The sequence below is a fragment of the Streptomyces sp. SID13726 genome (genome assembly GCF_010548375.1).
GTDB lineage: Bacteria > Actinomycetota > Actinomycetes > Streptomycetales > Streptomycetaceae > Streptomyces.
Genome location: NZ_JAAGLY010000002.1, coordinates 169,577 through 282,171, shown reverse-complemented (window position 1 = coordinate 282,171; position 112,595 = coordinate 169,577). Strand labels below are relative to the sequence as shown.

Genomic DNA, 112,595 nt, shown 5'->3' with positions numbered 1-112,595 from the left:
TGGTGACCGTGGACGAAGTGCTCGCGGCCGTGCCGTGAGGGCCACCGGCGGGGCGTGGCGGTGCAGTTGGCGATATCGGGTCGGTACCGGGGAGCGCGGCGCGTGTTGAATCGCTCGTGACGCGTCACGCACGGACGGCCCCACACGTCAGGAGGCATCGTGACAGCCGTACCCGAACCCGGCCTGACCGAACGGGAGATGATCGCCCGGGCCGTGGCCCTCAGGCCCGCACTCCTCGACCGCCAGGCGGAGACCGAACGCCTCACGCACTACCCGAAGGACACCCACGACGACTTCGTGAACGCCGGCTTCTACCGGATCCTCCAGCCGCGCCGCTACGGCGGCTACGAGTTCGCGCTGCCCGTCTTCTACCGCGTGGTCGTGGAGATCGCGCGCGGCTGCCCCTCCACCGGCTGGGCGCTGTCACTGACCGCCGCCCATGTGCTCCAGGTCGCCTCGGTCTTCGAGGAGAGGGCGCAGGACGAGGTCTTCGGTGCCGACGGGGACTTCCGCGCCGCGTCCACCGTCGCCCCCGTCGGGGTCGCGCGGCCGGACGGCCCCGACCATGTCGTCCTCGACGGCACCTGGCCGTACTCCTCGGGCGCCCCCTACTCCACCCACTACGTCGGCCAGACCCTGCGCGCGGGCGACCCGCCGGGACCGCCCGTGCTGTTCGTCGCCCCGCGCGCGGTGTGGACCGTCCTCGACGACTGGCACGGCGTCCTCGGCCTGCGCGGCACCGGCTCCAACAGCATCCACATGGAACAGGCCCGCATCCCCGCGTACTTGACCCGCGAGACGAGCCTGCTCGACCTGCCGGTGGAGGGCGGCAGCGTCGGCTCCGAACTGCACGGCAACCCGATGTACGCGGGGCGCGCGCCCAGCTTCTTCCACGGCGAGCTGGCCGCGATCATGGTCGGCACCGCGTACGCCGCTGCCGATGAGTACGCCCGGGCTGTCACCGCCCGCCCTCTGCTCCTGGAGCCCGACCGGACCCGCGCCGAACTGCACGACTACCAGCGGCACCTCGGCGAGGCCCTGGGCGCGATCCACACCGCCGAGGCTGCCGTGCGGCAGACCGCCGAGGACTGGATGGAGGCCTGCCGGCGCAACGTGAGCGGCGAGGCGCCCTTCACGACGGTCGAGGACAACCGGCTGGCCCTGATGTTCCTGACCGCGGGACGCATGGCCTGGGACGTGCTCCAGGGCATCCTGTTCCGGACGGCCGGCTCCCGGCACGCGCGCGACGGCGAGCGGATGCAGCGCTACTTCCGGGACGCGGCCACCTGCTGGAGCCATGTCGGGCCCGGCATGTACGAGCCCTTGCTGCGCCGGGTCGGCTGCGACCGGCTCGGACTGCCCTCGGAGCACATCCCGCTGATTCCCTGAGGAGTCGCACGCATGCTCCCCGGGCGTTCGGGTACGCGACCAGGACCGCGCCCGGGGCGATCATCACCCCGGGCAGGCCGCACGACCGCCGCTACCAGGGGATCTGCCATGGACACACCCGCCAACGACCACACCGCCACACCGGCCCAGCGGGCGCTGGACGCGCTGACGCAGAACACCGACGACACGACGGCCCTGAACACGCTCGCGAGCAGCGAGGTCCTCATCCCGGTGCCCGACGACGCGGGTGACGAGGACACGACGGTGGCGCTGCCCGTGCTGGAGCAGCAGAACGGTGCGCCCGTCGTGCCGGTCTTCACCTCGGAGACGGAGATGTCCGAGCTGCTGCCGTTCGTCTCCCGCTACCGCCTGGTGCCGCTGGGCGCGCTCGCCGCGCAGTGGCCGGACGGTGATCTCTCGCTCACCATCGACGGCAGCTCCGCGCATCCGCTGACGCTCACGTCCGAGGGTGTGCGCACCCTGCTGGCGCGACCGCAGGGCTGAGCTTCGGCTGGGCCCGGCCACCATGCACGGAGGGGGAGCGGCCGGGCCCGAGGAGGAGTGCGGACGTGCTCCCGCTGCCGCACTCCGGTTCACGCACGCGAAAGGGATGAGCGGCGCCGACACTGCTCATGCCCGGCGCCTGCGATCGCCGTGATGTGACCATATGACCACCGGGCGGTCCCGTCGCTCCGGCTTGCGCGGAGAGTGTCCGCAAAACGCGGTGGATCAGCGGCCGTTCGGCTCACGGGGCCCGCAGTGTCTGCGACGGCGATTCCCCGAAACGCTCCCGGTAGCGCCGGGCGAACCGGCCGAGGTGGAGGAAGCCCCACTGGTGCGCCACACCGGCCACCGTCGTGGCGCCCGGCGCCGCCGCCCGCAGCTGCTCGTGGGCCCGCTGGAGACGCACCTCGTAGACGTACGCCATCGGCGACAGCCCGACGTGTCTGCGGAACGCCTCCTGGAGGGTGCGCAGACTGACCTGGGCGATGGCCGCGAGGCGGTTCGCGTCGTACGGCTCGGCGGGAAGCTCCTGCACCGCGTCCATCACCCGTTTCACGGAGGCCGGGCGCATCGGCGGCGGAGGTGCGTCCAGCGCGTCCCGGAAGGTGTGCTCCGTCGCCAGCAACATCCCCTCCAGCAGGGCCTGTTCGAGACGGCCGCGGATCATCGGATGGCTCAGCAGACCGTTCGGGTCGTCCCGCTCCAGCAGCGCCCACATCGCCAGCCGGACCCAACTGCGCCCGGGACCCCGCGAGACGTCCATGTAGGGCCCGAACACCGGTGGCCGGCGCACCGTCCTGCCCAGCAGCAGCTCCAACTGCCGCAGCAGCGCGGCCTTGTCGACCTTCACGGTGAGCGAATGGCAGTCGGCCGACCAGGAGTCGACCCGGATGCCCCGGCCCGGATCCAGGACCACCGCCCGCTGTCCGGTGGCGAACGAGACCTCCCCGCGCCCCTCCTGGAGACTGAAGCGACCGCCGAACGGGACACCGACGTGATGGACGCCCGGCTCGCCGAAGCTCATCCGCATCTCGGTACCGAAGCGGATGTCGCCCACGGTGAGCGCGCCGAGCTCCACGACCCTGAGCCGGGTGGCGAACTCCGCGGTGGGCCCGGCGACATCGAGCCGAAGGTCGTAGTAGTGGGCCGCGATCGCCTCGTGGGCCTCCTCCAGGGAACTCGTCGCGTAGCTGCTGAACTCGGCTGCCCCGTCCTGTTCCACGGCCAAGGCGATGTCAGCTCCCCTCCGGTCCGGCGTCTCGGTCCGGCATGCCCTCCATGCCGTTGATCATGCCGTACCGGATTCCACAGGCTTTTCACAAGACCTGGCCGGGGTTGAGAACGCGTCGAGGGTCCGACACCTCGGCGATCACGGGCTTCGTGCCCTCAGGCGTCGTCCAGCATCCGCGCCAGCACGTCCCGCTGAAGGGGCAGCACCTCGGTGTGCAGGTCGCGGCCCTTGCGCGTGAGCGACACGTACACCCCGCGCCGGTCCTCCACGCACACGGACCGCTCCACCAGCCCGTCCTTCTCCAACCGCCCGATCAGCCGGGACAACGCGCTCTGGCTGAGATGCACCCGCCCCACCAGGTTCTGCACCCGGCACTGGTCGCCCTCGCGGGGCGACTCGGTGGCGAGGATGTCGAGGACCTCGAAGTCGCTCGCCCCCAGTCCGTGCGGATGCAGCGCGCGGTCGATCTCGCACATCGTGCGGGCGTGCACCGCCAGGATGTCCCGCCAGCGTTCTTCGAGGCCGGTCTCGACCGTGTTCACCGCCATACCTGCACGGTAACACCGAACCGGCCATTCATTGACTGTGCAACTAGTGCGCGTGCAAGGAGTGCGTCACGCCTGCGGGTCCTGAGTGATGCCCACCAGGTTGCCGTCGGCGTCCTTGACGAAGGCGATCAGCTTGCCGCCGCCCACGTCCTGGACGTCCTGAAGGGTCTCGGCCCCGGCGTCCACCAGCGCCGCGAGCGTCGTCCGGATGTCGTCGACGTGCCAGTAGGGGACCGGGCCGGTCATGCCGCGGGCGTGGCCGTTCGGGTCGAGGCCGACGTCCTGCCCGGCATCCTTGAAACCGACGTAGTACGGCTCGTCGGCGTACGGCTCCACCCCGAGCAACGCGCTGAACAGGGCCTTCGCGGCGGCGAGGTCCTTGACGGGGTAGATGATCGTCTTGAGGCCGGCGGTCATGGTGTGCTCCTCCGTGAGATGTCCGCGACGGTTTTCGTCGGTGGTTCCACGCTAGGCCGGGGGAGGGGAGGGGCGCTTCTCCGATCCTGACCGGTCGCGGTCGCCGGTCGCGAGGGTGCCGGGACGGCTTGTCGTGGTGGCGTTCCGGCGCTGAGGGGTCCGTACGGCCGTGCTCACCGGCCCGGCTGCCGAGGAGACCGCCTCAGGCCGACTCCCGCCGCACCAGCTCCGTCGGCAGGATCACCGCCGCCGCGTCCTCGCCGCCGAGCTGGGCCAGCAGCACCCGCACCATCTCGGCGCTGATGCGGTCGTAGGGCTGGCGGATGGTGGTGAGCGCAGGAGTGGCCTCCGTCGCCGCGATGGAGTCGTCGAAGCCGCCCACGGACACGTCCTCGGGGACCCGGCGGCCCGCCCGGCGCAGTGCCGTGAGGGCGCCCAGGGCCATGAGGTCGGAGGTGACGAACACCGCGTCCATGTCCGGGGCCCGGGCCAGCAGCCGCTCGGTGGCGGCCTCGCCGCTGCCCCGGCTGTAGTCACCGGAGGCCACGAGCCGCTCGTCGACCTCGACGCCCGCCTCCGCGAGGACCTCCTTGTAGCCGGCGAGACGGTCGACACCGCCGGGCGAGTCCAGCGGGCCGGTCACGATGCCGATACGGCGGCGGCCCACCGACAGCAGATGACGGACCATGTCACGGGCGCCGTCCCGGTCGTCCGCGGCCACGTAACTCACCTTCGAGCCGGACCTCATGGGCTTGCCGCACTGGACGACGGGCACGCCCGCCTTGTGCAGTTCCTCGGCGACCGGGTCGGCGGAGTGGCTGGTCACCAGGAGCACGCCGTCGAGGTGGCCCGCCGTGATGAACCGCTTGATCCGGCGCCGCTCGTCCTCGGTCCCGGCCAGCATCAGCAGCAGCGGGATGTCGTGGGCGGCCAGCGCCTGGGTGCAGCCGCGCAGCAGGACGTTGAAGTTGGGGTCCTCGAAGAACCGCTCCTGCGGCTCGGTGAGCAGGAAGCCGACCGAGTCGGAGCGTCCGGTGATGAGCGAGCGGGCGTGCCGGTTGACGACGTAACCCGTCTTGCGGATGGCGGCGTTGACCGCCTCCAGGGCGGGAGGGCTGACGTAGTGTCCGCCGTTGAGCACGCGCGAGACGGTGCCCCGTGAGACCCCGGCCTCGCGGGCCACGTCGTGGATCGTCGGCGGTTTGCGCCGGCCCCCCGCATTGTTCATGGTCAAGACTCTAAGGCCCCCGAGGGCGGGAAGCGGGTGCCCGGGACGGCACGACGGCCGCGCGCGATGCCTCGACTCTGGGATCGTGCACAGAGACGAGTGCCGTCAAGCCCTTGGCAAGCGCCACTGATGTGCGGTTATCTTGGGCCGTACGCGTCTGGAGTCGTGTGTGCACGTTCCCAATCAATCGGGCACGTTTCCAACCATTCGAAACGGGAGAGACCCATGCCGGAGACCACCCCCAGGGGCCTCACCAGGCTCGCCTTCGGCGGGGACTACAACCCGGAGCAGTGGCCCGAGAGCGTCTGGGACGAGGATGTCCGGCTGATGCGCGAGGCCGGGGTCACCATGGTCAGCGTAGGGATCTTCTCCTGGGCGCTGCTCGAACCGGAACCGGGCGTGTACGACTTCGGCTGGCTGGACCGGATCATCGACCTGCTGCACGAGAACGGCGTCCGCGTCGACCTCGGCACGCCCACGGTCGTCCCGCCCGCCTGGTTCTACCGCGCGCACCCCGACGCGCTGCCCGTCACGGCCGACGGCAACCGGCTCGCGTTCGGCTCGCGCGGCGCCATCTGCCACAGCAACAGCGCCTACCGGGCGGCCGCCGCGAACATCACCACCCGGCTCGCCGAGCGCTACGCCGGCCACCCGGCCCTCGCGATGTGGCACGTGCACAACGAGTACGGCGTCCCCGTCTCCGCCTGCTACTGCGACTCCTGCGCCGCGCACTTCCGCCGCTGGCTGGAGACGGCGTACGGCGGTGTCGAGGGCGTCAACAAGGCCTGGGGCACCGCCTTCTGGGGCCAGCACTACACGAGCCTCGACCAGATCGACCCGGCGCGCACCCCGGCCACCGTCGGCAATCCCGGCCAGGCGCTGGACTACAAGCGCTTCGCCGACGCCACCATGCGCGAGAACTTCGTGTCGGAGCGGGACATCCTGCACCGGCTCTCCCCGGGCATCCCGGTGACGACCAACTTCATGACCGCGCTCAGCCAGTGCGACTCCGTCGACTACTGGGCCTGGGGCCGCGAGGTCGACATCGTCACCAACGACCACTACCTGATCACCGACGGCCGCCGCACCCACGTCAACCTCGCGATGGCCGCCGACCTCACCCGCTCGGTCGCGGGCGGCGCTCCCTGGATCCTGCTGGAGCACTCCACCTCGGGCGTCAACTGGCAGGACCGCAACCCCGCGAAGGCACCCGGCCAGATGGCCCGCAACTCCCTCGCGCACGTGGCCCGCGGCTCCGAGGGCGCCATGTTCTTCCAGTGGCGGCAGTCCCGGCGCGGCGCCGAGAAGTTCCACTCGGCGATGGTCCCGCACGGCGGCACCGACACACGCGTGTGGCGCGAGGTCGTCGAACTGGGCGCCGCCCTCGACTCGTTGAGCACGATCCGCGGTACCCGTACGCAGGCCGACGTGGCCGTCCTGTGGGACTGGCACTCCTGGTGGGCGCAGACCCTCGACTGGCGGCCCAGCGTCGACCACGACGCCCGCGAGCGCGCCGACTCCTTCTACGAGGCCCTCTACGACCGCCACCTCACGGTCGACTTCGCCCACCCGGAAGCCGACTTGTCGGCCTATCCCCTTGTCGTCGTACCGGCCCTCTACCTGATGACCGAGGCGGCCGGGAACAACCTCAGGGAGTACGTCGAGAACGGCGGCACCCTGGTGGTGTCGTACTTCTCCGGCATCGTCGACGAGCACGACGCCGTCCACGAGGGCGCTTACCCGGGCGCGCTGCGGGACGTACTCGGCCTGACCGTCGAGGAGTTCTCGCCGCTGCTGCCGGACCAGCTGGTGCGCATCACCGGGCCGGACGGCTCCGAACTCACCGGTGACGTGTGGACCGAGTTCGTGGTACCGCGCGGTGCCGAGACCGTGTGGACGTACGCCGACGGCCTCACCGCCGGGCACCCCGCCGTCACCCGGCACCGCCTCGGCCAGGGCACCGCCTGGTACGTCTCCACCCGACTCGCCGCCCACGGTCTCGACGCGCTGCTCGGCTGGGCCGCCGAGGACGCCCGGCTGCCCGCGCGCGCCGACCTGCCCCACGACGTCGAGGTCGTCCGACGCAACGGAGAGGCCGGTTCCTACGTCTTCGTGGTCAACCACACCGCGGCCGAGGCCAAGGTGGCCCTGGAGGCGGACGGCACCGAACTGCTCACCGGTGAGCGTGCGGCGGGCGGTCTCGCCGTCCCCGCGGGCGCCGTGCGGGTCGTACGACTCGACGGCTGAACCGACTCCCCTCCGCCCGCGAGACCACGAGCCGCGGGCGGAGGGGCCATGACTCGCAACCTCCCCTCGCCGTCCCGGAGTTCGATCTCGGACAAGCTCGGTGACTGCGGGACAGGACGCCTCCGGCTGCGGGACAGTGGGCACACGCGGTACGCGGATGCTCACAAGGAGGGGCGGAGGCGACGAGATGCTGAGGATTCCGACCGGCCAGAGGCGCCTGGACATCCTGGAGTGGCTGAAGGACCCGGCCGCGCACTTCCCGCCCCAACGGCACGCCGATCCCGTCGAGGACGGCGTCACCGCCGGCGCCGTCGCCGACAAGCTCGGAGTGCCCCGCTCGGTCGCGGAGACCCACCTCGGTCTGCTCGTCGACATCGGCCTGGTGCGCACCAAGAGAATCCGCTGGCGCACGTACTACCGTCGGGACGAGATGCGCATCGCCGAGGTGGCGCGCATGTTCGAGAAGGGCTGGTAGCGACCCGCACCGGAAGGGCATCCCATGGACCGTCCCACCGCACTGACCGCACGTCACCACATCGCGATCGGCGGCCACGGCCCCGAGGACGTCGTCGCCGACGCCCGCGGCCGGGTCCTGACCGGAGTGGAGGACGGCCGCATCCTGCGGATCGACGGTCTCACCGAACCCCTCGCGGCCCGTGTCGAGACGCTCGCCGACACCGGCGGCAGGCCACTGGGCCTCGAACTCCTCCCGGACGGCGGCCTGTTGGTGTGCGACGCCGAACGCGGACTGCTCGGCGTCGACCTCGCAGACGGCACCGTACGCGTCATCGCCGACCAAGTGGCGGGGGAGCGGCTGCGGTTCACCAGCAACGTCGTCGCACTGTCCGACGGCAGCGTGTACTTCACCGTCTCCAGCCGCCGTTACCCGCTCGACCAGTGGCTCGGGGACATCGTCGAGCACACCGGGACCGGCCGCCTCCTGCGCCTGGCACCCGGCGACGAGGACCCCGAAGTCCTTCTGGAGGGGCTCCAGTTCGCCAACGGCCTCGCCGCGAGCGCCGACGAATCCTTCCTGGTCGTCGCCGAGACCGGGGCGTACCGGCTCACCCGGTACTGGCTCGACGGCCCGCGGGCCGGCCGCACCGAGCCCCTCGCCGAGAACCTGCCCGGCATGCCCGACAACATCTGGCGCGCCGGACCCGACGGACCCGTCTGGGTCTCCCTCGCGGGTCCCCGGGTGCCCCCGCTCGACCTGCTGCACCGCGCCGCCCCACCGGTCCGCAGGGCCGCCGCCCGGGCCGCCGTACGCGCCCCCTACCGCCCCACCGGCTTCATCGGCGCCCTTGCCGTCGACGACGACGGCCGGACCGTCCACCACATGACCCGGCACCGCTCCCGCTTCCGCATGGTCACCAGCGTCTGCGAGGCCGCGGGCCACCTGGTCCTCGGCAGCATCTGGGAGCGCGGCATCGCGCTGTGCGAGCCGCCCGCCGCGAAGTGACCCCGGTACGGCACCGGCGTTACCCTGGTCATCGATCGCGATCACCCTCGCGGCGCGGCGGTGGGGCCCGCCGTACCCGAACCGCGGCGAAGGCGCCGCCAACGGTCCCTACTTGCGATGGAGCGCGCCCGCATGCCTGGGCCCCGGCGAGTAGGAGAGACACGACCATGACAGCCCCGGAGAGCCTCCACGCCCCGGCGAGAGCCCCGCGCCGGTCCGTCCGGCAGGGCCAGGCGCCGGTGCTCGCGGTGGTGGCACTCGGCGGCGCCCTCGGCGCCACGGCCCGCTACGCCCTCGCCCTCCACTGGCCCGCACCACCGGGCCAGTTCCCCTGGGCGACCTTCTGGACCAACGTCGTCGGCTGCGCGGTCATCGGCGTGTTCATGGTCGTCATCACCGAGGTACGGCCCGCCCACCGCCTGGTCCGCCCCTTCTTCGGCACCGGCGTGCTCGGCGGCTTCACCACCTTCTCCACCTACGCCGTCGACATCCAGCGACTCGTCGACCACGGCCACCCGGCCACGGGCCTGGCCTATCTCGCCGCGACCCTGCTCGCGGCCCTCACCGCGGTGTGGCTCGCCTCGACGGCCGCCCGCCGCGTCCTGAAGCGGAGGCAGCCATGACGAGGCTGACCGGCAGCGCCCTGCGCGTCACCGTCCACATCGGCGAGAACGACTCCTGGCACCACAAGCCCCTCTACACCGAGATCGTGCACCGCGCGCACGCCGCCGGACTCGCCGGCGCCAGCGTCTTCCGGGGCATCGAGGGCTTCGGCGCCTCCTCCCTCATCCACACCTCCCGGCTGCTCTCCCTGAGCGAGGACCTGCCGGTGGCCGTCGTCATCGTCGACACCGAGGCACGCGTACGGGAGTTCCTGCCGCAGCTCGACGAACTCGTCACCGAGGGGCTGGTGACCCTCGACGAGTGCGAGGTCATCCGGTACGTCGGCCGCGATGCCGCCCCGGACCGAACACCGGACAAACCGGGCATGGAAGGGTAAGAAGTCGTTGTGAACTGGCTGCTGGTCGTAGCGGGTGCCGTGGTCGGTGCCCCGCTGCGCTATCTCACCGACCGCGCGGTGCAGTCGCGGCACGACTCCGTCTTCCCCTGGGGCACCTTCCTGGTCAACATCAGCGGCTGTCTGATCCTCGGCACGCTGACCGGCGCGGCGGCCGCGGGAGCCGCCGGATCCCACCTCCAGCTGCTTCTGGGAACCGGGCTGTGCGGGGCCCTGACGACGTACTCGACCTTCTCCTACGAGACCCTCCGGCTGACCGAGACCGGGGCGCGCTTCTACGCCGCCGTCAACGTGGCCGCGAGCGTGGTGGCCGGTCTCGGGGCGGCGTTCGTGGGGGTGGCGCTCGCGCAGGCGCTGTGGGCGTAGGTCCGGGCGCTAGTCCGCGTGTAGTAAGACTGTGCCCTCCGCACCTGCCTTCCCCTGAGAAGAACTGGATCCCATGAGCGTCATCAGCGTCGGTCAGGCCGTCGTCCTCGGAGCCGTCGAGGGGGTGACCGAGTTCCTGCCCGTCTCCTCCACCGGCCATCTGAAGATCGTCGAGGGGCTGATGCACATCCCCGTCGACGACGACGCCGTCGTCGGGTTCTCGGCCGTCATCCAGGTCGGCGCGATCGCCGCCGTGCTCGTGTACTTCTTCAAGGACATCGTGCGGATCGTCTCCGCGTGGGGGAGGGGGCTGGTCAACAAGGAGGAGCGCTACCACCACGACTACAAGTTCGCGTGGTGGGTGATCGCGGCGACCGTCCCGATCGTCATCGTCGGCCTCGCCGCCAAGCCGCTCATCGAGGGGCCGCTCGCCTCCCTGTGGGTGGTCGCGGGCTCGCTGATCGTCGGCAGCGGTGTGATGTGGGCGGCGGACCAGATGGGCCGGCACAAGCGCGGTGAGGACGACACCTCGTTCAAGGACGCCATGCTGGTCGGCAGCTCGCAGATCCTCGCCCTGCTCTTCCCCGGCTTCTCCCGCTCCGGCGCCACCATGTCCACGGCCCTGATCCTCGACCTGGACCGGGTCGCCGCCACCCGCCTCTCCTTCTTCCTCGGCATCCCCGCCCTCACCGGCGCCGGCATCTACGAGCTCAAGGACGCCCTCGGCGCGGGCGTGGGCGCGGCTCCGCTGGCCGTCGGCACGGCCGTCTCCTTCGTGGTGGCCTACGCCTCCATCGCCTGGCTGCTGAAGTTCGTCGCCAAGCACTCCTTCAACGCCTTCGTGGTCTACCGGATCGTCGTGGGCCTGCTGCTCTTCGGCCTGCTGGCCACGGGCACGCTCGCCGGCTGAACCGCCGGGGAGGGTGCGAGGCGGCTCACGTCTCGCACCCCCGCGGAAACCGCCCCCTTGACAGCACCCTCCCGCCGCCCGGAGTATCACCCCCGTGAACCTGTCAGACAGCCGGACAGCCAGTCAGCCACCGCGGCGCGTCAGCGCCATGGAGGCGGTGCTGGCGCATCTGCGTGGCGCCATCGAGCGCGGGGAGTACGCCATCGGCGACAAGCTCCCCTCCGAGGCGGAGCTCTGCCGCACCCTCGAGGTCAGCCGGCCCGTCCTGCGGGAGGCCCTCAGGGCCCTGCAGACCATGGGCCTGACCGTCTCCAAGACCGGCAAGGGCACCTTCGTCGTGGCCAGTACCGTCGAGGACCCCACCTTCGGCGACTACGCGGCCAGCGACCTCCTGGAGGTCCGCCGCCACGTCGAGATCCCGGTCGCCGGGTACGCGGCCCGGCGCCGCAGCCCGGAGAACCTCGACCACCTGGCCCACATCCTGGACCGGATGGAGAAGGAGACCGACACCACCGCGTGGGTCGCGATGGACACCCTCTTCCACCTCGCCGTGGCCGAGGCCGCCCAGAACCCGGTCTTCCGCCGGGTCATCGAGGAGATCCGGGACGCGCTGGCGCGTCAGTCGGCCTTCCTCAACGAACTGGGCGGCCGCCGGGAGCAGTCCAACCGCGAGCACCGCGCGATCGTCGAGGCGCTGATCGACGGTTCCGAGCACGACGCGGTGGAGGCCATGTCCCACCACCTCGACCGCGTCGAGACCACCCTCACCGACATCGTGCGCTCCCCGCGCGCGGAGTCGGACACCTCCACGGAAAGCGAACCCCAGGCGTGAGCGAGCAGAGCCTGCACGACGAGGTGCAGAAACGTTCCGGCCATGTCGACGCCGGAGACGAGGGGTACAGCAAGTCCCTCAAGTCACGACACGTCAACATGATCGCCATCGGCGGCGCGATCGGCACCGGCCTCTTCCTCGGTGCCGGCGGCCGCCTCGCCGACGCCGGCCCCTCCCTGTTCATCGCCTACGCGGTCTGCGGTGTCTTCGCCTTCCTCGTGGTCCGCGCGCTCGGCGAACTCGTCCTGTACCGGCCCTCCTCCGGCGCCTTCGTCTCGTACGCCCGGGAGTTCATGGGGGAGAAGGGCGCCTACACCGCGGGCTGGATGTACTTCCTCAACTGGGCGACCACCGGCATCGCCGACATCACCGCGGTGGCCACCTACACGCACTACTGGGGCATGTTCTCCGACATCCCTCAATGGTTGATCGCATTGATCGCCCTCGCGGTCGTATTGACCGTCAACTTGATCTCCGTGAAGATCTTCGGCGAGCTCGAGTTCTGGTTCGCGATCGTCAAGGTCAGCGCGCTGGTCATCTTCATGTGCATCGGCATCTTCCTGCTGGTCACCCAGCACGACGTCGCTGGCACCACCCCCGGCCCGTCCCTGATCACCGATAACGGCGGCGTCTTCCCCAACGGCCTGCTGCCCATGCTGCTGATCATCCAGGGCGTCGTCTTCGCCTACGCCTCCGTCGAACTGGTCGGCGTCGCCGCCGGCGAGACCGAGAACCCCGAGAAGATCATGCCGAAGGCGATCAACTCGATCATGTGGCGCGTCGGCCTGTTCTACGTCGGCTCCGTGCTGCTGCTCTCGATGCTGCTGCCCTGGAACAAGTACACGTCGGGCGAGAGCCCCTTCGTGACCGTCCTGTCCAACATCGGCATCCCGGCGGCGGGCGGCGTGATGAACCTCGTCGTCCTCACCGCGGCCATGTCCTCGCTCAACTCCGGCCTGTACTCCACCGGCCGCATCCTGCGCTCCATGGCCATGTCCGGCTCGGCCCCGAAGTTCACCTCGGTGATGAGCCGCAGCCAGGTCCCGTACGGCGGCATCCTGCTCACCAGCGCCATCTGTGTCCTGGGCGTCGGCCTCAACTTCGTCGTCCCCGCCGACGCGTTCGAGATCGTGCTGAACTTCGCCGCCATCGGCATCCTCGCCACCTGGGGCATGATCATGGTCTGTCACCTGCTCTTCTGGCAGAAGACCGAGAAGGGCGACCTCACCCGCCCCGGCTACCGGCTGCCGGGATCCCCCTGGACCGAACTCGTGACGCTGGCCTTCCTCGCCTCCGTCCTGGTCCTCATGTACGCCGACGGCGGCGCCGGCCGCACCACCGTGCTGTGCCTCCCGCTGATCGTCGGAGCCCTGGTCGCCGGCTGGTTCGCCGTCCGCGGCCGGGTCGCCCGGGCCTCCGCCGGAACCGAGTCCACCGACGTCGGCGCGTGAGCCCGCGCGTGGACGCCGGGGCCGATCCCGCCTGCGTCCACGCGTGAGTGCCCCCGCGACGACCCAGAACCCCCCCCATCCACCGGCGCCGACGCGCGACCCGCGCGGCGCCTCCCGAGAAGCAGGCAGTGATGCTCAGCAGTTCCGTCGCGGACGCACCCCTTGTTCGTGAACCCCTCCACGCCCCCGTCGCCCACGTCGTCCGCGGCGGGCTGATCGAGGGCATCCACTACGGCTCCGTCGTCGTCCTCGACCACGACGGGGACGTCCGGTTCCAGCTCGGCGACATCGAGGCGGCGTTCTACCCGCGCTCCGCGCTCAAGCCGGTCCAGGCCGTCGCCATGGTCCGGGCCGGGCTGCCGCTCGACGGCGAGCTGCTCTCCCTCACCGCGGCCAGCCACTCCGGAGAGGAACGCCACCTCGCCGGAGCGCGCCGCATCCTGGAGCTGGCGGGCGTCCCCGAGGACGCCCTGCGCAACGTGCCCGACATGCCGTACGACCCGGCCGTCCGGGACACGTGGATCCGGGAGGGGCGCGGACCCTCGCGGCTCGCGCAGAACTGCTCCGGGAAGCACGCGGCGATGCTGTACACGTGCGCGCTCAACGACTGGCCCCTCGACGGCTACCTCGACCCCGCGCACCCGCTCCAGCAGGCCATCGCCGAGATCGTCGAGGACCTGACCGGGCAGCGGATCGCCCGGGTGACCGTCGACGGATGCGGGGCACCGCTGTTCTCCGTCTCGCTGCACGGGCTCGCCCGGGCCGCCGCGCGGATCACGTCCGCGGCCCCCGGTACGCCCGAGGCCCGGGTCGCCGACGCCATGCGTGCGCACCCGGAGATGGCGTCCGGGGCGGGGCGGGACGTGGCCGCGCTGATGAAGGCGGTGCCGGGGCTGCTGGCCAAGGACGGGTTCGAGGGGGTCCAGGTCGCGGCCCTTCCCGACGGGCGGGCCGTCGCCGTGAAGATCTCCGACGGGGCGAACCGGGCGCGGATCCCGGTGACCGCGGCGGCGCTCGCCCGTGCCGGGGTCTCGGCGGATCTGCTCACGGAGTTCCAGGGGGAGGCGCTGCTCGGGGGCGGCATGGAGGTCGGGTCCGTGCGGCCCGTTCGTTCGCTGGACCCCGTCTCGGTGTCTGCCTGCGCCTGAGAGCTCGGCCTCCACGTCGTTCTGCGGGGGCGCGTCCGTAGTGGCTCGTCGCGCCCCGCGTCGCAGCCGCTGATGTGCCGGCCCCGTGCCCCCGAAAGCACTCACCCGAGCCCCTCCCGAAAGAAGGAACCGCTCCCTCATGACCGCCGTAGCTCACCGCAGCGAGCACGACCTGCTGGGCGATCGGGACGTACCCGCCGACGCCTACTGGGGTGTGCACACCCTGCGCGCCACCGAGAACTTCCCCATCACCGGCACCCCGATCTCCGCCTACCCCCACCTGATCGACGCCCTCGCCGCCGTCAAGGAGGCCGCCGCGCTCGCCAACGAGGAGCTGGGGCTGCTGGAGCCCCGCAAGGCCGCCGCGATCGTCGAGGCATGCCGGGAGATCCGGGACGGGAAGCTGCACGACCAGTTCGTGGTGGACGTGATCCAGGGCGGGGCCGGCACCTCCACCAACATGAACGCCAACGAGGTCATCGCCAACCGGGCGCTGGAGCTGCCGGGGCACGGGAAGGGGCAGTACTCCTTCCTGCACCCCAACGAGGACGTCAACCTCGGCCAGTCGACCAACGACGTCTACCCGACCGCCGTCAAGATCGCGACGGTCTTCGCGGTGCGTGGACTGCTCAAGGCGATGGCCGTACTCCAGGACTCGTTCGCCCGTAAGGCCGTCGAGTTCCGTGACGTGCTCAAGATGGGCCGTACACAGTTGCAGGACGCGGTGCCCATGACGCTCGGTCAAGAGTTCTCGGCCTATGCCGTCATGATTGACGAGGATCGCAGCCGTCTTGACGAGGCTGTCGAGTTGATCCATGAGATCAACCTGGGCGCCACGGCCATCGGTACCGGACTCAATGCTCCGGCCGGGTACGCCGAGTCGGCCCGCCGCCACCTCGCCGAGATCACCGGGCTGCCGCTGGTCACCGCCGCCAACCTGGTCGAGGCGACCCAGGACTGCGGCGCGTTCGTCCAGATGTCCGGCGTGCTCAAGCGGATCGCGGTCAAGCTGAGCAAGAGCTGCAACGACTTGCGTCTGCTGTCCTCGGGACCGCGTGCCGGTCTCGGCGAGATCAACCTGCCGCCCGTGCAGGCCGGTTCGTCGATCATGCCGGGCAAGGTCAACCCGGTGATCCCCGAGGTCGTCAACCAGGTCGCCTTCGAGGTGATCGGCAACGACGTCGCCATCACGATGGCCGCGGAGGCCGGACAGCTCCAGCTCAACGCCTTCGAGCCGATCATCCTGCACTCCCTGTCGGAGTCGATCACCCACCTGGACGCCGCCTGCGTCACCCTCGCCGAACGCTGCGTGGACGGCATCACCGCCAACACCGAGGCGCTGCGCCGGACGGTCGAGAACTCCATCGGCCTGGTCACCGCCCTCAACCCGCACATCGGCTACACGGCCGCGACGGACATAGCCAAGGAGGCTCTCGTCACGGGCCGTGGCGTGGCGGAACTCGTCCTGGAGAAGGGCCTGTTGCCGGCGGAGACCCTCGCCGACCTGCTGCGGCCCGAAGTCCTTGCGGGCAGCGGGTCACCCTTGGCCTGACGGACGGTTACGGCCCGGGCGGCTGATACCCGGGCCACCTGTCCCCGGGCTACCAACACCCCGGCGATCCGGGCCACGGACACCGGCGCGCCCGCACGGGGCTGTCACGCACCGGCCCGGCCCGGCCCAACACCGACCCAGCCCGGCCCGGCCCAACACCGGCCCGGCCCGCAACAGACCCGACCACACCCGCCCCGCCCGCCCCCCGCCCACGGCGACCCGCACCAGAACCGGCCCGGAGGCACAATAGTGATCATGACAACGACGTCGTCGCTAGCCTTCCAGCCGGTCCTGGAGCGCATCGCCGAGGAGATCGAACGCACCCCGAGCCGGGGCCGGGCCGCCGACTACATCCCGGCCCTCGCCGCCTGCGACCCGCGCAGCTTCGGCATGGCCGTCGCGGAGCTGGACGGCACGGTGTACGGCGTGGGGGACTGGCGCGAGCCCTTCTCGACGCAGTCCCTCACCAAGGTCTTCACCCTCGCCCTCGACCTGGCCCGCGAGGGCGACGAACTCTGGGAGCACGTGGGCCGCGAACCCTCCGGCAACCCCTTCAACTCCCTGGTGCAGCTGGAGTACGAGAACGGCATCCCGCGCAACCCGTTCATCAACGCGGGCGCCCTCGTCGTCACCGACCGCCTCCAGACCCGTACCGGGGACGCGGCGGGCGAACTCCTCACGTTCCTCCGCGAGGAGAGCGGAAACCCGGCCCTCGACTTTGACGCCGAGGTGGCCGCCTCCGAGTCCGCCCACGGCGACCGCAACGCCGCCCTCGCCCACTTCATGGCCGCCTACGGCAACATCGACAACGCCATCCCGGCCCTGCTCGACCAGTACTTCCGGCAGTGCTCCATCAGGGCGTCCTGCGCCGACCTGGCCCTCGCCACCACCTTCCTGGCCCGCCACGGCATCCGCGCCGACGGCACCCGGCTCCTCAGCCGCAGCCAGGCCAAGCAGATCAACGCGATCATGCTGACCTGCGGCACGTACGACGCGGCGGGCGACTTCGCGTACCGGGTGGGTCTCCCCGGCAAGAGCGGGGTGGGCGGCGGCATCGTCGCGGTGGTCCCGGGCCGCTGCACGCTGTGCGTGTGGAGTCCGGGGCTGGACGAGCGCGGGAACTCGGTGGCGGGGGTGGCGGCCCTGGACCGCTTCACCACGCTGACGGGCGTCTCGGTGTTCTGAAGGTCCTGACGGACACCGGCCGCGACCCGACCCGACCCGACGACCACCACCACGGGCACGGGGAACCGTACGCCACGCCGTACCCGCCCGCGCCCGACCACGCACCGGTCACACCCCGGTCGCCACCGCGTCGCTTTCCAGCCACCCAAAACTGACACGCTGCTGACGTGTTGGCCAACATTCCCGTCGATCTCCGCCGCTGCCAGATCCTCGGTCTGGTCGGCACCGCGTTCCTCGCCGCAGGGGGTGAGACCGCAGGAGCCCTCCCCGTACGCCAACTCCTCACCCCGGCCTCGCCCCAGGCGGCCCTGGGCCTGGTCGGTGCCTACTTCGGCGTCGTCCTCCTGATCGCGGCCTGGCTCCTCCTCGGCCGCCTGGTGCGCGACCCCGAGAGACGGCCCGGCACGCGCGAACTCATGGCCGTCCTCGTCATCTGGTCGATCCCCCTGCTGCTCGCCCCGCCCCTGTTCAGCCGGGACGTCTACAGCTACCTCGCCCAGGGCGCCATGGCCGACGCCCACATGGACGTCTACACCCACGGTCCCGCCCTCCTCGGCGGCCCCCTCGCGGACGAGGTCGCCCCCATGTGGCGCAACACGGCCGCCCCGTACGGCCCCGTGTTCCTGGGCGTGGCCTCCGCGCTGGCCAAGGCGTCGCGCGGCGAACTCCCCGTCGGCCTGCTCGGCATGCGGCTCGTCGCCCTGCTCGGGGTGGGTCTCATGGCGGCGGTCCTGCCCCGTCTCGCCCGGCAGAGCGGAGCCGACCCGGCCGCCGCGCTCTGGCTCGGCGCCCTCAACCCGCTTGTGCTGCTCCACCTGGTCGCGGGCGCCCACAACGACGCCGTGATGCTGGGCCTCCTCGGCCTCGGACTGGTCGCCGCGCTGGGCAGGTGGCCGATCCTGGGCGCCGTACTCGTGACGCTGGCCGCCCTGGTCAAGGCGCCCGCCGCGCTCGGGCTCGCCGCCATAGTCGTACTGAGGATCAGAGCCGGTGACCATCCGGCGCGGGCCGTCCTGACGGCCGTGGCGTCGGCGGCGGCCACCACCGTCGCGGCGACGGCCGTCGCGGGCACCGGCTACGGCTGGATAGGTGCCCTCAACACCCCGGTTTCCTCGGGCAACTGGGCCCTGACCAGCCTCCTCGGCCGGGCCACCGGAGCCCTGCTGGAACGGCTCGGCAGCGACCTGGCACCGCTGGCCGTCCCGGCCTGGCACGCCTTCGGTGTGGTGACCGCCGTCACCGTGATCGGCTACATATGGCTGCGCCTTCGCCCGCGCCCGGTGTACGCCCTCGGGCTGAGCCTCGCCACCGTCGCCGCCCTCGGTCCGGCGATCCGCCCCTGGTACGCCCTGTGGGGACTGTTCCTGATAGCGGCCGCCGCGCCCAGCGCCTCGGTACGGCACCGGGTGGCCGCCGTGACCGGCGTGCTCGCGCTCGCCACCCTGCCGAGCGGCGGACCGGCCGACACCGGACAGCTCGTCCTCGCTGTCTCCGGCGGCGTACTCGCCCTGGTCGTGCTCGTGCAGGCCCTCCAGACGGCCCAGGCCCCGGCGACAGGACACACGGCATGAGGACGCCGACCACGGATCGCGGCCGGCTGCTGCTGGTCCTCGCGGTCGCCGCCGCCGTCACGGTGTTCACGGCGACCGTGCCGCTGCTGCGCGACTGGTTCGACCTGCGCGTCTACCACGGGGCCGTCGACACCTGGATCCACCACGGCGGACGGCTCTACGACTACCAGGTGCCGGGGACGACGTACGGCTTCACCTACCCGCCGTTCGCCGCCGTCGCCATGCTGCCGATGGCCCTGCTCGACCTGCGCACCGCGATCGTCGTGTGCCTGCTGCTCAACCTGGCGGCCCTGGCCGTGGTGGTGCGCCTGCTCACCGGCCGGTCCTGGCGGCGCCACGGCTGGTACGGCTGCGCCCTGGGCGCCTGCGCGCTCGCGCTGTTCGAGCCGCTGCGCGACACCTTCAGCTTCGGCCAGGTGAACCTCCTGCTGCTGGCCCTCGTCCTGGTCGACGGGTGGCTGCTCGCCACCGGCCGGGAGCGCTGGGCGGGGATCGGTATCGGTCTGGCCGCTGCGGTGAAGCTCACCCCGGCCCTGTTCATCGGCCTGCTGCTGGTCGCCCGGCGCTGGCGTGCTGCGGCGGTCGCCACGGTGGTGGCCGTCGCGGCGACGGGGTTCGCGGCGCTCGTGGCCCCGGACGCGTCACGCTTCTACTGGACCGACGCCCTGTGGGACACGACCAGGGTGGGCCGCCTGGACTACGTCTCCAACCAGTCGCTCCAGGGCATCCTGGCGCGGCTCGGCGAGACCGACCGCGCCGTCTGGGCGGTGGCCGTGCTGCTGACCCTGGGCGTGTGGGCGGTCCGTGCCCGGCGGGCCGTGACGGCCGGGAACTGGGCGGCCGCGTTCGCGCTCACCGGACTGACCGCCTGTCTGGTCAGCCCCATCACCTGGGTGCACCACCTGGTGTGGCTGCTGCCGTCCTTCGTGGTCCTGGTGCGCGCGGGGCGCCCGCGGATCGCGGGCGCCCTGTACGCCGTGCTCTGCACCAGTGTGGTGTGGCTGTGGTTCGACGACGCCTCCGGCATCGACGGCTTCCTCGGCAGCAACGTCTACACCTGGATCACGCTCGGCCTGCTGCTGTGGCTGCCGGTGGGTCAGCCGCGTGCCGAGGCCCCGAACCGGGAGCGCAGCGCCAGCGCCATCGAGCCCGCGCCGATCCCGGCGGCGCCCAGGATGGCCCACGTCTCCAGCCAGCCGGGCCCCGCGTCGTCCGGCGAGACGGCCGCCGCGACCGGAACGGGCTCGGGACCCGGCCTGGGCTTCGCCCGCAGCGCGTCCAGCGAGCCCACCGGATCCACCCGGCCGGCCGCCCCGAAGCCCCAGTCGAGCAGTTCGCGCGCCTCCTCGTAGACGGCGAAGCCGCCGCCCGCCTGAGGGTTCATCACCGTGACGACGAGCGTCCGGTGACCCCGGTGGGCGGCGGCGACGAGGGTGTTGCCGGCATGGCTGGTGTAGCCGTTCTTGATCCCGATCAGCCCGTCGTAGCGCGCCACGCCGTCGGCACCGGTCAGCAGCCGGTTGGTGTTCTGGATTCCGTACGACCATCCGCCCCGGCCGGGGAACTTCGCCTCGGCCGTGCCGCAGTACCGCGCGAAGTCCGGGTTGCGCAGCCCCGCCCGGCCGAAGACCGCGAGGTCGTACGCCGACGAGACCTGGCCCGGGGTGTCGTACCCGTCGGGGGAGCGGACGTGGGTGTCGCGGGCGCCCAGGGCCCGGGCCTTGGCCTGCATCCGGCCGGCCGTCGAGCGCCAGCCGCCGCTGAGCCGGGCCAGGACGTGCACGGCGTCGTTCCCGGAGTTGAGGAAGACCCCGCGCCACAGGTCGGAGACCCGGTAGGTCCGCCCCTCGGCGACCCCGACCAGGCTGCTGCCGGGGCCGACGTCCGCCAGCTCGTTCGCCCCGACCCGGTGCCGGAGGCCGCCGGGCAGTACCGGCAGCACGGTCAGGGCGAACAGGGTCTTGAGCGTGCTGGCCGGGGGCAGCTTGCGGTGGGCGTCGTGCGCGGCCAGGACCTCCCCGCTGCGGGCGTCGGCCACCACCCACGACAGCGCGGACACGTCCGGGACCCGGGGTGCGCCCCGGTGCGGGTGGACCTGGGTGCCTGGGCGGTACAGCAGGGCGGGAGACGCGGTCGCGGCCCGTGTTCCGCCAGGTGAGCCGGGGTCGGAGCCCGTGTGCGCGGCCGCCGCGGCGGGGGCGAGGACCAGCAGTCCCGACACGCACAGCGCACAAGTCGAGACGGCAACCCGGGAGGGAAATCCGATAGTCATACCGCAAAGCTAGGAATGGACCGGCCGTACACCGCGCTGCCCGGGCCGTGCGGAGCCCGTGAGCACCCGGACGGGGGAGCCTGGCTCAGCCGGTGGGCAGCGTGGGCTGGATGCGACGCAGGAAGGTCGCGTTGTCCGGGGTCTCGCGCATCCGCTCCAGGAGGGTCTCCAGGCTGGCCTGGCCGTCCCGGGTCTGGAGCGCCCGGCGCAGACCGTGCACGGTCGCCAACTCGGCCGCGGGGAGCAGGAGTTCCTCGCGACGGGTGCCGGAGGGGTTGATGGCGACGGCCGGGAAGACCCGCCGGGAGGCGAGTTCGCGGTCCAGGCGGAGCTCCATGTTGCCGGTGCTCTTGAGCTCCTCGAAGTAGAAGTCGTCGGCGCGCGAGCCGGTCTCCACCAGGGCGGTGGCCAGGATGGTCAGCGAGCCGCCCTCCTCGGCGAGCCGGGCGGCACCGAAGAACCTCTTCGGCCCGATCAGCGCGGTCGCGTCGACGCCACCGCTGAGGGTGCGGCCGTTGCCGGTGGCCGCGTTGTTGTGGGCCCGGCACAGCCGGGTCAGCGAGTCGAGCAGGATCACGACGTCCTCGCCGGCCTCGACGAGCCGCTTGGCCCGCTCGATCACCAGCTCGGCGAGCGCGATGTGCTGCCTGGGCGTGCGGTCGAACGTGGAGGCGTACACCTCGCCGCGCACGGAGCGCCGCATGTCGGTGACCTCCTCCGGACGTTCGTCGAGCAGCACCACCATCAGGTGGCACTCGGGGTGGTTGCCTGCGACGGCGGCCGCGATCTGCTGGAGCAGCACGGTCTTGCCGGTCTTGGGCGGAGCCACGATCAGCCCGCGCTGGCCCTTGCCGACGGGGGCGATCAGGTCGGCGACCCGTCCGGTCAGCCCGGCGGCCGGGTGTTCGAGACGGACGCGCTCCCTGGGGTGCAGCGGGGTGAGGTCGTGGAAGTGGCGGCGGCCCTTGTCGGGCGTACGGCCGTTGACCAGGGCGACCTCGGTGAGCGCGCGCTGGGTGCCGCGCACCCCGTCGACGACGTCGCCCTTGCGCAGGCCGAACCGGCGGATCAGCGCGGGGGAGACCTGGAGGTCGGAGGGGGAGGGCAGCAGGCTCGCGGCGCGAAGGTGGCCCTTCCCGCTCGCGTCGATGTCGAGGACGCCGGTGACGGCCCGGACCGGAGGCTGCTGCTGGGCTGTGGGGGTTTCGAGAGTGGTGGTCATGGTGGTCTGTCCTTTCGAGGACGGAAGGCATGGGACATGCGGAAGGAAGGGGGGAAGCCGCGAGAGGGAAGGCGGACGACGCCTTCGTGCGGCGGAGAACAGCACCCACAGGACCTGTGCGGTGCTGAGGAGAAGCCGGTGCATCGACCGGCGAGGTGAGAGAGAACTGGCACCGGCGCCCCGAAACGGGCGTACACAAGTGCTAACTGGACGGTACCACGGCGACTCAGTGCATGGCGAGGAGTCCGTACAGCAGGGGGATCCGCGGCTCGGGAAGCCGCCACCAGCCGGACGCCGTACGCACCATCTGCGGCCAGCGCGGCCACGGCAGCTCGTCGCTCTCCCGCAGGCTCCGGATGTGGAGTCCTGCCCCCGTCAACGCGCCGATGACCTCTCCTATTCCGTGCATCCACTCGTAGCTGGTGGTCGCGCCCTCGACGGCCGGGCCGTCGGTGTAGGTGCGGGTCGCGTCCCGGTGCACGGGACCGTCCCCGCCCAGGTAGTCGTGGCGCAGCACCAGTTCAGGACCCTCTCCCGGTGCGGGCTTGGGACCGAGGGAGTTGAGCAGGGGATGGAACTCCACGATGTACAACAGGCCGCCGGGGCGGAGGAGTTCGGCCACCACGCCCGCCCACCGCGGCAGATCCGGCAGGTAGCACAGCGCGCCCTTGCCGGTGTACACGACGTCGAACCGCCGCCCGCCCAGGGCCTCCACGGCGTCGTACACGTTCGCCCGCACGTACTCCACGTCCGCGTCGGCCTTCGCCGCGATCTCCCGAGCGGCCGCGACGGAGGCCTCCGAGAAATCGAGTCCCACCGCACGGGCCCCGCGGCGGGCCAGGGCGACCGTCTCGGTGCCGAGGTGGCACTGGAGATGGAGCACGTCACGGCCGGCGAGGTCGCCGAGGTCCGCCCACTCGGACGCGGCGAACCAGCGCTCGGGGTCGAGGTCCTGGTCGAGGCCGTAGAAGCGGCTGGCGAGGTGAACGGGGGTACGGGCGTCCCAGTTGGCCTGGTTGACCCGCATCAGCCGCGCGTGCTCGTCGGACGTCATAGGGCCATCCAACCGCGAACCGGGCCGCGACGCGCCGCATACCAGCCATACGAACCCCCGATGGCGTTTCGGTGACGCATTTCTTGTTCCGGCGAAAGGCCCTCCCTACGCTGCCAACACCGCACCAGGGCGGCATGGGACAAGGGACTTCGCCAACATGGGCCGACTCGCCGGGAAAATCGCCTTCATCAGTGGAACAGGAGCCGGAATAGGCCGGGCCGCGGCCCAGGTATTCGCTGCCGAGGGCGCACTCGTATTCGGCTGCGACATCGACGAGGACAGTGCGGCGGAAACCGTGGAACTCGTCGAGAAGGCCGGGGGAGTCATGCGGTCCCTGGCCCCCGTCGACCTGTCCACCGAGGCCGGGGCGCGCGAATGGATCGAGGCCGGCATCGCGTCCTTCGACGGGATCGACATCCTCTACAACAACGCCTCCGCGCTGCGGAACGGCCCGTTCGAGACCATGCCCGCCGAGGACTGGTACTTCACCATCAGGAACGAACTGGACATCCCCTACTTCTGCACCCAGGCCGCCTGGCCGCACCTGATCGCCCGCGGCGGCGGGGCGGTCCTGAACGTCGCCTCCGTGGCCGCCGTACGCGGCGCCCCCTTCATGCCGATGGTCCCCCACGGGGCCGCCAAGGGAGGGGTGTTGGCGATGAGCAAGCACCTGTGCGCGGCCGGTGCCCCGCACCGCATCCGCGTCAACACCATCGCCCCCGGCATGACCCGCACCTCGGCCACCGCCCCCTTCCTCGACGATCCCGCAGGCCCCAAGGCCCAGTTGGAGGCCCGCATCCCGGTCGGCCGGGTCGGCCAACCCGAGGACATCGCACGGGCCGCCGCCTTTCTCTGCTCCGACGAGGCGGCCTTCGTCAACGGCGCCGACCTCATGGTCGACGGCGGCGACAGCGCGATGGCGGGCTGACGTGAACGTCCGACTCGACCACGTGGGCGTCAACGTACGCGACCTCGACGCCCAAACCGCCTGGTACCAGAGGGCGTTCGGGCTGAAGGCCGTATTCGAGTTCCAGGTCGAGGGCCCCGGACTGCGGGGCGTCGTCCTGGAGCATCCGGACGGCTGGCGCCTCGAACTGCTCGCCCGCCCCGACTCCGCACCGGGCCTCAGGGCCCCCGACCCGATCACCGCCGCCCTCACCGAGGGATACGGCCACTTCGCGGTCACCACACCTGAACTCGACCCCGTCCACACGGCCCTCGTGGCCCACGGAGCGGGCGAGGCCGTAGCACCGGGACCGTCCCCCGAGCCCGGAGTGCGCATGGCCTGGGTCACCGACCCCGAGGGAAATCTCATCGAACTCATAGAGCGACGGAGTACGGAATGACAAGCGTGCTGAAAAGACTCGACAGGGGAACACTCATAGCCTGCTGTCTGGCCGTTGCCGCCGCGCAGCTGTGCATTACCGTGCCCTCGCCCATCAACGGCGAAATACAGGCCGCATTCGGTGCCTCAGGGTCCCAGGTCGCCTGGGTGACTTCCGCGTTCATTCTGCCCACCGCGATTCTCGAGCTGAATTTCGGCGTGGTCGGCGACCTCTTCGGGCGCAAACGCCTCCTGGTGCTCGGCGGATTCGTCCTCGCCCTCGGTGAACTGGTCAACGCGCTCTCCCAGAACATCGAGATGCTGTGGATCGGCCAGGCCCTCGCGGGCATCGGTGCCGCCGCGCTCTTCCCCAGCTCCCTCGCCGTGATCGCCGCCGCCACCCCGGACGAGAAGGACCGCGCCAAGGCCGTCTCCACCTGGGCGCTGAGCATCTCCCTCGCCTCCGCCCTGGGCCCGCTGTCCTCCGGCGTCCTCGCCACGGTCGCCGACTTCCGCTGGGCGTTCGTACCGCCGGTGATCCTCGGTCTCGTCGTCGGCTTCGCCAGCATGGCCCTGGTCACCGACTCCAAGGCACCCGAGGGCCGCACCCTGGACTGGCCCGGCCAGATCACCATCGCCGTCGGTCTCACCGCCCTGCTCTGGGGCATCATCGAGGGCGGCGAGCGCGGCTGGAGCAGCCTGGCGATCGTCGGCGCCCTGTCCCTCGCCGCGGTCGCCCTGGTCTCCTTCGTCGTCGCCGAGAAGCGCGCCGCCTCGCCGATGTTCAACCTCGACCTGCTGAGGATCCCGTCCTTCGCGGCGGCGGCCGTGGTCGCCCTGGCCGGCATGTTCGGCTTCATCGGCACCGCGTACTGCGTCTCGATCCGCCTCGGCGCCGTCATGCACCTCAGCGCGCTCAGGGCCGGAATGCCGTTCGTGATCCTCCAGCTGATCCCGCTCCTGCTCGCCCCGGTGCTGAGCAGGATGCTGACCCGGGTGGAGCCGCGCTGGCTGCTGGTCGGCGGGCTGCTGCCGATGGCCGCCGGTCAGTTCTGGATCGCCGCCCTGCCCATCACCACCACGTCCCTCGCCGCGTTCATCGGCCCGGTGCTGCTGCTCGGCGTCGGCTTCATCTGCGTGGTGTCCTCGCTGACCTCCGCCGCCGTCAACGCCGTACCGCTCCACATGACCGGCATGGCCTCCGGCGCGACCAGCCTGGTCCGCGAGTTCGGCCAGGGCCTCGGACCGGCCGTCATCAGCACGGTCGCGATGAGCCTCGCCTCCTCCGCCCTCGTCGGCAAGCTCTCCGGCGCCGACGCGGGCATGGAGGCCGCGGCGGGACCCCTCGCCGTCGTCAACGCCGGCAGCGACAGCGCCCGGGCCGCCGCCCAGGACGCCCTCGCCCACGGCATGGCGGTCGGCGTGGTGATCTGCGGCTGCGCCTCGCTGCTCGGGGCGGTGGTGACGCTGCTGCTGGTGCGGAAGAACGCGGCACGCTCGGCCACGGAGGCGGCGGTGCAGCCTGCGGCCGCCTGACGGACGCAGAACCGAGACGAGGGGCCGGACATCCGGCCCCTCACTTTTTGTGCGCGCCGGGTGTCGATTCGCGTCGGTCCCGTTCGTCGGGTGGGTGTAGGAAGCTCATGAGGACCGGGAGGAACCATGAAGTACATGCTGCTCGTCTGCGGTGACGACACCGCCGACGCCTCGGGCATGGCACCCGTCGAACCCTGGGTCGACGAACTCGGCGACCGCGGCGTACGACTCCACGGGCACCGGCTCGCCCAGCCCGCCGACGCGGTCACCGTACGGGTGCGCGGGGGTGAGGTGCTGCGCACCGACGGGCCGTTCGCGGAGACCAAGGAGTACGTCGCCGGGTTCGACATCCTGGAGTGCGCCGGCCTGGAGGAGGCCGTCGAGGCCGCCGCCAAGCACCCCGTCGCCACCATCGGCGCCATGGAGGTGCGCCCGTTCTGGGAGGACGAGGACGCCGAGGGCGAGATCCGCCGCCTCGACGCCGAACTGACGGCCGCGGCGGGCACCGGGGACGTCGAGCGCGCGCTCGCCTGCTACGCGCAGGACGCGGAGGTCGTGGCGCACGGCCGGGCGGACCGGGGCGTCGAGGCGCTCCGCAAGATCTGGGCCGAGACCGGTCCGGTCACCCGCGAGGTCCTGGAGTTCCGCGTCCACGTCGACGAGAGCATCGCCTTCGGCCACGCCCTCGTCCGCACCGACGGCCGGCTGCTGCGTGTCACCACCGGCTACCGCAACGTCGGCCCGCGCTGGGTGATCGTCCACGAGCACGTCACGGAGGCCACGTCATGAAGTACGCCCTGCTGATCTGCACCCCCGTCGACGGCGAGGAGCTCAGCCCCGCCGAGATCGCCGACGACCCCCGCTTCACCTCCTACATCGACGAGGTCCGCAGCCGGGACGTCGTCAAGGGCGGCGCCCGGCTGCGCCCCGCCTCCGACGCCACCACCGTCCGCGTCCAGGGCGACGAGGTGCTGCTCACCGACGGGCCGTTCATCGAGTCCAAGGAGTACATCGCGGGCATCGACATCATCGAGGTCGCCGACCTCGACGAGGCGATCTCCCTCGCGTCCCGGCACCCGGCGGCGCTCGCCGGCGGCTCGGTGGAAGTGCGGCCCGTGTGGGAGTGACCCCCGAGGAGGCCGTCGCCGCCGCCTTCCGGGAGGAGTGGGGCCAGGTCGTCGCCACCCTGATCCGGGTGACCGGAGACTGGGACCTCGCCGAGGAGTGCGCGCAGGATGCCTTCGCCCAGGCCCTCGACCGATGGCGGCGTGACGGCGTCCCGCGCCGCCCCGGCGCCTGGCTCACCACGACCGCCCGCCACCGGGCCATGGACGTACTGCGCCGGGAGGCCGTCGGAGCACGGAAACTACAGGAGGCGGCGATGCTCACGGCGCCCGAGGAGCCGTACGACGACAGCGGGGTCCAGGACGACCGACTGCGCCTGATCTTCACCTGCTGCCACCCCGCGCTGCACATCGAGGCCCGCGTCGCCCTGACCCTGCGCACCCTCGCCGGACTGACCACACCGGAGATCGCCCGCGCCTTCCTCGTCCCCGAGGCGACCATGGCCCAGCGCCTGGTGCGCGCAAAGAAGAAGATCCGCAACGCCGGCATCCCCTACCGCGTCCCTCCCGCGCATCTGCTCCCCGAGCGCACGACCGGCGTCCTCGGCGTGATCTACCTCCTCTTCAACGAGGGGTACGCGGCCACCTCGGGCGCCGATCTCGTACGACGGAACCTGTGCGCGGAGGCCGTCCGGCTGGCCCGGGTCCTCGCCCGCCTGATGCCGGACGAGCCCGAGGCCCTCGGCCTGCTGGCGCTGCTCCTCCTGCACGACGCCCGCCGCGAGACCCGCGTGGACGCGCACGGCGAACTGGTGACCCTGGAGGACCAGGACCGCACGGCCTGGGACCACGACGAGGTCGACGAGGGCGCCACGCTGCTGGAGACCGCGCTGCGCCGGGGCCGGCCCGGGCCGTACCAGATCCAGGCCGCCATCGCCGCCTGCCACACCACGGCGGCCACGGCCCAGGACACCGACTGGGCCGACATCGCCGCCCTGTACGGCGAGTTGGTCCGCCTCGTGCCCTCGGCCGTGGTCCGGCTCAACCGCGCGGTCGCCGTCGCCATGGCCCAAGGCGCCGACGCCGGGCTCGAGTTGGTCGCGGAGCTGGAGCGGGAGGGCGAACTGAACGGCTACCACCTGCTTCCGGCCACACGCGCCGATCTGCTGCGCCGCAGCGGCCGTACGACCGAGGCGGCCCGGGCGTACGAACGGGCCCTCGAACTGGTGGAGAACGACGCCGAGCGGGACTTCCTGGAGAAACGGCTCGCGGAGTGTCGATCCGGCTAGGGGCCGTTCGTCGGTGGGGTGAAAGGCACCGAAGCAACCCCGAGACTCCGGAGGTCCCCATGACCGCCACCGACTCCCGCCGCTGGTACGCCCTCTGTCTGCTCTGTGTCGCCGGGTTCATGGTGATCCTCGACCGGGCCGCCGCCGCGTCTTCATGACCGGCACCCTGATGTCCGGCCTCTCGTCGCTCCTGTGCGGATTCGCCGGTACGGCCGCGGTGTTGATCGCCGCCCGTGCCGTGCAGGGAGTCTCGGCCGCCGTCATGGCGCCCACCGCGCTGTCGATCCTCCTGTACACCTTCGAGGAGGGCCCCGACCGCAACAAAGCGCTCGGCTTCTGGTCCGGCAGCGGCGGATTCGGCGCCACCGCCTTCGGCACGTCGTACACGCTGTCCCAGTACGGCCAGGGCGTCCGGTGTGGGGGAGCAGGACTCGGGGGTCGCCTCCGGCATTCAGACGGCGGCCTTCCGGATCGGCGGGCCTTCGGAGTCGCCGTAGCCACGTCAACGACCGTCACGCACATCGCGGGACCGGACCTGACCGCACTGACATCGGGCTACCAGACGGCGTTCACGGCCTGTGCCGTCCTCGCGGTGACCGGACTGAGCTGCGCGATCGTTCTGCTGGGTGCGAGGTCGCGCCCCTCCAGGAGTGCGGGGAACCGCGCGGCCGGGCCTCACCGCCCCGCGGACGCACACGATCTCACCCGTCGAGTGCGTTCGTGATCGCCTTCACCCCACCATGTGAGGCATAGCCCCCGTCCACGGTGATCTCCGCCCCGTTCACATACGACGCCTCGTCGGACAGCAGATACACGACCAACGGCGCCACCTCGTCGACGGTCCCCGCTCGCCCCTGGGGCGTCATCGCGAGATGCGCCCCCACGAACACCGGATTCGCGGACGCCATCAGCGGAGTCTCGATGTAGCCGGGGTGGATGACGTTCGTACGGATGCCCCGGGGCGCCAGCTCCAGCGCCGCCACCTTCGACAGGCCGCGCAGGGCCCACTTGCTGGCTGTGTAGGCCACCGCGTGATGAGCGGTCAGTCCGGCGACGGAGCCGACGTTCACGATCGAGGCACCGACCGGCATCAACGGTGTCAGGGCCTGGATGCCCAGCAGGGCCCCCGTCGTGTTCACTGCGAACGCCCGGTTCCAGTCGGTGAGTTCGACCTCCCCGAGCCGGGCCCGCATCGGGATCCCCGCGTTGTTGACGAGACCGTGCACGACCTCCAGCTCACCGGCCAGCGCTGCCCAGTCCTGCGGCGACGACACGTCCAGATGCCGGTAGCGGACGTCCAGGCCGTCCGCCCGCAGGGACGCGGCCAGCTTCTCGCCGGGCTCGTCGAGGACGTCGGTCGCGATCACCGCCGCGCCCTCCCGGGCCGCCGCCGTCACCTCGGCGGCTCCCTGACCCTGCGCGGCCCCGGTGACGACGACGGTACGGCCCGCCAGACGCGTACGGCTCACGGTTCCTCCAGTGCGGTTCGGGATGTCTCCCGTCCACGCTAGGAAGCGACGGTCAGCTCCGGAAACGCGTGTTCCTCATGGCTGTCATCCACGGCGTCGATCTCCTGGTTCAGCGAGTTGCCGACCTTCCGCACGGTCTCCCGCAGCCATCGGTGGGCGGGGTCGGCGTGCCGGTTGTGGTGCCAGTACATGGCCTCCACCAGCGGCACGTCCGGGAACGGCGTCGGTACGACGGCACAGCGCGCGAACCCCTCGTAGCGACGGGCGAGCCGTTCGGGCACCATCGCCACCAGGTCGGTGCCGCTGACCAGGAACGGCAGGACGCTGAAGCCGGGTGTGCTGACCTGCACCCTCGGCGTGATGCCGAGGGTTTCGAGCTGCCGTTCGGCGGGCGTGTGGCTCTTGCCGATGGCGCAGGCCGCGTGCGGCATCTCCGCCAGGTCGCGCAGGCCGAGCCGCCCGTCCACCACCCGCGGGTTGTCCGGGTCGACGAGGCACACGAACCGGTCGTGCATCACCGCCTCGCTCACCCCCGGCAGCTGGTAGCCCAGCGGCACGATCATCAGGTCGTGGCAGCGCAGATGCGTCTCGTTCTCCAGCTGACCGTCCACGATGGGGTGGAAGTCGATCCGCACCCCGGGCGCCTCCTCGGCGATGACCCGCAGCAACGGCTCCACGAGCACCGTCATCACGTAGTCGGACATCACCACCGAGAACCGCTGCCGGCTGCGGCCCGGATCGAAGTGCCGGGTCAGCGACAGCGCCTCCTCCGCATTGTGCAGCGAGGCCTGCACCACCGGCAGCAGCCGTTCCGCGAGCGGGGTCAGCTCGTACTCCCGGCCGACCCGCACCAGCAGCTCGTCGTTGAAGTGCCGGCGCAGCCGAGCCAGCGAGCCGCTCATCGCGGACTGGCTGGTGGACAGCCGTACGCCCGCGTGGGTGACGTTCTTCTCCTCCAGGAGGGCTTCCAGCGCCACCAGAAGATTCAGGTCGATCGCTCCGAGACCCATGGGTGTTCCTTCCGGCCGCGTCGTTGAAGCTCGGTGAAACCGGAGCGTAACGACGGGTCTCCCGCCGAGGAAGAGCCCCGGGGACAACTCACAGCGATCCGATAGGAGCCATCGGGTCCCCGGATGTACGCAGGTCAGAAGGGGCGGCGGCGCTACGGCCGTGGCGTGCGGCCCCGCTTGCGCGCCCGGGGGAGATACACGTCCGTACGGCCCGGTACCACCTGGTTGGAGAGGGTCCCGAGCCGCTCCACCGCGAGCGTCACCCGGTCACCCGGTGTGAGCGGCGGGGGCGTGCGCGCGCCGAGCCGCCCCCAGAACTCCGCCAGCGCGCCCCAGCCGCAGGTGCCGGAGCCCAGGACGTCCCCGGGGCGCACCCAGGCGTCCCGGCTCGCGTAGGCGGTCATCTCCTCGAAGGTCCACGACATGTTGGCGAGGGTGTCCCGGCCGATCAGCTCACCGTTGAGGGTGACCGTCATCTCCAGGTCGAGGAAGCCGTCCGCGTCCCGCCGGTCCTCCACCTCGTCCGCGGTGACCAGGTACGGGCCTAGCGTGTTGGCGAAGTCCTTGCCTTTGGAGAAACCGAGGCCCAGGTTCTTCTCCGGCTTCTGGAGATCGCGTGCCGACCAGTCGTTGAAGACCAGGTACCCGACGATGTGCTCGCGCGCCCGCTCAGGGGTGAGGTCCCGGCCGGCGAGGCCGATCACCGCACCGACCTCCAGCTCGAAGTCCAGCACCGAGCAGCCCGCCGGCACCGGGACGTCGTCATGGGCGCCGTAGGCCGCGTGCGGGTTGGTGAAGTAGAAGTTGGGTGCCCGGTACCACTCCTCGGGCACGTGCTCCAGCCCGTCCAGGGACTTCGAGACCCCCTCGATGTGTGCCTCGAAGCCGACGAAGTCACGGATGGAGGGCGGCTTGAGCGGGGGCAGCAGCCTGACCTGATCCACCGTCAACTCGCTGGGCTCGCCCAGGGCTTCGGCGCCCGCGGAGTGGAGGGCCTCCTGCTCGACCAGGGCCAGGACCGGCTGGGGGAGCGGGTGGATCACTCCGTCCAGGACGACCCCGGCGCGCTCCACGCCCTCGTGCTCGTACGTCGCGACACGCATGGCTCACTGCTCCCAGTGGTTGGTGTTGGTCACGGTCCCGGCGCTCAGATAGCCCGCGAACAGGCCCTTCGGGTCGCGGGTGGCACGGATCTCCTGGAGCCGCCGCCACTGCTCGTCGCCCATGAACCGCAACTGCCGTACGGTGAAGTCGGAGTCGCCCAGGTACTGGCCCGCGGTGACCGGCCGCATCGCGGCCATCGCCCGGTCGAGCCAGGCGCGCAGCTCGCCGTCCCGAGAGGGATCGTCGTGGACGACGTAGGTGGCGCAGTAGATCTCGGACTGCAACGAGAAGGCCATGTCCGGGAGTCGGCGCAGCGGGGCCATGGAGAACCAGATCGTGAAGGTCTGCCGGGTGGGGTGCTCGGTGAACGCCTCACGGATCGCCGGGACGACCTCCTCGGCAGGTCCGGTCAGCCAGGCGTTGTCGACCAGATAGCGATGGCCTTCCGGGTTGGCGATGCGCTGACCGGCCAACTGCTCCGCGAACGTGGTGGGTTGGGCCTCGACACGGAACAGGGCCCGGTCCGCGTACGGATTGGCGTGCAGCGGCGCCAGGGCCTCGGCCGCCTCCTCCGGGGTGTCCGTCATCGACACGCCCGTGACCAGCAGCACCGGTTCGTCGCGATCGGGCGGGGTCTGTGTGAGCGCGACGATCTCCACCAGGTCGGACACCGTGTGGTGCATGCCGTGCAGCCAGGTCATGACCTCGTCGAACAGGTCCAGCGGATAGGCGTGCACAGTGTGCCCGAGATGCCTCGGGAGCGGCCGGGTGCGCAGATGGAAGCGGGTCACCACACCGAAGAAGCCCGGGCCAGCGCCCCGCGCCGCCCAGAACAGGTCGCTGTTGCGCGTCTCGTCCGCGCGCACCGACTCGCCCTCGGCGGTGACGAGATCGAGCGCCACGATGTTCTCCGCCGCCCACCCCCAGCCGCGCGCGTTCCAGCCCTGCCCGCCCTGGAGCAGGAAGCCGCCGATCCCGACCGAGGGACAGTGCCCGCCGTTGAAGAACCGGCCGAACTCGGCGAGATACGGATTGAGTTCGTCGCCGCCCCGCACGCTGGGCGTCGCCGTCACGATCCCGGTCTGCGGGTCGTACGCCATCTCGCGGAAGTCCCCGAGGTCGATCAGCAGCGCGTCCTCGCGCACCGACCAGGCGGCCCAGCTGTGCCCGCCGGAGCGGACGGCGACCTGCCAGCCGCGCTCCAGGGCGAGCCGTACGCCCTCGACGACGTCCTGTTCGGTGCGGGCCAGAAGGACGGCGGCCGGGAGCCGGTCCGTGGGGCGCCGGGCGTTGAAGACCCGGCCGAGGCACGCCTCCTCGAAGCCCTCGTCGCCGGGGAGAAGCAGAGTGCTCACATGGTCCCCCACTACTTCACCGCGATCGGGTTGACGGGCGCGCCGACCGCTCCGGTCACCGGCAGCGGCGCGGCCACCAGCAGGAACTCGTAGACACCGTCCGCCGCGCAGTCCTCGGCGAGCGCCTCCAGGTCCCACATCTCACCCAGCGGCAGGCCCATGTTGGGGATCGCGATCTGGTGCAGCGGGGACATCGCCGGATCGGCGAACTCGTAGGGGCGCACCTCCAGCCCCCAGGTGTCGGAGGCGATCGCCGCGATCTCCGTGCGGTGCAGCCAGCCGAGCGTGGTGAACGACAGGCCGGGCGCGTCCCCGGCCGCGTAGCCGCCCCACTCGCCCAACCGCCGTACCCGGCCCAGCTGTCCGGTGCGCAGCAGGACGAGGTCGCCGCGGCGGACGGTCGAGGTGGCGCCCTGTGCCTCGACGGTGGCCCGCAGATGTTCCTCCAGGACGGGGAAGCCGTCCGGGAGTTCACCGTGTTCGTCGCCGACCGCCCGGCCGACGTCGAGGAGGACACCTCGGCCCGTGAACGCGTCCCGCATGTGCTCGATGCCGGTCACGGAGTCGCCGTCGCCGTTGACGATCGTGCACGGACGGCCGTTCCAGGCCCGCTTGTTGTCGTAGATGTGGCCCAGCCCGTCCCACTGCGTCGAGGCCTGCAACGGCATCACGACATGGTCGTCCGCGCCGCCGAAGCCGTGCGGGAAGCCCTGGGTGCCGGCGGCCGCGTCCGAACCGGTGTCCTTCATGTAGTGCACCGGGTTGATCCGGCCGCGGAATCCGCGCTGCGGGCCCGACTCGTTGAACTCCTGGGAGAGGGAGAAGGACCGCCCCCGCCGGACCAGTCCGGCCGCGTGCGCGCGGATCGCGTCGTCGATGAAGTTGAGGGTGCCCAGCACGTCGTCCTCGCCCCAGCGACCCCAATTGCGGTACGCGGAGCGGGCCTTGGCGAGCTCTTCCTCGATCGGACCCAGGGTCATGAGGTACGTCCTTTCAGGAGCAGGTCGAGGGCGTTGCCCCCGGCGACGGCGGCACGGTCGGCCGGGGCCAGCCCGGCGGCGTCCAGCCGGGCCACCGGGTCGTCGACACCCATGTCGAAGGGGTGGTCGGTGCCCAGTACGACCCGGTCCGCGCCCACCTCCTCGACCAGATGGCGCAGGGCCCGCGGTGTGTACACCAGCGAGTCGAACCACATCCGCCGCAGATAGGCGCTGGGCGGCTCGGCACAGCCCCGCGCGTCCTCCCGCACCCGCCAGGCGTGGTCGGAGCGTCCGACGTACGTCGGCAGGTAGCCACCGCCGTGCGCGACGACCAGCTTCAGGCGCGGGAAGCGGTCGAGGACCCCGGTGAAGATGAGGTGGGACAGGGCGACGGTCGTCTCGACCGGCTGGCCCACGGTGTTGCCCAGGTAGCGGGCGGCGAGCCGTCCGCCGAGCGAGCAGCCCCAGGGGTGGACGAAGACGACCGCGCCCAACTCCTCGGCCCTGCCCCAGACTTCGTCGTGCGCGGGGTCGGCCAGCTCGCGCCCGTCGACGGTCGTCGAGACGCTGATCCCGTACAGGCCGAGTTCGGTGACCGCCCGGTCCAGCAGGGCGACCGCGAGGTCCGGGTGCTGGAGCGGGACGGTGCCCAGCCCGTACAGCCGCTCGGGAGCGCGGGCGCAGTGCGCGGCCACCGCCTGGTTGACCGTGCGGGTGAGGCGTACGGCGAGGTCCGCGTCCGCCCAGTAGTGGTGCATCGGCATCGGGCCGACCACCTGGAGGTCGACCCCCATCGCGTCCAGGTCGGCCAGGCGCTCGGTGACACTCGTCAACTTGTCGGCGAGCCTGTGCAGTTGGGCCCTGTTGGCGGCCAGTGACTCCGGTGAGTGGGCGCGCTGCTCGGCCGCCAGTTCGGCGGCGAGACCCGGTGTGCCCGCGACCAGCGCGTCGGCGGCCGGTACGGCGAGATGGCCGTGGAAGTCGACGACCGGGGTGCTCACGCGGCCGCCGTCAGCGAGGCGAGCGTCTCCGACATGATCCGGGCGGGGTCGGCGCCGGGCGTGCCGGGGTGGATCTCCCACTCGGCGAGGCGCAGGGAGTTCTCCAGCACCATCCGGACGCGGGGCTGCCGACGGGACATGAAGTGGTCGAGGGACCGGTCCAACGGACCGTCGCCGCAGACCAGTTCGGCGAGGAGCACGGCGTCCTCCAGGCACATGGCCGCACCCTGCGCGATCAGCGGCGGGCAGGCGTGCGCCGCGTCGCCGATGACCACGGCCCGGCCCCGGTGCCACACCTCGTCGAGCTGGACGGACTCGATCCAGCGGTAGTCGACCGCCGTGTCGTCGGGCAGCGAGGCGACGATGTTCCCCCAGGTGCCCCCGTACCCGGCGCCCCGCTCACGCAGCAGCGGCAGCGAGCAGCGCGGGCCGATCAGGGAGGTGTCGAGGTTCTCGTCCAGGAGGTAGGCGTAGCACTGGTCGGGGGAGATCGGGCTGTAGCCGGCCTTGAAGCGCGGGCCGCCGTAGTACACCTCCGCGCAGTCCATCTCCGCGGGGCGGTCGGCCACCACCCGGAAGATCGACATGCCGACCGGGCGGGGCCGCGCCGTGATCCCGATGAGCGCGCGCATCGCCGAGTTGATGCCGTCGGCGCCGACCATCAGGTCGTAGCGGCCCGTGGAGCCGTCGGTGAAGACCACGTCGACATGGCCGGGGGACTGGGTGAGGCGCTCGACGCTCAGCCCGAGGCGGACCGTGACACCGTGTGCGCGCACCGCGTCGCAGAGCGCGTTCAGGAGGTCCGAGCGCAGTGCGCCCGCCGTGGACGGCAGGTCGGCGCCACCGGTGTGCGGGGTCTCCAGCTCGGCGATCAGACCGCCGTCGGCATGGCGCAGCCGCATGATGTCGAACGGCACCGCCCGGGCCAGCACCCGGTCCAGCACCCCCACCGAGCGCAGCGCCTTGAGCGCGTTGCCCTGGAGGGTGATGCCGTGGCCCACACCGAACCACTGGGGCGAGATCTCGACGAGTTCCACCTCGACACCGCGCTGGGCGAGCGCCAGGCACAACACGCTTCCGGTGATGCCGCCACCGACGACGAGCACCTTTTCAACGGGCATGGGCGATCCTTGCGAACGTAGAAAGACAGCGGGGTTCAGCCGGAGAAGCGTGCGCCGAGCTCGTGGTAGTGCTCGACGGCCGGCGGCTCGGCGAAGAACGGTCCGACCAGGGCCCGCCAGCGTGCGAACCGCTCGGACTCCCGGAAGCCGACCGTGTGCGCCTCGACCGACTCCCAGCCGACCAGCAGCAGGAACACCGAGGGCCGCTCCGCGCAGCGCAGCAGCTCGGCCCAGCGGAACCCGTCGGCCTCCGCGAGCACCTTGCGCGCCTTGCCGAAGACCTCCTCGAATGCCGCTTCCCGGCCCTCCTCGACCGTCAGCTGGGCATGCTCGACCACCACGGCGTTCTCCTCGTTCTCTCCGGGGGCGGGGGTGGCTCCGAGCCTGGGCGGCGGCCCGTGCGGGGTCAACGGATCGAGGCATCGGCAAGGGGGACGCCATGCATCCCGTACGGCGATGCAGGCGCAGTTCAGGGGCTGTGCGGCACGGTGATGGCAGGCATCGCGAACGGCCATTTCCGCCGCCCCGCCGGGATGCCTAGCGTCGAGGGCGAGCCCCGCATCCCCTTGAGGAGAGCCGCCCGTGCCCGATCCACTCCCTGCCCACGCCGGGCCCTTCGCGCTCGGCACCTTCGACGCCGGCTCAGGCGCCTTCCCAGGCCTGGTCACCGGCGCCCGTGTGCTCGACCTGTCCGACCGGGTGACGTCCGTGCGTGCCCTCGTCGAGGACTGGGACACCTGGCTGCCCCGGCTCCACGAGCTCGCCGAGTCCGTCCCGGCCGTCGAGGGCACCTGGCACGACCTGGCCGGCCTGCGCGTGCTGATCCCGGTCGAGCCGGGCCAGATCCTCCAGAGCGGCGCCAACTACCGCAAGCACGTGGTCGATCTGGTCGCAGCCGAGAAGGAGAGCGTGCACGGCGCCACCCCCGAGGAGGCCCGCGCCGACGCCGAGCGGATGATGGACGAGCGGATCCGCAGCGGTGTGCCGTACGTCTTCCTCGGCTCGCCGCGCGCGATGTGCGGCCCCTACGACGACATCGTGCTCCCGGAGCTCGGCGAACAGCACGACTGGGAGCTCGAACTCGCCCTCGTCATCGGGAAGCCGGGCAGGAACATCGCCGTCGAGGAGGCCCTCGACCACGTGGCGGCCTACACGATCTGCAACGACCTCACGACCCGTGACCGCCTCTACCGGCCGGACCTGAAGGCCATCGGCACCGACTGGTTCACCGCCAAGAACGCCGACACCTTCCTGCCGACCGGCCCCTTCCTCGTCCCGGCCGCCTTCGTCGGGGACCCGGACGACCTGCGGATCACCCTGCGCCACAACGGAGTCGTCCGCCAGGACGAGTCCACCAAGGACATGATCTTCGGCATCCCGCGGCTCATCGCGTACGTCTCCACGACCACCACCCTGCGCCCCGGCGACCTCCTGCTCACCGGCTCCCCGGCCGGCAACGGAGCGCACTGGGGTGTCTTCCTGAAGCCCGGCGACGTCGTCGAGGCCGGGATCACCGGCCTCGGTCACCAGCGCAACACCGTCAGGAGCCACTCATGAGCTTCCAGCCCATCACCCATCTGCGCCATGTCGACCTCGCCGTACCGGACTTCGAGCGCCAGCGCGCCTTCTTCGGCACCACCTGGGGCCTGACCGAGATCGCGAACGACAGCGGGCTGGCCTTCTTCGCCGCCGAGGGCAGCCCGGAGCAGTACATCGTGCGGATCAGGAAGGACGAGCGCAAGCGGATGGACCTGGTGGCCTTCGGTGCCGTCTCCCCGGCAGCCGTCGACGAGCTGGCCGTACGACTCGGTCGCGCCGGTATTCAACTCGTGCACGAACCAAGGCTGTTGGACACGCCCGGCGGCGGCTACGGGCTGCGCTTCTTCGACCCCGACGGCAGGGTCGTCGAGGTCTCCGCCGATGTCGCCACCCGCGCCCACCGCAGGATCGAGGAGCGCGAGGCCGTCCCCGTGCGACTCTCGCACTGCGTGATCAACTCCCAGGACCCGGAGAGCCTGCGGGACTTCTACGTCGAGCACCTGGGCTTCCGGCTCACCGACACCCTGTACTCGACACACATGGGCGACCTCATGTACTTCCTGCGGTGCAGCCCCCTGCACCACTCCTTCGCCATCGCGCGCGGGCCCCATGTCTCCCTGCACCACGCCTCGTTCGAGATGCGCGGGGTCGAGGAGTACATGCGCGGCACCGGGCGGGCGCTGCGGGCCGGGACCCGGCTCACCTGGGGGCCGGGACGGCATCTCGCGGGCGACAACACCTTCTCGTACTTCCACGACCCGCACGGCAACACCGTCGAGTACACCACCGAACTCGCCGTCCTCGAAGAGGACCTGTGGCACCCGGGCCGCCACGACGTGGACGAGCCGATCACCCAGGACCAGTGGGGCACCGCCGACCCGATGAGCGAGTCGGTCGCCAAGGAGCAGTTCAACGACCCCGACGTGCTCTTCGAAGCGCCGCCCGTCTGAGCAACCCTGAGTAGAAAGGCCGTAGTTGTGGCAGAGATCCTGAAGCACGCCGTACCCAGGTCCGAGGTCACCGCCTCCCTCGGCCAGGTGCGCGAGACCGTCGCCGGCGTCATCGCCGACATCCGCGAACGCGGCGACGCGGCCGTGCGCGCGTACTCCGAGAAGTTCGACGACTGGAGCCCCGAATCCTTCCGGCTCGGCGAGGAGGAGGTCGAGAGGATCGTCGCCTCGGTGCCCGAACAGGTCATCGCCGACATCCGCTTCGTCCAGGAGCAGGTCCGCGCCTTCGCCCGTCACCAGCTGGACTCCCTGGGGGAGTTTGAGGTGGAGACCCTGCCGGGCGTACGGCTCGGTCAGAAGCACCTCCCCGTGCAGGCGGCCGGCGCGTACATCCCCGGCGGCCGCTATCCGCTCACCGCCTCCGCCCACATGACCATCGTCACCGCCAAGGTCGCGGGCGTGCCGAGGGTCGTCGCCTGTACGCCGCCCATCCGCGGCGAGATCCCGGCCGCCACCGTCGCCGCCATGCACCTCGCGGGCGCCGACGAGATCTGGCTGCTCGGCGGGGTCCAGGCGGTCGCCGCGATGGCGGTCGGCACGGACGGCATGGAGCCGGTGAACCTGATCGCCGGACCGGGCAACGCGTATGTCGCCGAAGCCAAGCGGCAGTTGTTCGGGGAGATCGGCATCGACCTCTTCGCCGGACCGACCGAGATCCTCGTCCTCGCCGACGAGCACGCAGACCCGTTCGTCTGCGCGGTCGACCTGCTCTCCCAGGCCGAGCACGGCCCCGACTCCCCGGCCGTCCTCATCACCACCTCCCGCGAGGTCGCCGAGAGGACGATCGCCGAGGTCGAACGCATCCTGCCCGGCATGCCGACCCGCGACTACGCCGAGCCCGCGTGGCGCGACCACGGTCAGGTGCACGTCGTCGACACCCTCGACGAGCTGTACGCGCTGGCCGACGAGTTCGCCTTCGAACACGTGGAGGTGCTGACCGCCGAACCGCGACTCGCCCTCGACAGGATGACCCAGTACGGAGCCCTCTTCCTCGGCGAGGGCACCTGTGTGTCCTTCGGCGACAAGGTCATCGGCACCAACCATGTGCTGCCCACACGTGGTGCCGCCCGCTACACCGGCGGCCTCTGGGTGGGGAAGTACCTCAGGACGGTCACCTACCAGGAGGTCACCGACACCGACTCGCAGGCCCTGCTCGGCCGGCTCTGCGGACGCGCGTCCCGCGTCGAACTGTTCGAGGGACACGCGCGCTCCGGTGACGTACGGGCAGCGAAGGCCGCCGGCGACGAGCTGCCGTGGAACACCGCGTGAGCCTGTCCGGCCGTACCGCACTGGTCACCGGCGGGGGAGGGCCGCTGGGCCGCGCGTTCGCCCTGGCCCTCGCCGCCGAGGGCGCCCGGGTGATCCTCACCGGGCGCGGGGAACAGGCCCTGAAGGAGTCGGCGGAACAGGTGGGCTGCGACGCCCGGACGGCCGTGTGCGATGTCTCCGACCCCGACTCCGTACGGCGGCTCGCTCTCGAACTCGCCGACGAGGACGTGTCGTTGCTCGTCAACAACGCGGGTGTCGCCGGTCCGGTGCGCCCTCTCGTCGACATCGAACCCGACGAGTGGGACGACGTGTTCGCGGTCAACGTCCGAGGCGTCTACCTGATGTCCCGTGCCTTCCTCCCGCGGATGATCGCCGCCGGCCGGGGAGACGTCGTCAACGTGGCCTCGGTGAGCGGCAAGCGCCCGCTGCTGCACCGCACCCCCTACACCGCCTCCAAGATGGCGCTGCTCGGTCTCACCCGGACGCTCGCCGGCGAGGTCGGCCCGCGGGGAGTCGCGGTCAACTCCCTTTCCCCGGGCCCGGTCAGGGGCCCCCGCATGGACCGCAACTTCCGGCTCACCGCCGAACTGACCGGCTGCACGGTCGAGGAGGCCGAACGCGACTTCGCGTCCCGCGCCGCGCTCGGCCGGCTCGTCGAGGAGGACGAGGTGGCGCGGGCCCTGGTGGCGATGCTCGCGATGCCGGGCCTGTGCGGGGCGGACATCGATCTGTCGGCGGGGATGGTCGCACCGGCGTAGACAGCGGTGGAGGAACGGCGAGGTGGACGGCGTGACAGCCGCCCGCCTCGCCGTCGTGCGTGCGCCCGCCCACCCCCTGTGACCACTCTGTGTGACCGCCATGGAACAGGCCGCCCGATCTCTGGCATCGGGTTCCGGCATGCGTGTGTGAACCGCCTGTTCCCTGCTCTCCAGGGCTGCTTCACTCCGTCGTGCGCACCTCAGGTGCTTGCTCCGAGCCGTCGCCGCCGTGCACGAGACGGCCGGTTCGTCACGCTGCGCAACGGCGCACTCGATCCCTGGGAAGGCTTGCAAATGACGCTGATCACCCGACGTTCCGTCCTGATCGCCGGTACCGCCACCGCCGGAGCCCTGCTGGTCCCGGCCGGTACCGCCACCGCCGGGACCAGGACCTCCGGCAAGCGGATCGCGGTCGCGGCCGGGGAGACGTACGAACTCTCCACGACCACCCGCGTGAGCGAGCTGTCCATCGCCGAGGGCGGCACGATCGTGGCCCCCGACGGCCACAGCCTCACCCTGACCGTCGACGGAGTGGAGACCGGCCAGCTCCTGACGGCAACAGGCGGCACCGCCACCCTCGTCCAGGCCGGCACCTACCGGGGCGACGTCGTCCTCACGGTCGCCGAGGCCAACGCCGTGACCTACGAGACGCTCACCTTCCCCTTCCGGCAGGCGGTCTACGTCGACGCCGACGGGGTCGTGCGCGAGAAGTCCGTCCTCGCGGCCGCGCTCGGCGGCAAGCTCACCGACACCCTCGCCCGCAAGGTGTCGATCACCTCGACCGGCGAGTGCTTCGACGGCTTCTTCGTGCAGGACGGCACCTACACCCTGGACAGCCCCACCATCTTCCTGACGGGCAACGGCCGTTGCGACTTCGCCGGCTACGGTGCCGCGGTGGTCGGCGACGGCTCGTCCACCAAGCTCGTCGTGGACGGCGCCCGCATCAGCACCAAGGGCGTGGTCCGCACCGGGATCATCTCCAACGACGGTGCCAACGTGGTCGTGAAGAACTCCACCGTCCACTGCCGCAACGGCGTCCTGCCCGCCGACTACCAGGCCACCGTCGAGACCCCGTACATGGAGTCGGTGCCCTGGATGCTCGGCCTCGACGGCAACGTCCGCGCCACCAACCTGATCGGCAGGAACAGCGCGGCCACCTACCTCAACTCGACCGTGTTCTCCGAGACGTGGGGCGCCCTGTCGGTGGAGGGCGGCAGCGGGCTCAAGCTGACCGCGGTCAACAGCCATGTCGGCAACACGGGGGAGTACGGCTACGGCACCTACGCCATCGGCGACGCCACCGTCCGCGTCCTCGGCTCCCGCTTCGACGTCGGCAGCTACGCCACCATCATCGCGGGCCCGGCCGCCGTCGTGCACTACGGCGACAGCACCCGGGACGCCGTCGCCGCGCTGAACACCGAACTGTCACTGGGGCTGAGCGCCGCCGAACTCAAGGCCCTCCCGGTCCGCAACACCGTCGTGAACTCCGGCCACTTCGGGTACATGTTCTTCGGCGCGGGCCAACTGACCCTGGACGGCGGCACGGTCGTCAACTCCGAACGGGCCACCTTCCTCAACAAGGGCCAGCAGACCGCCATTTCGGTCGACGGCTCGAAGGGCGCCCGCCTCGACCCTCGGGACGGCGTCATCCTCCAGATGATCGAGCTGGACGACCCGGGCCCGGTCAACGTCGACGGCAGGATGATGAACGTCGGCGTCTACACCGAGCCGACCGACGACCCCACGAAGGACTCCACCTTCGACGTCACCGCCGCCCACACCGCCGACGGAGCCGCCACCTTCACGGCCATCGCCCTCAAGGGCGACTTCTACAACGGCATGCGTACGGGCAAGAACATGGTCCTCACCTTCGAGGACTCCACCGTGACGGGCGTGATCTCGGCGACCAGGACCAAGCACCGGGTGCCCTCCATCGACGCGTCCACCTTCTACGAACTCGGCATCGTCACCAACACCGCGCAGGCCGCCGTCAACAACGGCGTGGTCGTACGGCTGAACAGCGGCTCCACCTGGACCGTCACCGGCACCTCGTATCTGACCTCCCTCACCCTCGCCGCCGACGCGGCCGTGCGGGCACCGCGCGGGAAGAAGGTGACCCTGACGGTCGACGGGACCGCGACGGCCCTCACCGCCGGCACCGCCTACACGGGCGCGCTCGTCCTGACGGTGGCGTGAACTCAGCAGGCCTCCTGACGGTGGCGTGAACTCAGGAGGCGGAGGCGGCCCTCGCCTCCGCCTCCTTCGCGATCTGCTCGAACCGCGCCCCCATCGCCTCGGCCAGAGCCTGCGCGCCCGACAGCGGACGGACCATCACCGTCAGCCGGTCGATCAGGCCGTTCTCGTCGAGATGGATGAAGTCGCAGCCGTCCAGGGCCCGTTCGCCGACCCGGGTCGCGAACATCAGCGCGCTGTCACGGCCGTCCTCGCTGCTCAGCTCGGTCACATAGCGGAAGTCCTCGAAGACCTTCACCACGGTCCCCAGGATCGCCGCCGTGATGGCCTTGCCCTCGTACGGCTTGAAGACGACCGGACTCGTGAAGACCACGTCCTCGGCCAGCAACGCCTCCACCGCGCCGAGGTCGCCCGCCTCCACCGCTTCCCGGAACGCTCGCATCGGACCCCCATAGGCAATTTGTTGAGTAGGTGTGGAGTAGATTAATCACCCGCTGCTAGCCTGTCCACATGTCGCTCAAGTACGCCGTCCTGGCCGCCCTGCTGGAGGGCGAGGCCTCGGGCTACGAACTCTCCAAGGTCTTCGACGTCTCCCTGGCGAACTTCTGGCCCGCGACCCCGCAGCAGCTCTACCGCGAGCTGGAGCGCCTCGCGCAGGACGGGCTCATCGAGGCGCGGGTGGTGCAGCAGGAACGCAGGCCCAACAAGCGGCTGTTCACCCTCACCGAGTCGGGCCGCCGTGAGCTGGGCGCCTTCGCCGTCGAACCACCGCGCAGGCCGGCCGCGCTCCGCGACGAGTTCCTGATCAAGATCCAGGCCATGGACGGCACCGACCCCGAGGCGACCCGCGCGCTGGTCGAGGAGCGGATGTCCTGGGCGCGCGGCAAGCTCGCCCGCTACGAGCGGGTGCGCGACCGCCTCCTCGACGGCCGTACCGAGGAGGAGTACCTCGCGCGGGCCGAGAGGATCGGCCCCTACCTCACCCTGATGGGCGGCATCGCCTTCGAGGCGGACAACGTGCGCTGGTGTGAACGTGTCCTCGTGATCCTCAAGCGGCGCGCCCCCCTCGGCTGACTCGCCTAAGCTGTCGCGGATGTTCAGCCCAGAAGGCCCCAGCCTCCGCGAACTCGCCGTCCAGGCGCTGTCGTCCGTCGAGCGCGGCTACGACCTGCTCGCCCCCAAGTTCGACCACACCCCCTTCCGTACGCCGGACTCCGTACTGGACGCCGTCGCCGCCGCGCTTCGGCGTATGGGCCCCTTCGACGCCGGGCTCGACCTGTGCTGCGGCACCGGCGCCGGGGCCCGGGTGCTGACCCGGGTCTGCCGGGAGAGTGTCACCGGAGTCGACTTCAGCGCCGGGATGCTCGACGTGGCCCGGGAGCGGACCGGCGCCGGCGGGCCTCGGGCGTCCTGGGTGCGGGGTGACGCGCGCGCCCTGCCGTTCGCCCCCGGCTCCTTCGACCTGGTCGTCAGCTTCGGGGCCTTCGGGCACTTCCTGCCCTGTGAACTGCCGGGCCTCTTCGCCCAGGCCCGCGAAGTGCTGCGCCCCGGCGGCTGCTTCGCCTTCCCGATCGTGGCCCCGCCCCACCCCCGCTCCCGCGCCTACTGGATGCTCCTCGGCTTCGACACCGTGATGCGGGTGCGCAACGCCGTCTGGCGCCCGCCCTTCGTCATGTACTACCGGGACTTCCGGCTCGGGGACGTCCGACGGGAACTGGAATGGGCCGGCCTCCGGGTGGAGCTGCACGCCCTGCCCGAATTCGGTGTGCGCCGGGACGGCAGTCCGCGGGTCCGCATGGTCGTGGCGAGGCGGCCGGAGTAGTCGGTCCGGATTTCCAACTCATCCGTTTGATTTTCCAACTCACCAGGTTATGGTGGAACGTGTGACCACGACGACCGAGAACGAGATCCGGATCGACTCCCTGTGGCGGTCCTGGGAGGGGGCGCACGGCGGCCATGTCGCCGCCGTCGCCCTGGCCGCCGTGCGCGAGCGGTTCGCCGGCGGGGCTCAACCGGTCCGCACCCTGACCACGCACTTCCTCGCCCCGGCCGCCGCCGGTCCGCTCCATGTCTCCGGCACCGCCCCGGCCTCCGGGCGGCGCACGGCCGCGTGTGTCTTCTCCGGCCACCAGGACGGCCTCCCGGTCGTCGTCGGCTCGGCCCTGTTCGGACCCGCGCGCTCCGGGCAGCCGTACGACGGACAGCCCGCCCCGGACGTGCCGGGCCCCGACGACTGCCGGACCGTCCGGCTGCCCGGCCATCTCGCGCCCTTCGCCCGGCAGCTGGAGATCCGGCCCGCCACCGTCGACCTCCCGCTGGCCGGCGGGGAGCGGGCCGAACTCCTCGCCTGGGTGCGCTTCCTGGACGGGCGGCCGCTCGACGCGGGAGCGGTGACCACCCTCACCGATGTGCTGCCGCCCGCGCTCTACGCGGTCTGGGACACCCCGCGCCCCGTGCCCAGCGCGGAACTGACCGTCCACTTCACCGACGCCCTCGACGGGAGCGTCCCCGAGGACTGGACCCTGGTGCGGATCAGGACCGACCACGCGGGCGCCGGGTGGGCCGTGGACGACAGTGCCGTCTGGGCGTCGGACGGACGTCTGCTGGCCCTCGGCCGTCAGTCCCGCGTGGTGCGCGCCGAGCGCCCGCAGGGCTCGTAGGGCTCGCGGCAGGGGATCGCGGTCACAGCGCGCTGTACAACGCGTCCACCAGCGCCATCTTGCGCGGGTCGTCGGCGATCCGCGGGCCCATCCGGTTCATCACGTACCCCAGCGAGACCTCTGCCTCCGGGTCGACGAGACCGCACGAGCCGCCGAAGCCGTCATGTCCGAAGGCCCGCGGATTGGGCCCGTACGACCCGTTCGGCCCGCTGAGCCACAGGCCGAGCCCCAGTTCCGTGTCGTTTCCGAGTCCGATGCCCAGCACCAGGTCACGGCAGCTGCCCTGACCCTCGCGGACCCGCTCGGCCGCCTCCGGGGACAGGACGCGGTGGCCGCCGAAGGTGCCCCGGCCCGCGAAGACGCCGTAGAGCGCGGCGACGGCCCGGGCGGTGCCGTGGCCGTTCGCGGCCGGGATCTCGGCGGCCCGCCACCCGGGGGAGTTCGCCTCGGTGGCGCCCATCACGGGATTGGCCAGTGCCGCGATCGCGGCGGGCGCCAGCTGGGCGAAGAGCGCGGCCTGTTCGCTGGCCGAGGCGGCCGGCGGATGCACCAGCTCGGCGGCCCGGCCGGCCTCCTTCTCCGGCAGCCCGACGGTGAAGTCGATGCCGAGCGGCCCCGTCACCTCCCGCTCCAGGAACGCGCCCGGCAGCAGCCCCGAGACCCGCCGGACGACCTCCCCGACGAGGAAGCCGTAGGTGAAGGCGTGGTACCCGGACACCGTGCCGGGCTCCCACCAGGGGGCCGTCTCGGCGAGCCGCCGGGTCGTCAGCTCCCAGTCGTAGATCTGGTCGAGGGAGTGCGGCTCACGCAGCCCGGACAGGCCGGCCCGGTGCGACAGCAGGTGTCGTACGAGCACCTTCTCCTTGCCCGCGGCGGCGAACTCCGGCCAGTAGGCGGCCACCGGCGCGTCGAAGTCCAGGAGGCCCCGGTCCGCGAGGATGTGGGCGCACAGGGCGGTCGGGCCCTTCGTCGTCGACCAGACGTTGACCAGCGTGTCGCGCTCCCAGCGCCGGGTGCGGGCCGGGTCGGCCCAGCCGCCCCACAGGTCCACCACGGTCTCGCCGCCGAGCGTGACGCTCACCGCGGCGCCCAGTTCGTCCCGGTCCCGGAAGTTCTCCTCGAACGCGGTCCGCACCGCCGCGAAACGCTCGTCGCAGTGGCCGTGGACAGCTGACTCGTGCTCGGACATGCGCCCTCCGTCGTCGCCGGATGCCCGGACCGCGACGCTGCGACCCGGGCAACCCGAACATACCGACTGGTCGGACCGAAGGAAAGGTTCCGGCCGTTCCCGTCAGGCGTACGCGCGCAGCCAGCGCAGCTTCGCCGCCTGCTGGTAGGGGCCGCCGCCCTCGTGGTCGTTGAAGTCGTAGACCTCGATCGCCTTGTCGTCGTGCGCCCAGGCGTTGTAGGCCGCGAAGACGGTGGAGGGCGGGCAGGTCTGGTCCTCCAGGGCGGCCGAGAACAGCGCCGGGGTGCGGGCGCGGCTCGCGAAGTGGACGCCGTCGAAGTACGCGAGGGTGCCGAGGACGTCCTCGAAACGGCCGCGGTGCGTCTTGAGGTAGAGGCCGATCTCCCGGTACGGGTGGCGGTCCGTCACGGTCGTGGCGCGCGGGAAGTCGCACAGGAACGGCACGTCAGGAGCGACCGCCGCCAGATCCGGGACCAGCCCGCCGACCGCGATGGAGATGCCGCCGCCCTGGCTGCCGCCGACCGCGACCGTGCGCGCGGGGTCGGTCAGCGGGTGCGAACGGGCCGCCTCGATCGCCCGCACCGCGTCGGTGTACACCCGGCGGTAGTAGTAGTTCTCGGGGGCGTCGATGCCCCGGGTCATGAAACCGGGGTACGCGGGCGCGCCGGCCTGCGGATCCGCGGTGCCGCCCCCGCCGCCCCAGGCGCTGCCCTGGCCGCGGGTGTCCATCACGAAGTGCGCCCGGCCCGACGACGCCCACAGCAGATGTTCGTGCGGCAGTCCGCGCCCGCCGCCGTAGCCGATGAACTCCACGACCACCGGCACCGGCGCGGAGACCTCGGCGGGGATCGTGAACCAGCCCTTGACCGGGTGGCCGCCGAACCCGGCGAACGTCACGTCGTACACCTTCACCGTGGACAGCCCGGTGTCCACGAGGTCGAAGCGGGCGTCCAGGTCGAACTCGCGGGCCTCCTGGAGGGTCTTGGACCAGAACGCGTCGAAGTCCTCGGGCGCGGTGGACTCGCTGCGGTAGTCGCGCAGTTCGTCGAGGGGGAGGTCGAACAGGGCCATGCAGGACCGCCTTCACGAAGGGACAGTGCCGGATGATCACACCGTACGTGTGTGGTCGGACGAATCGCCAGGCCTTCGAGTGACCGGCTGGCTACGCTGACGGCATGTCGACAGCCGTGGATCTGCTGGTCAAGGACGCCGGACTGCTGGTGGTGGACGGAGAGCGTGAGATCGCCGGTGGCTGGATCGCCGTCACGAGTGGTCGGGTCACCGCCGTGGGCACCGCGGGCACCGAACCCGAGGCCACGACGACCGTCCCGGCGGCCGGACGCCTCGTCACCCCGGGCCTGGTCAACACCCACCACCACATCTACCAGAACCTCACCCGCTCCTACGCCCCCGCGGTGAACGGCTCCCTCTTCGCCTGGCTGACCACCCTCTACCCCCTGTGGGCCGCCCTCGACGAGGAGGCCGCCTACGTCTCGGCGTACGTCGGCATGGCCGAGCTGCTGATGGGCGGCTGCACCACGTCCTCGGACCACCTCTACGTCCATCCGCGGCCCCGTCTCGTCGACGCGGAGATCAAGGCCGCCCGGGACATCGGCTTCCGCTTCCACGCGACCCGGGGTTCGATGACCCGCTCCGTCGAGGACGGGGGACTGCCGCCCAGGATCGTCACCCAGACCGAGGAGGAGGTCCTCGCCGACAGCGTGCGCCTGGTCGAGGCGTACCACGACCCCGCGCCGGGGGCGCTGATCAGGGTCGCGCTCGCCCCCTGCTCGCCGTTCTCCGTGACGAAGGAGCTGATGACGGCGACCGCGGAACTCGCCGAGCGGTACGACGTGCGGCTCCACACCCACCTCGCCGAGGACCGTGACGAGGACACCTACTGCCTGGAGACCTACGGTTGCCGGCCCGTCGAGTACTTCGAGGAGACCGGGTGGATGAGCGACCGCACCTGGGTCGCGCACTGCATCTACCCGAACGACGCCGAACTGCGCCGCCTGGCCGCCGCGGGCGTCGGCGTGGCGCACTGTCCCAGCTCCAACATGCTCATCGGCGGCGGGAGCGCGCGGGTGCGGGAGATGCGCGACCTGGGCATGCCGGTCGGCATCGGCTGCGACGGCTCGGCGTCCACGGACCACGCCTCGCTCTGGATGGAGACCAGGGGCGCCCTGCTCCTCGGCCGCTACCGGGGCGGGCCCGGCGCGATGACCGCCCGCGACGCCCTCGACCTCGCCACCCGGGGCTCGGCCCGCTGCCTCGGCCGCGCCGACGAACTCGGCCACCTGCGCCCCGGCGCGTGCGCCGACCTGGTCGTCTGGGACCTCCACGAGGTCTCCCTCGCGGGCGCCCTCACCGACCCGGTGGAGGCATGGCTGCGCTGCGGTCCGGCTCGCGCCTGGACGACGGTGGTCGGCGGCCGGGTCCTCGTCGACGAGGGTGAGCCCGTGCTTGCGGGGCTGGAGGAGGCGTTGCGGACGCATGGCGTGATCGCGAGGCGGATGCAGCGGGGTAGGTAGGGCGGGCCTGTGAGCCGGAACGGGCACGCTGTCCCGGGAGAGGGGACGACTTCCGTCCCGCCCGCGGAAGCGCACCCCCCGTCAGGCCCGCCGTCGAGTCCACTGCGGCTCGGTCAGGGCCCAGTCCCGTTCCCACTCGGCGAGGCGGCGGCGGTGGGTGGCGCCGCGGAGGATCGAGCGGCCGAGCAGGATCAGGGCGACCGCGCCGCCCGCACCGCACGCGCCCATCGTCACCGTGTGCTGCCAGACCGCGGTCTCGTCGGGCGGCGCGGGCACGCTCCGGCCCCGGGAGTCGAACCACACGTCGACCGTGTCGCCCTGGTGGGTGCCCGCCGGAACACGTGCCGTGGCCGTCTTCGCGGCACCACCGGCCTGCGTCCAGCGCACGGTCACCCGGGAGGTGTGCTCACGCCCGCCCTGGACCGTGGGCAACGAGTCGGGGACCCGGCCGACGACCTCGGCGCGGACCCGGTGCCGCTCGGCCCGCTGCACGGCCGCGACCGAACGCGCGTCGTCGTGCGCCCACCAGCCCACGGCCGCGCCGGCCAAGGGGGCACCCAGGAAGAGCAGGAGCGCGACGGCCAGTACCGTCCACGCCTCCACTACGTCCGACCGGCGCCTGAGCGGATTGCGCCGCCAGCGCCAGCCGCGCACCCGGGTTCGCATGTCGACCTCCGCACCACGCACGCCTGCGAGTGGTCACACAGATGTAGTACCCGCCTCCCATTGTCGTTCACTTGTGGGAGAGCACACATACGTGCGGTGCGGTCCCGCAAGTCAGCCGAAGCGCTCGATCCGGATCCGGTCCACCGGCTGCCCGGCCGCCACCAGCAGCCGTGAGGCATGCTCGGCGAACGCGTTGGAACCGCACACATAGGCCTCCCACCCACCCTCGGGCTGCTCGGCCAGGAGCGGTGCCACATGTGCGGCCGCCATACGTCCCACCCGCACACCCTCCGGTGCGTTCCGGGTGAACACCGGTGTGGTCTCGGCACCGAACTCCCGCGCGTAGATCAGCTCCTCGGGGCCGCGCGCCGACACCAGCAGCCGCAGCGGCACCGAGAGCCCGCGCGCCCGGTGGTGGCGCACCATCGACATCAGCGGTACGACCCCGGACCCGGCGCCGATCAGCAGCGCGGGCCGGTCACCGGGCCAGGCGAAGAAGCCGCTCAACGGACCGCGCACCTGCACCTCGTCACCCGGCTCGGCCACGCTGTGGAACCAGCCCGAGACCTCACCGCCCTCGACGTGGTCCAGGGTCAGCTCGATGTGCCCGGAGTCCTCGGGCGCCGACGCGATCGAGTAGTGCCGCTGGGCGGTGTAGCCGTCCTCGGCGGTCAGCCGCAGCATCAGATGCTGGCCGGGCAGATGCCCCTGCCAGTCGGGCACCGCGAAGCGGAACGTGGAGGCGTGCGGGGTTTCGCGGCGGATCTCGGTGAGCGTGGCCGTCTGCCACACCGCGGCGGCCCGGTTGCTGACCGCGATGCGGCCGGGGACGGCGAACCGCGTCTCGGGGGCGAAGGTCTCAGTCACCGGAGTACCGCTGCTCCTCCCACGGGTTGCCCCGCGCGTGATAGCCGTTCTGCTCCCAGAAACCCGGCTCGTCGTGATCGAGCAGGGTCAGCCCCGCGACCCACTTGGCGCTCTTCCAGAAGTACAGGTGCGGCACCAGCAGCCGCGCCGGGCCACCGTGCTCGGCGGGCAGCGGCTTGCCGTCGTACTCCCAGGCGATCCAGGCCCGACCGCCGGTCAGGTCCGCGAGCGGGAGATTAGTGGTGTACCCGGTGTGCGAGTAGGCGACGGCATGGGTGGCGGACCCATGTGGCCGCACCACATCCAGGAACGCGTCCAGGGAGACACCCGCGAACCGCACCCCGAACTTCGACCAGCTCGTCACACAGTGGATGTCCCCCTCGTAGGCCGACGGGGGCAGCGTGTGCGCCTCGTCCCAGTCCCAGGTGCGGGGTTCCTCGACCAGCCCGTCCACCCGGAACGTCCAGTCGGCCGGCGACAGGTCCGGGGTGACCTCGGCGGAGAGCACGGGCCAGTCGTCGCCCGCGTCGTACTGGCCGGGCGGGAGCCCGGCGTTGTGGACGCGGGGGCGTCCGGTGAAGCCTCGGGTGACGTTCATGCTTCAACCGTACGCTCTCGCCACGCGTGCTCCGTCCCAGGTCAGTGCCCCGATCATTGCGGCCGTATGAACACTCCACGGCCCCGGGAATAGCCGTCGCGCGCCGCTCCTTGGCGCTGGAGTGCCGGGTCGCTGCCCCGGTGACAGTGCGAGGAGAGTGAGGAAGCAGATGCCCAAGGCGTACGTCTTCACGCGGTACGGCGGACCGGAGACCGAGGCGTTCGTGGACGTGGACCGGCCGAGCCCCGGACCCGGTCAGCTCCTGGTCGCCGTCCGTGCGGCGGGGGTGAACCCCGTGGACTGGAAGATCCGCTCGGGGTTCCGGCGCCCCGGCGAGACCGGCGACCGCGCATTCCCCGCCGTGCTCGGCAGCGAGGTCTCCGGAGTCGTCGAGGAGATCGGCCCGGGCGTCGAGGGGTTCGCCGTCGGTGACGAGGTCTTCGGCACCACCCTGACCGGGGGCTATGCCGAGTACACCCTCGTACCGGTCGCCATCGCCGCCCACAAGCCCGCCGAACTGTCCCACGCGGTCGCCGCCACCCTGCCCGTCGCCGCCGCGACCGCGTACGACGGCGTCCGCCAGCTCGGCTTGCCCCGGGGCGCGACCCTGCTGGTCACCGGCGCGGGCGGCGGAGTCGGCGCGGCGGCCGTGCAGATCGCCCGTGCCGACGGTCTGCGGGTCGTGGGCGTCGCGAGCGCGGGCAAGAAGGACTTCGTCGAGTCGCTCGGCGCCGTCCATGTCCCCTCGGGCCCGGACTGGGCCGAGCGCGCGCGGGCCGCCGTACCGGACGGCATCGACGCCGTCTACGACCTCGTCGGCGGCGAAGTCCTCACCGAGGCCGCCGAGTTGCTCGTCGACCGCGCACGCCTGATCACCGCGGGTGCGCCGGAGGAGGTCGTGCACGGGCTGGGCGGCGCCCGCGTGACCCGGGCGCGCAACGCGGCCGTACTGGAGGCGGTCGCGCGGCTCGTGCTCGACGGCGACCTGGACCCGCACATCACCGGAACGTTCCCCCTCGACCGCGCCGGTGAGGCCCTGCGCACGGTCGAGGAAGGCCATGTCCGCGGCAAGACCGTGATCGAGGTCGCCCGATGACCGCCGGCACACCGCACGTCCTCGACAACCCCGCCCTCGCCTCCCTGACCGGCCCGCACGCCCGCTTCGCCGAGAAGCGCGGCCGGGTCCTGCGCTACCCCGTCGACATGTCGCCCTGGCTCGCCCTGCCCGACGAACCCGACGCCGTCGACTGGGCGGACCTCGCGGCACTCGCGGGCCCGGGCGCGGAGGTGCCGCTGCCGGGCTTCCGGGGCGAGGTGCCCGCGGACTGGGAGATCACCTTCCAGGTCGAGGGCGTCCAGTTCGTGGACGACGGGCTCGCCGCCGCACCAGACCCGGAGGCGGTCCGCCTCGGCCCCGCCGACGTGCCCGAGATCCTCGACCTGATCGCCCGCACCCGGCCCGGCCCCTTCCTGGCCCGCACCATCGAGATGGGCACCTACCTGGGCATCCGCAGGGACGGCGCCCTCGTCGCGATGGCGGGGGAGCGGCTGCACCCGCCGGGCTGGACCGAGATCAGCGCGGTCTGCACCGACCCCGCCGCACGCGGCCAGGGCCTCGCGACCCGCCTGATACTCGCCGTCGCCCACGGCATCCGTGAGCGCGGCGAGACCCCGTTCCTGCACACCGGCGCCGGGAACACCGACGCCGTCCGGCTCTACGAGTCCCTCGGCTTCCGGCTCCGCCGCAGGACCGCCTTCCTCGCGGCACGGACACCGGAGCGGCTGCCGGAGGCGGTCGGCTGAGGACCGGGCTCAGCTGGGCGCGGCGGCCTCCGGCCAGGCGTTGTAGCGCACGAGGTAGTCGGCGAACCGCTCCAGGTCCTCCTCGGACCAGTCCGCGAGCCGTTCGCCGACGGCCGCCCGGCGGCTCACGGTGACCTGGCCGAGGATGCTGCGCCCCGCCCCGGTCAGATGCAGCACCTGGACCCGGTGGTCCTGCGGGTCCGGGCGCCGCTCGATCAGACCGGCCCGCTCCAGCGCGGCGACCTGGCGGCTCACCGTGGACTTGTCCAGGGCGTAATGGGCGGCCAGGTCGGTGGCGCGGCAGCCGTCGCGCTCCTCCAGATGCCCGAGCAGGGTGTACGACACCAGCGACAGCTCGGGGTGCAACCGCCCCGCCGAGGCCCGGGCCCGTCGCGCGAAGACCGTCATCTCGCGCTGGATCGTCTCCACCGCCGTGGCTGCTTCCACCGGACCTCCCTCGCAGTGCTGGTTGCAGAGTACAACTCAGGCCCCGGAAACCCCGCTGTGGGGACGGGCCTTCGGTGTAGGGTGGCCGTCCGGCCGCGGGAGGTCCCGGCCGTGAGAACCGAGGAGGTGAGACCCATCGACGCTGTGTCAGATCGGGCGCTCGCTCCTCGAACCGGCGCGGATCACCGTCTGTAGGTGACCGCCGGAGCGCCCTTCGGCTTCCGAAAGGCTTCCGGCTCCCATGCCCTCACTCCCGCCCCGCTTCACCTCCGCCGACTCCGTCGTGACCGCGCTCCGCACCGCGGGCTGCGTCTTCGCCGAGGACGAGGCCCGGCTGATCCTCGCCGCCGCCCGCACCCCCGACGAACTGACCGACATGGTGGACCGCCGGGTCACCGGCCACCCCCTCGAACTCGTCGTCGGCTGGGCCGAGTTCCACGGACTGCGGATCACCGTGGCCCCCGGCGTCTTCGTCCCCCGCCGCCGCACCGAGTTCCTCGTCGACCAGGCCCTCGCGCACTCGCCGGACGCCTCCGTGGTCGTCGACCTGTGCTGCGGTTCCGGCGCGGTCGGCGCCGCCCTTGCGGCCGCTCTCGGCCCGGTCGAGCTGCACGCCGCCGACATCGACCCGGCCGCCGTGGAATGCGCCCGCCGCAACACCGCCGACGCCGACGGCCGGGTCCACGCCGGCGACCTCTTCGCGGCCCTGCCCGACGGACTGCGCGGCCGGGTCGACATCCTCGCGGCCAACGTCCCCTACGTGCCCACCGACGAGGTCGGCCTGTTGCCCGCCGAGGCCCGCGACCACGAACCCCTGGTCGCCCTCGACGGCGGCACCGACGGCCTCGACATCCTGCGCCGCGTCGCCGCCGAGGCACCCCGCTGGCTCGCGCCGGGCGGCTGCCTCCTCGTCGAGACCAGCGAACGCCAGGCCTCCGCCGCCGTCGACGCCTTCACCCGCAGCGGGCTCACGACCCGGCTGGCGGTCTCCGAGGAGTTCTACGCCCATGTCGTGGTGGGGACGAGGACGTAGGGCCGGGGCTCAGGCCCGGCATGGGGACGGGCACGACGACACAGCGCTCTTGCTCAGGCCCAGCCCGGCGCCCACGTCTCCGCCCCCGGCGGTTCCGGCCGCGTGGTGTGGAGGTGGGCCCGGAGCGCGGCGATCGCCGGATGCGGATTGTCGGCGCGCCAGATCAGGGAGTGCGGATAGACCGGTGTGGGCCCGTGCACCGGGATGCGGCGCAGGTCCTGGTCGGCGGGCCAGACGAGCCGGGTCAGCTCGCTGACCAGGGTCGCGAGACCCGGTGAGTCCGCGATGGTGTCGAGCAGCGGATCGGTCCCGAAGTCGGGGCCGGTCACCTCGATGGTGAGACCGAAGGCGGCGGCGAGATCGTCGTAGTAGGTGCCCCACTCGGTGCCCGCGACCAGGCCCGGCATCCAGATGCGGTGCCCGACCAGACCGGCCGGCGTGACCGTGCGGGCGCCGGCGAGCGCGTGGTCCGGCCCGGTGAGCAGCTGTACGGGCTCGTCGTAGACCCGCTCGGACGCGAGGCCGTCGGCCGACTGCCGTGCGTGCGGTACGGCACGGAAGGAGGCGTCGATGGTGCCGGACCGGATGGCGGCGAGGGCCGCGTCGGCGTCGAAGAGGGTGACGACGTCCAGCTCGATGCCGGGATGCGCGCGGTGGAAACCGCGCAGCAGCTCCGCGGGCGCGAGCCGGCGCCCGATGACGTCCACCCGCAGGGCCCGGCTGCCCGGCCGTACCGAGTCGGCCGCCCGCTCCGCGACCCGCAGGAGTTCGCGGGCGTGCGGCAGGAACGCCTGTCCGTCGATGGTGAGCCGGGCCCCGCGCGGGGTGCGGGTGAACAGCCGCGCCCCGAGGTCCCTCTCCAGCGCGGCGACCCGCTTGGACACGGCCTGCTGGGTGATCCCCAGCCGGTCGGCGGCCTCCTGGAACCGCCCCGCGTCCGCCACGGCGACGAAGGTGCCCACGGCGTCGAGATCCATGCGCGCAGCCTAGGCCCTCACCCCACAACCCGTGGTTGTGGGTACCTGGTACGCCGGTTGTTTGAAAGGGGGCCCCACCTCCCGGTTTGATGACGTCGGCCGACGCGCGGTCGGCGAACGAGGGGGGCGTGGGTTGAGCGGGACGAGGTCGCTGGGGCGGCGGTTCGGGTGGCTGTGGGCGGCCTACGGGGTCAGCGCGTTCGGTACGTCGCTGTCCTTCGGGGCCTTCCCGCTGATCGCCGTCGTGGTCCTGCACGCCGGTCCGGCGGCGGTGTCCGCGCTGGCCGCCGCGGGACTGGCGGTCGGGGCCGTGGTGGCGGCGCCGCTCGGGCCCTGGGTGGAGTTCCGCCGCAAGAGGCCGGTGATGGTCGCGATGGACCTGGTGCGCTTCGCCGCCCTGCTGAGCGTGCCCACCGCCTACGCGCTCGGCGCCCTCACCTTCGTCCAGCTGCTGACCGTGTCCGTGGTCGTTTCCGCGGCCGACATCACCTTCGGCGCGGCCTCCGGGGCCTTCCTGAAGCACCTCCTGCCCGCGGAGGACCTGCTGGTCGCGAACGGGCGGTTCGAGGCCACGAACTGGACGTCCATCGTCGTCGGACCTCCGCTCGGCGGGGCCGCCATCGGGGTGTTCGGACCCGTGACGACCCTGGTGGCCGACGCCGTGAGCTATCTGCTCTCGGCACTGGGGCTCCGCGCGATGGGCGGCGGCGAGCCCCTGCCCGGCAAGCCCGCCGCGGCCGCGAAGGGCTCGCTCCTGGAGGGCTGGCGGTACATCCTGACCAGCCCCGCGCTGCGCCCCCTGTTCTTCAACACGGTCCTGGTCAACACCCTGATCATGGTGCCCGTGCCGCTGCTCACCGTGCTCATGCTGGGCCCGCTCGGCTTCGCCCCCTGGCAGTACGGCCTCGCCTTCGCGGCCCCCTGCCTGGGCGGACTGCTCGGCTCACGGATCGCCCGGCCCCTGGTCGACCGGTACGGCCGGCACCGCGTCCTGATCGTCAGCGGCGTGCTGCGCGTGTGCTGGCCGCTCGGCCTGGCCTTCGTCGGCCCCGGTACGGCGGGGCTGGTGCTCGTCATGGTCATCGAACTCGGGGTCATCACCAGCTGCGGGGTCTTCAACCCGGTGTTCGCCACCTACCGGCTCGACATGACACCGACGGACCGGGTGACCCGTACGCTCTCCGCCTGGTCGATCACCGGGAAGCTCACCACCGCGGCCCTGACCGCCCTGTGGGGCCTGCTGGCCGGACCGATCGGCACCCGTACGGCGATCGCGCTCGCCGGTCTCCTGCTGCTGGCGACCCCGGTCCTGCTGCCGTGGCGACCGGCTGCCGCGAAGGACGAGCCTCAGGACGCCCTGCCCTCCTCCGCCGGGTCCGCCGGGGCCGTGGGTTCCCCGTGACGCCAGTCCCGGGGACCGTGGCCGGGGAACCCGCCGCGCCATCCGTCCTTGCCGGTTCCCGTGCCGGTGCCGGTACCGGTGACGGCGAGGTCGGCGGACCTGGTGGCGTCGTCGGAGAGCCTGCCGGTCAGGTAGACCGTGTCGCCCTTCTCGAAGGTGTCGGCCCCCGAGCCGGACTCGCCGTCCCGGAGGACCTTGGCGTCCTTGCCCACCGTCCACGTCCACGCGGTGCCGTCCTCGCTCCTGACGGTGACCTGGTCGCCGTCCGCCTTCTCGACGGTGCCGCGCTGCCAGACGCGGACGACCCAGTCGCCGGAGTCCGGGTCCTTGACGGTCTCCTCGCCGTGCACGCCACCGCCGCCGAGACGGAACCGGGGCCCGTGGCCCTCGGAAGGGCCCTTCGACGTAGGGGCCGGGGTCGGGGAGGCCGCAGCCGTGGTCCCGTCGCCGGTGCCGTCCGAGGTCGCCGCGTAGGCGACCGTGCCGCCGACGGCCAGCACGCCGACGGTAGCCGCGGCGATCACCGCCCTTGCCCGCACGGGCCGCCGCTCCCAGCTCCCGCGCAGCCGCGAGGGCCCGGCCCCGCCCGTGAGGACCTCGGCGGTCTCTTCGCCCGGTGTGCGCTCCCGGTCCCGTTCGTGTGTCACGGCTCGCTCCCCTCGGCCCCGGCGGCCGGCATCCTCACGCCGTGCCCTGCTGAGATTGTGGGAAAAACCCGGTAAGAAACCGGTAATCGGGTCCTGTGAGTTCGGGGGCCTTCGCCCCTCCCGCCCCGGGCGGCTACTCCTGTGCCACCCGGGCGATCAGCAGGGCCACGTCGTCGGAGTTGTCCGGCTGGTGCAGGGTGCGCAGCAGCAGGTCGCAGACCTCCTCCAGCGCGCGGTCGGGGCCGTCGAGGAGTTCGAGCAGCGCGTCCAGGCGCTCGTCGAGCGGATGCTGGCGCGTCTCGACTAGGCCGTCCGTGTACAGCACCAGCCGGTCGCCGGGGGCCAGGTCGACGGTGGTCGTGGCGAAGGCGACCCCGCCCACGCCGAGCGGCGCCCCCGTGGGCAGGTCCAGCAGCTCCGGCGGACGGCCCGCGCGCAGCCGTACCGGAGGCAGGTGCCCGGCGTTGGCGATCCGGCACTGCCCGAGCCGCGGGTCGTGCACGGCGTACACGCAGGTGGCGATGGAGTGCTCCAGGTCCTGGGTGATCCGGTCGAGGTGTTCGAGGAGCCTGGCCGGGTCGAGGTCGAGGGAGGCCAGGGTGGTCGTCGCGGTGCGCAGCCGGCCCATGGTGGCGGCGGCGTTGATGCCGCTGCCCATCACATCGCCCACGACCAGCGCGGTCTTGCCGCCGTCCAGCGCGATCACGTCGAACCAGTCGCCGCCGACCTCGGCCGTCGCGCCCGCCGGCTGGTAGCGGGAGGCGACCTCCAGGCCGCCGGTCACCGAGGGGTGGCTGGGCAGCAGGCTGCGCTGGAGGGTGAGGGCGGTGTTGCGGGCGTCCTGGTACCAGCGGGCGTTGTCGATCTGCACGGCCGCGCGCGCCGCCAGCTCCCGGGCGAGCAGCAGGTCGTCCTCGTCGAACGGCTCCGGATTGCCGGCCCGCTTGAGGTCGAGGGCGCCGAGTACCTCGCCGCGGGCGATCAGCGGCACCGCCAGATACGAGTGCACCCCGGCCTTGGCCAGCAGTGCGGCCGCCTCCGGGGAACGGGCGATACGAACCAGGTCGTCCGGCTCGACATGGCGCACCAGGACGGGGCTGCCCGTGCGCACGCACTCGGTGACCAGGCGCTCGGGGGCGTACCGGGCCACCTGCCCGGGCGGGTCGGCCGCGCGCACGGCGTCGGGGGCGCCGACCGCCTCGACGGCCAGCGGGCGGATCACGGCGGGTTCGGCGGGGCCGAGGGTGCTGGGTCTGCCCTGCACCACCGCCTCCAGCAGATCCACGGCCGCCACGTCCGCCAGCTCCGGCACGGCCACGTCGGCCAGCTCACGGGCCGTGCGGTCCAGGTCCAGCGTGGTGCCGATACGCGCGGAGGCGTCGGCGACCAGGGCCAGCCGGCGCCGGGCCGCCTCGGCCTCCACGGTCGCCAGATGCTGCTCGGTGACGTCCAGGACCGAGCCCGCCACCCCGAGGACGGTGCCGTGCGCGTCCTCCAGGCGGTACAGGGAGACCGACCACGCGTGCTCCGCGTCGGGGTCCGCGGGCGTGCGGCCGACCGTGTGCTGGTCGACGAGCGGTTTCCCGGTCCGCATCACCTCGCGCGCGGCGGCCTCGAAGGCGGCCACGTCGAGATGCGGCAGGACCTCGCCGATCTTCCGCCCGACGTGCTCCGCGGCTGGTACGCCGTTCAGCTGCTCCAGCGCCGGATTCACCGAGACGTACCGCAGCTCGGTGTCCAGCACGGCCAGCCCGATGGGGGACTGGGACACCATCCGTGTCGAGAGCGCCACGTCCCGCTCCAGCCGCCGTACGGTCCGCTGGTCGGCGCACAGCCCCAGCGCGTACACGTCCCCGCGGTCGTCCAGGAGCCGCATGTTGCGGAACTCCACCAGTTTGGTGCCGCCGTCCTTGTGCCGGACGGGGAAGGCGCCGGCCCAGCTCTGCCCGGTCTCCATGACGTCGGCGAACAGCTTGACGACCAGGTCGGCGTGCTGTTCGTGGATCATCAGATGGGCCGCGTACCGCCCCAGCGCCTCGTGCGCGGTGTAGCCGAACAGCTCCTCGGCCTGCGGGCTCCACAGCACGATGCGCCCGTCGGTGCCGAGGACCACCGAGGCCATCCCCAGCTCGTCGAGCAGCCCGCTCGGCCGTACCGCCCCGCGCGGGGGCTCTTCGCCCTCGGACGCGGGTATTCCGGCTGTACCCATTGCACGAACCGCCTTCGACCGTTCTCGTGGCACGCCGTACCCCCGTGCCGGCTCCCCTTGTTCTACCGCGCACCACCGTCTCCGTGACCACGCGGTGGTGTTCTTCCACCATCCCTCAACACAAGGGCGCGCGTCCGGTGAAGTGCGCGGGGGTGACGAACGCCCCCTCCTGCGGCTCCCTGTTCATCTGCTTGGTCTGTACATGACTGCCATGGGGGCGCCAGACTGGCCGCCGAGCCACCTCACCCCCACCCCAGCAGCCTCAGGAGTCCCCCATGCGCCTGCGCGCCGGACAGCGTTGTCACGCCGTTCTCGCCGCCCTCGCCACGCTCACCGCGACGGCCCTGCTGGCCACCGCCCCGCCCGCCTCGGCGGCCGACACCTGGACCGAGACCGGCTCCGACCGCGCCGACCCGCTCACCGAGAGCCAGGGCCTGACCTCGGTGGAGGTCCCCGCCGGGGCCGCCAACCGGTACACCGGCATCGGGACCATCCCCGTCGGTGTCTCCAGCCGCGGCTGGAACCACGTGGGCGACCCCGACGCCTCCTACGACGGCCACTACGTCGAGCCCTACCAGGCCGACTCCGGCACCGCGAAGATGTTCCGCGTGCAGGCCCCGGACGGCACCTGGTCCGAGTACGTGCACCAGCTCGGCGCGGGCGAGGCGCTCAACAACTCCTGGGTCGCGATCTCGCCCGACGGACAGTGGATGCTCTCCGGCGAGTACGGCACCATGAGCCGCCTGCTGGTCTTCCCGACCCCCGGCGTCAACGCGAGCACCTCGCCCGCCGCGAACCTCCCGCAGGCGGCCACCGTCACCCTCGACCACGCCGTCCGGGACGTACAGGGCTGCGACTTCCTCGGCGCCACCCAGCTGCTGTGCTCCTCCGACGACCCGGCGGGCACGCTCTTCGGCTACACCAAGCCGCTCCTCCAGATCGACCTGTCCGCCGCCCCGACCGGCTCGGCGAACGTCACCGGACATGTCACCGCGCTGCGCCAACTGCCCCTCAGGAGCTCCTGCTCGGGCGAGTTCGAGGCGGAGGGCATCGACTACGACCGGCGCAGCGGAACCCTGCGTGTGATCGTCGTCTCGCCCGGGTTCTGTGTGCTGACGGACAGCAAGACGTACCGCTTCACCAGGAGTTGAGCCCTCCGCGACCGGTGCCGGCCCGTCAGGGAAATGAGGGTCGGCACCGATGGTGGGACCCGTGGGCCGGATGCGACGGTGGGACGCACACCCACTGACGAAGGAGCTCTCGCATCCACCCTCGTGAAGCACGGCCCGCACGTCCTTCCGCACCCGGGCGGGAGGTGAACCATGGGACACGCTGACACCCTGCTCGCCATGGGCGGTGCCTTCCTGGCCGCCGCGTTCCTGGCCCGGCTCGGCGGCCGGATCGGACTGCCGACCATCCCGCTGTTCATGCTCGCCGGCATCCTGCTGGGCCCGCACACGCCCGGCCTGGTCCTGGTCGAGGACGCGCACGACTTCGAGATGCTCTCCGCGCTCGGTCTGGTGCTGTTGCTGTTCTACCTGGGCCTGGAGTTCCACGTCGACGACCTGCGCACCGGCGGCAGACGGCTGCTCGCCGCCGGCGGGATCTATCTGCTGGCCAACGTCGGCGCCGGACTCGGCTTCGGCTTCGCCCTGGGCTGGGGGACCCGGGAGGCACTGGTCCTCGCCGGAGTCCTCGGCATCTCCTCGTCAGCGATCGTCACCAAGATCCTCATCGACCTGGGGCGGATCGGCCGCCCGGAGACCCGGCTGATCCTCGGCGTGATCGTGGTCGAGGACATCTTCCTCGCGCTGTACCTCGCCGCCCTCCAGCCCGTCATCAGCGGCGCGCGCGGCCCGCTGGAGATCCTCCTCCAGGCGGGCAAGGCCTTCGGGTTCCTGATCGTGCTGGCCGTCGCCGCCCGCTACGGGACGCGCTGGATCGGCCGGCTGATCCACGTCCGGGACAACGAACTCCTGGTCATCAGCTTCCTCGGCGCCGCGGTCCTCGTCGCCGGAGTCTCCGAGGTGCTCGGCGTCGCCGACGCCATCGGCGCCTTCATGGTCGGCCTGATCCTGGCCGGCACGCCCTCCGGGCCCCGCATCCGCCGCCTGGTGCACCCGCTGCGGGACGCCTTCGCCGCCATCTTCTTCTTCGCCTTCGGACTCTCCATCGACCCCGGCGTCGTCACCTCCGTCGCCGGACCCGTCGCCGCCGCGGCCGTGGTGACCGTGGTGATGAACGTCGTCGCCGGTCTGCTCGTCGCCCGCCTCTACGGCTACGGCGCCCAGCCCGCCGCCGACATCGCCACGACCCTCGTCGCGCGGGGCGAATTCGCCCTGATCCTCGGGGCGATGGCGGCCAGCGCGGGGCTCGACGGACGTCTGGCGCCGTTCATCGCCGGGTATGTCCTTGTCCTGGCCGTTCTCGGTCCGGTGGCCGCGGGACGGGCCCATCTGCTGGCCCGGCTCCTGGGGTCACGCCGTCCTGCCCGGACGCCGGGGCAGGACGACACCGCGCCGGAGCCGGTCTCCGTCCCGGTGGGGGCGGACGCCGAACGGTAGGGGCCGTCCGAAGGAGGAGCCATGCACCGGCCCGACGACGAACACCTGGTGGATCTCGCCGCACGGCTGGAGCGTGACGACCCGCGGTTCGCCCGCGCACTGGGGTCGGGCCGCCCCGCCCGGCCCCGTGAGTACCGGCGCACCGGCGCCTGGTGCACCCTCGTCGTCGCCGTGACCCTCCTGGCCGCCGGGATGGCGCTGCCCGAGGGCATCCTCGTGGCCACCGGGCTGGTGCTGGCCGGTATCGCCGTCCCGTTGTTCGATCCGCACCGGGACCGGCCGCAGCGCTGAGACCGCCGCCGGTAGTGCTCCGTGAACGGTGGTGCTTTTCTGGGGGTGTGGCGCGGTGCGCGGGGAACCCGGCGATACCGGTCGTCGTCACGAGAGGAGCGATCACCATGGATCGTGAGCGAGCGCACGAGGAGTCCGTCTCCCTTGAGATCAGCGGTTGCAGCAAGGAGGACGCGCGGATCGTCTTCGACACGCTGGGCGCGTGCTTCGAGTCGGACCGCGGGGCCGACGAGGTGCCGCAGCAGCTCCATGAGACCCGGCCGATGGTGTGGCTGGGCACGTTCGAGGTGACCGACGCCCACGAGTGTCCGCCGCCCGCGCGGCTGTCGTCCTCCGTGGAGGCCGACGCACAGGGGGGTTACGGGGCGATCGAGAGGCTTCGGACCACCTTGGACTCGATGTTCACGGTGCGGGATCTCGCGTCCGCGTCGGGGGACCAGGAGCGGGAACTGCACGTGCGGCTGGAGAGCCGCTGAGTCCGCAGGCCGCGCGGTTCCCGCCCTCCTGATCAGCCCTGGCGGACCGGTACCACCACCATCTCCGCCACGTTGACGTTCGGCGGGGCCGCCGTCGCGAAGGCCACGGCCTCGGCGATGTCCTGTGCGGCCAGCGCGTGCACATCGGCGCGCATGCGGGAGAGGGTCGCCCGGCTCCCGTCGTCCCGCATGTCCGCGCCCAGCTCGGTGGTGGTCACCCCCGGCTCGATGTTCTTGACCCGGACCCCGCGCGGGCCCAGTTCCGCGCGGAGGTTGCGGGCGAGATGGGCGACCGCCGCCTTGGTGGCGCAGTAGACGGACCAGTCCGGGAACAGCTGGTGTCCGCCCACGGAGCCGATGTGCACCAGGTCGGCCCGCCCCCCGCCGGCCGCTGCCGCGAGGAGGTCGTCGGTGAAGGCGCGGGCGGTGTGCAGCAGTCCGCGCAGATTGATGTCGATCATGCGGTCCCACTCGTCGGTCAGGGCCCGCTCGAAGGGGGCGCCGAGCATCGCGCCGGCGTTGGCCACCACCAGGTCGACGGTGCCGAGCGTCCCGGTGACGGCGGCGGTCGCCCGGGCGATTGCCACGGGGTCGGTGAGGTCCACGGCGACCGGCAGGATCCGGCCGTCGCTGGTGGAGCCCAGCTCGTCGGCCAGTTCCTTGAGCCGGTCCTCGCGGCGGCCCAGCAGGGCGACGCTCGCCCCGCCGGCGGCGAGGCGACGGGCCGTGGCCGCCCCGATCCCGCTGGAGGCGCCGGTGACGACCGCGATGCGGTGGGTGAGGTTCCAGGTGTCTGTCATGCCCTCCACGGTGCGTCCGCCACAGGTCGGTGACCAGGCCGTATCACCCCGGGGAGGGCGGATCGTAGGAGTACCGCGGCCACCTTGAGGGCTCCCGCGGACCTACGGCCGCGCCTAGGGTCGACGGCATGGACAGCGACAACCGGCTCGGCCTCTTCCTGCGCGCCCGCCGTGCCCTGGTCCGGCCCGAGGAGGCGGGCCTGCCCGCCGGGAGCCGGCGCCGGGTGGCGGGGCTGCGCCGGGAGGAGGTCGCGGTGCTGGCCGGGGTGAGCACCGACTACTACGTGCGCCTGGAGCAGGGACGCGAGCGCAGTCCGTCGGCCCAGGTCGTCGACGCGCTGGCACGGGTGCTCGGCCTGGAGGACGAGGCGACCGACCACCTGCACCGGCTGGCCCGCCCCGGTGGCAGCGGGCACCGCGCGCGGCCGGAGACGGTCGGTCCCGCCCTGCTGCGGATGATGGAGGACTGGCACCGCACCCCGGCGGTGGTCCTCGGCCGCTGTCTGACCGTGCTGGCCCACAACGTCCTGGGCGGCGCCCTGTTCGCGGGCCACGCCCACAGCGGGGACCTGATGCGGCTGGTGTTCCTGGACCCGGACGCCCGGGAGTTCTACCCGGACTGGGAGTCCGTGGCCGTGAACGCGGTGGCCGCCCTGAGGGCCTCCGCCGGAACCGCCCACGAGGACCCGCTCATGATCGCCACGGTCGGTGAACTCTCGCTGCGCAGCGAGGAGTTCCGCAGGCTCTGGGCCCGCCACGACTTCCGCCGCAAGACCCACGAGTCCAAACGCTTCCGGCATCCGCTGGTCGGCGAACTGACGCTGGACTACGAGTCGTTGACCGTCAACAGCGCCCCCGACCAGCAGCTGGTCGTCTACCAGGCCCGACCGGGCAGCCCGTCCGAGCAGGCGCTCGCCCTGCTGGGCAGCCTCGCGGCGGCCGAGGTGCCCGACGGCAGCACCGCCGACACCTGACGCCGTCACGTGGTTCTCGTCACCCCGTTATGCAACTAGTTGCATAAAAGCGTCGCGGTCCTCTACAACAGAGAGGCACGCGACCGCGACGGAGGGGCCCGATGAGCCGTTACCCGCACCTGCTGACCCCGCTCGACCTGGGCTTCACCACGCTGCCCAACCGCGTCCTCATGGGCTCGATGCACGTCGGCCTTGAGGAGGCCGAGCGCGGCTTCGAGCGCATGGCGGAGTTCTACGCGGCCCGCGCCCGCGGGGGAGTGGGCCTGATCGTCACCGGTGGCATCGCCCCCAACGACGAGGGACGGCCCTACGAAGGCGGCGCCAAGCTCACCACCGACGCGGAGGCCGAGCAGCACCGGGCCGTCACCGAGGCCGTGCACCGCGAGGGCGGCCGGATCGCGATGCAGATCCTGCACTTCGGCCGGTACGCCTACCACCAGGACCTCGTCGCCCCGAGCCCCCTCCAGGCACCGATCAGCCCCTTCCCGCCCCGCGAGCTGACCGACGCCGACGTCGAGCGGACCGTCGAGGACTACGTCCGTGCGGCCCGCCTCGCCCGGCAGGCCGGGTACGACGGCGTGGAGATCATGGGCTCCGAGGGCTATCTGATCAACGAGTTCATCGCCGCCCAGACCAACCACCGCACCGACCGCTGGGGCGGCTCGTACGAGAACCGGATGCGCTTCCCGGTGGAGATCGTGCGACGGGTGCGCGAGGCCGTCGGCGAGGACTTCATCATCGTCTACCGGCTGTCCATGCTGGACCTCGTCCCGGGCGGCTCCACGCTCGACGAGGTGATCACCCTCGCCAAGGCGATCGAGGCCGCCGGGGCCACCATCATCAACACCGGCATCGGCTGGCACGAGGCCCGCATCCCCACCATCGCGACCTCGGTGCCGCGCGGCGCCTACACCTGGGTGACCAAGCGGCTCATGGGCGAGGTGTCCGTCCCGCTGGTGACGACCAACCGCATCAACACCCCCGAGCTGGCCGAGGAGTTGCTGGCCGACGGATACGCGGACATGGTCTCCATGGCCCGCCCGATGCTCGCCGACCCGGAGTTCGTGAACAAGGCGGCCGAGGGCCGTCCCGAGGCCATCAATACCTGCATCGGCTGCAACCAGGCCTGCCTCGACCACACCTTCAGCCTGAAGATCACCTCCTGCCTGGTCAACCCGCGCGCCTGCCACGAGACCGAGCTGGTGCTCACCCCGACCCGGCTGCGCAAGCGGGTCGCGGTCGTCGGGGCGGGACCCGCGGGGCTCGCCTGTGCCGTCTCCGCCGCCGAACGCGGCCACGACGTCACCCTGTTCGACGCCGCGAGCGAGGTCGGCGGCCAGCTCAACGTCGCCCGCCAGGTCCCCGGCAAGCAGGAGTTCGACGAGACCCTGCGCTACTTCCGCCACCAGCTCGACGCCCACGGCGTGGACGTACGGCTCAACACGCCTGTCGAAGCAGGGGACTTGACCGCCTACGACGAGGTCGTCGTCGCCACCGGCGTCACCCCGCGCACCCCCGACATCCCGGGCGCCGACCACCCGAGCGTCGTCGGCTACCTCGACGTCCTGCGCGACCGCGTGCCCGTCGGCGAGCGGGTCGCGATCCTCGGCGCCGGGGGCATCGGCTTCGACGTCGCCGAGTTCCTCACCGACGGCGGCGACAAGGCGAGCGAGGACCCGGCGACCTACTTCCGCCAGTGGGGCGTCGACATGGGCTACACGGCACCCGGCGGACTCGCCGCCCCCGAGCGCCCCGCCCCGCCGCGCAGTGTCCACCTGCTCCAGCGCAAGACCAGCAAGGTCGGCGCCGGGCTCGGCAAGACCACCGGCTGGATCCACCGCGCCGAGCTCAAGCACCGGGGCGTCACCATGGTCCCGGGGGTGCGCTACGACCGTATCGACGACGCCGGACTGCATGTCACCGTCGGCGAGGAGAGCACGGTCCTGGAGGTCGACACCATCGTCCTGTGCACCGGACAGGACCCGCGCCGGGACCTGTACGACGCGCTCGTCGCCGCGGGCCGCACCGTGCACCTGATCGGCGGCGCCGACGTGGCCGCCGAACTGGACGCCAAGCGAGCCATCAAGCAGGGCACCGAGGTCGCGGCGGCCCTCTAGCGGCGGCCCTCCGGCGGCGGCCCTCCGGCGGCGGCCCTCCGGCGGCGGCCCTCCGGACGAACGCGCCGTCCCTAGGATGACCCCATGTCACTCCCGCACGCGATCCTCACCGCACTGCTCGAAAGGCCGTCTGCGGGGCTGGACCTGACCCGCCGGTTCGACAGGTCGATCGGCTACTTCTGGTCGGCCTCGCACCAGCAGATCTATCGCGAGCTGGGAAAACTGGAGTCCGAGGGCCATATCCGGGCCATCCCGGCGGCCCAGCCGGCCCGGGGACAGAAGAAGAGCTACGAGGTCCTGCCCGCGGGCCGCGCCGAACTCGAACGCTGGACGGCCGCCGCGCAGGACCCCAAGCCGCACCGGGACGCCCTGCTGCTGCGGCTGCGTGCGGCGGCCGTCGTCGGCACGGACGGGCTCGAAGCCGATCTGCGCCGCCATCTCGATCTGCACCGGCGGCAGTTGGCCGAGTACGAGGAGATCGAGAAGCGCGACTTCCCGCCCGGCGACGACAGCGCGCAGGCCAGGCTTCAGCACCTGGTCCTGCGCGCGGGCATCGAACTGGAGACCTTCTGGACCGGGTGGCTCACCGAGGCCCTGGAGGAGTTCGCCGAACTCCCGGACAGCTGACGGCTCTCAGAGGCGGTACGGGCGGGACCGGCGGCGCAGGAACCACGCCGTCGCCGCCGCGCCGACCGCCACCAGGCCACCGCCGGCCGCCAGGGTCAGGGTGCCGAAGTCCTTGGTGGCGCCGCCCAGTCCGCCCATGACACCGCGGGACGGGGAGGCCGTCGCGGAGATCGTGGGGCTCGCGGACGCCGAGACGATGATCGACTGGGTGCCGCCTTGTGTGGGGTCGTAGGCGCACTTCACGATGACGGTGTACGTCCCGGGGCTCACGCTCGACCAGGCCGCGGACTGCAGCGAGGTCGTCCCCGAAAGGGCCACCTGGCGCCCCTGGTTGAAGGAGGTCTGGCTGCTGGTGAGGAGTGACGCGGTGCCCCAGCCGCCGTTGGTGGCGGTCCGGGAGCAGGCTGTGGTGGTGACGGAGACCGTGGATCCGGAGGTGCTCACGGAGATGCCCGTCGCCGCGGCCGCGGGGCCGGCGGTCAGGGCGAGCGGCAGCGCGGCGACGGCCGCGACGGTCAGCCCGGAGCGGAGGAGTGGCTGTGTAGTGCGCATGGAGTGCCCTCCGGCGGCACGGTCGGCGGTACATCCGGTGCGCCACCGAGGTGGGGGAGGACCCGTGCTGCCTCAGAGGAAGCCAATGCGCCCGCGGCCCCTCCCGCATCCCGGGCGCCCCCGGGCAGGTGACGGCGTCCACCGTCCGGCCCAACGGCACAGCTCTGTCACGGGGACGCGGCGGCGCCCGTCGTCACCGTCCGCTCCGCCGACAGCCCGCCCCAGGTGCCGTCGGGCAGCCGCGCCCGGATCCGCACCCGATGGCTCTCCCCGGCCTCCCGCCCCAGATAGAAGCTGTACGTCGCCCTCCCCTGCGGCGGTGCCCCGCCGAACACCAGCGAGGTGGCCGGCGCGCCGTCGAGGCGCACCTGGTACTCCGTGACCACGCCGTCCGTGCCGGGCGGGACCCAGGACAGGTCGAGGTAGTACGCCCCGTCGCCGTTGAGCCGCGTCGCCGCGCGGAAGTCCGTCGGCGCGGTGTCCCGGCCGTCGTCGCTGCCAGGAGTCGTCAGCCGGACGCGGGTACCGGCCGGTGAGAGGTTGTCGGCCGCGTCCCGGGCGCGCACGGTGAACGCGTAGCGGGTGCCCGGCCGCAGCCCCGTGACCACGGCCGCCGTCTGGTTGCCGCCCACACTGTGGATCTTGGCATCGCCCTGATAGATGTCGTACGACACCACGTCCCGGTCGTCCGTCGAGGCGGACCAGGACAGCTGGACGGCCCGGCTGCCCACCGTCCGGCCGTGCAGCCCGCCAGGGCGGGTCGGGGCCGAGCGGTCCGCCGCCGTGGCCGCGGGAGTCGTCGCCCGCACCTCCCGGCTGGGCGGGCCCAGACGTCCCTCGGCGTCCCGGGCCCGCACGGTGAAGGCATACAGGGTGCCGGGCTCCAGCCTGGTGACATCCACCATGTGCTGCGAACCCGGCACCTCCTGGACCTTTGTGGTGCCGCGATACACCTCGTAGGCATGGGCCGCGGTGACGGCGTTCCACATCACATGCACGCTGCTCGCGCTGCCCGCGGCGGCCGTGACGCCCACGGGGGCGCCGGGCAGCGGACCGCTCCCCTCGCCGTCGGCGCCGCCCCACGTACAGGAGACGAGGAGCGCGAGCAGGGCGCACAGCGGCGCGGAACGCCGTAGGGGAACGGGCATGGCGGTGCCTCCCCGGAGAGCCTCCTGGAATGGTCCGGACCAATATGGCGCCCCTGTGGTGTCCGCATCAAGAGGGCGGACCGTGCCGGGCGGCTTCGGGGAGTTACGTATGCTGAAGGCCTTCACGGCCGAACTCTCCATGAGGGAAGGGGAGTTCGTGCTGGTGGCGCGGGCCGCTGTCGTCGCTGTCCCCGCGCCGGTACGGGCGGCTGGGAGGCCCGGGTTCGTCGAGGGCCCGGGTCCCCGGCGCCTGCCCCGTCCGGACCCCCTGCGGTGGCCGCTGTGCTGAAACGGCATCAGATTGGGCTGAGTGTCCGTCAGTGTCCCCCAGGAGAGGGTCCCTTATCGTGCGTGTCCAGTCGCTCACGCTGGCCGCGGCAAGCGCCGCCCTGCTCGCCCCCTCGACGTCCCCCGCCGTGGAGCCCGTCGCCGCCCGGACCGAGGCGGTGGTGCGGCACGAGGGTGACGTCGACGCCGCCGACCTGCTGGCCAGGGCGAAGGAGTGCGACCCCGTCTCGCGCGGCCGCTACCGCACCGACGACGGCACGCCCGCGAGCATCCCGGTCTGCGGCACCCGGGACGCCGTGTTCTGGAAGGCCGACATGGACATCGACTGCGATGGCCGGCCGGGACGCAAGTGCAACGGCCGCACCGACCCCCTCTTCTCCGACGCCACCGCCTACCAGCAGTCCGACGGCCGCCACCTGAGCGCCGAGGGCCTGCCGTACATCGTGGTCCCGACGCCGAGCCGGATCTGGGACTACCGCGAGCACGGGGTGCGCGGCGGCGCGGTCGCGGCCGTCGTGTACCAGGACCGGGTGCAGTACGCCGTCGTCGGGGACGTGGGCCCGCGCGACATCATCGGCGAGGCCTCCTACGCCGCCGCCGAGGCCCTCGGGATCCGCCCCGATCCGCGCGGCGGCGGCACGCCCTCCGGCGTCACCTACATCGTCTTCAAGGACTCGCAGGTGAAGCCGATCGAGGACCATGACGCCGCCGTCGCGACCGGGGAGCGGCTTGCGCGGATGTTCGTACGGGGGAAATGACCCCGCAGGAACTCCCGGGTCGGTCAGACCGCAGACCAGCCGTCGTCCACCGGCAGGACCACGCCGTTGATGTTGCTCGCCGCGTCCGAGGCGAGGAATACGATGGCGGCGGCCTGCTCGTCGGGCTCGGCCACCCGGCCGACGTTGACGAAGTGCGGGCCCAGCGCCGCCGGTCCGTGGGCCTCGCGGTCGGCGTCCACGACGATGCCGGTGGCGGTGCCGCCCGGGGCGATGGCGTTCGCGCGGATGCCCTGCTTGCGGTACATCACCGCGAGGCTCTTGGTCAGACCCACCACGCCGTGCTTCGAGGCCGTGTAGGCGGCGCCCGCCGCGCTGCCGCGCAGACCGGCCTCGGAGGCGGTGTTCACGACAGCGCCCCGGCCCGCCGCGAGCATGTGCGGGAGCACGGCCCGGGTGAGCAGGAAGGGCGCGGTCAGGTTGACCCGGAGGACCCGCTCCCACTCCGCGTCGCCCACGTCCGCGAGCGCCGACATCCGGTCCATGATCCCGGCGTTGTTCACCAGGACGTCCACCCCGCCGAACCGGTCCACTGCGGTCTGGGCCACCTGGTCCACCACGGCCTGCTCGCTGAGGTCGCCGGTGACGGCGACCGCGGTGCCGCCTGCCTCGCCGATCTCCTTGACGACCGTCTCCGCGGTCTCGGCGTTGAGGTCCGCGACCAGGACCCGGGCGCCGCGCGCCGCGAAGGCCAGGGCCGTCGCCCGCCCGATGCCCGAACCCGCTCCCGTGACGATGACGCTGCGTCCGTCGAATTCGCCGGCCATGTGGTGCTCCTGTCGATCAGTGCTCTGTGCCCGCGCGGGCGCCGTGCCCTGCGCTTGTCGCCACCATACGACTTAATGTCTGTGAGTGACATAAAATCTTGGTGGAGAATTCCCGCAAGCGTGAACAGGCGATCGACGGAGCCGGAGGAATCGATGACCGCAGCCCGCGGACGTACGGGACGACCACCCCTGACCGAGGAGCGCAAGGCCGAGATACGGCTGGAGATCGCCCGGGCCGCGGTGGAGCTGTTCGTCGCCCAGGGCGTGTCGGCCACCACCGGGGAACAGATCGGCCAGGCGGTCGGGGTCTCGGCGCGCACCGTGTGGCGGTACTTCCCCAGCAAGGAGAGCTGTGTGAGCCCGCTGTTCTCGGAGGGCATCGACCTGATCGCGGCCCTGCTGCGGGAGTGGGCCCCGGACCAGCCGCTGGAGGAGCTGTTCGAACGCACCCTGGCGACCGAGATCGGCATCATCAGCGGCCCCGAGCGGGCCACGGTCGGCGATCTGGTCCGCCTGACCCGCACCGAGCCGGGCCTGCGAGCCGTCTGGCTCCAGACCTACGACGAGGCCGAGCCGGCGTTCGCCCACGCCCTGGCCGAGCGCGCCGGACTGCCCCGGGACGGCTTCGAACCGGCCATCCGGGCGGCCATGTTCAACGCGGCCCTGCGCGCGGCGGTCGAACACCACGCCTGGCACGGAGCCGCCCGGGGCACCGACCGCGCCACCGACCGCGCGACGGCGGAGACCGAGCTGATGCAGACCCTGCGCTCGGCCCTCGCCGTCGCTGCGGACGGGGTGAAGTAGCGGTCGACGGGGTGAAGTGGCGGCGGACGGAGTGAAGTACCGGCCGACGCCGACCGAGCCTTTCGGCAGTCGACGCCGACCTCTCGCCGTCAGACCGTCCGGTTGCCGACGTCGACCGCCCGGTGTCAGACCTTCCGGTAGTCGTACGCCTCCGCCGCGGCCGCCTCCACCGCCGCGAGGTCGGCCCCGGTGGCCGCCGTGACCACCGCGGCCACCGCGCCCTCGACGAAGGGGGCGTCCACCAGCCTGGTGCCGGGCGGGAGTTCGTCGCCCTCGGCCAGCAGGGCCTTCACGGTGAGCACCGCGCTGCCGAGGTCGGTCAGGACGGCGACCCCGGCGCCCCGGTCCACCGAGGCGGCCGCCGCGGCGATCAGCTCCGAGCTGGTGCCGAGCCCGCCGTCCTCGGTGCCGCCCGCCGCCGCGAGGGGCACTTCCGGGCCGCCGCCCGCGAGCCCCTTCGCCAGTTCCGCGACGGACGCGGCGACCTGCGCGCTGTGCGACACCAGCACGATCCCCACCAGCTCCGTGTCACTCACCCGCGGCCTCCGCGAGAGCGCCGATCAGCAGGGAGGCCGAGGTAGCGCCCGGGTCCTGGTGCCCGATGCTGCGCTCGCCCAGGTAACTCGCCCGGCCCTTGCGGGCCTGCAACGGCGTGGTCGCCAGGGCGCCCTGCTCGGCGGCCGTCCGCGCCGCGGCGAACCCGGTACCGAGCGCGTCCACGGCCGGCACCAACGTGTCGATCATGGTCTTGTCGCCCGGCGCGGCACCGCCCAGCGCCATGACCGCCGCCACCCCGGCCCGCAGCGCCTCGGTGAACTCCTCCGCGCTGACCTCACCGGCGTCCCCGAGCGCCTTCCCGGTCCGCCGCAGCAACGTCCCGTACAGCGGCCCCGAAGCACCGCCGACCGTCGAGATGAGCTGCCGCCCGGAAAGGACGAGGACCGCGCCCGGGGTGTCCGGCGCCTCCTTCTCCAGGGTCGCGGCGACCGCCCTGAACCCGCGCTGAAGATTGCTGCCGTGGTCGGCGTCCCCGATGGGGGAGTCGAGGGCGGTGAGCCGCTCCGCCTCGCGTTCCACCGAGGCCGCGGTCGCCGTCATCCAACGGCGGAAGAAGTCGGCGTCGAGCACTGGATCTCCTTGCGTGGTCGGTACGTTGATCGCTGCTCACACTCCCCAGCGCAGCCCCGGGGTCCGCACCGGCGCGTCCCACAGGCGCAGCAGCTCCTCGTCGACCTGGCACAGGGTGACCGAGGCGCCGGACATGTCGAGCGAGGTGACGTAGTTGCCGACCAGGGTGCGTGCGACGGCGACCCCGCGGTCGGCGAGCACCCGCTGCACCTCGGCGTTGAAGCCGTACAGCTCCAGGAGCGGGGTCGCGCCCATGCCGTTGACCAGGACCAGCACGGGATTGCGCGGGCTCATGTCGTCCAGGATCGCGTGCACCGAGAAGTCCGCGATCTCCCGCGAGGTCATCATCGCCCGCCGCTCCCGCCCCGGCTCGCCGTGGATACCGACGCCCAACTCCAGCTCGCCCGCGGGCAGATCGAAGGTCGGGCTGCCCTTGGCCGGGGTGGTGCAGGCGCTCAGCGCGACACCGAAACTGCGCGCGTTCTCGTTGACCTGACGGGCGATGGCCTCCACCCGCTCCAGCGGCTGCCCCTCCTCAGCCGCCGCGCCCGCGATCTTCTCCAGGAACAGGGTGGCGCCCGTACCGCGCCGCCCGGCGGTGTACAGGCTGTCGGTGACGGCCACGTCGTCGTTGACGAGGACCTTGGCGACCTGGATGCCCTCGTCCTCGGCGAGTTCGGCCGCCATGTCGAAGTTGAGCACGTCACCCGTGTAGTTCTTCACGATGAACAGCACCCCGGCCCCGCTGTCCACGGCGGCCGCGGCCCGCACCATCTGGTCGGGCACCGGGGACGTGAACACCTCGCCGGGACAGGCCGCGGAGAGCATGCCGGGTCCGACGAAACCGCCGTGCAACGGTTCGTGGCCCGAACCGCCGCCCGAGATCAGGGCGACCTTCCCGGCGACGGGGGCGTCCCGCCGTACGATCACCCGGTTCTCCACGTCCACGGTCAACTCCGGGTGGGCGGCCGCCATCCCGCGCAGGGCGTCCGCGACCACGGTTTCCGGAACGTTGATCAGCATCTTCATGGGTACCTCCTGGGGGACCTGACAGGGCGGCTGCTGACGGAAGTATCGACCTTGGGACAACGAAGGTCACGTGCGCGGACGTTCCCCGGCGTCAGCCGTCGTCCTGATCGCCGGGCAGCGGCTGTTCGAACCAGACCACCTTGCCCGTGCTGACCCGGGTCGCGCCCCAGCGCCGGGCCAACTGGTCGACCAGGAACAGTCCCCGGCCGCCCTCGTCGCTCAGCCGGGCGTGCCGCATCCGGGGCACGATCGGCGAGTCGTCGCCCACCTCGCAGCGCAGCACGTCGGTACAGAGCAGCCGTAGCGTGATCGGCCGGGAGGCGAAGCGCACCGCGTTCGCCACGACCTCGCTGACCATCAGCTCGGTCGTCTCCACCAGGGAGTCGAGACCCCAGTGGCCGAGCGTCCTGCGGGTCAGCCGGCGCGCCTGGCCCGCGGTCTGGGGGCGCGGGGCCATGTACCAGTACGCCACGGTCTCCGGCAGCAGGCCCTCGAACCGGGCGGCGAGCAGCGCGATGTCGTCGTCGCGCACTCCGGTCCCCAGTGCTCCGAGCGCCGCGTCGCACAGCGTCTCCAGCGGCACGGGCGCGGCTCCCGAGGCTGCCGTACGCAGCCGTCCGCACAGTCGCTCCACCCCGGTGAGCACGTCCGAGTCACGGGACTCGACCAGGCCGTCGGTGTACAGCAGCAGGGTCGCTCCGGGCGGCGCGTGGGTCTCCACGGTCTCGAAGCCGCCGCTGCCGACGCCGATCGGTGCCCCGGGCGGGACCTCCAGGACCTCCACACCGCCGTCGGGACGCAGCAGCACCGGTGGCAGATGGCCGGCGTTGGACATCACCAGCCGGTGCAGGACGGGGTCGTACATGGCGTACAGGCAGGTCGCCGTGTGCTCGCTGCCCAGCCGCGCCGCCTGCTCGTCGAGGTGGTGCAGCACCTCGTCCGGGGGCAGGTCGAGCCCGGCCAGCGTCTGCACGCTGGTCCGCAGCTGGCCCATGATCGCGGCCGAGGTCATGGAGTGGCCCATCACGTCACCGATCACCAGGGCGACCCGGTTGCCGGGCAGCGGGATCGCGTCGTACCAGTCGCCGCCGACCTGCGCGGTCCGCGAGGCCGGCAGATAGCGGCTGGCCAGCCGGATGCCGGGCGGTTCGGGGAGGGACGGCGGGAGCATGGTGCGCTGGAGCGTGTCCGCCACGGAGGCCTCGCGTTCGTACAGCGCCGCCTTGTCGATGCCGAGGGCGGTGTGGGTGGCGAGCTGCGAGGCGACCAGCAGATCGTCCCCGGTGAAGTCGGGCCGGTCGGCTCCGCGCACCAGCACGACACTGCCCATGACATGGCTGCGGCCGTGCAGCGGGGCGATGATCAGCCGCTGTCCGGGCGGTACGGCTCGCGGACCCAGGAGTTCGGCCACGGCGGCGGCGACGCCCGGGGCGTTCCCGAACGCCGGCCGCCCCGCCCGCAGCAGCCGGGCGAGCCGTCCCTCGGCCGCAGGGTGCACGACGTCCATGGGGTGAAGGGCGACGGCCGGGCCCTGTCGTGGTGTGCCCTCGGTGCAGTGGAGGTGCAGCACACTCGGTACGGCGCCGATCTCGTCGCCGACCGGGAGCGGGACGTAGAGATGGACGAACGCCGCGTCGGCGAAGGCCGGGACGGCCGCGCGGCACAGCTCGGCCAGCGTGTCGGCGAGGTTCATGCCGCGGGCGATCCGACGGGTCGCCGCGTCGAGATAGCGCAGACGGTCGGTCTGGGCCTCGGGGCGAACCGGTCCTGTGTCCCCGGTGGGAGCTTTCGCGGGCGCCGGTTGCCGGGCCTTCGAACCGCTGGCCCCCGGGTCCGGCTTCACCTCAGGGCTCATGCGGGACCCGCCCGGCGCTTCGACGGCGTGCTTCCGGCCCCCCGCAGTCGTGGCGCCGGTGTCCTGATCGGCTCCGAGGTGCTTCGTCACGCCTGTCCTTCCGGCTGCCCGGGCCCGCACCGGGGCGGGCGGTCCGGAGTCGTCACCGGTGCCTTTCGCACCGCAGGAAGATCTGCACCTCGGGCGGGACGTCCGCGCTCGCCGGGGCGTAGCTGTACGAGGTCTCGTCGACGATCCGGAAACCGGCCGCCTCGACGGTCTCGCGGAGCTCTTCCCTGAGATAGCCGGAGACCCGGATGGTGCTGCCGATGAAGGGGATCGAGAAGTCGTCCACGTCGGCCTCGACCATGGACAGCGCGAAGAGACCGTCCGGACGCAGCAGCCGGCGGATGGTGTCCAGGGCGAGGGGGATCTCGGCGCGCGGCAGCATGAGCAGGGAGAAGAAGGCCGCGACGGCGTCGAAGCGGCCCAGGTCCAAGGGGCCGCCCGGACGCAGGTCGGCGATGTCCGCGCGGTGGAAGGAGCCGCCGGGAACGTTCTCCCGGGCGACCGCGACCATCCTGTCCGACAGGTCCACGCCGACGACGTCGAGGCCGGACTCGGCCAGCCGGCGTGCGGTCGGGAGTCCGGTGCCGCACCCCAGGTCGAGCACGCGCGCTCCGGCAGGCAGTGCGCCGATCAGCCATTGTGCGGCTGTGACCTGGCCTTCCTTGTGCGGAAAGGCCTCGTCGTAGCGGTCGCCGATGGCGTCGAAGGCCTCGGCCTGACCGGTGCGGTCGAGCAGGAGGCTCGCGTAGTCGAGCTTGTCGCCGGGGCTGGTCACCTGAATCTCCCTTGTGTCCTGTATGTAAGTTTTTCACAGTTGTGCGGCCTTGGAGCGGCCGGGGGACAGGGAGCCAGGTGGCGGGCAGTACCCGCCGGGTGGCGGGAGCGCGGCCCGGTGGGACGGGCCGATCATGGCGGGAAGGACACCTGCACCGGGAGACCGCCATGACGCCGAATCCGCCACCGTTCGATCCCGAGCTCGACGCGGCCCTGGCCGTCGTCACGGAGCGGATTCCGAGGGAGTGGAACCTCGAACTGCTGCCGGCCATGCGCGAAGGCGAGGCCCTCGTGCTGCCGAGCGACGAGCAGCTCGGCCGCGGCGGGGCCTTCCAGGTCGAGGAGCGCAGGGTGCCCGGGCCTGAGGGCGCGCCGGACATCTCCCTGCTGATCTGCCGGCCCACGGGAGTGATCGGGCCGCGTCCGGTCTTCTACTACGCCCACGGCGGCGGCATGATCCTGGGCCGCAACAGGTCAGGCGTGGAGACCGTCCTCGACTGGGCGCAGGAGCTGGGCGCGGTCGTGGTGTCGGTGGAGTACCGGCTGGCCCCCGAGCACCCGCACCCCGCGCCCGTGGAGGACGTCTACGCAGGGCTCGTGTGGAGCGCCGGGCATGCCGGGGAGTTCGGCGGCGACCCCGACCGGATCGTCGTCGCGGGCGGCAGCGCGGGTGGCGGTCTGACGGCCGCGCTCGCCCTGCTGACCCGCGACCGCGAGGGCCCGCGCCCCATCGGCCAGCTCCTGATGTGCCCCATGCTGGACGACCGCAACGACAGCCCCTCCGCGCTCCAGATGCGGGGCCTCGGCGTGTGGGACCGGTCCGCCAACGAGGTCGGCTGGAGCGCGCTGCTCGGCACGGCCCGCGGCGGCCCGGAGGTGTCCCCGTACGCGGCACCGGCCCGCGCCGAGGATCTGTCCGGACTGCCCCCGGCCTTCCTCGACGTCGGCTCCGCCGAGACCTTCCGCGACGAGGTCGTCGCCTACGCCTCCCGCATCTGGCAGGCCGGCGGGGACGCCGAACTGCACGTCTGGCCGGGCGGCTTCCACGGCTTCGACCTGCTCGCACCCCACGCGGCGGTGTCCCAGGCCGCGATCGCCGCCCGGGTGCGCTGGCTGCGGCGGCTCCTGGGGGAGTGACCCGGAGCCGTCGTCGGGCACGGTGACGTCGAGGCCGCCCGAAGAAGAGCTTGCCCTCCTCTTCGGCGACCGGCGCCCGGGCTCTACGGCGTCACACCCCCAGCGGGTTCGACCGGCCCGCAGCCAGGAGGTACCAGGCCGTGGCGCCCGTGTGCCGGTACGGGTAGTAGCCGAACCCGAAACCGGTGTCGAGCGGGCTGCTCGCCGAGACCACCCCGGAGCGGGCCGGAAGGGCGGCGGCGCCGACGGTCTGGCCGGTGCCGAGGAGGTCCTGGGCGCGTTCGATCGAGGCGATCAGGCGGCCGGCGCGCTTCTCGTCACCGGAGTGACCCCGGTCGCGCAGGGCGAGGGCGAGGTGGGCCGTGCCCTCGAACCAGACGCCGTTGCGGTCCGGTCTGGGCTGCCCGTCGGCGATGGGCGCGCCCTCGTTCGCCAGCAGGCTCGCCGAGCTGAAGGTGACGCCCTCGTAGGACTGACCGGCGGGGACCGTGCTGTTGGGGCGGTCCGGTGTGTCCAGGACGGCCAGTTCGGACGCGGCCCAGTCGAGCGAGCGGGAGTGCTTCCGGGAGGCGAGGGCGAGGTGGGTCCAGGTCTGGGTGTCCTCAGGGACCGGGGACTTGTTGACCGTCACGCCGTCGTTGGTGCCGGTGTAGAAGAAGCCCCCCGACGGTTCCCACATCCTCTCGACGAAGGCCCGCGCCCGCGCCCGCCGCTCCCGCCACACCCGGTCCCCGGTCAGCCGCGCGAGCCGTCCGAACAGGCCGACCAGGTCGGTGTTGTGCTCGGTCGAGGTGAACGGCAGCTTCTGGTCGGCCCCGTCGACGCCGAACTTGTAGCCGCCCAGCGGCTCGTCGGTGCGCCCGACCCGCTCGATCCACTCGCCGATCCGCACCGCGCCCGCGAGGAAGCGCCGCTCACCGGTCCGCCCGGCCAGCGTGCCGAGCGCGATACCGGCCCACGCCATGTCGCCCACGGCGGTACCGGTGAAGCCGAACTGCGTACCGACGTTCGCCGTGCCGTCCGCCCGCACGAACCCGTCCGGCTGCGCGGAACCGTCGTAGAAGGTGTACGGCCCGACGTTGTACGCCTGCCGCAGCCTGCCGTCGTCGTACACCGGGTCGTGCGCCTGGGCGTACAGCAGCGCGTCGCCGAGGGCCACCGCCCGGGCCCGGCCCCCGGGGGACGCCAGGTGGGCGAGGATCGCGAGGGCGTTGTCGTAGGTGAACGCGGTGCTGAACAGGCCCGCCTGGTCCGTGTAGCTCTGGGTGAGCCGGATCGTGCCGTGGTCCGGGTAGGCGTCCATGGCGGCGGCGAGGAAGGACTGCGCCCGGCGAGGCGCGGAGGACGCGGGCGCGGGCTGCGCGGCGCCGGCCGTGCCGGTGCCGGTCGCGGCCAGGGCGGCGGCCGAGAGACCGGTCCCGATGAGCGTGCGGCGGCTGAGGGGCGGGCGGGGGCTGCCGGTCATGGGTCTCCTCGGGAGGGGCGGGCCTAGGCTTTTGAGAGCGCTCTCAAGAGATGCGGGCTCATTCTGCTGTGGTCCGGGGGACGGGTCAACGGCTGTGGTCCGAACACCAGTTGACCATGCCCGCGAGGCCGAGTCGCGGGGTGGTCGACGATCCCGTCGTGGGCCGGCCCTCAGCCGTTCGACCGAGGGCCACCCCGTGTGCGGCGGCGGTTCCTGGCCGAACGGCCGATGCCGTGCGCGGGGGCCCGATCAAGAATCGATCAGCAGTCGGCACCGCCCCTTGACCACGTGAGGGCGCCGAACCGCTGAACGGAGACGCCCCCATGACCGCTGCTCTCGCGCTGCCCCCTGCCCATGCGGACCGACTCGCACCGCACGGCACGGGACCGGGACGGCGGCTGCGGGCCTTCCTCCGGCGCCGTTGCGTCCCCCTGCTCGCCACCGTGACCATGCTGCCGCTGTACCTGGCGTGGGCGGTCTTCCGCGCCAACGGGGGCGGCGACCTCGCGGCCCAGGAGACCTGGGCGCGGTTCGCCGTCCAGCACGGTGACTCGGCCTACGGGCTGTTCTGGTTCGGCGGCGCCCACACCGCCAACTACAGCCTGATATCGCCGTACCTCATGGGCTTCTTCGGCGTCCGCACGGTCGCCGTCGTCTCCGGACTGGCGTCCGGCTGGCTGGTCTCCGTGCTGGTGCTGCGCTCCGGCATCCGACGGCCGCTCCCGACCGCGCTGCTCGCCGCGTTCGGGCTGTGGGTCGACGTGGCGGCGGGCCGTACGACCTTCGCGCTCGGCGTCGCCTTCGGGCTCGCCGCCTGTGTGCTGCTGGCGGGGGAGCGGCGCCTCGTCCTCGCGGCGGGGTACGCGCTCCTCGCGACGGCGGCCAGCCCGGTCGCCGGGCTGTTCCTGGTCACGGCGGGCGCGGCCCACCTCCTGCTCCGCGACTGGGGCCGGGCCGCCGCGCTGGTCCTCCCGCCGTTCGCGGTGGTCGGTGCGACCACGCTGCTCTTCCCGTTCCACGGCCAGGAGCCCATGGCGGCCGGGCGCATCCTGTGGCCCTGTCTGCTCGGTACGGCCGTCGCCCTGCTGGCGCCGCGCGACTGGCGGGTGCTGCGGCTGGGCGGGGCCGTGTACGCCGTCGGGGTCGTGCTGTCGTACCTCATCCCCTCGCCGATCGGCACCAACGTCGAGCGGCTCGCGCTGCTGTTCGCACCGGCCGCGCTGCTCGCAGCCCTGCTCGCCACGCACCGCCGCGCCCGGGCCCGGCGCGGCGCGCTCGTCCTCGCCCTCGTGGCCTCCCTCTTCTGGCTGGGCTCCGGCACGCCCACCTCCTTCCTGCGGGGCAGCTCCGAGGTCCCGGCATGGGCCGCAGACACCCGAGGTGTCGTACGGGCCCTCGACCGGCTCGGCGCCGACCGCGCCCGCGTGGAGGCCGTCCCCGCCCACGACCACCGCGAGGCCGCGGTGCTCTCCCCGCACGTCAACCTCGCCCGCGGCTGGAACACCCAACTCGACATGCAGCGCGGCCGGTTCTTCTACGACGGCACGTTCTCCGCGGCCGAGTACCGGGCCTGGCTCGACCGCTGGGCGGTCGGATACGTGGTGCTGCCGGACACCGAACCCGACCGGTACGGGGAGGCCGAGGCCCGGCTGGTGCGCAGCGCGCCCGACTGGCTGGAGCCGGTGTGGAGCGACGCCCACTGGCGGGTGTACCGGGTGCGGAACGCGGTGCCGCTGGTGTCGGCACCCGCCCGCGTGGCGGGTGCCTCGGGCGCCGAACTCGACGTACGGATGCCGGGACCCGGCTCGGTGACTGTGCGGATCGCGTACTCGCCGTGGCTGCGCGTCGAGGGCGGATGCCTGAGCGAGCAGGGCGAGTTCACCCGGCTGACGGTCCGCGAGGCGGGCGTCTACCGGATCGGCTCGACGTACCTCGCCACCGCGTCGGCGTCCGACACCGGCGGCTGCTGAGCGCTCTGGTGCCGGTCACGCGGGGATCAGCCGGCCGTGCGCGATGAGGGACGCGGCCTGCTTGAGACGGCGGACCCGGATGCTGACGCTGTAGGCGTCGATACCGGGGACGGCCGCCACGCGGATGGTGAGGTAGCGGTAGAAGTCCTCCGCGTCCCGGCAGGTGACGATGACCATGATGTTGTGGTCGCCGCTCATGGCACCGGCGAAGGCCACCTCGTCGTGGCCCGCCAGCTCCTCGCCGACCCGGTGCAGACGGGCCGGGGCGACCCGCAGCCAGAGGGTGGCGTTGAGATGGTGGCCCAGCCGCTCGGGCAGCAGGTCGACGTCGTAGGAGAGGGCGCCCGAGGACTCCAGCGCCTCCAGCCTGCGGGCCACCCGTGCCTTGGACCAGCCGGTGACCTCGGCGAGCCGGGTGTGGGTCGTACGGCCGTCCTCGGCCAGGGCGTCGAGGAGCGGGGTGTCCTCCGCCGTGGGCGGTGGGTGCGGGCCGTCGGCCACGGACGGCCGGTCCGCGGTGAGCCGGGCCACCTGCCCGGGGGTGAGCCGGCCGCCGTATCCGGACCACTCGGAGTGGCCCCCGGTGCCGAAGGGGTGGATCAGCAGGTCGATGCTGACGTCCAGCACGGAGTCCGCCTTGGGCAGCCGGCGCAGCAGGATGTCGTCGTGCGGGGCCTCGACCGGTGAGTTGATCATGCAGATGATCTCGGAGCCGCCGGAGGCCAGACCGACGTAGGCGATGTCGGACCGCCGGGTGAGGGCGTCCGCGAGCGGGGAGACCCGGTCGGGGCGGCAGCGGATGCGGGTGATCCAGCGGGCCAGCCCGTGCGCCTCCGGGTTGACCAGGCCCACCACCCGCATCACCCCCTCGCGCCGCAGCGCCTGGTAGCGGCGGGCCGCGGTCTGCTCCGACACCCCGGCGACCTCGCCGATGAGCCGGAACGAGGCTCGCGGACTGTAATGCAGCGCGCGGAGGATTCTTCTGTCGATCTCGTCGGCCATGGGAGAAGTCTGCCAGCCTCGGGCGCATGAATGGAGGTTTGTATTCACTTCTGGCCGTGATATTGGGGATTCGATCCGTTGTCGCGGATGCTGGGGCGCCCGAGAAACACCGCAAGACCGCGGCGCGCGTCGCCGTAGAGGAGAGTTCCCCGTGAATGTCACGACCCCGGCAAGCGGGCCGGCCGACCGCCGGGCGGCCACGCTCGTCATGGCCTGCCTCGGCGTCTTCGTCGCCTATCTGCCGGTCACCACGGTCGCCGTCAGCCTGCCCGCCATCCAGTCGGCGCTCGACGCGACGACCGCCCAACTGTCCTGGGTCCAGGACGCGTTCGTCCTGCCCATGGCCGCGTTCATCCTGACCGCCGGCGTCGTCGGCGACGTCCACGGACGCAAGAAGGTGTTCCAGGCGGGGCTCCTCCTCTCCGCCGCCGGTGCCGCCGTCGCGCTGTCCGCGCAGTCGGTGCAGGTGCTGTGGATCGGGCAGGCGCTCGCCGGACTCGGTGCGGCCACGCTGCTGCCCACCACCCTCGCGCTGATCAGCCATGTGGTGCCCGACCACCGCGAGCGCGGCAAGTTCATCGGCCTGTGGGCCACCTCGCTGATGCTGGCGCTCGCCGTCGGACCACTGGTCGCGGGCGTGATCCTCGACCACTTCGCCTGGCGCTGGATCTACCTGCCCGCGATCCCCGTCTCGCTGCTCGCCGCCGCCGTCGCCGCACGGCTGCTGACCGACTCGCGGGCGCCGTTCGAACGGCGGCTGGACTGGCCCGGCCAGATCACCGCCTCGGTGGCGATCACCGCCCTCGTCTACGGCGTCATCGAGGGCGGAGCCGACTCGTTCACCGCCCCGAAGGTGCTGGCCGCCCTCGCCGTGGCCGTCGTCGGCGGAGTCGCCTTCGTGCTCGCCGAGCGGCGCAGCGACAGCCCCATGCTCGACCTCGCGCTGTTCCGCAGCCCGGCCTTCACCGCCACCACGCTGGTCGCGATGATCACCTTCCTCGCGCTGATCGGCTTCTTCTTCCTGCTCAGCCTCTACTTCGGGATGGTGCAGCGGCTCGACACGATGGAGGCCGGCTGGCGGCTGCTGGTGGTGACCGTGTGCGCCATCCTGGTCGGCGGGCCCGTCGGACGCCTCATGCACCGGGTCTCCGCGCGCGTCCTGATCACAGGCGGTCTGGTCCTCGTGTCCGCAGCGCTGTTCTCGCTGATCGGCGTCGACGCCGACACCTCCTTCGGGTCCCTGGCCCTGCGGCTCGCCCCGCTGGGGCTCGGCCTCGGCGCGGTCATGACGCCGATGACCGCGACCGCCGTGGCCTCCGTGCCGTATCACCTCGCCGGTATGGCGGCCGCGGGCAACAACGCCTTCCGCCAGGTCGGCGGCGCGCTCGGTCCCGCCGTCCTGGGGGCACTGCTGACCACCCGGGCGCTGGACACCTTCCCCGGCCACCTGGCCGACGCCGGAATCACCGGTGCGACGGGGGAGCGGATCGTCTCGACGGCGGACCAGGGCGGACTGGGCGCGGTCGCCGGGCTCGACCTGGGGGCGGACACGGGGCGTGCCATGGGCGCGCTCGGCGAGTCGTTCCTGGACGGTCTGCGGCTGTGCCTGACCGTGGCGGGGTCCCTGACCCTGCTGGCCGCGGTGGTGGCCATGGTGCTGCTGCGCCGGCCCCGGGGCGCGGGCGGCGGGCATTCGCAGATCGCCGCGTCGGGGGCGGTGGACGGGGGTGCCTCCGGCGGGGTGACCACGGCTTCGGTTTCGGGGGTGGGCGGGGAGGGCTGAGCAGCCGGGTTATCGGGGCGGCCGGTGGGACGTGGACCCATCGGCCGCTCCCGTCGGCTTCGGCACTCGCCTTCGCTGATCTCTGGCTCCGCCGCTCCCGTCGGCTCCGGCACCCGCCCTCCGCTGATCTCCCCGCACCTGGCCACCCTCGCCGAGTGCCGCCGGGAACTGGCCGACGACCACTTCCTGTACCGCTTCCGGCACGACGAACGCCCCCTGGCGGAGGCCGAGGGGGCGTTCCTGCTGTGCGGGTTCGTCATGGCGCTCGCCGAGCACCAGCAAGGCCGGGCCGTGGAGGCATACCGCTGGTTCGAACGCAACCGGGGAGCCTGCGGGGCGTCCGGCCTGTACGCCGAGGAGTTCGACATCGCCCAGCGCCGGCTGCGCGGCAACCTCCCGCAGGCCTTCGTCCACGCGCTGCTGCTGGAGACGGCCGCCCGGCTCGGTGAGTGACCGGACGGCCGCCGCTCCGTGAAGGGCCGCTGGCGTCAGCCGCGCCCCGGACCACCGCTGCCGAACGAACCGCTGCCGCCCTCGTTCCAGCGGGGGCGATCCTGCGACGCACCGGTGCGGGTCGGACTGTTCCCGTGGTTGGGCAGCTCGTGCGGGGTCAGCCGGGTGTCGCTCCTCGGCACCTCGTCGGGCTCCCGCATCTCCCTGATCTCACGGACCGGCCCGTCCTCCGGCAGCCTCGGCTGCTCCTCCGGGGTCGGCGGGGGCGACTCGCGCCGCTTGACGCGGACGCCCAGCCAGAAGGCGCCGATCAGGACCGCCACGACCACCACTCCCGCGACGATCACCCCGGCCGCGAGGGCACCCCGGCCCGCGGCGATGTCCATCCATTCGGTCTGCACGGCTTGGTTCATGCCACGCGAGTACCCCTGGCACCTCGGGCGAACCGGCTCGCCCGACCGGCCGGAAACCCCGGGTTTGGCGGCCCCGGGCGCGGCTACCCGCCCGGGGTGACTTCGACGACTTCCCAGCAGGAGCTCTTCCGGTTCCTGGAGGACCGCTTCGCGTGCGCCCAGGCGTGCACCGAGTGCGCACGGGCCTGTGCGCTGCGTGCGAGCCTGGTCGACCCGGACGGCACCGAGGAGCAGGAGCTGCTGCGCCGCAAGGGCATCATGTGCGCCGAGGTGTGCGACGCGACCTGCCGTGTGCTGTCCGAGGAGAACCACCTCGACGAGGCCGGCATCCGCGTCCAGCTGGAGTGGTGCCGCTCGGTCTGCCTGGAGTCCGCCCAGGTCTTCGACCGCCACGCCGGTGAGGACGCGGCCAAGGTGTGCCGGGAGTGCGCGCAGGCGTGCACGGACTTCATGGCGACCCTCGTCTGAGACCTGACGGCGCCCCCTCGCCTGAGACTTCACGGCGACCCTCGTCCTACGAGACCCGCTCTGAAAGACGCCTGACCGTTCCCTATTTCTGGAACACGTTCTACCGTGTGCGCCGTCAGGACCGGCCTGGGAGCCTGGAGGCGCCGTGCATCTCGACCACACGCCCGAGCAGCAGCGGCTGCGCACCGAACTGCGCGCCTACTTCGCCGACCTGGTACCGGACAACGCGCACGCCCGCTTCACCGACCGGGACGCCCAGAAGCGCTTCTACCGCACCACCATCCGGCAACTCGGCACCGACGGCTGGCTCGGCGTCGGCTGGCCCAAGGAGTACGGCGGACGCGGCCTGACCGCGATGGAACAGTTCATCTTCTTCGACGAGGCCGCCCAGGCCGGCGTACCGCTGCCGCTCATGGCCCTGAACACCGTCGGGCCGACGATCATGCGGTACGGCACCGAGGAGCAGAAGTCATACTTCCTGCCGAAGATCCTCTCCGGCGAGATCGACTTCGCGATCGGCTACAGCGAGCCCGACGCGGGCACCGACCTCGCGTCCCTCAAGACCCGCGCGGTCCGGGACGGCGACGAGTACGTCGTCAACGGCCACAAGATCTGGACCACCAACGGCGACACCGCCGACTGGGTCTGGCTCGCCGTGCGCACCGACCCGGACGCCCCGCCGCACAAGGGCATCACCATGCTCCTGATGCCGACCACCGACCCCGGCTACTCGTGCACGGTCATCAACACCCTCGCCTCGCACGACACCACGGCCAGCTACTACGAGAACGTCCGCGTCCCCGTCGCGCACCGGGTCGGCGAGGAGAACCAGGGCTGGCGGCTGATCACCAACCAGCTCAACCACGAGCGCGTCACCCTCGCCGCCCACGGCACCATGGCCATCCGCGCCCTCCAGAACGTCCAGCGCTGGGCCATGGAGACCAAGCTCGCCGACGGCCGCCGTGTGATCGACCTGCCGTGGGTGCGCCGCCGCCTCGCCCAGACCCACACGAAACTCGACGCGCTGAAGCTCCTCAACTGGCGGATGGTGAACGCCGTCCAGGACGGCACCCTCACCCCGCAGGACGCCTCCGCGGTCAAGGTCTACGGCTCCGAGGCCCGCCGGGACGCCTACGCGTGGCTCATGGAGATCGTCGCCGCGGCGGGCGCGCTGAAGGAAGGTTCGGTCGGGGACGTCCTGCACGGCGAACTGGAGCGCGGCTACCGCTCGGCCGTGATCTTCACCTTCGGCGGCGGCAACAACGAGATCCAGCGGGAGATCATCTCGTGGATCGGTCTGGGTATGCCGCGCGTACGGCGTTAACCTGCGGGCATGGGTGATCCCGGGCTGTTCACACCGAAGTCGGTGACCTGGCAGATGCACGGCGACCCGATGATGTGGGTCGCCGGAGTCCGTGCGCTCTACCTCCAGGCCCTGCACCCCCGTGCCGTGCGCGGGGTCATGCAGAACTCCGACTTCCGCCGGGACGCCTGGGGCCGGCTGATGCGCACCGCCAACTTCGTCGGCACCACGACCTACGGCACCACGGAGGCCGCCGAGAAGGCCGGTGCCCGGGTCCGGAAGATCCACACCATGCTCGGCGCGACCGACCCCGACACCGGCGAGCGCTACGGCGTCGACGAACCCGAACTCCTGCTGTGGGTGCACTGCGCCGAGATCGACTCCTACCTCCAGGTCGCCCGCCGCTCCGGCTTCCGCCTCACCGACGAACTCGCCGACCGCTACATTTCCGAACACCGGGTCAGCGCCCGCCTGGTGGGCCTGGACCCCGACGCGGTACCGGCGGACCAGGCCGAGATGGCCGCCTACTTCGAGAAGGTGCGGCCCGAACTCGCGGCTACGCCCGAGGCCCGCGCAGTGGACGACTTCCTCCTCCGCCCGCCGACGCACCCCCTCCTCGTCCCGGCGCGCGAGGTTCTGTGGCGGCGCGTGGCACGGCTGGCGTACGCCGCCCTGCCGCCGTACGCCCACGAGTTGTACGGCAGGAAAGCCCCCGAACCCACCACCGTCACCCGCCAGTTGCGCGCCACCGGCACCCTGCTGCGCTGCGTTCCCGCACGTGTGCGCTGGCAACTGCCGCCCAAACACATCCTGCGGGCCATGGCCCGGCTCGGCCCCGGCTCCCGGCCCGCCCCGTACAAACTCGGACGATAGGTCGCCATACTGGACGAGCCAGGGGCGGGGCGGGTTCTACGGGTGCTACGGGGGCGGTCGCAGGAGATGGGGGACAGCAGGCTCATCCAGGGGCGGTACCGGCTGCTCGATCTGATCGGGCGCGGCGGCATGGGCGAGGTGTGGCGGGCCCGCGACGAGTCGCTGGGCCGCCATGTCGCCGTGAAGTGCCTCAAGCCGCTGGGCGGACAACAGGACCAGACGTTCACCCGGGTGCTCAGGGAGCGGTTCCGGCGTGAGGCACGTGTGGCCGCCGCGCTCAGCCACCGGGGTGTGACCGTCGTCCATGACTTCGGCGAGTCCGACGGCGTGCTCTACCTGGTGATGGAGCTCCTGGACGGCCGCAACCTCAGCCAGCTCCTTGAGGACAACAAACAGCACCCGCTGCCCGTCGCCGACGTCGTCGAGATCGCCGACCAGGTCGCCGCCGCCCTCGCCTACACCCACCGCCAGGGCATCGTGCACCGCGACCTCAAGCCCGCGAACATCGTCCGGCTCACCGACGGCACCGTGAAGATCTGCGACTTCGGCATCGCCCGCCTCGGCCACGACGTCGACTTCACCTCCCGTCTGACCGGCACCGGCATCGCGATGGGCACCCCGCACTACATGTCCCCCGAGCAGATAGGGGGTTCCGAGGTCGACCAGCGCAGCGACCTGTACTCCCTGGGCTGCGTGCTGTACGAGATCGCCACCGGGGCACCGCCGTTCGACCTGGAGGACGCCTGGGCGATCCTCGTCGGCCACCGCGACACCCCGCCCCGCCCACCGCGCAGCCACCGCGCCGAACTCCCCGAGTACCTCGACAAGGTCATCCTGGACCTGCTGGCCAAACAGCCCGAACAACGTCCGCACGACGCCCGCGAGTTGGGGCGCCGGATCACGCTGGGCCGTACGACACCGGCGTACGTGCCCACCGTGGTGACCCCGCAGCCCGACTTCGCCCGACCCGAGCCGCCCCGTTCCCGGGAGACCCGGCTGCCGTCCTGGACCAACGGCATGACCACCGGGCACAAGGCCACCGGCGCCGGACTCACCACCACTCCGCCGGACGCCGGTGCCGGGCTGACCGGCGAGTGGATCGCCCGCTCCGTCTCCGGGCGCGCCGAGGAGCCGGTCCCCGAAGAGCCGCCCACGCCCTCCCCGCAGGCCGTCGCCGCCCTCGCCGGACGGCACAACGCGGGCCTCAGTCTGGGCAGGCTGGGCCGCTGGGCCGAGGCCGGAGAGGTGCACCGCGCGGTCGCCGCCGAGCGGGAACACCTGCTCGGCCCGGACCACCCCGACACCCTCGCCAGCCGCTACGAGGTCGCCTTCACCCTCAGCCGCACCGGCCGCGCCGCCGACGCCCTGCGCGAGTACAAGCACGTGGCCGCGACCCGGACCCGTGCCCTGGGCGCCGACCACCCCGACACCCTCGCCGCCCGCCAGGAGATGGCGTACGTCCTGGGGCAGTTGGGCCGCCACTTCGACGCCCACCAGGTCTACAACTCGGTGCTCGCCGCCCGGGAGCGCCGGATGGGCCCCGAGCACCCCGACACCCTGCGCTGCCGCCACAACCTCGCCTTCAACCTCAGCAGGCTCGGCCGCCTGGAGGACTCGTACCGCATGGCCTGCGAGGTGGCCGCCGCCCGTGCCCGGGTACTCGGCCCGCAACACCCCGACACCCTGGTCACCCGGTACGAAGTCGCCTACGCGCTCGGCCAGTTGGGGCGCTGGGGTGAAGCACTCCAGACCTACCACGAGGTCGCCGAGGCCCGTGCCCAGGCCCTCGGCCCGGACCATGCCGACACCCTCGCCGCCCGCTACGAGGTCGGCATCAGCCTCGGCCGGCTCGGCCGCAGCACGGACGCCCTCCAGCTCTACCGCGACCTGATCGAGGACCGCACCCGCGTCCATGGCCCCGCCCACCCCGAGACCCTGCGCGCCCGCCACGGCCTCGGCGTCAACCTCGGCCGCCTCGGGCGCTGGGAGGAGGCCCTCGCCGAGTCCCGAGACGTGTGCGCGATCCGCGAGCGCGTCCTCGGCGCCGAGCACCCCGACACCCTGGTCAGCCGCCGCGAGGTCGCCGTGGGACTCGGCTGGCTGGGCCGCTGGGCGGACGCCCTCACCGAGTACCGCAAGGTGGCCGCCGCCCGCGAACACGTCCTCGGCGCCGACCACCCCGACACCCTCGCCAGCCGTAACGACGAGGCGCACTGCCTGGAGCAGCTGGGCCGGGGCGCGGAGGCGGTGGAGCTGTACCGCCGGGTCGCCGCCCTGCGCCGGCAGGGTGCCTCCGGCGCACAGTGAGCCGGGTGCCGCCTCCTCTGGCCGAGCCGGATCACCGCGTGTTACGAAGAACCATGCCTGCACACGAGGGACACCGGACCTACGACGCCGTGATCATCGGCGGCGGCCACAACGGCCTCGTCGCCGCCGCCTACCTGGCCCGGGCCGGACGGTCCGTGCTGGTGCTGGAGCGGCTCGACCGCACGGGCGGCGCCGCCGTCTCCGCCCGGCCCTTCGAGGGGGTGGACGCCCGGCTGTCGCGCTACTCGTACCTCGTCAGCCTGCTGCCCAGGAAGATCGTGCGGGACCTCGGCCTGGACTTCCGCGTCCGCACCCGGAACGTGTCGTCGTACACCCCCGTGGAACGCGACGGCAGGCCGACCGGACTGCTCGTCGGCGGCGGCGAGCGGCGCACCCGCGAGGCCTTCGCCCGGCTCACCGGCGGCGGCCGGGAGTACGAGGCCTGGCAGCGGTTCTACGACATGACGGGCCGCGTCGCCACGAAGGTCTTCCCCACGCTCACCGAACCCCTGCCCACCCGGGACGAACTGCGCCTGCGGGTGGACGACGAGGAGGCGTGGCGGGTCCTGTTCGAGGAGCCGATCGGCGTCGCCGTTGAGGAGCGCTTCGCCGACGACCTGGTGCGAGGTGTCGTGCTGACCGACGCGCTCATCGGGACGTTCGCCGACGCCCACGACCCGTCCCTGCGGCAGAACCTCTGCTTCCTGTACCACGTGATCGGCGGTGGCACGGGCGCCTGGGACGTGCCGGTGGGAGGCATGGGCGCCCTCACCGACGCCCTGGCCACGGCGGCACGCGACGCGGGCGCGGTGCTCGCCACCGGGCACGAGGCCGTGGGGATCGCCACCGATGGGCAAGCGGCGGAGGTCAGGTACCGCACGGCCGACGGCGAGGGCGTGGTCGGCGCCCGGCACGTCCTGGTCAACGCCTCACCGCAGGCCCTCGCGGAACTCACCGGCGACCAGCCGCCCGCTCCCGCCGAGGGCGCCCAGCTCAAGGTGAACATGCTGCTCAAACGCCTGCCGAGGCTGCGGGACAGCGAGGTCGACCCGCGCGAGGCGTTCTCGGGCACCTTCCACATCGCCGAGGGCTACGAGCAGCTGGCCGTCGCCCACGCCCAGGCCGCGGCGGGCCGGTTCCCCACCGCACCGCCCTCCGAGATCTACTGCCACTCGCTCACCGACCCGACGATCCTCGGCCCGGACCTGGTCGAGCAGGGCTACCAGACCCTCACCCTGTTCGGCCTGCACACCCCGGCCAGGCTCTTCGACCACGACAACGACGTCGCCCGCGAGGAACTCCTCAAGTCGACCCTCGCCCAGCTCGACGCCCACCTCGCCGAACCCCTCGCCGACTGCCTGGCCACCGACGCGGCGGGCCGCCCCTGCATCGAGGCGAAGACCCCGCTCGACCTGGAACGCGACCTCCGCCTGCCGGGCGGCAACATCTTCCACCGCGACCTGTCCTGGCCCCACGCCGACGAGTCCACCGGCCGCTGGGGAGTGGAGACCCACCACGCGAACGTCCTGCTGTGCGGGGCGGGCGCGGTGCGCGGGGGTGGGGTGAGCGGGGTGCCGGGGCACAATGCGGCGATGGCGGTGCTGGAGGAGATCGGCGGCTGACGGTCCTGTGGGGGCGGCGGGAGAACTCCCGCCGCCCCGCCTGGCTGCCGCCGTCCACCCGAAGCACCCCCCGTGACGTACGGCGCCCGGTCGCTCAGGAGCCATGCCGCCGCCGGGGCGACGGCGTTGACGCGGAGGCCTTCGGGGCCGTACGTGGCGGCGGCCGACTCTGGAGTTGTCGACGATCGCGCCAGTGCCCGCGGTGGCGCGATCGCCGCGACAAGACCTTCGACCATCCCCTCGTCGGGCCGGTCACCGTCGACTGCGACGTCCTGGACATCGCCGACCGCGACCAGCGGGTCGTGATCTACACGACCACGCCCGGCTGAACCGTCAGTCCCCGGACGCCGTCCAGCCGACCGCCTCGATCCGCGCCGAGTCCGCGGGACGCGACTCGTCGAAGAGGACGCGGTCGTCGCAGTGGACGCGCAGCCCGTCGACGTACGCGCCCCGCCCGACGTACAGCCGGTCGGTGGAGTACCGCCAGCGCAGGGCGAGTCGGCGATGGGCCGGGAGCTCCGCCGCCAGCCGGTACCAGACCCGCCCCGACCAGCCGGTGACCGTACCCGACGGGTGGTCCTGCGGGCTGTCGCGCTTCGTGGTGAAGGGCACCGCCCGCCAGCTCGCCCCGCCGTCCGTCGTGGCCTCCAGCGCGAGGACGTCCGAGGGCTCGACGTCCCACCACAGCGCGCACCGCAGCCGCGCGGCACCGGACGAGGTGTCCAGCGCGGGCAGCGTGAGGGTGGCGGCCGTGCTGTTCGCCATCCCCGAGAACCATGCCGTACGGCCGTGAGCCGGACGGACCGCGACAGCGCGGGCCATGTTGTCGCCCGCGGCCACCCGGGGAGCCGAGCCGGAGCGCCAAGTCCGCACCGGATGGACCGAGTTGCCGAGGACGATCAGGAACGAGTCGGTCGTCGGGTCGAGGACCAGCGAGGTGCCGGTGAAGCCGGTGTGGCCCGCCGTGCGCGGGGTGGCCATCGCGCCCATGTACCAGTGCTGGTAGAGCTCGAAGCCGAGACCGTGCTCGTCGCCGGGGAACGCGGTGTTGAAGTCGGTGAACATCAACTCCACCGACTCCGGGCGCAGGACGCGCGCCCTGCCGTACGAACCGCCGTTGAGGAGGGTGCGGCCCAGCACCGCCAGGTCCCAGGCGTCGGAGAACACGCCCGCGTGCCCGGCGACCCCGCCCAGGCTGAACGCGTTCTCGTCGTGCACCTCGCCCCACACCAGCCCCCGGTCCAGGCCGGACCAGGGCTTGCGGGCGTCCTCCGTGGCGGCGATCCGAGGCTTCCAGGAGGCGGGCGGGTTGTAGCGGGTGCTGCTCAGTCCCAGCGGGCCGGTGATCTCGTCGCGGAGCAGTGTGTCCAGCGCGCGCCCGGTGATCCGCTCCAGCACCACCTGGAGCGAGATGAGGTTGAGGTCGGAGTAGAGGTAGGTCGAGCCCGGCGGGTCGAGAGGCGCCTGGTCCCAGATGAGCTGGAGCTTCTCCTCGTACGTCGGGGCGCCGTACAACGGGATCCACGCCCTGAACCCCGAGGTGTGGGTGAGGAGTTGACGGATCGTGACGTCCTGCTTGCCCGCCGCGCCGAACTCCGGGACATACGCGGCGACCCTGCCCTCCAGCTCCAGCGCGCCCCGCTCGATCTGCTGCACCGCGAGCAGCGAGGTGAACAGCTTCGACACCGAGGCGAGGTCGAAGACGGTGTCCTCGGTCGTCGGGATCTGCTCGGCGGCCGGGAACTCGACGCCGGTGTCGGTCTTCTCGTCGTACGACCGGTAGCGCACCGCCGTGCCGATCGGCCGGTGCAGTGCCACCGTGCCGCCGCGCCCGGCGAGCAGGACCGCGCCCGCGTACCAGGGGTGGGTGGGGGAGGGGCCGAGGAACGCCTCGGCGTCGGAGACCAGTCGGCGCAGGTGGGCGGGGAGGAGCCCGGCGCGCTCGGGGGTGCCGTGGCGCAGGGTCGGATGGCTGCGGGCGGCCGTCGCTTCGGCGGGTCCTGCGGGGAAGGGGGCGACGGCGAGCGCGCCGCCCAGCGCGAGGGTTCTTCGGACCAGTTGACGTCGGGTCGTTCCGGTGGTCACCTCATCGGTCATCGGGAAACCCTATCCGGCGACCTGAATCTGACGGAGCATCAGAAAACCTCTTCCGTCGTCCGGAGGACTGCGGCATCCTGCGGCCATGCAGACGGAGCTGAGCAAGAAACTGGGAGTCGAGCACGCCGTCTTCGGCTTCACGCCGTTCCCCGCCGTCGCCGCGGCCATCAGCCGGGCCGGCGGCTTCGGAGTGCTCGGCGCGGTCCGCTACACGGCCCCCGACGAACTCAAACGCGACCTCGACTGGATCGAGGCCCACGTCGACGGCAAGCCCTACGGCCTGGACGTCGTCATGCCCGCCAAGAAGGTCGAAGGGGTCAGCGAGGCCGACGTCGAGGCGATGATCCCCGAGGGGCACCGGCAGTTCGTCAAGGACACCCTTGCCAAGTACGGGGTGCCCGAACTCGCCGAGGGAGAGGCGTCCGGGTGGCGCATCACCGGGTGGATGGAGCAGGTGGCCCGCAGTCAGCTGGACGTCGCCTTCGACTACCCGATCCGGCTGCTCGCCAACGCCCTCGGCTCCCCGCCCGCCGACGTGGTGGACCGCGCCCACGAGCACGACGTCCTCGTCGCCGCCCTCGCGGGCAGCGCTCGGCACGCGGTCAAGCACAAGGAGGGCGGGATCGACGTCGTGGTCGCACAGGGCTACGAGGCCGGCGGGCACACCGGTGAGATCGCCTCCATGGTCCTCACCCCCGAGGTCGTCGACGCCGTGGACCCGCTGCCCGTGCTCGCGGCCGGCGGCATCGGCAGCGGCCAGCAGGTGGCGGCCGCACTGGCACTGGGCGCCCAGGGTGTGTGGCTCGGCTCCATATGGCTGACCACCACAGAGGCCGAACTCCCCTCACCCAGGCTCATCGAGAAACTCCTCGCGGCCGGCTCCGGCGACACCGTCCGCTCCCGCGCCCTGACCGGGAAGCCCGCACGCCAGCTCCGTACCGAGTGGACCGACGCCTGGGACTCCGCCGACGGACCGGGCACCCTCCCCATGCCCCTCCAGGGCCTGCTGGTCGCCGACGCCGTCTCACGCATCCAGAAGTACGAGGTCGACCCCCTGCTGGGCACGCCGGTCGGCCAGATCGTCGGCCGGATGACCAGCGAACGCAGCGTCCAGGCCGTCTTCGACGACCTCACCCGCGGTTTCGAGAAAGCCGTGGATCGCGTCAACCGCATCGCCGGAAGGAGCGGCCAGTGACGAGCACACCTCCCGCGGGCTTCTGGGCCCAGGCCGCCCAGGACCCCTCGCGCACGGTCCTCATCGCCCCCGACGGCGAGCCGTGGACCGCCGGTCGTCTGCACGCGGCCGCCAACCGGCTCGTGCACGGCCTGCGCGCCGCCGGACTGGAGCGCGGGGATGCCTTCGCCGTGGTCCTGCCCAACAGCGCCGAGTTCTTCACCGCGCACCTCGCCGCCAGCCAGGCCGGCCTCTACCTGGTGCCGATCAACCACCACTTCGTCGCCCCCGAGATCGCCTGGATCGTCGCCGACTCCGGCGCCAAGGTGCTCATCGCCCACGAACGCTTCGCCGACGCGGCACGCCACGCGGCCGACGAGGCGGGCCTGCCGGGCACCCACCGGTACGCCGTCGGCGAGGTCGAGGGCTTCCGGCCGTACGCCGAACTCCTCGACGGGCAGCCGGAGTCGGCGCCCGCGGACCGGGAGCTCGGCTGGGTCATGAACTACACCTCGGGCACCACGGGCCGCCCGCGCGGCATCCGCAGGCCGCTGCCCGGCAAGCGGCCCGAGGAGGCGTACCTCGGCGGCTTCCTCGGCATCTTCGGCATCCAGCCCTTCGGCGACAACGTCCATCTGGTCTGCTCGCCGCTCTACCACACGGCCGTCCTCCAGTTCGCCGCCGCGAGCCTGCACATCGGCCACCCGCTGGTCCTGATGGACAAGTGGACGCCACAGGAGATGCTGCGGCTGATCGACGAGCACCGGTGCACCCACACGCACATGGTGCCGACCCAGTTCCACCGCCTGCTGGCGCTCCCCGAGGACGTCAGGGCGGGCTACGACGTCTCAGCCATGCGGCACGCCATCCACGGCGCCGCCCCCTGTCCCGACCATGTGAAGCGGGCGATGCTCGACTGGTGGGGGCCGTGCGTGGAGGAGTACTACGCGGCCAGCGAGGGCGGGGGTGCCTTCGCGACCGCCGAGGACTGGCTGAAGAAGCCGGGGACGGTCGGCAAGGCCTGGCCGATCAGCGAACTCGCGATCTTCGACGACGACGGCAACCGGCTGCCGCCCGGTGAACTCGGCACCGTGTACCTGAAGATGAACACCGGCGGCTTCGCCTACCACAAGGACGAGGCCAAGACGCGGAAGAACCGCATCGGGGACTTCTTCACCGTCGGCGACCTCGGCCTCCTCGACGAGGACGGGTATCTCTTCCTCCGCGACCGCAAGATCGACATGATCATCTCCGGCGGGGTCAACATCTACCCCGCCGAGATCGAGTCCGTCCTGCTCCAGCACCCCGCCGTCGCCGACGCCGCCGCCTTCGGCATCCCGCACGACGACTGGGGCGAGGAGGTCAAGGCCGTGGTGGAACCAGCGCCCGGGCACGACCCCGGCCCCGACCTCGCCGCCGCGATCCTCGACCACTGCGCGCGGCAACTCGCCGGCTACAAGCGCCCCAAGAGCGTCGACTTCATCGCGGAGATGCCCCGCGACCCCAACGGCAAGCTGTACAAGCGACGGCTGCGGGACCCGTACTGGGAGGGGCGGGCACGAGCGGTGTGAGGGACGGTGTGGTCCCGCCACATGTGTGACGGGACCACACGGCCTCAGTGTTCGCGCACGCGCAGGACCTTCAACGAGGGCGAGGACAGGATGTCCTTCTCGCAGAAGCGGGGCGTCACCCACTTCTCCGCCGAGAACAACCGCGTCTGGTCGCTGTAGTGGGGCGAGTTCGGGTTCGACGACTGGGAGTACGTCAGCAGCGTCCGGGCCACCGGGCAGCGGCCGCCGTCCCAGCCGACCGCCTGGATGTAGCTGGACCCGGTCGTCACCTCCGTGTATCCGCCGCCCGCCGGGTTCCACACCGGCTCGACCTTGTTCCACACCCCCAGCGACTCCGTGGCCCCCGGAACGGGGATGCGCTTGCCGTTGCGCACCACGAACTGGTGCTCCCCGAGCCGGGAGTCCAGCGCGATGCCCGCCGCCCTCAGCTCGGCGACGGTGTCCGCCAGGGTCCTGGCGAAGGCCGCTGTGTCGGTGTTGAGGGTGTTCGGCGTGCCCACGGGGTCGGCCGCCGAGAACGGCACCTTCCACAGCGGGGAGTTGGGCAGCTTGCGCCAGAGCCGGTCGAAGAGCAGCGCGCCCCGGCTGTCGGTGTTCGCGGTACGGTCCCAGGCCGCGAGCACCCGGCACGCCTCGCTCACGTCGACGGCCTTGCCGTCACTGCCCGTCGCCGTACCGCCCGGCAGCGCGGCACACGCCTTCGCCGCGTCCGCCGCCGCGAGGCCGCCCGCGGTCACCCGGTTCGCGAACTGCTGCGCCTGAAGGTCCCGTACGGTCAGCCGGCCCCGCTCCGCCATCGCGGACACGTCCTGGATCGCCCCACGAGTGCGCATCGAACGCTGGGTGCCGATGGTGCCGAAGACCCGCTCGTAACCGGTCAGCGGCCGGTCGGCGTTGGCCAGCCAGGCGCTGTCGTTGGAGTTCTCCGAGTATGGCGCGTTCTTGAGGACCGGCATCTTCGCGGGCCCGAAGATCCCCGGCTGCACGGCGTCCGGATCGCTGCCGAGCGCGCAGTCGCCCCGGGAGCCGTCGAGGACCGCGAGACCGGCCCGCGGATAGGTGACCCTGCCGAGATCCGTGGAGCACCGCGCGGCCAGCTCGTCGGTGATCCTGGGCAGCACCTGCGACTGGGTGTACAGGGAGTGCCCCGAGGAGTCCGCGGCGATCGTGTTCACCCACGGCAGCCCCTGGTGCCGGGCGAGGGACTTCAGGACGTCCGCCGTGGAGCGCGCCTTGCTGAAGTCGAGCGAGGTGTCGGCGAACCGCAGGTTCACGGCGTTCGGGTCGTTCAGCGCGTATGCCGTGCTCGCCGTCCAGGGCAGCGGCAGGTCGCCCGAGGTGTCGGCGACGACCGGGCCGTAGCGTGTCCACCACTGGGTGCGGGTCACCGGGGCGCCGTCCTTGACCGGTACGGTCACGGTCCGCTTCGTCATCCGCTCCGCCCTGCCGTCCACCAGGTACACGGTGGGATCGGCCGGGTCGAGGGTGAGCCGGGTCAGGTTGAACGGGACGCCGGTCGAGACGGTGTGGCTCCACGCCACCCGGGAGTTGTAGCCGATGGAGACGGTCGGCGAGCCGAGCAGCGAGCCGCCGGCGACGTTCAGCTCGCCCGGGATCGTCTGCTGCGACTGCCAGAACCGGCGTCCGCCCTGCCACGGATAGTGCGGGTTGCCCAGCAGCAGTCCGCGGCCGTTCGCCGTGGTCGAGCCGTTGAAGGCGACCGCGTTGGAACCCATGTCGGCATCGGCGGTCCGCGCCCGGACTGCCTCGACCAGCGCGTCGGCGTCGGCCGCCGGAGCGGGGCCCGAGGCAGGCGTGGGCGGCTGTGCCGAGGTGATGTCGTCCACGGAGCCGCCCTGTCCGCCGAGGACGGAGAGGGCGTAGAAACGCGTGGCGACGTCCGTCATGGTGACCGGGCGCACCCAGACGGCGCCCCGGCACGCCGGGTCGTTGATCCGGTTCTTCCTCAGCCAGGCGTTGTAGCCCGCCGCGAACCCCCGCATCAGGTCCTTCACCTCCCGGCTCGGACCGAGCGGCGCGGGCCGGGCCAGCAGCTTCTCCACCGTCCCCGCCTCCCGCACCCCGCGGAAGTACAGGTCGCCGGAGAGGTTCTTCGCGGCCGAGGACAGCGCGGAGTCGGAGGCCGCGTCGGCCCCGAAGAAGCGGGAACGCTCGCCGCGCACGGTCACGAAACCGTCGGCGAGCGTGCACACCTGGTCGGTGGCCTGCGCCCAGCCGGTGCCGAAGCCGAGGTCCGCGTAGTCGTCGGCCAGGATGTGCGGGATGCCGTACTCGGTGTAGCGGATGGTGGCGGACAGACCGCCGTGCGAGGGATGTTCCTGCCTGTGCTGGTCCTGCGCGGCCGCGGCGGGCAGTGTGCCCGCGGCGGCGAACAGGGCCACGGCCGCGACGACGGAGCGTCTCAGACGGGTGCGCATCGTGCCTCCCAACGTCATTGAGGGAAGGAGCGGTTGAGCGTACCAACCGGTAGGTTGTCCCGTATGACGCCAGGACACGGCAGTACGGTTGACGGAGTTCTGCGCCGCAGCGCCCGGCGCACCCCCGCGCGCGTCGCGGTGGAGTACGGCGAGCGCTCATGGACGTACGAGGCACTCGACGACGCCGTCTCACGCGCGGCCCGAGTCCTGCTCGACCAGGGGCTCGGCCCCGGCGACCGGGTCGGCGCCTACGGCCACAACTCGGACGCCTATCTGATCGCCTTCCTCGCCTGCGCCCGCGCCGGACTGGTGCACGTGCCGGTCAACCAGAACCTCACCGGGGACGATCTCGCGTACATCGTCGGCCAGTCGGGCAGCACGTTCGTGCTCACCGACCCCGACCTCGCCGGCCGACTCCCCGACGGTGTCCGCACGTTGGCGCTGCGGGACGCCGACGGCTCGCTGATGGCGCTTCTCGACACGACACCGCCGTACGACGGACCGGAGGCGCGTGGCGAGGACCTCGTCCAGCTGCTGTACACTTCGGGGACGACGGCCCTGCCGAAGGGCGCGATGATGACCCATCGGGCCCTGGTGCACGAGTACTTGAGCGCGATCACCGCCTGCGACCTGAGCGCGGGCGACCGGCCCGTGCACTCGCTGCCGCTGTACCACTCCGCGCAGATGCATGTCTTCCTGCTGCCCTACCTCGCGGTCGGCGCGACCAACGTCATCCTCGACTCGCCCGACGGCGACCGGCTCTTCGACCTGATCGAGGAGGGCCGCGCCGACAGCCTGTTCGCCCCGCCCACGGTGTGGATCGGGCTGTCCAACCGCCCCGACTTCGCCGAGCGCGACCTGAGCGGGCTGCGCAAGGCGTACTACGGCGCCTCGATCATGCCGGTGCCCGTCCTGGAGCGACTGCGCGAGCGGCTGCCGAAGCTGGCCTTCTACAACTGCTTCGGACAGAGCGAGATCGGCCCGCTGGCCACCGTGCTCGCCCCCGACGAGCACAAGGGGCGGATGGACTCCTGCGGCCGGACCGTGCTGTTCGTCGACGCGCGCGTGGTCGACGAGGAGGGCAAGGACGTGCCCGACGGCACCGCGGGCGAGATCGTCTACAAGTCGCCCCAGTTGTGCGGGGGCTACTGGGACAAGCCCGAGGAGACCGAAGCGGCCTTCCGGGACGGCTGGTTCCACTCCGGCGACCTCGCGGTCCGGGACGCGCACGGCTACTTCACGATCGTCGACCGGGTGAAGGACGTCATCAACTCCGGTGGGGTGCTGGTCGCTTCACGCCAGGTCGAGGACGCTCTCTACACGCACGAGGCGGTCGCCGAGGTCGCCGTGATCGGCCTGCCCGACGAGCGGTGGATCGAGGCCGTCACGGCGGTCGTCGTCCCGCGCGGCGAGGTCACCGAGGCCGAACTCGTCGACCACGCGCGGGAGAAGCTCGCCCACTTCAAGGCGCCCAAGCGGGTGCTGTTCGTGGACGAGCTGCCGCGGAACGCCAGCGGCAAGATCCTCAAGCGGGAGCTGCGGGACCGGTTCGCCGGCTAGCGGGGGCGCAGGTCGACGATCCGGCGGATCTTGCCGACGGACCGCTCCAGGGACTCCGGTTCGACGATCTCGACGTCCACCGACACCCCGATGCCGTCCTTCACGGCCGCCGCGATGGCCCGTGCGGCCGCGTCCCGGGTCTCCGGAGTAGCACCCTGCCGGGCCTCCGCCCGCACGGTGAGCGCGTCCAGACGGCCCTCACGGGTGAGCCGGAGCTGGAAGTGGGGCGCCACGCCCGGGGTGCGCAGGACGATCTCCTCGACCTGGGTGGGGAAGAGGTTCACCCCGCGCAGGATCACCATGTCGTCGCTGCGCCCGGTGATCTTCTCCATCCGCCGGAACACCCGGGCCGTGCCCGGCAGCAGCCGGGTGAGATCCCGGGTCCGGTAGCGGACTACGGGCATGGCCTCCTTCGTGAGCGAGGTGAAGACCAGCTCGCCCTTCTCGCCGTCCGGCAGCACCTCCCCGGTGACCGGGTCGACGATCTCGGGGAAGAAGTGGTCCTCCCACACATGGAGGCCGTCCTTGGTCTCCACGCACTCCTGCGCGACCCCCGGGCCGATCACCTCCGACAGCCCGTATATGTCGACCGCGTCGATCGCGAACCGCTCCTCGATCTCCCGGCGCATCTCCTCCGTCCAGGGCTCGGCGCCGAAGACACCCACCCTGAGGGAGGTGCCGCGCGGATCGACGCCCTGCCGCTCGAACTCGTCGAGGAGCGTCAGCATGTACGACGGGGTCACCATGATGACCCCGGGCTCCAGGTCCTGGATCAGCTGGACCTGGCGGGACGTCATGCCGCCGGACGCGGGGACGACCGTACAGCCGAGCCGTTCGGCGCCGTAGTGGGCGCCGAGTCCGCCGGTGAACAGACCGTAGCCGTACGCCACATGGACGACGTCCCCGGGCCGCCCGCCCGCTGCCCGGATGGAGCGCGCCACCATGTCGGCCCACAGGGAGAGGTCGTTGTCCGTATAGCCGACCACTGTGGGGCGCCCGGTGGTGCCGCTGGAGGCATGGATGCGGCGCACATGGTCGCGCGGCACGGCGAACATCCCGTACGGATAGTTCTCCCGCAGGTCCGCCTTGGTGGTGAAGGGGAAGTGCTCCAGGTCGGCGAGCGACCGGCAGTCCTGCGGACGGACGCCCGCCTTGTCGAAGGACGCCCGGTAGAACGGCACGTTCTCGTACGCGTGCCGCAGTGACGCCCGCAGCCGCTCCAGCTGCAACGCCCGCAGCGCCTCGGCGTCCAGCCGTTCCCCCGAGTCCAGCGACTGCCTTGCATCCGTCATCGGACGTCCTTCCGCCGACCGCACCATTCCGGGCGACCGATCATTCGGTCAGGTTCCGGAGATCAGTAATCCACCTGACCTGGTCCGGGGCAAGGGGTCCGCCGCGATTTCGCACCGGACCCGTCCCAGGATGCGCCCTGCCGGGAAACGCGGGGCGTCACTTCGCGAACGCGGTCATGAAGCGGTCGCGGAACTTGTCCATGCTCCATTCGGGCGCGTTGTCGGCGGGCTTGAGGCCCTCGGTCCAGTTCCAGTCGGCCACCCGGTCGAGCACCTTGGGGTCCTTGGCGACGATGGTGATCGGCACGTCCTTGCTGGTGTCGCCCTTGGTGACGGTCGGGACGGGCTGATGGTCGCCGAGGAAGACCAGGACGGTGTTCTCGTCGCCGTAGCGCTGCATCCACTGGGTGAGGCTGTCCACGGAGTACTGCACGGCCTTGCGGTACTCCGTGCGCACACGCTCCCGGCTCTTCCAGACCTCCGTCGGGTTGGTGCCCTCCTTCTTGATCTCGTTGAACACCTTGCCGTCGCCGAGGTCGTCCCAGTCGATGGTGTGGGCGATGGGCGACCAGGGATTGTGGCTGGAGGCCAGGATGATCTCCGCCATGATCGGATCACGGTTCTTCTTGCCGTGCTCCAGCCGCTGGAAGGCCTCCAGGCTGAACTGGTCCGGTACCGGCGTCCAGCTGAAGTAGGGGCCTTCGTAGCCCAGGTGCGTGGAGTCGTAGATGTGGTCGAGGCCGAAGTACTTGCCCTCGGGCCAGGACTTCCGCACACCCGGCACGATGCCGACCGTGCGCCAGGCGCCGGTCTTCTGGAAATAGCTGGTGAGAGTCGCCCGGTCGCCCGTGGTCAGGGCCAGGTACCGCTGCTGGTTCTTGATCCACAGACCGGACAGGAAGGTCGAGTGGGCGAGCCAGCTGCCGGCCCCCGTCACGGGCGACCGCAGCCAGCCGCTGCGCGCGTCGAAGCCGGCCGACTTGAGCCGGCTCGTGCCCTCCGCGAGCGTCGCGTCCATCTCCGGCGCCATCGCCGGGTCGTCGAGCGCGACCCGGCCGTAGCTCTCGATGAACGTGAACAGGACGTCCTTGCCGCGCAGCCCCGTCAGCAGCTGGTTCGGGGGAGTGGCCGCGAAGGCGTCGACCGCCGCCTCCTTGCGGAACACCTTGGCGTCGCCGAGGCCGTTGCGGACGTACTCCACCCGGTTCGCCAGCACCTCGGAGTTGCCCTTGGTGGCGAAACCGACCCCGCCGATCTGCACGCCCATGGTGAAACAGGTGATCCACGCGGTGCCCAGGACCAGGGTGGTGGGGACCGCCACCGTGCGGTGCCGGGCCATGACGTTCGCCAGCCGCACCACCGCCCAGGTGCTCAGCGAGAGCACCGCGGCCAGCAGGACGAACACGGCGACCACTGCCAGCACCTCGCCCGTGCGTCCGAACGAGTCCTTGAGGAAGTCCCTCGCGTCGTCCAGCAGGATCCAGTCGAAGACCAGGTCGAACGGCCGGGCCAGGAACTGGTAGAAGCCCATGTCGATGAACTTCAGGACGGTGAACAGCCCGAGGAACAGCCCCGCGCCGACCGCCGTGATCCGGCGCGCCCTCGGCGGCAGCAGCAGGAGGAGCGCCGCGAGGATGATCCCCTCGACGGGGAGCCGGAGGAACATGTAGACGTTGGTCTTGTCGAGCCGGTTGGGCAGCACCAGCGCGAGCAGGACCAGGGCGCCGGCCAGGACACTCGTCCCGACGGTCACGCCGTGCGCGGTACGGGGGTAGCGGCGGCGCCAGCCGAACCAGCCGGGGGAGGGCTGTGGCTTGGTGGGTGCGGTGTCTTCGGTGCTCTCGGCGGACTCAGAAGTTCCTGTGACCTCTGTGGCTTCTGTGACCCCGGTGCTTTTGGTGCCCTCGGCGACCCCAGTGCTCTCGGTGGCCGCGTCAGGATCCTCGTCCCGTACGGCCTCCTCCGTCACCCCCGGCTCCGCCGTATCGCCGCCACCCGCGTCCGTCTCGCCCTGAGCGGTACCCGGCAGTTGGCGAGAGCGAGTGAAGAGTGACACCCGGTGGTCCTTCCGTGCGGTCGTGCGATGGCGTGCGGTCCTGCCGTGACGGCATGACGAACAGGGCCCGCTGACCGAGCCTGCCACCACCAGTACGTTCGCACGTCACGTTCGGTTCAATCGCCCGCCATCGGCATCGAACCGTCACCCGTCCGCCGCGACCGCCACCTTCTGCGCCCACCGGTAGTCCGCCTTGCCGCTCGGCGACCGGCGGATGGACTCCGCGATCACCAGCTGACGCGGCACCTTGTACCCGGCGAGCCGGGCCCGGCAGTGCGTCTGCAGATCCTCCAGGGAGATCGGGACCGCGCCCTCGCGCAGCTGCACCACGGCCGCCACATGGTGTCCCCACCGCACGTCCGGCACCCCGGCCACGAGCGCGTCGTACACGTCCGGATGGGCCTTGAGGGCCTGTTCGACCTCCTCCGGATACACCTTCTCGCCGCCCGTGTTGATGCACTGGGAGCCCCGCCCGAGCACGGTGACGACCCCTTCCTCGTCGACGGTCGCCATGTCGCCGAGCAGCACCCACCGTTCGCCGTCCTTCTCGAAGAAGGTCTCGGCGGTTTTCCGCGGGTCGTTGTAGTAGCCGAGCGGCACATGGCCGCACTGCGCGACCCGGCCCACCTCGCCCACCTCGACGGGCTCGTGGGTCGCCGGATCGACCACCTGCGTACGGGAGTTGACCCGCACCCGAAAGCCCCGCTCGGGCCCGGAGTCCTCGGTCGCCGTCCCGTTGAAGCCGGACTCGGAGGAGCCGAAGTTGTTGAGCAGCACGGCGTTCGGGACGAGCGCCCGGAACTGCCGGTTCACGGTGTCCGACATGATCGCCCCCGACGAGGACACGCTGAACATCGACGACATGTCGGTGCCCTTCATCGGGCCCTCCAGCGCGTCGATCAGTGGCCGCAGCATCGCGTCGCCCACCAGTGACATCGCGCTGACCCTCTCCCGCTCGACGGTCCGCAGCACCTCCTCGGGCACGAACCTGCGGTGCAGCACGACCCGTTGGCCGAAGTTGAAGCCGATGAGCGCGGTCAGGGTGGAGGTGCCGTGCATCAGCGGGGGCGTGGGGAAGAAGGTGATGCCGGAGCCGCCCGCGGCGACCCGCTCGGCAAGTTCCTCGGGCCGCTTGACCGGCTCACCGGTCGGGGCTCCGCCGCCCAACCCCGAGAAGAACAGGTCCTCCTGACGCCACATCACGCCCTTGGGCATCCCGGTGGTGCCGCCGGTGTAGATGATGAACTGGTCGTCGGCCGAGCGGGCCGGGAACCCGCGCCCCGGAGACCCGGAGGCCTCCGCTTCGGCGAAGTCCACGGCGGACGGTTCGCCCGGCTCCGCGGGGCCGACCCGCACCAGGTGCCGCAACCGGTCGGTGAGCGGCAGGGCCGCCGCCACCCGCTCCGTGAACTCCGCGTCGAAGAGCAGTCCCACGAGGTCGGCGTCCCGGTAGAGGTAGACCAACTCCTCTTCCACGTAGCGGTAGTTGACGTTGACCGGCACGATCCGCGCCTTCAGGCAGCCCAGCAGGGCCTGCACGTACTCCACGCCGTTGTAGAGATGCAGCCCGACGTGCTCGCCGGCGCGGATGCCGTTGTCGAGGAGATGGTGGCCGATCCGGTTCGCGGCCGCGTCCAGTTCCGCGTACGTCAGACGGCGCTCCGCACCCGTACCGGGGACGTCGAGATACGCGAGCGCCTCCCGGTCCGGCACCACGTCGACGACCGACTCGAACAGGTCGGCAAGGTTGTACTCCACCGGCTCCTCCTGACCCAACGCGGCCTGGCTGCTGGACGGTTCGCCGGTCATCAGAGCAAAGGGCGGCGTGACTGTGAAGAGTTCGCGCGAATAAATCTGACTGACTGTCAGAAAACTCTTGAAGTGCATCGGCGCCTCCTGCAACCTGTTCTCGTTCTGGCAGAGGGGAGACGGTCGATGGGTGGGACGGAACACCTCGACATCCAGCGCGAGGGCGCCACACTGGTGCTCACGCTCAACAGGCCGGAGGCGAAGAACGCGCTCTCGTTGCCGATGCTGGTCGGCCTCTACGACGGCTGGCTGGAGGCGGACGCGGACGACACGATCCGCTCGGTCGTCTTCACCGGCGCGGGCGACTCGTTCTGCGCCGGCATGGATCTCAAGGCCCTCGCGGGCCGGAGCGGTGGCGGCGAGCAGTACCGGGACCGCCTGAAGGCCGACCCGGACCTGCACTGGAAGGCGATGCTGCGCCATCACCGCCCCCGCAAACCGGTCATCGCGGCCGTCGAGGGCTACTGCGTCGCGGGCGGCACCGAGATGCTCCAGGGCACCGACATCCGGGTCGCCGGCGAGTCCGCGACCTTCGGGTTGTTCGAGGTGAAGCGCGGGCTGTTCCCGATCGGCGGCTCCACGGTCCGGCTGCAGCGGCAGATCCCGCGCACCCATGCGCTGGAGATGCTGCTCACGGGGCGGCCGTACACCGCGCGCGAGGCCGCCGGCATCGGACTCGTCGGCCATGTCGTGCCGGACGGGACGGCGCTCGCCAAGGCCCTGGAGATCGCCGAACTGATCAACGCGTGCGGGCCGTTGGCGGTCGAGGCGGTCAAGGCGTCGGTGTACGAGACGGCGGAGATGACCGAGACGGAGGGCCTCGCGGCCGAGCTGAAGCGCGGGTGGCCGATCTTCGACACCGCCGACGCGAAGGAAGGGGCTCGCGCCTTCGCAGAGAAGCGGCCGCCCGACTTCAAGCGCGCGTAGCGCCGTGACCGCTCGGGCCGTGCGGCGGCCGCGGGTCCGTTGTGGCTGGTCGCGCAGTTCCCCGCGCCCCTGAAGGGGCGCCCCCGCACCGACCTCTGAAGGAGGCACGCGCCTATGCCTGACGTACTCAAGGCGCCGCTCGTCGTCGAATTTCCCTTCACCCGCTCCCTCGGACCCGTCCAGAGCGCCTTTCTGACCGGGCTGCGTGACCGCGTGATCCTCGGTGTGAGGACCCGTGACGGGCGCGTCCTGGTCCCGCCCGTCGAGTACGACCCCGTCACCGCCGAGGAGATCCGGGACCTCGTCCATGTCGGCCTCACCGGAACCGTGACCACCTGGGCCTGGAACCACGAACCCCGGCGCGGGCAGCCGCTGGACACGCCGTTCGCCTGGGTGCTGGTGAAGCTCGACAACGCCGACACCGCCCTGCTGCACGCTCTCGACGCACCCGGACCCGACGCCGTCCGCACCGGCATGCGGGTCCGGGTCCGCTGGGCCGAGGAACGCATCGGCGCCATCACGGACATCGCCTGCTTCGAGCCGTACGACGGGGAGGAGTCCGTCGTCACCGTGCACGCCGGCGAGTTCGAGAACCCGGTCCACGGCATCGTCGCCGAGGCCCGCCTCGACTACAGCTACTCACCGGGCCGCGCCCAGACCGACTACATCAACGCCCTCGCCGGGCAGCGGACCGTCGGTGAGCGGTGCCCGTCCTGCCGCAAGGTGTACGTGCCGCCGAGGGGTGCGTGCCCCACATGTGGTGTCGCCACATCGGAACAGGTGGAAGTAGGGCCGAGCGGCACGGTCACCACCTTCTGCATCGTCAACATCAAGGCGAAGAACCTCGACATCGAGGTGCCGTACGTCTACGCCCACATCGCCCTCGACGGCGCCGACCTCGCGCTGCACGGGCGGATCGGCGGGATCCCGTACGACCAGGTGCGCATGGGCCTCAGGGTCGAGCCGGTGTGGAGCGCGGACGGCCGCTATCCGGACCACTACCGGCCCACCGGCGAACCCGACGCGGACTACGAGACGTACAAGGAGCTCCTGTGACCAGCGACGCAGCACCGGGGCCCCGCGACATCGCCGTGGTGGCCTTCGCCCAGTCCGACACCCTGCGCACCACCGCGGAACTGTCCGAGGTGGAGATGCTGATGCCGGTCCTGCACGACGTCCTGGACCGGACCGGCCTCAAGACCGCCGACATCGGCTTCACCTGCTCCGGGTCCTGCGACTACCTCGCCGGGCGCGCCTTCTCCTTCACCCTGGCCCTCGACGGCGTCGGCGCCTGGCCGCCCATCTCCGAGTCGCACGTCGAGACGGACGGGGCCTGGGCGCTGTACGAGGCGTGGACCAAGCTGCTGTCCGGGGACGCCGACACCGCGCTCGTGTACTCCTACGGCAAGTCCTCGCCCGGCTCCCTGCGCGATGTGCTCACCCGGCAGCTGGACCCGTACTACGTGGCGCCGCTGTGGCCCGACTCCGTCGCCCTCGCCGCGCTCCAGGCGCGGGCTCTCATCGACGCCGGTGCCACGGACGAGCCCGAGCTGGCCGCGATCGGCGCCCGCAGCCGGGCGACCGACAACCCCCGTGCCCAGCTCAAAGGCCCTGTGGCGCAAGGGGATTACGTCGTACGTCCCCTCCGCACCGGCGACTGCCCGCCCATCGGTGACGGGGCCGCCGCCGTGATCCTCGCGGCGGGGGAGCGGGCCAGGGAGCTGTGCGAGCGCCCCGCCTGGATCCGCGGGATCGACCACCGCATCGAGGCCCACTCGCTCGGCGTCCGCGACCTCACCGACTCGCCCTCCGCACGCCTCGCCGCCGAGAAGGCCGGTGCCTTCGAACGGCCCGTGGACACCGCCGAGTTGCACGCGCCGTTCACCTCGCAGGAGGTCGTCCTGCGCAAGGCGCTGCGGCTCGACGACAGCACGTGCGTCAACCCGTCCGGCGGTGCCCTCGCCGCCAACCCGATGATGGCCGCCGGGCTCGCCCGCATCGGTGAGGCCGCCGCCCGTATCCACCGGGGCGAGTCCGACCGGGCCCTCGCCCACGCCACCTCCGGGCCCTGTCTGCAACAGAACCTGGTCGCCGTACTCGAAGGGGATCCGCGATGAGCAAGGAGCCCGTGGCCGTCGTAGGCATCGGCCAGACCAAGCATGTCGCGGCCCGCCGGGACGTGTCGATCGCCGGGCTCGTCCGGGAGGCCGCCCAACGGGCGCTCGTAGACGCCGAGTTGACGTGGGCCGACATCGACGCCGTGGTCATCGGCAAGGCGCCCGACTTCTTCGAGGGCGTCATGATGCCGGAGCTGTACCTCGCCGACGCGCTCGGCGCGGTGGGCAAGCCGATGCTGCGGGTGCACACGGCGGGCAGCGTCGGCGGTTCGACCGCCCTGGTCGCCGCCAACCTGGTCGCCGCCCGGGTGCACGGCACCGTGCTCACGCTCGCCTTCGAGAAGCAGTCCGAGTCGAACGCCATGTGGGGCCTGTCCCTGCCGATCCCCTTCCAGCAGCCCTTGCTGGCCGGGGCCGGTGGCTTCTTCGCACCGCACGTGCGCGCGTACATGCGGCGCACCGGTGCGCCCGACACCGTCGGCTCGCTGGTGGCGTACAAGGACCGCCGCAACGCGCTCAAGAACCCGTACGCGCATCTGCACGAGCACGACATCACCCTGGAGAAGGTCCAGGCCTCGCCCATGCTGTGGGACCCGATCCGCTACTCCGAGACCTGCCCGTCCTCCGACGGAGCCTGTGCGATGGTGCTGACGGACCGCGCGGGAGCGGCCCGCGCGCCCCGGCCGCCCGCCTGGATGCTCGGCGGTGCGATGCGCAGCGAGCCCACCCTCTTCGCCGGGAAGGACGCCGTGTCGCCGCAGGCCGGCAAGGACTGCGCGGCCGACGTGTACCGGCAGGCCGGGATCGCCGACCCGCGCCGGGACATCGACGCCGTCGAGATGTACGTCCCGTTCTCCTGGTACGAGCCCATGTGGCTGGAGAACCTGGGCTTCGCCGACGAGGGCGAGGGCTGGAAGCTCACCGAGGCCGGGGTCACCGAACTGGACGGCGACCTGCCCGTCAACATGTCCGGCGGGGTCCTGTCCACCAATCCGATCGGCGCCTCCGGCATGATCCGCTTCGCCGAGGCCGCGCTCCAGGCCCGCGGACAGGCCGGGGAACACCAGGTGGAAGGCGCCCGCAAGGTGCTCGGGCACGCCTACGGCGGCGGCTCCCAGTTCTTCTCGATGTGGCTCGTGGGGTCTGAGCCCCCTGATGCGTGAATTGGCTCCTGAAAGGTCCCCCTCACGTGGCCTGTCGGCGGCCGAAGTGGATCGCTAGGCTGGCCGCGGACGACGCAATCGGGAGGAGCACGGACGTGGCCGAGACCACCATCCAGCAGCAGCCGCTCATGGGCTGGGACAAGCCGGAGCTGGACCTGAGCAACGCCGATTGGCACTCGAGCAGCCGCGGTCTGGGGGATGTCCAGATCGCCTTCGTCGAGGGGTTCATCGCGATGCGCAACAGCGGCCGTGCGGAGAGCCCTTCCTTGATCTTCACCCCCGCGGAGTGGGGCGCGTTCGTGTCAGGAGCGCGGGAGGGAGAGTTCGACCTCACCTGAGGGTGAGCGCACAGGGGGCGTGAACCACCGGACCGATCCGGCGGTGTTCCTCCCGTATTTCCGGACACGCGACCTCGAGTGCCTTCCTGGGGCCGAGGCCTGAGCGAGGCTGACCCCAGGGGGGCTTGGTCGTACTCCGGAAGCGAGGAACACATGAGCACCCTGCCGGTGATCGCGGCGGTGGACGGATCGGACGACAGCCTGCGCGCCCTGGACTGGGCACTGGACGCGGCCCGTCGGCACGGGGCGCCCCTGCGGGTGGTGCACGTGCGGCAGTACGCCGCCTGGGCCCAGCCCGACGTCCTCGTCGCGGGCGCGCCCGACACGGACGACGATTCGGTCCTCGACCAGGTACGGACATATCTGGAGGGGCGGGCCGACCGGCCGCGGATGGAGTACCTCGGCGTCGAGGGCGCCCCGGGCGCCGTGCTGCCCGAACTGGGCTCCACCGCACGGCTCCTCGTGCTCGGCTCCCGGGGCCGGGGCGGCTTCGCCAGCCTGCTCCTCGGCTCCAACGGCATGGCCGCCGCCCGGGACGCCGAGTGCCCGGTCGTCGTGGTGCCCCGGCCCGGCCGCGAGGTCGACGGCGGGACACCGACGGACCCCGGGCCACGGGTGGTCGTGGGACTCCAGGTGGACAGCCCCGACGACGCCACCCTCGACCTCGCCTTCACCGAGGCCGCCCTGCGCGGCGCCCGGCTCCAGGTGGTCGCCGCCTACCAGTGGCCCCTCCAGAGCTGGGCCGCGCCCGGCGAGCTGATCCCGCTCATGGTCGACCAGGACGCGATCGAGAACGAGACCCGCACCCTCGCCGAGGGCCTCCTCGCCCCGCACGGCACCCGGCACCCAGGCGTCCGCGTCGAGCCGTACGTGGCTCCGGGCGACGCCGCCGGACATCTGGTCGCGGCCTCCAGGGACGCCGACCTGGTGGTCGTCGGCCGCCACCGGCGCCGCCTCCTGGCACCGGCCCGCATGATGGGCTCCGTCACCCAGGCCGTACTGCTGCACGCGGCGAGCCCGGTGGTGGTGGTGCCGCCGGGGGCGGTGGAGCCGCGGGAGCTGCCGGAGGACTGACGGGGGCGAAGGGGCGGGGTGTTTGAGGAGGGAGCGTTGCTGTACCCGCGTGGGACAGGTCCCGATTCCTGTGGACGCGGTCGTGCAGGCCGACGCTCACGTCGGAACCGCGATCGCCGTACGTGGCCGGCCGCTCGTCGGCCTGGATGCCCTCGGCGTCTGGGGGATCACCGGCTGGGGGGCGACACTGACGGTGATCGGCCTTCTCGCCCTGGGCGGCGTGACCTACGGGCTCACGGTCCTGTGCGAACACGTCTTCTAGCCCGCGTCTTCCAGCCGGCGGCTTCCAGCCTGCGACGAGGTGAGTCGACAAAGGCCCGCCCCGCATCGCCGAGGCGTACGCTGAGGTGCCTGTAGGTCACGGTGCGCGCTCGCTCCCCGCGCGGGTGCACCACCGTGACGGGGGGTGCGCCATGGTGCAGCGCAGTGTGCGAAGCATGAGGACTCTTCTGGAGCGGGAGAGCGAACTCGCCGCCGTCGACGAGGCGTTGGGAGAACTCGCCG

Annotated in this window: 107 protein-coding genes and 3 pseudogenes (2 of these 110 running past the window's edge); 68 read left to right on the top strand and 42 right to left on the bottom strand. The window is 72.0% G+C overall.

All coding sequences use genetic code 11. The features are described from left to right. From G3I78_RS05340 to G3I78_RS05330, 3 genes are all read left to right on the top strand, one after another. On the top strand, positions 1–38 hold the 3' portion of the coding sequence (locus tag G3I78_RS05340; RefSeq protein ID WP_275424785.1) for a cysteine hydrolase. 643 nt of this gene lie to the left of the window's left edge; 38 of the gene's 681 nt are visible here — the last part of the coding sequence; the start codon falls outside the window, past its left edge; it ends in the stop codon at positions 36–38. A gap of 121 nt (positions 39–159) precedes the next feature. Then, positions 160–1,389 (top strand): acyl-CoA dehydrogenase family protein, encoded by a 1,230-nt coding sequence (locus G3I78_RS05335; RefSeq protein ID WP_164421615.1) that lies wholly within the window; start codon positions 160–162, stop codon positions 1,387–1,389. 108 nt (positions 1,390–1,497) lie between these two features. Continuing rightward, on the top strand, positions 1,498–1,893 hold the full coding sequence (locus tag G3I78_RS05330) for an SseB family protein (RefSeq protein ID WP_164421614.1): 396 nt from the start codon (positions 1,498–1,500) through the stop codon (positions 1,891–1,893). 241 nt (positions 1,894–2,134) lie between these two features. Here G3I78_RS05330 and G3I78_RS05325 read toward each other — a convergent pair whose 3' ends face one another. From G3I78_RS05325 to G3I78_RS05310, 4 genes are all read right to left on the bottom strand, one after another. Beyond that, positions 2,135–3,115: an AraC family transcriptional regulator gene (locus G3I78_RS05325; protein ID WP_343243671.1), complete on the bottom strand. Its 981-nt coding sequence runs from the start codon at positions 3,113–3,115 to the stop codon at positions 2,135–2,137. A gap of 164 nt (positions 3,116–3,279) precedes the next feature. Continuing rightward, positions 3,280–3,672, bottom strand: a complete 393-nt coding sequence (locus G3I78_RS05320) for a MarR family transcriptional regulator (protein ID WP_164421612.1) — start codon at positions 3,670–3,672, stop codon at positions 3,280–3,282. A 66-nt stretch (positions 3,673–3,738) separates the two neighbouring features. Beyond that, positions 3,739–4,089: a VOC family protein gene (locus G3I78_RS05315; RefSeq protein ID WP_164421611.1), complete on the bottom strand. Its 351-nt coding sequence runs from the start codon at positions 4,087–4,089 to the stop codon at positions 3,739–3,741. Positions 4,090–4,291: 202 nt separating this feature from the next. Further along, positions 4,292–5,323: a LacI family DNA-binding transcriptional regulator gene (locus G3I78_RS05310; protein ID WP_164421610.1), complete on the bottom strand. Its 1,032-nt coding sequence runs from the start codon at positions 5,321–5,323 to the stop codon at positions 4,292–4,294. A 219-nt stretch (positions 5,324–5,542) separates the two neighbouring features. On the opposite strand from G3I78_RS05310, the gene G3I78_RS05305 reads away from it, so the two are divergent. The 14 genes from G3I78_RS05305 to G3I78_RS51705 all read left to right on the top strand — a co-directional run bounded on the left by G3I78_RS05305 (position 5,543) and on the right by G3I78_RS51705 (position 20,411). Further along, positions 5,543–7,564 (top strand): beta-galactosidase, encoded by a 2,022-nt coding sequence (locus G3I78_RS05305; protein WP_164421609.1) that lies wholly within the window; start codon positions 5,543–5,545, stop codon positions 7,562–7,564. A gap of 187 nt (positions 7,565–7,751) precedes the next feature. Further along, a complete protein-coding gene (locus tag G3I78_RS05300; RefSeq protein ID WP_164421608.1) occupies positions 7,752–8,039 on the top strand; it encodes a helix-turn-helix domain-containing protein in 288 nt (95 codons plus the stop codon). 24 nt (positions 8,040–8,063) lie between these two features. After that, a complete protein-coding gene (locus tag G3I78_RS05295) occupies positions 8,064–9,026 on the top strand; it encodes an SMP-30/gluconolactonase/LRE family protein (RefSeq protein WP_164421607.1) in 963 nt (320 codons plus the stop codon). Between the two features lie 167 nt (positions 9,027–9,193). Next, complete coding sequence (gene crcB / locus G3I78_RS05290; protein WP_164421606.1) at positions 9,194–9,649, top strand: fluoride efflux transporter CrcB; 456 nt, start codon at positions 9,194–9,196, stop codon at positions 9,647–9,649. Further along, positions 9,646–10,026 (top strand): DUF190 domain-containing protein, encoded by a 381-nt coding sequence (locus tag G3I78_RS05285; protein ID WP_164421605.1) that lies wholly within the window; start codon positions 9,646–9,648, stop codon positions 10,024–10,026. The genes crcB (G3I78_RS05290) and G3I78_RS05285 overlap by 4 nt, the downstream gene beginning before the upstream one ends. Before the next feature lie 9 nt (positions 10,027–10,035). Beyond that, positions 10,036–10,410, top strand: a complete 375-nt coding sequence (gene crcB, locus G3I78_RS05280) for a fluoride efflux transporter CrcB (RefSeq protein ID WP_164421604.1) — start codon at positions 10,036–10,038, stop codon at positions 10,408–10,410. A 73-nt stretch (positions 10,411–10,483) separates the two neighbouring features. Next, a complete protein-coding gene (locus G3I78_RS05275; RefSeq protein ID WP_164421603.1) occupies positions 10,484–11,320 on the top strand; it encodes an undecaprenyl-diphosphate phosphatase in 837 nt (278 codons plus the stop codon). A 94-nt stretch (positions 11,321–11,414) separates the two neighbouring features. Continuing rightward, positions 11,415–12,152 carry a FadR/GntR family transcriptional regulator gene (locus G3I78_RS05270; RefSeq protein WP_164421602.1) on the top strand — a complete coding sequence of 246 codons (738 nt, stop codon included), beginning with the start codon at positions 11,415–11,417 and terminating at the stop codon, positions 12,150–12,152. Continuing rightward, positions 12,149–13,603, top strand: a complete 1,455-nt coding sequence (locus tag G3I78_RS05265) for an amino acid permease (protein ID WP_164421601.1) — start codon at positions 12,149–12,151, stop codon at positions 13,601–13,603. Before G3I78_RS05270 ends, G3I78_RS05265 begins: the two co-directional genes overlap by 4 nt. 131 nt (positions 13,604–13,734) lie before the next feature. Next, positions 13,735–14,751, top strand: a complete 1,017-nt coding sequence (locus G3I78_RS05260) for an asparaginase (RefSeq protein ID WP_164421600.1) — start codon at positions 13,735–13,737, stop codon at positions 14,749–14,751. Positions 14,752–14,890: 139 nt separating this feature from the next. Next, a complete protein-coding gene (aspA, locus tag G3I78_RS05255; protein ID WP_164421599.1) occupies positions 14,891–16,303 on the top strand; it encodes an aspartate ammonia-lyase in 1,413 nt (470 codons plus the stop codon). A gap of 255 nt (positions 16,304–16,558) precedes the next feature. Further along, positions 16,559–17,488 (top strand): glutaminase, encoded by a 930-nt coding sequence (locus tag G3I78_RS05250; RefSeq protein WP_164421598.1) that lies wholly within the window; start codon positions 16,559–16,561, stop codon positions 17,486–17,488. 167 nt (positions 17,489–17,655) lie between these two features. Next, the gene (mptB, locus tag G3I78_RS05245) at positions 17,656–19,059 is read left to right on the top strand and encodes a polyprenol phosphomannose-dependent alpha 1,6 mannosyltransferase MptB (RefSeq protein WP_164421597.1); all 1,404 of its coding nucleotides are present in this window, start codon (positions 17,656–17,658) and stop codon (positions 19,057–19,059) included. Then, complete coding sequence (locus tag G3I78_RS51705) at positions 19,056–20,411, top strand: glycosyltransferase 87 family protein (protein WP_164421596.1); 1,356 nt, start codon at positions 19,056–19,058, stop codon at positions 20,409–20,411. The genes mptB and G3I78_RS51705 overlap by 4 nt, the downstream gene beginning before the upstream one ends. Positions 20,412–20,446: 35 nt before the next feature. Here G3I78_RS51705 and G3I78_RS05235 read toward each other — a convergent pair. The 3 genes and pseudogenes from G3I78_RS05235 to G3I78_RS05225 all read right to left on the bottom strand — a co-directional run. Beyond that, positions 20,447–21,331, bottom strand: a pseudogene (locus G3I78_RS05235) (serine hydrolase); the annotation flags it as partial. 85 nt (positions 21,332–21,416) lie between these two features. Next, complete coding sequence (rho, locus tag G3I78_RS05230) at positions 21,417–22,697, bottom strand: transcription termination factor Rho (protein ID WP_203614385.1); 1,281 nt, start codon at positions 22,695–22,697, stop codon at positions 21,417–21,419. Positions 22,698–22,779: 82 nt separating this feature from the next. After that, positions 22,780–23,607, bottom strand: coding sequence for a class I SAM-dependent methyltransferase (locus G3I78_RS05225; protein WP_164421593.1), 828 nt, complete (start codon positions 23,605–23,607; stop codon positions 22,780–22,782). A gap of 157 nt (positions 23,608–23,764) precedes the next feature. Here G3I78_RS05225 and G3I78_RS05220 point away from each other — a divergent pair, with 157 nt between their 5' ends. From G3I78_RS05220 to G3I78_RS05190, 7 genes are all read left to right on the top strand, one after another. Further along, positions 23,765–24,535 carry an SDR family NAD(P)-dependent oxidoreductase gene (locus tag G3I78_RS05220; protein ID WP_164421592.1) on the top strand — a complete coding sequence of 257 codons (771 nt, stop codon included), beginning with the start codon at positions 23,765–23,767 and terminating at the stop codon, positions 24,533–24,535. Position 24,536: 1 nt separating this feature from the next. Beyond that, a complete protein-coding gene (locus G3I78_RS05215) occupies positions 24,537–24,953 on the top strand; it encodes a VOC family protein (protein ID WP_164421591.1) in 417 nt (138 codons plus the stop codon). Beyond that, the gene (locus G3I78_RS05210; RefSeq protein WP_164421590.1) at positions 24,950–26,467 is read left to right on the top strand and encodes an MFS transporter; all 1,518 of its coding nucleotides are present in this window, start codon (positions 24,950–24,952) and stop codon (positions 26,465–26,467) included. The genes G3I78_RS05215 and G3I78_RS05210 overlap by 4 nt, the downstream gene beginning before the upstream one ends. A 126-nt stretch (positions 26,468–26,593) precedes the next feature. Next, complete coding sequence (locus G3I78_RS05205; RefSeq protein ID WP_164421589.1) at positions 26,594–27,256, top strand: YciI family protein; 663 nt, start codon at positions 26,594–26,596, stop codon at positions 27,254–27,256. After that, positions 27,253–27,594 carry a YciI family protein gene (locus tag G3I78_RS05200; protein WP_164421588.1) on the top strand — a complete coding sequence of 114 codons (342 nt, stop codon included), beginning with the start codon at positions 27,253–27,255 and terminating at the stop codon, positions 27,592–27,594. Before G3I78_RS05205 ends, G3I78_RS05200 begins: the two co-directional genes overlap by 4 nt. Continuing rightward, positions 27,591–28,820, top strand: coding sequence for an RNA polymerase sigma factor (locus tag G3I78_RS05195; RefSeq protein WP_164422103.1), 1,230 nt, complete (start codon positions 27,591–27,593; stop codon positions 28,818–28,820). The genes G3I78_RS05200 and G3I78_RS05195 overlap by 4 nt, the downstream gene beginning before the upstream one ends. A gap of 154 nt (positions 28,821–28,974) precedes the next feature. Beyond that, the gene (locus G3I78_RS05190; protein WP_239157631.1) at positions 28,975–29,544 is read left to right on the top strand and encodes a hypothetical protein; all 570 of its coding nucleotides are present in this window, start codon (positions 28,975–28,977) and stop codon (positions 29,542–29,544) included. On the opposite strand, the gene G3I78_RS05185 is transcribed toward G3I78_RS05190, so the two are convergent. The 8 genes from G3I78_RS05185 to G3I78_RS53110 form a co-directional block, all read right to left on the bottom strand. Then, positions 29,522–30,289 carry an SDR family oxidoreductase gene (locus tag G3I78_RS05185; RefSeq protein ID WP_164421587.1) on the bottom strand — a complete coding sequence of 256 codons (768 nt, stop codon included), beginning with the start codon at positions 30,287–30,289 and terminating at the stop codon, positions 29,522–29,524. The genes G3I78_RS05190 and G3I78_RS05185 overlap by 23 nt on opposite strands. Before the next feature lie 38 nt (positions 30,290–30,327). Then, on the bottom strand, positions 30,328–31,299 hold the full coding sequence (locus tag G3I78_RS05180) for a LysR family transcriptional regulator (RefSeq protein WP_164421586.1): 972 nt from the start codon (positions 31,297–31,299) through the stop codon (positions 30,328–30,330). A gap of 152 nt (positions 31,300–31,451) precedes the next feature. After that, positions 31,452–32,402 (bottom strand): fumarylacetoacetate hydrolase family protein, encoded by a 951-nt coding sequence (locus tag G3I78_RS05175; protein ID WP_164421585.1) that lies wholly within the window; start codon positions 32,400–32,402, stop codon positions 31,452–31,454. 3 nt (positions 32,403–32,405) lie between these two features. Then, positions 32,406–33,758, bottom strand: a complete 1,353-nt coding sequence (locus G3I78_RS05170; RefSeq protein WP_343243652.1) for an FAD-binding oxidoreductase — start codon at positions 33,756–33,758, stop codon at positions 32,406–32,408. 11 nt (positions 33,759–33,769) lie between these two features. Next, positions 33,770–34,738 carry a cyclase family protein gene (locus G3I78_RS05165; protein ID WP_164421583.1) on the bottom strand — a complete coding sequence of 323 codons (969 nt, stop codon included), beginning with the start codon at positions 34,736–34,738 and terminating at the stop codon, positions 33,770–33,772. After that, complete coding sequence (locus tag G3I78_RS05160; protein WP_164421582.1) at positions 34,735–35,739, bottom strand: amidohydrolase family protein; 1,005 nt, start codon at positions 35,737–35,739, stop codon at positions 34,735–34,737. The genes G3I78_RS05165 and G3I78_RS05160 overlap by 4 nt, the downstream gene beginning before the upstream one ends. Further along, positions 35,736–36,860, bottom strand: coding sequence for an FAD-dependent monooxygenase (locus G3I78_RS05155; RefSeq protein ID WP_164421581.1), 1,125 nt, complete (start codon positions 36,858–36,860; stop codon positions 35,736–35,738). The genes G3I78_RS05160 and G3I78_RS05155 overlap by 4 nt, the downstream gene beginning before the upstream one ends. Before the next feature lie 35 nt (positions 36,861–36,895). Then, positions 36,896–37,201: an antibiotic biosynthesis monooxygenase gene (locus G3I78_RS53110; protein ID WP_164421580.1), complete on the bottom strand. Its 306-nt coding sequence runs from the start codon at positions 37,199–37,201 to the stop codon at positions 36,896–36,898. A 241-nt stretch (positions 37,202–37,442) separates the two neighbouring features. Between G3I78_RS53110 and G3I78_RS05145 the strand changes: the two genes are divergently transcribed. The 5 genes from G3I78_RS05145 (at position 37,443) to G3I78_RS05125 (ending at position 43,632) form a co-directional block, all read left to right on the top strand. Next, positions 37,443–38,417, top strand: coding sequence for a fumarylacetoacetate hydrolase family protein (locus G3I78_RS05145; RefSeq protein WP_164421579.1), 975 nt, complete (start codon positions 37,443–37,445; stop codon positions 38,415–38,417). Then, positions 38,414–39,349 (top strand): VOC family protein, encoded by a 936-nt coding sequence (locus G3I78_RS05140; RefSeq protein ID WP_164421578.1) that lies wholly within the window; start codon positions 38,414–38,416, stop codon positions 39,347–39,349. Before G3I78_RS05145 ends, G3I78_RS05140 begins: the two co-directional genes overlap by 4 nt. A gap of 27 nt (positions 39,350–39,376) precedes the next feature. Next, entirely contained in the window at positions 39,377–40,678 is a 1,302-nt protein-coding gene (hisD, locus tag G3I78_RS05135) for a histidinol dehydrogenase (protein WP_164421577.1), read from the top strand. Beyond that, positions 40,663–41,436, top strand: coding sequence for an SDR family oxidoreductase (locus tag G3I78_RS05130; protein ID WP_343243651.1), 774 nt, complete (start codon positions 40,663–40,665; stop codon positions 41,434–41,436). Before hisD ends, G3I78_RS05130 begins: the two co-directional genes overlap by 16 nt. Before the next feature lie 294 nt (positions 41,437–41,730). Continuing rightward, the gene (locus tag G3I78_RS05125; protein ID WP_164421576.1) at positions 41,731–43,632 is read left to right on the top strand and encodes a hypothetical protein; all 1,902 of its coding nucleotides are present in this window, start codon (positions 41,731–41,733) and stop codon (positions 43,630–43,632) included. 31 nt (positions 43,633–43,663) lie between these two features. Here the strand turns inward: G3I78_RS05125 and G3I78_RS05120 are convergent, their stop codons facing one another. After that, on the bottom strand, positions 43,664–44,071 hold the full coding sequence (locus tag G3I78_RS05120; protein WP_164421575.1) for a nuclear transport factor 2 family protein: 408 nt from the start codon (positions 44,069–44,071) through the stop codon (positions 43,664–43,666). Between the two features lie 68 nt (positions 44,072–44,139). On the opposite strand from G3I78_RS05120, the gene G3I78_RS05115 reads away from it, so the two are divergent. From G3I78_RS05115 to G3I78_RS05105, 3 genes are all read left to right on the top strand, one after another. Continuing rightward, entirely contained in the window at positions 44,140–44,703 is a 564-nt protein-coding gene (locus G3I78_RS05115) for a PadR family transcriptional regulator (RefSeq protein WP_164421574.1), read from the top strand. A 19-nt stretch (positions 44,704–44,722) separates the two neighbouring features. Next, on the top strand, positions 44,723–45,451 hold the full coding sequence (locus G3I78_RS05110) for a class I SAM-dependent methyltransferase (RefSeq protein ID WP_164421573.1): 729 nt from the start codon (positions 44,723–44,725) through the stop codon (positions 45,449–45,451). Between the two features lie 61 nt (positions 45,452–45,512). Beyond that, entirely contained in the window at positions 45,513–46,289 is a 777-nt protein-coding gene (locus tag G3I78_RS05105; protein ID WP_164421572.1) for a thioesterase family protein, read from the top strand. A gap of 22 nt (positions 46,290–46,311) precedes the next feature. Here the strand turns inward: G3I78_RS05105 and G3I78_RS05100 are convergent, their stop codons facing one another. Both G3I78_RS05100 and G3I78_RS05095 read right to left on the bottom strand, forming a co-directional pair. Beyond that, positions 46,312–47,478, bottom strand: coding sequence for a serine hydrolase domain-containing protein (locus G3I78_RS05100; RefSeq protein ID WP_164421571.1), 1,167 nt, complete (start codon positions 47,476–47,478; stop codon positions 46,312–46,314). 102 nt (positions 47,479–47,580) lie between these two features. Continuing rightward, positions 47,581–48,549, bottom strand: coding sequence for an acetylxylan esterase (locus G3I78_RS05095; RefSeq protein WP_164421570.1), 969 nt, complete (start codon positions 48,547–48,549; stop codon positions 47,581–47,583). 104 nt (positions 48,550–48,653) lie between these two features. Here G3I78_RS05095 and G3I78_RS05090 point away from each other — a divergent pair, with 104 nt between their 5' ends. Then, positions 48,654–50,012 carry an 8-oxoguanine deaminase gene (locus tag G3I78_RS05090; RefSeq protein ID WP_164421569.1) on the top strand — a complete coding sequence of 453 codons (1,359 nt, stop codon included), beginning with the start codon at positions 48,654–48,656 and terminating at the stop codon, positions 50,010–50,012. An 81-nt stretch (positions 50,013–50,093) separates the two neighbouring features. Here the strand turns inward: G3I78_RS05090 and G3I78_RS05085 are convergent, their stop codons facing one another. From G3I78_RS05085 to G3I78_RS05075, 3 genes are all read right to left on the bottom strand, one after another. Continuing rightward, the gene (locus G3I78_RS05085) at positions 50,094–50,678 is read right to left on the bottom strand and encodes a hypothetical protein (protein WP_164421568.1); all 585 of its coding nucleotides are present in this window, start codon (positions 50,676–50,678) and stop codon (positions 50,094–50,096) included. Positions 50,679–50,789: 111 nt separating this feature from the next. Further along, entirely contained in the window at positions 50,790–51,545 is a 756-nt protein-coding gene (locus G3I78_RS05080; RefSeq protein WP_164421567.1) for a ferredoxin reductase, read from the bottom strand. Next, entirely contained in the window at positions 51,538–52,143 is a 606-nt protein-coding gene (locus tag G3I78_RS05075; protein ID WP_164421566.1) for a sulfite oxidase-like oxidoreductase, read from the bottom strand. The genes G3I78_RS05080 and G3I78_RS05075 overlap by 8 nt, the downstream gene beginning before the upstream one ends. Before the next feature lie 169 nt (positions 52,144–52,312). Here G3I78_RS05075 and G3I78_RS05070 point away from each other — a divergent pair, with 169 nt between their 5' ends. Together G3I78_RS05070 and G3I78_RS05065 are read left to right on the top strand one after the other, a co-directional pair. Then, positions 52,313–53,239 carry an NADP-dependent oxidoreductase gene (locus G3I78_RS05070; protein ID WP_164421565.1) on the top strand — a complete coding sequence of 309 codons (927 nt, stop codon included), beginning with the start codon at positions 52,313–52,315 and terminating at the stop codon, positions 53,237–53,239. Further along, complete coding sequence (locus tag G3I78_RS05065; RefSeq protein ID WP_164421564.1) at positions 53,236–53,946, top strand: GNAT family N-acetyltransferase; 711 nt, start codon at positions 53,236–53,238, stop codon at positions 53,944–53,946. The genes G3I78_RS05070 and G3I78_RS05065 overlap by 4 nt, the downstream gene beginning before the upstream one ends. Before the next feature lie 9 nt (positions 53,947–53,955). Here G3I78_RS05065 and G3I78_RS05060 read toward each other — a convergent pair whose 3' ends face one another. Next, a complete protein-coding gene (locus tag G3I78_RS05060; RefSeq protein ID WP_343243650.1) occupies positions 53,956–54,393 on the bottom strand; it encodes a MarR family winged helix-turn-helix transcriptional regulator in 438 nt (145 codons plus the stop codon). A 241-nt stretch (positions 54,394–54,634) separates the two neighbouring features. Here G3I78_RS05060 and G3I78_RS05055 point away from each other — a divergent pair, with 241 nt between their 5' ends. Then, a complete protein-coding gene (locus G3I78_RS05055) occupies positions 54,635–55,426 on the top strand; it encodes a putative protein N(5)-glutamine methyltransferase (RefSeq protein WP_164421563.1) in 792 nt (263 codons plus the stop codon). Positions 55,427–55,479: 53 nt separating this feature from the next. Here G3I78_RS05055 and G3I78_RS05050 read toward each other — a convergent pair whose 3' ends face one another. Further along, complete coding sequence (locus G3I78_RS05050) at positions 55,480–56,403, bottom strand: LysR family transcriptional regulator (protein WP_164421562.1); 924 nt, start codon at positions 56,401–56,403, stop codon at positions 55,480–55,482. A gap of 133 nt (positions 56,404–56,536) precedes the next feature. On the opposite strand from G3I78_RS05050, the gene G3I78_RS05045 reads away from it, so the two are divergent. Continuing rightward, the gene (locus G3I78_RS05045; protein WP_164421561.1) at positions 56,537–57,805 is read left to right on the top strand and encodes an MFS transporter; all 1,269 of its coding nucleotides are present in this window, start codon (positions 56,537–56,539) and stop codon (positions 57,803–57,805) included. Here G3I78_RS05045 and G3I78_RS05040 read toward each other — a convergent pair. Beyond that, positions 57,751–58,452 (bottom strand): hypothetical protein, encoded by a 702-nt coding sequence (locus tag G3I78_RS05040; RefSeq protein WP_164421560.1) that lies wholly within the window; start codon positions 58,450–58,452, stop codon positions 57,751–57,753. The genes G3I78_RS05045 and G3I78_RS05040 overlap by 55 nt on opposite strands. A 133-nt stretch (positions 58,453–58,585) precedes the next feature. After that, a complete protein-coding gene (locus G3I78_RS05035) occupies positions 58,586–60,661 on the bottom strand; it encodes a SpoIIE family protein phosphatase (protein ID WP_164421559.1) in 2,076 nt (691 codons plus the stop codon). Positions 60,662–60,936: 275 nt separating this feature from the next. On the opposite strand from G3I78_RS05035, the gene G3I78_RS05030 reads away from it, so the two are divergent. The 4 genes from G3I78_RS05030 (at position 60,937) to G3I78_RS05015 (ending at position 63,992) form a co-directional block, all read left to right on the top strand. Then, the gene (locus tag G3I78_RS05030; protein WP_164421558.1) at positions 60,937–61,812 is read left to right on the top strand and encodes a hypothetical protein; all 876 of its coding nucleotides are present in this window, start codon (positions 60,937–60,939) and stop codon (positions 61,810–61,812) included. Between the two features lie 171 nt (positions 61,813–61,983). Next, entirely contained in the window at positions 61,984–63,225 is a 1,242-nt protein-coding gene (locus tag G3I78_RS05025) for a cation:proton antiporter (protein ID WP_164421557.1), read from the top strand. Positions 63,226–63,246: 21 nt separating this feature from the next. Beyond that, positions 63,247–63,516 carry a DUF3040 domain-containing protein gene (locus G3I78_RS05020; RefSeq protein WP_164421556.1) on the top strand — a complete coding sequence of 90 codons (270 nt, stop codon included), beginning with the start codon at positions 63,247–63,249 and terminating at the stop codon, positions 63,514–63,516. 107 nt (positions 63,517–63,623) lie between these two features. Further along, positions 63,624–63,992, top strand: a complete 369-nt coding sequence (locus G3I78_RS05015; RefSeq protein WP_164421555.1) for a hypothetical protein — start codon at positions 63,624–63,626, stop codon at positions 63,990–63,992. A gap of 32 nt (positions 63,993–64,024) precedes the next feature. On the opposite strand, the gene G3I78_RS05010 is transcribed toward G3I78_RS05015, so the two are convergent. Continuing rightward, entirely contained in the window at positions 64,025–64,792 is a 768-nt protein-coding gene (locus tag G3I78_RS05010; protein WP_164421554.1) for an SDR family oxidoreductase, read from the bottom strand. Positions 64,793–64,920: 128 nt separating this feature from the next. Here G3I78_RS05010 and G3I78_RS05005 point away from each other — a divergent pair, with 128 nt between their 5' ends. The 3 genes from G3I78_RS05005 (at position 64,921) to G3I78_RS04995 (ending at position 68,510) form a co-directional block, all read left to right on the top strand. Further along, entirely contained in the window at positions 64,921–65,766 is an 846-nt protein-coding gene (locus G3I78_RS05005; protein ID WP_164421553.1) for a helix-turn-helix transcriptional regulator, read from the top strand. 101 nt (positions 65,767–65,867) lie between these two features. Continuing rightward, entirely contained in the window at positions 65,868–67,883 is a 2,016-nt protein-coding gene (locus tag G3I78_RS05000) for an NADPH-dependent 2,4-dienoyl-CoA reductase (RefSeq protein WP_164421552.1), read from the top strand. Between the two features lie 84 nt (positions 67,884–67,967). Further along, positions 67,968–68,510, top strand: a complete 543-nt coding sequence (locus G3I78_RS04995) for a PadR family transcriptional regulator (protein ID WP_164421551.1) — start codon at positions 67,968–67,970, stop codon at positions 68,508–68,510. A 6-nt stretch (positions 68,511–68,516) separates the two neighbouring features. On the opposite strand, the gene G3I78_RS04990 is transcribed toward G3I78_RS04995, so the two are convergent. Then, a complete protein-coding gene (locus G3I78_RS04990; protein ID WP_164421550.1) occupies positions 68,517–69,062 on the bottom strand; it encodes a hypothetical protein in 546 nt (181 codons plus the stop codon). A gap of 167 nt (positions 69,063–69,229) precedes the next feature. Beyond that, positions 69,230–70,210, bottom strand: coding sequence for a fibronectin type III domain-containing protein (locus G3I78_RS04985; RefSeq protein WP_164421549.1), 981 nt, complete (start codon positions 70,208–70,210; stop codon positions 69,230–69,232). A 109-nt stretch (positions 70,211–70,319) separates the two neighbouring features. Here G3I78_RS04985 and G3I78_RS04980 point away from each other — a divergent pair, with 109 nt between their 5' ends. Then, complete coding sequence (locus tag G3I78_RS04980) at positions 70,320–70,499, top strand: hypothetical protein (RefSeq protein WP_164421548.1); 180 nt, start codon at positions 70,320–70,322, stop codon at positions 70,497–70,499. A 58-nt stretch (positions 70,500–70,557) separates the two neighbouring features. After that, positions 70,558–71,256, top strand: coding sequence for a glycoside hydrolase family 75 protein (locus tag G3I78_RS04975; RefSeq protein WP_164421547.1), 699 nt, complete (start codon positions 70,558–70,560; stop codon positions 71,254–71,256). Between the two features lie 23 nt (positions 71,257–71,279). Here G3I78_RS04975 and G3I78_RS04970 read toward each other — a convergent pair whose 3' ends face one another. Next, on the bottom strand, positions 71,280–72,041 hold the full coding sequence (locus tag G3I78_RS04970) for a glucose 1-dehydrogenase (RefSeq protein WP_164421546.1): 762 nt from the start codon (positions 72,039–72,041) through the stop codon (positions 71,280–71,282). 153 nt (positions 72,042–72,194) lie between these two features. Between G3I78_RS04970 and G3I78_RS04965 the strand changes: the two genes are divergently transcribed. Then, a complete protein-coding gene (locus G3I78_RS04965; RefSeq protein ID WP_164421545.1) occupies positions 72,195–72,845 on the top strand; it encodes a TetR/AcrR family transcriptional regulator in 651 nt (216 codons plus the stop codon). Positions 72,846–72,970: 125 nt separating this feature from the next. Here G3I78_RS04965 and G3I78_RS04960 read toward each other — a convergent pair whose 3' ends face one another. The 5 genes from G3I78_RS04960 to G3I78_RS04940 form a co-directional block, all read right to left on the bottom strand. Continuing rightward, positions 72,971–73,381: a PTS fructose transporter subunit IIA gene (locus G3I78_RS04960; protein WP_164421544.1), complete on the bottom strand. Its 411-nt coding sequence runs from the start codon at positions 73,379–73,381 to the stop codon at positions 72,971–72,973. After that, on the bottom strand, positions 73,374–73,973 hold the full coding sequence (dhaL, locus tag G3I78_RS04955) for a dihydroxyacetone kinase subunit DhaL (protein ID WP_164421543.1): 600 nt from the start codon (positions 73,971–73,973) through the stop codon (positions 73,374–73,376). The genes G3I78_RS04960 and dhaL overlap by 8 nt, the downstream gene beginning before the upstream one ends. A 36-nt stretch (positions 73,974–74,009) precedes the next feature. Next, positions 74,010–75,002 carry a dihydroxyacetone kinase subunit DhaK gene (gene dhaK, locus G3I78_RS04950; RefSeq protein WP_164421542.1) on the bottom strand — a complete coding sequence of 331 codons (993 nt, stop codon included), beginning with the start codon at positions 75,000–75,002 and terminating at the stop codon, positions 74,010–74,012. A gap of 91 nt (positions 75,003–75,093) precedes the next feature. Next, entirely contained in the window at positions 75,094–76,695 is a 1,602-nt protein-coding gene (locus G3I78_RS04945) for a SpoIIE family protein phosphatase (RefSeq protein ID WP_239157660.1), read from the bottom strand. Positions 76,696–76,999: 304 nt separating this feature from the next. After that, complete coding sequence (locus G3I78_RS04940) at positions 77,000–77,680, bottom strand: class I SAM-dependent methyltransferase (RefSeq protein ID WP_164421541.1); 681 nt, start codon at positions 77,678–77,680, stop codon at positions 77,000–77,002. Positions 77,681–77,847: 167 nt separating this feature from the next. Here G3I78_RS04940 and G3I78_RS04935 point away from each other — a divergent pair, with 167 nt between their 5' ends. Next, positions 77,848–78,816, top strand: coding sequence for an alpha/beta hydrolase (locus G3I78_RS04935; protein WP_164421540.1), 969 nt, complete (start codon positions 77,848–77,850; stop codon positions 78,814–78,816). Between the two features lie 91 nt (positions 78,817–78,907). Here the strand turns inward: G3I78_RS04935 and G3I78_RS04930 are convergent, their stop codons facing one another. Beyond that, positions 78,908–80,281, bottom strand: a complete 1,374-nt coding sequence (locus tag G3I78_RS04930) for a Tat pathway signal sequence domain protein (RefSeq protein ID WP_164421539.1) — start codon at positions 80,279–80,281, stop codon at positions 78,908–78,910. A 323-nt stretch (positions 80,282–80,604) separates the two neighbouring features. On the opposite strand from G3I78_RS04930, the gene G3I78_RS04925 reads away from it, so the two are divergent. Then, positions 80,605–82,251, top strand: a complete 1,647-nt coding sequence (locus G3I78_RS04925) for a hypothetical protein (RefSeq protein ID WP_239157630.1) — start codon at positions 80,605–80,607, stop codon at positions 82,249–82,251. A 15-nt stretch (positions 82,252–82,266) separates the two neighbouring features. Here G3I78_RS04925 and G3I78_RS04920 read toward each other — a convergent pair whose 3' ends face one another. Next, entirely contained in the window at positions 82,267–83,253 is a 987-nt protein-coding gene (locus tag G3I78_RS04920; RefSeq protein WP_164421538.1) for an AsnC family transcriptional regulator, read from the bottom strand. 151 nt (positions 83,254–83,404) lie between these two features. On the opposite strand from G3I78_RS04920, the gene G3I78_RS04915 reads away from it, so the two are divergent. Both G3I78_RS04915 and G3I78_RS04910 read left to right on the top strand, forming a co-directional pair. Next, on the top strand, positions 83,405–85,036 hold the full coding sequence (locus G3I78_RS04915; RefSeq protein WP_343243649.1) for an MFS transporter: 1,632 nt from the start codon (positions 83,405–83,407) through the stop codon (positions 85,034–85,036). Between the two features lie 150 nt (positions 85,037–85,186). Continuing rightward, positions 85,187–85,489: pseudogene (locus G3I78_RS04910) on the top strand (glycoside hydrolase family 15 protein); the annotation flags it as partial. Between the two features lie 35 nt (positions 85,490–85,524). Here the strand turns inward: G3I78_RS04910 and G3I78_RS04905 are convergent. Beyond that, positions 85,525–85,902: a DUF6479 family protein gene (locus G3I78_RS04905; RefSeq protein WP_239157629.1), complete on the bottom strand. Its 378-nt coding sequence runs from the start codon at positions 85,900–85,902 to the stop codon at positions 85,525–85,527. A 96-nt stretch (positions 85,903–85,998) separates the two neighbouring features. On the opposite strand from G3I78_RS04905, the gene G3I78_RS04900 reads away from it, so the two are divergent. The 6 genes and pseudogenes from G3I78_RS04900 to G3I78_RS04875 all read left to right on the top strand — a co-directional run. Continuing rightward, positions 85,999–86,370 (top strand): ferredoxin, encoded by a 372-nt coding sequence (locus G3I78_RS04900; RefSeq protein ID WP_164421537.1) that lies wholly within the window; start codon positions 85,999–86,001, stop codon positions 86,368–86,370. A gap of 145 nt (positions 86,371–86,515) precedes the next feature. Then, positions 86,516–87,694 carry an acyl-CoA dehydrogenase family protein gene (locus G3I78_RS04895; protein WP_164421536.1) on the top strand — a complete coding sequence of 393 codons (1,179 nt, stop codon included), beginning with the start codon at positions 86,516–86,518 and terminating at the stop codon, positions 87,692–87,694. A gap of 9 nt (positions 87,695–87,703) precedes the next feature. Then, on the top strand, positions 87,704–88,546 hold the full coding sequence (locus G3I78_RS04890; protein ID WP_203614381.1) for an oxygenase MpaB family protein: 843 nt from the start codon (positions 87,704–87,706) through the stop codon (positions 88,544–88,546). A 66-nt stretch (positions 88,547–88,612) separates the two neighbouring features. After that, positions 88,613–90,853 carry a serine/threonine-protein kinase gene (locus G3I78_RS04885; protein ID WP_164421535.1) on the top strand — a complete coding sequence of 747 codons (2,241 nt, stop codon included), beginning with the start codon at positions 88,613–88,615 and terminating at the stop codon, positions 90,851–90,853. Between the two features lie 53 nt (positions 90,854–90,906). After that, positions 90,907–92,475 carry an NAD(P)/FAD-dependent oxidoreductase gene (locus G3I78_RS04880; protein ID WP_164421534.1) on the top strand — a complete coding sequence of 523 codons (1,569 nt, stop codon included), beginning with the start codon at positions 90,907–90,909 and terminating at the stop codon, positions 92,473–92,475. Continuing rightward, positions 92,385–92,801, top strand: a pseudogene (locus tag G3I78_RS04875) (hypothetical protein); the annotation flags it as partial. The gene G3I78_RS04880 and the pseudogene G3I78_RS04875, both read left to right, overlap by 91 nt. Positions 92,802–92,808: 7 nt before the next feature. Here the strand turns inward: G3I78_RS04875 and G3I78_RS04870 are convergent. Beyond that, positions 92,809–94,572 carry a serine hydrolase domain-containing protein gene (locus tag G3I78_RS04870; protein ID WP_164421532.1) on the bottom strand — a complete coding sequence of 588 codons (1,764 nt, stop codon included), beginning with the start codon at positions 94,570–94,572 and terminating at the stop codon, positions 92,809–92,811. Between the two features lie 85 nt (positions 94,573–94,657). Here G3I78_RS04870 and G3I78_RS04865 point away from each other — a divergent pair, with 85 nt between their 5' ends. Together G3I78_RS04865 and G3I78_RS04860 are read left to right on the top strand one after the other, a co-directional pair. Further along, positions 94,658–95,767: a nitronate monooxygenase family protein gene (locus G3I78_RS04865; protein ID WP_164421531.1), complete on the top strand. Its 1,110-nt coding sequence runs from the start codon at positions 94,658–94,660 to the stop codon at positions 95,765–95,767. Next, positions 95,764–97,317, top strand: coding sequence for an acyl-CoA synthetase (locus G3I78_RS04860; protein WP_164421530.1), 1,554 nt, complete (start codon positions 95,764–95,766; stop codon positions 97,315–97,317). Before G3I78_RS04865 ends, G3I78_RS04860 begins: the two co-directional genes overlap by 4 nt. 44 nt (positions 97,318–97,361) lie before the next feature. Here the strand turns inward: G3I78_RS04860 and G3I78_RS04855 are convergent, their stop codons facing one another. Next, positions 97,362–99,755, bottom strand: coding sequence for a penicillin acylase family protein (locus G3I78_RS04855; protein WP_164421529.1), 2,394 nt, complete (start codon positions 99,753–99,755; stop codon positions 97,362–97,364). Between the two features lie 63 nt (positions 99,756–99,818). Here G3I78_RS04855 and G3I78_RS04850 point away from each other — a divergent pair, with 63 nt between their 5' ends. After that, positions 99,819–101,315, top strand: coding sequence for an acyl-CoA synthetase (locus G3I78_RS04850; RefSeq protein WP_164421528.1), 1,497 nt, complete (start codon positions 99,819–99,821; stop codon positions 101,313–101,315). Here G3I78_RS04850 and paaK read toward each other — a convergent pair. The 3 genes from paaK to G3I78_RS04835 all read right to left on the bottom strand — a co-directional run bounded on the left by paaK (position 101,312) and on the right by G3I78_RS04835 (position 106,421). Beyond that, positions 101,312–102,607, bottom strand: coding sequence for a phenylacetate--CoA ligase PaaK (paaK, locus tag G3I78_RS04845; RefSeq protein ID WP_164421527.1), 1,296 nt, complete (start codon positions 102,605–102,607; stop codon positions 101,312–101,314). The genes G3I78_RS04850 and paaK overlap by 4 nt on opposite strands. 157 nt (positions 102,608–102,764) lie before the next feature. Next, positions 102,765–104,663 (bottom strand): sulfatase, encoded by a 1,899-nt coding sequence (locus tag G3I78_RS04840; RefSeq protein WP_343243648.1) that lies wholly within the window; start codon positions 104,661–104,663, stop codon positions 102,765–102,767. A gap of 144 nt (positions 104,664–104,807) precedes the next feature. Further along, complete coding sequence (locus tag G3I78_RS04835) at positions 104,808–106,421, bottom strand: acyl-CoA synthetase (RefSeq protein ID WP_164422094.1); 1,614 nt, start codon at positions 106,419–106,421, stop codon at positions 104,808–104,810. Positions 106,422–106,598: 177 nt separating this feature from the next. Between G3I78_RS04835 and G3I78_RS04830 the strand changes: the two genes are divergently transcribed. The 8 genes from G3I78_RS04830 to G3I78_RS04795 all read left to right on the top strand — a co-directional run. Next, positions 106,599–107,399 carry a crotonase/enoyl-CoA hydratase family protein gene (locus tag G3I78_RS04830; RefSeq protein WP_164421526.1) on the top strand — a complete coding sequence of 267 codons (801 nt, stop codon included), beginning with the start codon at positions 106,599–106,601 and terminating at the stop codon, positions 107,397–107,399. A 114-nt stretch (positions 107,400–107,513) separates the two neighbouring features. Further along, positions 107,514–108,455 (top strand): OB-fold nucleic acid binding domain-containing protein, encoded by a 942-nt coding sequence (locus tag G3I78_RS04825; protein ID WP_164421525.1) that lies wholly within the window; start codon positions 107,514–107,516, stop codon positions 108,453–108,455. After that, positions 108,452–109,516, top strand: coding sequence for a thiolase domain-containing protein (locus G3I78_RS04820; RefSeq protein WP_164421524.1), 1,065 nt, complete (start codon positions 108,452–108,454; stop codon positions 109,514–109,516). Before G3I78_RS04825 ends, G3I78_RS04820 begins: the two co-directional genes overlap by 4 nt. Further along, positions 109,513–110,679, top strand: a complete 1,167-nt coding sequence (locus tag G3I78_RS04815) for a thiolase domain-containing protein (RefSeq protein WP_164421523.1) — start codon at positions 109,513–109,515, stop codon at positions 110,677–110,679. Before G3I78_RS04820 ends, G3I78_RS04815 begins: the two co-directional genes overlap by 4 nt. 95 nt (positions 110,680–110,774) lie before the next feature. Continuing rightward, positions 110,775–111,017: a DUF397 domain-containing protein gene (locus G3I78_RS04810; protein ID WP_164421522.1), complete on the top strand. Its 243-nt coding sequence runs from the start codon at positions 110,775–110,777 to the stop codon at positions 111,015–111,017. Between the two features lie 153 nt (positions 111,018–111,170). Beyond that, positions 111,171–112,091: a universal stress protein gene (locus tag G3I78_RS04805; RefSeq protein ID WP_164421521.1), complete on the top strand. Its 921-nt coding sequence runs from the start codon at positions 111,171–111,173 to the stop codon at positions 112,089–112,091. 49 nt (positions 112,092–112,140) lie between these two features. Beyond that, positions 112,141–112,353: a hypothetical protein gene (locus G3I78_RS04800; RefSeq protein ID WP_164421520.1), complete on the top strand. Its 213-nt coding sequence runs from the start codon at positions 112,141–112,143 to the stop codon at positions 112,351–112,353. Between the two features lie 151 nt (positions 112,354–112,504). Continuing rightward, positions 112,505–112,595, top strand: partial view of an AAA family ATPase gene (locus G3I78_RS04795; protein WP_164421519.1) — the start only. The gene runs 2,792 nt beyond the window's last position; 91 of the gene's 2,883 nt are visible here — the first part of the coding sequence; its start codon is at positions 112,505–112,507; the stop codon falls past the right edge of the window.

What these genes read in the sequence shown, in the direction of transcription:
- G3I78_RS05205 (WP_164421589.1), top strand. Translation starts at nt 26,594, where the DNA reads ATGAAGTACATGCTGCTCGTCTGCGGTGACGACACCGCCGACGCCTCG.
- G3I78_RS05090 (WP_164421569.1), top strand. Translation starts at nt 48,654, where the DNA reads ATGTCGACAGCCGTGGATCTGCTGGTCAAGGACGCCGGACTGCTGGTG.
- G3I78_RS05000 (WP_164421552.1), top strand. Translation starts at nt 65,868, where the DNA reads ATGAGCCGTTACCCGCACCTGCTGACCCCGCTCGACCTGGGCTTCACC.
- G3I78_RS05125 (WP_164421576.1), top strand. Translation starts at nt 41,731, where the DNA reads ATGACGCTGATCACCCGACGTTCCGTCCTGATCGCCGGTACCGCCACC.
- G3I78_RS04930 (WP_164421539.1), bottom strand. Translation starts at nt 80,281, where the DNA reads ATGACCGGCAGCCCCCGCCCGCCCCTCAGCCGCCGCACGCTCATCGGG.
- G3I78_RS05140 (WP_164421578.1), top strand. Translation starts at nt 38,414, where the DNA reads ATGAGCTTCCAGCCCATCACCCATCTGCGCCATGTCGACCTCGCCGTA.
- G3I78_RS05180 (WP_164421586.1), bottom strand. Translation starts at nt 31,299, where the DNA reads ATGGGTCTCGGAGCGATCGACCTGAATCTTCTGGTGGCGCTGGAAGCC.
- G3I78_RS05100 (WP_164421571.1), bottom strand. Translation starts at nt 47,478, where the DNA reads ATGTCCGAGCACGAGTCAGCTGTCCACGGCCACTGCGACGAGCGTTTC.
- G3I78_RS04925 (WP_239157630.1), top strand. Translation starts at nt 80,605, where the DNA reads ATGACCGCTGCTCTCGCGCTGCCCCCTGCCCATGCGGACCGACTCGCA.
- G3I78_RS04965 (WP_164421545.1), top strand. Translation starts at nt 72,195, where the DNA reads ATGACCGCAGCCCGCGGACGTACGGGACGACCACCCCTGACCGAGGAG.
- dhaK (WP_164421542.1), bottom strand. Translation starts at nt 75,002, where the DNA reads ATGAAGATGCTGATCAACGTTCCGGAAACCGTGGTCGCGGACGCCCTG.
- G3I78_RS04865 (WP_164421531.1), top strand. Translation starts at nt 94,658, where the DNA reads ATGCAGACGGAGCTGAGCAAGAAACTGGGAGTCGAGCACGCCGTCTTC.
- G3I78_RS04945 (WP_239157660.1), bottom strand. Translation starts at nt 76,695, where the DNA reads ATGAACCTCGCCGACACGCTGGCCGAGCTGTGCCGCGCGGCCGTCCCG.
- crcB (WP_164421606.1), top strand. Translation starts at nt 9,194, where the DNA reads ATGACAGCCCCGGAGAGCCTCCACGCCCCGGCGAGAGCCCCGCGCCGG.
- G3I78_RS05285 (WP_164421605.1), top strand. Translation starts at nt 9,646, where the DNA reads ATGACGAGGCTGACCGGCAGCGCCCTGCGCGTCACCGTCCACATCGGC.
- G3I78_RS05155 (WP_164421581.1), bottom strand. Translation starts at nt 36,860, where the DNA reads ATGCCCGTTGAAAAGGTGCTCGTCGTCGGTGGCGGCATCACCGGAAGC.
- G3I78_RS05165 (WP_164421583.1), bottom strand. Translation starts at nt 34,738, where the DNA reads ATGACCCTGGGTCCGATCGAGGAAGAGCTCGCCAAGGCCCGCTCCGCG.
- G3I78_RS05050 (WP_164421562.1), bottom strand. Translation starts at nt 56,403, where the DNA reads ATGGATCTCGACGCCGTGGGCACCTTCGTCGCCGTGGCGGACGCGGGG.
- G3I78_RS04850 (WP_164421528.1), top strand. Translation starts at nt 99,819, where the DNA reads ATGACGCCAGGACACGGCAGTACGGTTGACGGAGTTCTGCGCCGCAGC.
- G3I78_RS05055 (WP_164421563.1), top strand. Translation starts at nt 54,635, where the DNA reads ATGCCCTCACTCCCGCCCCGCTTCACCTCCGCCGACTCCGTCGTGACC.
- G3I78_RS05035 (WP_164421559.1), bottom strand. Translation starts at nt 60,661, where the DNA reads ATGGGTACAGCCGGAATACCCGCGTCCGAGGGCGAAGAGCCCCCGCGC.
- G3I78_RS04805 (WP_164421521.1), top strand. Translation starts at nt 111,171, where the DNA reads ATGAGCACCCTGCCGGTGATCGCGGCGGTGGACGGATCGGACGACAGC.
- G3I78_RS04855 (WP_164421529.1), bottom strand. Translation starts at nt 99,755, where the DNA reads ATGCGCACCCGTCTGAGACGCTCCGTCGTCGCGGCCGTGGCCCTGTTC.
- G3I78_RS04920 (WP_164421538.1), bottom strand. Translation starts at nt 83,253, where the DNA reads ATGGCCGACGAGATCGACAGAAGAATCCTCCGCGCGCTGCATTACAGT.
- G3I78_RS04870 (WP_164421532.1), bottom strand. Translation starts at nt 94,572, where the DNA reads ATGACCGATGAGGTGACCACCGGAACGACCCGACGTCAACTGGTCCGA.
- G3I78_RS04970 (WP_164421546.1), bottom strand. Translation starts at nt 72,041, where the DNA reads ATGGCCGGCGAATTCGACGGACGCAGCGTCATCGTCACGGGAGCGGGT.
- G3I78_RS04890 (WP_203614381.1), top strand. Translation starts at nt 87,704, where the DNA reads ATGGGTGATCCCGGGCTGTTCACACCGAAGTCGGTGACCTGGCAGATG.
- G3I78_RS05175 (WP_164421585.1), bottom strand. Translation starts at nt 32,402, where the DNA reads ATGCGTGTCGCGACGTACGAGCACGAGGGCGTGGAGCGCGCCGGGGTC.
- G3I78_RS04815 (WP_164421523.1), top strand. Translation starts at nt 109,513, where the DNA reads ATGAGCAAGGAGCCCGTGGCCGTCGTAGGCATCGGCCAGACCAAGCAT.
- G3I78_RS05075 (WP_164421566.1), bottom strand. Translation starts at nt 52,143, where the DNA reads ATGAACGTCACCCGAGGCTTCACCGGACGCCCCCGCGTCCACAACGCC.
- G3I78_RS05095 (WP_164421570.1), bottom strand. Translation starts at nt 48,549, where the DNA reads ATGGCCCTGTTCGACCTCCCCCTCGACGAACTGCGCGACTACCGCAGC.
- G3I78_RS04830 (WP_164421526.1), top strand. Translation starts at nt 106,599, where the DNA reads ATGGGTGGGACGGAACACCTCGACATCCAGCGCGAGGGCGCCACACTG.
- G3I78_RS05295 (WP_164421607.1), top strand. Translation starts at nt 8,064, where the DNA reads ATGGACCGTCCCACCGCACTGACCGCACGTCACCACATCGCGATCGGC.
- G3I78_RS05220 (WP_164421592.1), top strand. Translation starts at nt 23,765, where the DNA reads ATGGGCCGACTCGCCGGGAAAATCGCCTTCATCAGTGGAACAGGAGCC.
- rho (WP_203614385.1), bottom strand. Translation starts at nt 22,697, where the DNA reads ATGCACCGGCTTCTCCTCAGCACCGCACAGGTCCTGTGGGTGCTGTTC.
- G3I78_RS04935 (WP_164421540.1), top strand. Translation starts at nt 77,848, where the DNA reads ATGACGCCGAATCCGCCACCGTTCGATCCCGAGCTCGACGCGGCCCTG.
- G3I78_RS04995 (WP_164421551.1), top strand. Translation starts at nt 67,968, where the DNA reads ATGTCACTCCCGCACGCGATCCTCACCGCACTGCTCGAAAGGCCGTCT.
- G3I78_RS05260 (WP_164421600.1), top strand. Translation starts at nt 13,735, where the DNA reads ATGCTCAGCAGTTCCGTCGCGGACGCACCCCTTGTTCGTGAACCCCTC.
- G3I78_RS05030 (WP_164421558.1), top strand. Translation starts at nt 60,937, where the DNA reads ATGCGCCTGCGCGCCGGACAGCGTTGTCACGCCGTTCTCGCCGCCCTC.
- G3I78_RS05005 (WP_164421553.1), top strand. Translation starts at nt 64,921, where the DNA reads ATGGACAGCGACAACCGGCTCGGCCTCTTCCTGCGCGCCCGCCGTGCC.
- G3I78_RS05305 (WP_164421609.1), top strand. Translation starts at nt 5,543, where the DNA reads ATGCCGGAGACCACCCCCAGGGGCCTCACCAGGCTCGCCTTCGGCGGG.
- G3I78_RS04825 (WP_164421525.1), top strand. Translation starts at nt 107,514, where the DNA reads ATGCCTGACGTACTCAAGGCGCCGCTCGTCGTCGAATTTCCCTTCACC.
- G3I78_RS05210 (WP_164421590.1), top strand. Translation starts at nt 24,950, where the DNA reads ATGACAAGCGTGCTGAAAAGACTCGACAGGGGAACACTCATAGCCTGC.
- G3I78_RS05110 (WP_164421573.1), top strand. Translation starts at nt 44,723, where the DNA reads ATGTTCAGCCCAGAAGGCCCCAGCCTCCGCGAACTCGCCGTCCAGGCG.
- G3I78_RS05275 (WP_164421603.1), top strand. Translation starts at nt 10,484, where the DNA reads ATGAGCGTCATCAGCGTCGGTCAGGCCGTCGTCCTCGGAGCCGTCGAG.
- G3I78_RS05225 (WP_164421593.1), bottom strand. Translation starts at nt 23,607, where the DNA reads ATGACGTCCGACGAGCACGCGCGGCTGATGCGGGTCAACCAGGCCAAC.
- G3I78_RS05320 (WP_164421612.1), bottom strand. Translation starts at nt 3,672, where the DNA reads ATGGCGGTGAACACGGTCGAGACCGGCCTCGAAGAACGCTGGCGGGAC.
- G3I78_RS05020 (WP_164421556.1), top strand. Translation starts at nt 63,247, where the DNA reads ATGCACCGGCCCGACGACGAACACCTGGTGGATCTCGCCGCACGGCTG.
- G3I78_RS05250 (WP_164421598.1), top strand. Translation starts at nt 16,559, where the DNA reads ATGACAACGACGTCGTCGCTAGCCTTCCAGCCGGTCCTGGAGCGCATC.
- G3I78_RS05190 (WP_239157631.1), top strand. Translation starts at nt 28,975, where the DNA reads ATGACCGGCACCCTGATGTCCGGCCTCTCGTCGCTCCTGTGCGGATTC.
- G3I78_RS05115 (WP_164421574.1), top strand. Translation starts at nt 44,140, where the DNA reads ATGTCGCTCAAGTACGCCGTCCTGGCCGCCCTGCTGGAGGGCGAGGCC.
- G3I78_RS04990 (WP_164421550.1), bottom strand. Translation starts at nt 69,062, where the DNA reads ATGCGCACTACACAGCCACTCCTCCGCTCCGGGCTGACCGTCGCGGCC.
- G3I78_RS05025 (WP_164421557.1), top strand. Translation starts at nt 61,984, where the DNA reads ATGGGACACGCTGACACCCTGCTCGCCATGGGCGGTGCCTTCCTGGCC.
- G3I78_RS05120 (WP_164421575.1), bottom strand. Translation starts at nt 44,071, where the DNA reads ATGCGAGCGTTCCGGGAAGCGGTGGAGGCGGGCGACCTCGGCGCGGTG.
- G3I78_RS05070 (WP_164421565.1), top strand. Translation starts at nt 52,313, where the DNA reads ATGCCCAAGGCGTACGTCTTCACGCGGTACGGCGGACCGGAGACCGAG.
- G3I78_RS05315 (WP_164421611.1), bottom strand. Translation starts at nt 4,089, where the DNA reads ATGACCGCCGGCCTCAAGACGATCATCTACCCCGTCAAGGACCTCGCC.
- G3I78_RS05065 (WP_164421564.1), top strand. Translation starts at nt 53,236, where the DNA reads ATGACCGCCGGCACACCGCACGTCCTCGACAACCCCGCCCTCGCCTCC.
- G3I78_RS51705 (WP_164421596.1), top strand. Translation starts at nt 19,056, where the DNA reads ATGAGGACGCCGACCACGGATCGCGGCCGGCTGCTGCTGGTCCTCGCG.
- G3I78_RS05300 (WP_164421608.1), top strand. Translation starts at nt 7,752, where the DNA reads ATGCTGAGGATTCCGACCGGCCAGAGGCGCCTGGACATCCTGGAGTGG.
- G3I78_RS04885 (WP_164421535.1), top strand. Translation starts at nt 88,613, where the DNA reads ATGGGGGACAGCAGGCTCATCCAGGGGCGGTACCGGCTGCTCGATCTG.
- G3I78_RS05015 (WP_164421555.1), top strand. Translation starts at nt 63,624, where the DNA reads ATGGATCGTGAGCGAGCGCACGAGGAGTCCGTCTCCCTTGAGATCAGC.
- G3I78_RS04880 (WP_164421534.1), top strand. Translation starts at nt 90,907, where the DNA reads ATGCCTGCACACGAGGGACACCGGACCTACGACGCCGTGATCATCGGC.
- aspA (WP_164421599.1), top strand. Translation starts at nt 14,891, where the DNA reads ATGACCGCCGTAGCTCACCGCAGCGAGCACGACCTGCTGGGCGATCGG.
- paaK (WP_164421527.1), bottom strand. Translation starts at nt 102,607, where the DNA reads ATGACGGATGCAAGGCAGTCGCTGGACTCGGGGGAACGGCTGGACGCC.
- G3I78_RS04905 (WP_239157629.1), bottom strand. Translation starts at nt 85,902, where the DNA reads ATGAACCAAGCCGTGCAGACCGAATGGATGGACATCGCCGCGGGCCGG.
- G3I78_RS05085 (WP_164421568.1), bottom strand. Translation starts at nt 50,678, where the DNA reads ATGCGAACCCGGGTGCGCGGCTGGCGCTGGCGGCGCAATCCGCTCAGG.
- G3I78_RS05200 (WP_164421588.1), top strand. Translation starts at nt 27,253, where the DNA reads ATGAAGTACGCCCTGCTGATCTGCACCCCCGTCGACGGCGAGGAGCTC.
- G3I78_RS05010 (WP_164421554.1), bottom strand. Translation starts at nt 64,792, where the DNA reads ATGACAGACACCTGGAACCTCACCCACCGCATCGCGGTCGTCACCGGC.
- G3I78_RS04980 (WP_164421548.1), top strand. Translation starts at nt 70,320, where the DNA reads ATGCTGAAGGCCTTCACGGCCGAACTCTCCATGAGGGAAGGGGAGTTC.
- G3I78_RS05330 (WP_164421614.1), top strand. Translation starts at nt 1,498, where the DNA reads ATGGACACACCCGCCAACGACCACACCGCCACACCGGCCCAGCGGGCG.
- G3I78_RS04985 (WP_164421549.1), bottom strand. Translation starts at nt 70,210, where the DNA reads ATGCCCGTTCCCCTACGGCGTTCCGCGCCGCTGTGCGCCCTGCTCGCG.